General features: G+C 63.6%; 112 protein-coding genes and 3 tRNA genes (1 of these 115 cut by a window edge). 58 read left to right on the forward strand and 57 right to left on the reverse strand.

Going from position 1 to position 111,658, the window contains the following annotated elements:
• Positions 1–210 precede the first annotated feature (210 nt).
• From RFM41_RS17650 to RFM41_RS17660, 3 genes are all read left to right on the forward strand, one after another.
• Positions 211–492 (forward strand): type II toxin-antitoxin system RelE/ParE family toxin, encoded by a 282-nt coding sequence (locus RFM41_RS17650; protein WP_320244717.1) that lies wholly within the window; start codon positions 211–213, stop codon positions 490–492.
• A gap of 37 nt (positions 493–529) precedes the next feature.
• The gene (locus RFM41_RS17655) at positions 530–829 is read left to right on the forward strand and encodes a HigA family addiction module antitoxin (RefSeq protein WP_320244720.1); all 300 of its coding nucleotides are present in this window, start codon (positions 530–532) and stop codon (positions 827–829) included.
• 84 nt (positions 830–913) lie between these two features.
• Entirely contained in the window at positions 914–1,666 is a 753-nt protein-coding gene (locus RFM41_RS17660; RefSeq protein WP_320244721.1) for a DUF502 domain-containing protein, read from the forward strand.
• On the opposite strand, the gene recG is transcribed toward RFM41_RS17660, so the two are convergent.
• Positions 1,618–3,726: an ATP-dependent DNA helicase RecG gene (gene recG, locus RFM41_RS17665; protein WP_320244723.1), complete on the reverse strand. Its 2,109-nt coding sequence runs from the start codon at positions 3,724–3,726 to the stop codon at positions 1,618–1,620. The two genes, RFM41_RS17660 and recG, sit on opposite strands and share 49 nt — an antisense overlap.
• 93 nt (positions 3,727–3,819) lie before the next feature.
• On the opposite strand from recG, the gene RFM41_RS17670 reads away from it, so the two are divergent.
• The 3 genes from RFM41_RS17670 to RFM41_RS17680 all read left to right on the forward strand — a co-directional run bounded on the left by RFM41_RS17670 (position 3,820) and on the right by RFM41_RS17680 (position 9,205).
• Entirely contained in the window at positions 3,820–4,110 is a 291-nt protein-coding gene (locus RFM41_RS17670) for a succinate dehydrogenase assembly factor 2 (protein WP_320244725.1), read from the forward strand.
• Between the two features lie 13 nt (positions 4,111–4,123).
• Positions 4,124–7,621 (forward strand): transcription-repair coupling factor, encoded by a 3,498-nt coding sequence (gene mfd, locus RFM41_RS17675; RefSeq protein ID WP_320244727.1) that lies wholly within the window; start codon positions 4,124–4,126, stop codon positions 7,619–7,621.
• Positions 7,622–7,831: 210 nt separating this feature from the next.
• Entirely contained in the window at positions 7,832–9,205 is a 1,374-nt protein-coding gene (locus RFM41_RS17680) for a class II 3-deoxy-7-phosphoheptulonate synthase (RefSeq protein WP_320244729.1), read from the forward strand.
• Between the two features lie 88 nt (positions 9,206–9,293).
• Here the strand turns inward: RFM41_RS17680 and RFM41_RS17685 are convergent, their stop codons facing one another.
• Positions 9,294–10,874 (reverse strand): glycosyltransferase family 39 protein, encoded by a 1,581-nt coding sequence (locus tag RFM41_RS17685; protein WP_320244730.1) that lies wholly within the window; start codon positions 10,872–10,874, stop codon positions 9,294–9,296.
• A gap of 150 nt (positions 10,875–11,024) precedes the next feature.
• Here RFM41_RS17685 and RFM41_RS17690 point away from each other — a divergent pair, with 150 nt between their 5' ends.
• Together RFM41_RS17690 and RFM41_RS17695 are read left to right on the forward strand one after the other, a co-directional pair.
• Positions 11,025–11,588 (forward strand): DUF4337 domain-containing protein, encoded by a 564-nt coding sequence (locus RFM41_RS17690; RefSeq protein WP_320244732.1) that lies wholly within the window; start codon positions 11,025–11,027, stop codon positions 11,586–11,588.
• A 49-nt stretch (positions 11,589–11,637) separates the two neighbouring features.
• Positions 11,638–12,342, forward strand: coding sequence for a hypothetical protein (locus RFM41_RS17695; RefSeq protein WP_320244734.1), 705 nt, complete (start codon positions 11,638–11,640; stop codon positions 12,340–12,342).
• A gap of 215 nt (positions 12,343–12,557) precedes the next feature.
• Here RFM41_RS17695 and RFM41_RS17700 read toward each other — a convergent pair whose 3' ends face one another.
• From RFM41_RS17700 to RFM41_RS17710, 3 genes are all read right to left on the reverse strand, one after another.
• Positions 12,558–13,325, reverse strand: a complete 768-nt coding sequence (locus RFM41_RS17700) for an RES family NAD+ phosphorylase (protein WP_320244736.1) — start codon at positions 13,323–13,325, stop codon at positions 12,558–12,560.
• Positions 13,285–13,662, reverse strand: a complete 378-nt coding sequence (locus RFM41_RS17705; protein WP_320244738.1) for an antitoxin Xre/MbcA/ParS toxin-binding domain-containing protein — start codon at positions 13,660–13,662, stop codon at positions 13,285–13,287. Before RFM41_RS17705 ends, RFM41_RS17700 begins: the two co-directional genes overlap by 41 nt.
• 65 nt (positions 13,663–13,727) lie before the next feature.
• Positions 13,728–14,798 carry a GGDEF domain-containing protein gene (locus tag RFM41_RS17710; RefSeq protein WP_320244739.1) on the reverse strand — a complete coding sequence of 357 codons (1,071 nt, stop codon included), beginning with the start codon at positions 14,796–14,798 and terminating at the stop codon, positions 13,728–13,730.
• A gap of 319 nt (positions 14,799–15,117) precedes the next feature.
• On the opposite strand from RFM41_RS17710, the gene RFM41_RS17715 reads away from it, so the two are divergent.
• Positions 15,118–15,537 (forward strand): GFA family protein, encoded by a 420-nt coding sequence (locus RFM41_RS17715; RefSeq protein ID WP_320244740.1) that lies wholly within the window; start codon positions 15,118–15,120, stop codon positions 15,535–15,537.
• Between the two features lie 78 nt (positions 15,538–15,615).
• The gene (locus RFM41_RS17720) at positions 15,616–15,975 is read left to right on the forward strand and encodes a diacylglycerol kinase (protein ID WP_320244742.1); all 360 of its coding nucleotides are present in this window, start codon (positions 15,616–15,618) and stop codon (positions 15,973–15,975) included.
• 12 nt (positions 15,976–15,987) lie between these two features.
• Here RFM41_RS17720 and RFM41_RS17725 read toward each other — a convergent pair whose 3' ends face one another.
• Together RFM41_RS17725 and RFM41_RS17730 are read right to left on the reverse strand one after the other, a co-directional pair.
• Positions 15,988–16,587, reverse strand: coding sequence for a DedA family protein (locus tag RFM41_RS17725; RefSeq protein ID WP_320244744.1), 600 nt, complete (start codon positions 16,585–16,587; stop codon positions 15,988–15,990).
• The gene (locus RFM41_RS17730) at positions 16,584–17,147 is read right to left on the reverse strand and encodes a DUF1003 domain-containing protein (protein ID WP_320244745.1); all 564 of its coding nucleotides are present in this window, start codon (positions 17,145–17,147) and stop codon (positions 16,584–16,586) included. The genes RFM41_RS17725 and RFM41_RS17730 overlap by 4 nt, the downstream gene beginning before the upstream one ends.
• A 91-nt stretch (positions 17,148–17,238) precedes the next feature.
• Here RFM41_RS17730 and RFM41_RS17735 point away from each other — a divergent pair, with 91 nt between their 5' ends.
• The 5 genes from RFM41_RS17735 (at position 17,239) to RFM41_RS17755 (ending at position 24,036) form a co-directional block, all read left to right on the forward strand.
• Positions 17,239–17,952, forward strand: a complete 714-nt coding sequence (locus tag RFM41_RS17735) for a DNA-3-methyladenine glycosylase I (protein WP_320244747.1) — start codon at positions 17,239–17,241, stop codon at positions 17,950–17,952.
• Positions 17,953–18,095: 143 nt separating this feature from the next.
• Positions 18,096–19,805: an NAD+ synthase gene (locus RFM41_RS17740; RefSeq protein WP_320244749.1), complete on the forward strand. Its 1,710-nt coding sequence runs from the start codon at positions 18,096–18,098 to the stop codon at positions 19,803–19,805.
• A gap of 7 nt (positions 19,806–19,812) precedes the next feature.
• Entirely contained in the window at positions 19,813–20,220 is a 408-nt protein-coding gene (locus RFM41_RS17745) for a GNAT family N-acetyltransferase (RefSeq protein ID WP_320244751.1), read from the forward strand.
• A 375-nt stretch (positions 20,221–20,595) separates the two neighbouring features.
• The gene (locus tag RFM41_RS17750; protein WP_320244753.1) at positions 20,596–22,401 is read left to right on the forward strand and encodes an ABC transporter ATP-binding protein; all 1,806 of its coding nucleotides are present in this window, start codon (positions 20,596–20,598) and stop codon (positions 22,399–22,401) included.
• 510 nt (positions 22,402–22,911) lie between these two features.
• Positions 22,912–24,036, forward strand: a complete 1,125-nt coding sequence (locus RFM41_RS17755; RefSeq protein WP_320244755.1) for a hypothetical protein — start codon at positions 22,912–22,914, stop codon at positions 24,034–24,036.
• A 156-nt stretch (positions 24,037–24,192) separates the two neighbouring features.
• Here RFM41_RS17755 and RFM41_RS17760 read toward each other — a convergent pair whose 3' ends face one another.
• The 4 genes from RFM41_RS17760 to RFM41_RS17775 form a co-directional block, all read right to left on the reverse strand.
• Positions 24,193–24,681 (reverse strand): NUDIX hydrolase, encoded by a 489-nt coding sequence (locus tag RFM41_RS17760; RefSeq protein ID WP_320245473.1) that lies wholly within the window; start codon positions 24,679–24,681, stop codon positions 24,193–24,195.
• 197 nt (positions 24,682–24,878) lie between these two features.
• A complete protein-coding gene (gene gpt, locus RFM41_RS17765; RefSeq protein ID WP_127860037.1) occupies positions 24,879–25,379 on the reverse strand; it encodes a xanthine phosphoribosyltransferase in 501 nt (166 codons plus the stop codon).
• 209 nt (positions 25,380–25,588) lie between these two features.
• Positions 25,589–26,422, reverse strand: coding sequence for a universal stress protein (locus RFM41_RS17770; RefSeq protein WP_320244757.1), 834 nt, complete (start codon positions 26,420–26,422; stop codon positions 25,589–25,591).
• A 75-nt stretch (positions 26,423–26,497) separates the two neighbouring features.
• Entirely contained in the window at positions 26,498–27,238 is a 741-nt protein-coding gene (locus RFM41_RS17775) for a competence/damage-inducible protein A (RefSeq protein WP_320244759.1), read from the reverse strand.
• Between the two features lie 137 nt (positions 27,239–27,375).
• On the opposite strand from RFM41_RS17775, the gene RFM41_RS17780 reads away from it, so the two are divergent.
• Together RFM41_RS17780 and RFM41_RS17785 are read left to right on the forward strand one after the other, a co-directional pair.
• Positions 27,376–28,350: an alpha/beta fold hydrolase gene (locus RFM41_RS17780; RefSeq protein ID WP_320244761.1), complete on the forward strand. Its 975-nt coding sequence runs from the start codon at positions 27,376–27,378 to the stop codon at positions 28,348–28,350.
• A gap of 181 nt (positions 28,351–28,531) precedes the next feature.
• Positions 28,532–28,801 carry a hypothetical protein gene (locus RFM41_RS17785; protein WP_320244763.1) on the forward strand — a complete coding sequence of 90 codons (270 nt, stop codon included), beginning with the start codon at positions 28,532–28,534 and terminating at the stop codon, positions 28,799–28,801.
• 69 nt (positions 28,802–28,870) lie between these two features.
• Here RFM41_RS17785 and RFM41_RS17790 read toward each other — a convergent pair whose 3' ends face one another.
• The 3 genes from RFM41_RS17790 to RFM41_RS17800 form a co-directional block, all read right to left on the reverse strand.
• Positions 28,871–29,110, reverse strand: coding sequence for a DUF2188 domain-containing protein (locus tag RFM41_RS17790; RefSeq protein WP_320244764.1), 240 nt, complete (start codon positions 29,108–29,110; stop codon positions 28,871–28,873).
• A gap of 25 nt (positions 29,111–29,135) precedes the next feature.
• Complete coding sequence (locus RFM41_RS17795; RefSeq protein WP_320244766.1) at positions 29,136–29,414, reverse strand: DUF982 domain-containing protein; 279 nt, start codon at positions 29,412–29,414, stop codon at positions 29,136–29,138.
• A gap of 83 nt (positions 29,415–29,497) precedes the next feature.
• Positions 29,498–30,601 (reverse strand): NADH:flavin oxidoreductase/NADH oxidase, encoded by a 1,104-nt coding sequence (locus tag RFM41_RS17800; RefSeq protein ID WP_320244767.1) that lies wholly within the window; start codon positions 30,599–30,601, stop codon positions 29,498–29,500.
• 252 nt (positions 30,602–30,853) lie between these two features.
• On the opposite strand from RFM41_RS17800, the gene RFM41_RS17805 reads away from it, so the two are divergent.
• On the forward strand, positions 30,854–31,432 hold the full coding sequence (locus tag RFM41_RS17805; RefSeq protein ID WP_320244768.1) for an NUDIX domain-containing protein: 579 nt from the start codon (positions 30,854–30,856) through the stop codon (positions 31,430–31,432).
• 112 nt (positions 31,433–31,544) lie between these two features.
• Here the strand turns inward: RFM41_RS17805 and RFM41_RS17810 are convergent.
• A tRNA-Leu gene (locus RFM41_RS17810) sits at positions 31,545–31,630 on the reverse strand.
• Positions 31,631–31,809: 179 nt separating this feature from the next.
• Here RFM41_RS17810 and RFM41_RS17815 point away from each other — a divergent pair.
• Entirely contained in the window at positions 31,810–32,037 is a 228-nt protein-coding gene (locus RFM41_RS17815) for a hypothetical protein (protein ID WP_320244769.1), read from the forward strand.
• Between the two features lie 258 nt (positions 32,038–32,295).
• Here RFM41_RS17815 and RFM41_RS17820 read toward each other — a convergent pair whose 3' ends face one another.
• On the reverse strand, positions 32,296–32,955 hold the full coding sequence (locus RFM41_RS17820; RefSeq protein ID WP_320244771.1) for an outer membrane protein: 660 nt from the start codon (positions 32,953–32,955) through the stop codon (positions 32,296–32,298).
• 159 nt (positions 32,956–33,114) lie between these two features.
• On the opposite strand from RFM41_RS17820, the gene ade reads away from it, so the two are divergent.
• A complete protein-coding gene (gene ade, locus RFM41_RS17825; protein WP_320244772.1) occupies positions 33,115–34,932 on the forward strand; it encodes an adenine deaminase in 1,818 nt (605 codons plus the stop codon).
• 6 nt (positions 34,933–34,938) lie between these two features.
• Here ade and RFM41_RS17830 read toward each other — a convergent pair whose 3' ends face one another.
• Positions 34,939–36,102, reverse strand: a complete 1,164-nt coding sequence (locus tag RFM41_RS17830; protein WP_320244774.1) for an alpha/beta hydrolase — start codon at positions 36,100–36,102, stop codon at positions 34,939–34,941.
• 106 nt (positions 36,103–36,208) lie between these two features.
• A complete protein-coding gene (locus tag RFM41_RS17835) occupies positions 36,209–37,285 on the reverse strand; it encodes an alpha/beta hydrolase (RefSeq protein ID WP_320244775.1) in 1,077 nt (358 codons plus the stop codon).
• Between the two features lie 232 nt (positions 37,286–37,517).
• Between RFM41_RS17835 and ilvA the strand changes: the two genes are divergently transcribed.
• Entirely contained in the window at positions 37,518–38,774 is a 1,257-nt protein-coding gene (gene ilvA / locus RFM41_RS17840; RefSeq protein WP_320244777.1) for a threonine ammonia-lyase IlvA, read from the forward strand.
• A complete protein-coding gene (locus RFM41_RS17845; protein ID WP_320244780.1) occupies positions 38,771–39,334 on the forward strand; it encodes a DUF1697 domain-containing protein in 564 nt (187 codons plus the stop codon). Before ilvA ends, RFM41_RS17845 begins: the two co-directional genes overlap by 4 nt.
• A gap of 10 nt (positions 39,335–39,344) precedes the next feature.
• Here RFM41_RS17845 and RFM41_RS17850 read toward each other — a convergent pair whose 3' ends face one another.
• Together RFM41_RS17850 and gloA are read right to left on the reverse strand one after the other, a co-directional pair.
• A complete protein-coding gene (locus tag RFM41_RS17850) occupies positions 39,345–39,632 on the reverse strand; it encodes a DUF2218 domain-containing protein (RefSeq protein ID WP_320244781.1) in 288 nt (95 codons plus the stop codon).
• 208 nt (positions 39,633–39,840) lie between these two features.
• Positions 39,841–40,281, reverse strand: coding sequence for a lactoylglutathione lyase (gene gloA, locus RFM41_RS17855; RefSeq protein WP_320244782.1), 441 nt, complete (start codon positions 40,279–40,281; stop codon positions 39,841–39,843).
• 260 nt (positions 40,282–40,541) lie between these two features.
• Between gloA and RFM41_RS17860 the strand changes: the two genes are divergently transcribed.
• The 4 genes from RFM41_RS17860 to RFM41_RS17875 all read left to right on the forward strand — a co-directional run bounded on the left by RFM41_RS17860 (position 40,542) and on the right by RFM41_RS17875 (position 43,215).
• Entirely contained in the window at positions 40,542–41,135 is a 594-nt protein-coding gene (locus RFM41_RS17860; protein WP_320245474.1) for a cold-shock protein, read from the forward strand.
• Positions 41,136–41,351: 216 nt separating this feature from the next.
• A complete protein-coding gene (locus RFM41_RS17865; protein ID WP_320244784.1) occupies positions 41,352–41,846 on the forward strand; it encodes a DUF192 domain-containing protein in 495 nt (164 codons plus the stop codon).
• A 15-nt stretch (positions 41,847–41,861) separates the two neighbouring features.
• Positions 41,862–42,629, forward strand: a complete 768-nt coding sequence (locus RFM41_RS17870) for an alpha/beta fold hydrolase (protein WP_320244785.1) — start codon at positions 41,862–41,864, stop codon at positions 42,627–42,629.
• A 16-nt stretch (positions 42,630–42,645) separates the two neighbouring features.
• Positions 42,646–43,215 (forward strand): GNAT family N-acetyltransferase, encoded by a 570-nt coding sequence (locus RFM41_RS17875; protein ID WP_320244787.1) that lies wholly within the window; start codon positions 42,646–42,648, stop codon positions 43,213–43,215.
• Here the strand turns inward: RFM41_RS17875 and speB are convergent.
• From speB to RFM41_RS17910, 7 genes are read right to left on the reverse strand one after another with little or no spacing between them, the layout of a single operon-like run.
• Positions 43,175–44,140 carry an agmatinase gene (gene speB, locus RFM41_RS17880; protein ID WP_320245475.1) on the reverse strand — a complete coding sequence of 322 codons (966 nt, stop codon included), beginning with the start codon at positions 44,138–44,140 and terminating at the stop codon, positions 43,175–43,177. The two genes, RFM41_RS17875 and speB, sit on opposite strands and share 41 nt — an antisense overlap.
• Before the next feature lie 13 nt (positions 44,141–44,153).
• Positions 44,154–44,924, reverse strand: a complete 771-nt coding sequence (locus RFM41_RS17885) for a creatininase (protein WP_320244789.1) — start codon at positions 44,922–44,924, stop codon at positions 44,154–44,156.
• Between the two features lie 13 nt (positions 44,925–44,937).
• Positions 44,938–45,645 (reverse strand): SDR family NAD(P)-dependent oxidoreductase, encoded by a 708-nt coding sequence (locus tag RFM41_RS17890; RefSeq protein ID WP_320244791.1) that lies wholly within the window; start codon positions 45,643–45,645, stop codon positions 44,938–44,940.
• Positions 45,639–46,394, reverse strand: coding sequence for an SDR family NAD(P)-dependent oxidoreductase (locus RFM41_RS17895; protein WP_320244792.1), 756 nt, complete (start codon positions 46,392–46,394; stop codon positions 45,639–45,641). The genes RFM41_RS17890 and RFM41_RS17895 overlap by 7 nt, the downstream gene beginning before the upstream one ends.
• Positions 46,391–47,161 carry an ABC transporter ATP-binding protein gene (locus RFM41_RS17900; RefSeq protein ID WP_320244793.1) on the reverse strand — a complete coding sequence of 257 codons (771 nt, stop codon included), beginning with the start codon at positions 47,159–47,161 and terminating at the stop codon, positions 46,391–46,393. The genes RFM41_RS17895 and RFM41_RS17900 overlap by 4 nt, the downstream gene beginning before the upstream one ends.
• A gap of 10 nt (positions 47,162–47,171) precedes the next feature.
• Positions 47,172–47,954, reverse strand: coding sequence for an ABC transporter permease (locus RFM41_RS17905; protein WP_320244794.1), 783 nt, complete (start codon positions 47,952–47,954; stop codon positions 47,172–47,174).
• A 48-nt stretch (positions 47,955–48,002) separates the two neighbouring features.
• Positions 48,003–48,995, reverse strand: coding sequence for an ABC transporter substrate-binding protein (locus tag RFM41_RS17910; RefSeq protein WP_320244796.1), 993 nt, complete (start codon positions 48,993–48,995; stop codon positions 48,003–48,005).
• Positions 48,996–49,107: 112 nt separating this feature from the next.
• Here RFM41_RS17910 and RFM41_RS17915 point away from each other — a divergent pair, with 112 nt between their 5' ends.
• Positions 49,108–50,046: a LysR family transcriptional regulator gene (locus RFM41_RS17915; RefSeq protein ID WP_320244797.1), complete on the forward strand. Its 939-nt coding sequence runs from the start codon at positions 49,108–49,110 to the stop codon at positions 50,044–50,046.
• A gap of 4 nt (positions 50,047–50,050) precedes the next feature.
• On the opposite strand, the gene RFM41_RS17920 is transcribed toward RFM41_RS17915, so the two are convergent.
• On the reverse strand, positions 50,051–50,656 hold the full coding sequence (locus tag RFM41_RS17920) for an HD domain-containing protein (protein ID WP_320244799.1): 606 nt from the start codon (positions 50,654–50,656) through the stop codon (positions 50,051–50,053).
• A gap of 121 nt (positions 50,657–50,777) precedes the next feature.
• On the opposite strand from RFM41_RS17920, the gene cysE reads away from it, so the two are divergent.
• Both cysE and RFM41_RS17930 read left to right on the forward strand, forming a co-directional pair.
• Positions 50,778–51,626 (forward strand): serine O-acetyltransferase, encoded by an 849-nt coding sequence (cysE, locus tag RFM41_RS17925; protein WP_041007130.1) that lies wholly within the window; start codon positions 50,778–50,780, stop codon positions 51,624–51,626.
• Positions 51,627–51,777: 151 nt separating this feature from the next.
• Positions 51,778–51,981: a DUF3126 family protein gene (locus RFM41_RS17930; RefSeq protein ID WP_027166457.1), complete on the forward strand. Its 204-nt coding sequence runs from the start codon at positions 51,778–51,780 to the stop codon at positions 51,979–51,981.
• A gap of 166 nt (positions 51,982–52,147) precedes the next feature.
• On the opposite strand, the gene RFM41_RS17935 is transcribed toward RFM41_RS17930, so the two are convergent.
• Positions 52,148–52,735 carry a hypothetical protein gene (locus tag RFM41_RS17935; RefSeq protein WP_320244801.1) on the reverse strand — a complete coding sequence of 196 codons (588 nt, stop codon included), beginning with the start codon at positions 52,733–52,735 and terminating at the stop codon, positions 52,148–52,150.
• A gap of 347 nt (positions 52,736–53,082) precedes the next feature.
• Between RFM41_RS17935 and RFM41_RS17940 the strand changes: the two genes are divergently transcribed.
• From RFM41_RS17940 to hupB, 4 genes are all read left to right on the forward strand, one after another.
• Positions 53,083–53,718 (forward strand): ATP-dependent Clp protease proteolytic subunit, encoded by a 636-nt coding sequence (locus RFM41_RS17940; RefSeq protein ID WP_320244803.1) that lies wholly within the window; start codon positions 53,083–53,085, stop codon positions 53,716–53,718.
• Positions 53,719–54,008: 290 nt separating this feature from the next.
• Complete coding sequence (clpX, locus tag RFM41_RS17945; RefSeq protein WP_040981372.1) at positions 54,009–55,283, forward strand: ATP-dependent Clp protease ATP-binding subunit ClpX; 1,275 nt, start codon at positions 54,009–54,011, stop codon at positions 55,281–55,283.
• A 274-nt stretch (positions 55,284–55,557) separates the two neighbouring features.
• Positions 55,558–57,969 carry an endopeptidase La gene (lon, locus tag RFM41_RS17950; protein WP_320244809.1) on the forward strand — a complete coding sequence of 804 codons (2,412 nt, stop codon included), beginning with the start codon at positions 55,558–55,560 and terminating at the stop codon, positions 57,967–57,969.
• A gap of 196 nt (positions 57,970–58,165) precedes the next feature.
• On the forward strand, positions 58,166–58,438 hold the full coding sequence (gene hupB / locus RFM41_RS17955; protein WP_027166452.1) for a DNA-binding protein HupB: 273 nt from the start codon (positions 58,166–58,168) through the stop codon (positions 58,436–58,438).
• A gap of 87 nt (positions 58,439–58,525) precedes the next feature.
• On the opposite strand, the gene RFM41_RS17960 is transcribed toward hupB, so the two are convergent.
• The gene (locus RFM41_RS17960) at positions 58,526–59,548 is read right to left on the reverse strand and encodes an aldo/keto reductase (RefSeq protein ID WP_320244811.1); all 1,023 of its coding nucleotides are present in this window, start codon (positions 59,546–59,548) and stop codon (positions 58,526–58,528) included.
• A gap of 184 nt (positions 59,549–59,732) precedes the next feature.
• On the opposite strand from RFM41_RS17960, the gene RFM41_RS17965 reads away from it, so the two are divergent.
• Together RFM41_RS17965 and RFM41_RS17970 are read left to right on the forward strand one after the other, a co-directional pair.
• A complete protein-coding gene (locus RFM41_RS17965; protein ID WP_320244813.1) occupies positions 59,733–60,299 on the forward strand; it encodes an SIS domain-containing protein in 567 nt (188 codons plus the stop codon).
• A 3-nt stretch (positions 60,300–60,302) separates the two neighbouring features.
• Positions 60,303–61,046: a creatininase family protein gene (locus tag RFM41_RS17970; protein WP_320244815.1), complete on the forward strand. Its 744-nt coding sequence runs from the start codon at positions 60,303–60,305 to the stop codon at positions 61,044–61,046.
• A 44-nt stretch (positions 61,047–61,090) separates the two neighbouring features.
• Here the strand turns inward: RFM41_RS17970 and RFM41_RS17975 are convergent, their stop codons facing one another.
• From RFM41_RS17975 to RFM41_RS17985, 3 genes are all read right to left on the reverse strand, one after another.
• The gene (locus tag RFM41_RS17975) at positions 61,091–62,008 is read right to left on the reverse strand and encodes a carbohydrate ABC transporter permease (protein ID WP_320244817.1); all 918 of its coding nucleotides are present in this window, start codon (positions 62,006–62,008) and stop codon (positions 61,091–61,093) included.
• Between the two features lie 8 nt (positions 62,009–62,016).
• Entirely contained in the window at positions 62,017–63,138 is a 1,122-nt protein-coding gene (locus tag RFM41_RS17980) for a carbohydrate ABC transporter permease (protein ID WP_320244819.1), read from the reverse strand.
• An 84-nt stretch (positions 63,139–63,222) separates the two neighbouring features.
• Complete coding sequence (locus tag RFM41_RS17985; RefSeq protein WP_320244821.1) at positions 63,223–64,890, reverse strand: sugar ABC transporter substrate-binding protein; 1,668 nt, start codon at positions 64,888–64,890, stop codon at positions 63,223–63,225.
• A gap of 281 nt (positions 64,891–65,171) precedes the next feature.
• Here RFM41_RS17985 and RFM41_RS17990 point away from each other — a divergent pair, with 281 nt between their 5' ends.
• The 4 genes from RFM41_RS17990 to RFM41_RS34185 all read left to right on the forward strand — a co-directional run bounded on the left by RFM41_RS17990 (position 65,172) and on the right by RFM41_RS34185 (position 67,865).
• Entirely contained in the window at positions 65,172–66,230 is a 1,059-nt protein-coding gene (locus RFM41_RS17990; protein WP_320244823.1) for an ABC transporter ATP-binding protein, read from the forward strand.
• 23 nt (positions 66,231–66,253) lie between these two features.
• Positions 66,254–66,706: an RbsD/FucU family protein gene (locus RFM41_RS17995; RefSeq protein ID WP_320244825.1), complete on the forward strand. Its 453-nt coding sequence runs from the start codon at positions 66,254–66,256 to the stop codon at positions 66,704–66,706.
• 4 nt (positions 66,707–66,710) lie between these two features.
• On the forward strand, positions 66,711–67,655 hold the full coding sequence (gene rbsK, locus RFM41_RS18000; protein WP_320244827.1) for a ribokinase: 945 nt from the start codon (positions 66,711–66,713) through the stop codon (positions 67,653–67,655).
• Between the two features lie 111 nt (positions 67,656–67,766).
• Positions 67,767–67,865: a putative RiPP precursor gene (locus RFM41_RS34185; RefSeq protein WP_430691472.1), complete on the forward strand. Its 99-nt coding sequence runs from the start codon at positions 67,767–67,769 to the stop codon at positions 67,863–67,865.
• A 55-nt stretch (positions 67,866–67,920) separates the two neighbouring features.
• Here RFM41_RS34185 and RFM41_RS18005 read toward each other — a convergent pair whose 3' ends face one another.
• Positions 67,921–68,124: a hypothetical protein gene (locus RFM41_RS18005; protein WP_320244829.1), complete on the reverse strand. Its 204-nt coding sequence runs from the start codon at positions 68,122–68,124 to the stop codon at positions 67,921–67,923.
• A gap of 194 nt (positions 68,125–68,318) precedes the next feature.
• Positions 68,319–69,179: a helix-turn-helix domain-containing protein gene (locus RFM41_RS18010; RefSeq protein WP_320244831.1), complete on the reverse strand. Its 861-nt coding sequence runs from the start codon at positions 69,177–69,179 to the stop codon at positions 68,319–68,321.
• A gap of 114 nt (positions 69,180–69,293) precedes the next feature.
• Here RFM41_RS18010 and RFM41_RS18015 point away from each other — a divergent pair, with 114 nt between their 5' ends.
• On the forward strand, positions 69,294–70,283 hold the full coding sequence (locus RFM41_RS18015; protein WP_430691473.1) for a phytanoyl-CoA dioxygenase family protein: 990 nt from the start codon (positions 69,294–69,296) through the stop codon (positions 70,281–70,283).
• Positions 70,284–70,466: 183 nt separating this feature from the next.
• Positions 70,467–70,997: a DUF1036 domain-containing protein gene (locus RFM41_RS18020; protein ID WP_320244835.1), complete on the forward strand. Its 531-nt coding sequence runs from the start codon at positions 70,467–70,469 to the stop codon at positions 70,995–70,997.
• Positions 70,998–71,078: 81 nt separating this feature from the next.
• On the opposite strand, the gene RFM41_RS18025 is transcribed toward RFM41_RS18020, so the two are convergent.
• A tRNA-Asp gene (locus RFM41_RS18025) sits at positions 71,079–71,155 on the reverse strand.
• 218 nt (positions 71,156–71,373) lie between these two features.
• Between RFM41_RS18025 and RFM41_RS18030 the strand changes: the two genes are divergently transcribed.
• Positions 71,374–71,449, forward strand: a tRNA-Val gene (locus tag RFM41_RS18030).
• 80 nt (positions 71,450–71,529) lie between these two features.
• On the opposite strand, the gene RFM41_RS18035 is transcribed toward RFM41_RS18030, so the two are convergent.
• The 12 genes from RFM41_RS18035 to RFM41_RS18090 all read right to left on the reverse strand — a co-directional run bounded on the left by RFM41_RS18035 (position 71,530) and on the right by RFM41_RS18090 (position 82,705).
• Entirely contained in the window at positions 71,530–71,784 is a 255-nt protein-coding gene (locus RFM41_RS18035; RefSeq protein WP_320244837.1) for a hypothetical protein, read from the reverse strand.
• 433 nt (positions 71,785–72,217) lie between these two features.
• Positions 72,218–72,988: an SDR family NAD(P)-dependent oxidoreductase gene (locus tag RFM41_RS18040; RefSeq protein WP_320244839.1), complete on the reverse strand. Its 771-nt coding sequence runs from the start codon at positions 72,986–72,988 to the stop codon at positions 72,218–72,220.
• A gap of 12 nt (positions 72,989–73,000) precedes the next feature.
• Positions 73,001–73,996: an ABC transporter permease gene (locus RFM41_RS18045; protein ID WP_320244841.1), complete on the reverse strand. Its 996-nt coding sequence runs from the start codon at positions 73,994–73,996 to the stop codon at positions 73,001–73,003.
• A gap of 102 nt (positions 73,997–74,098) precedes the next feature.
• Positions 74,099–75,139 (reverse strand): sugar ABC transporter substrate-binding protein, encoded by a 1,041-nt coding sequence (locus RFM41_RS18050; protein WP_320244843.1) that lies wholly within the window; start codon positions 75,137–75,139, stop codon positions 74,099–74,101.
• 40 nt (positions 75,140–75,179) lie between these two features.
• Positions 75,180–75,944 carry an ATP-binding cassette domain-containing protein gene (locus RFM41_RS18055; protein WP_320244845.1) on the reverse strand — a complete coding sequence of 255 codons (765 nt, stop codon included), beginning with the start codon at positions 75,942–75,944 and terminating at the stop codon, positions 75,180–75,182.
• Entirely contained in the window at positions 75,941–77,107 is a 1,167-nt protein-coding gene (locus tag RFM41_RS18060; protein ID WP_320244847.1) for an ROK family protein, read from the reverse strand. Before RFM41_RS18060 ends, RFM41_RS18055 begins: the two co-directional genes overlap by 4 nt.
• Positions 77,108–77,358: 251 nt before the next feature.
• Positions 77,359–78,114, reverse strand: coding sequence for an ABC transporter permease (locus RFM41_RS18065; protein ID WP_320244849.1), 756 nt, complete (start codon positions 78,112–78,114; stop codon positions 77,359–77,361).
• The gene (locus RFM41_RS18070; RefSeq protein ID WP_320244851.1) at positions 78,111–78,884 is read right to left on the reverse strand and encodes an ABC transporter ATP-binding protein; all 774 of its coding nucleotides are present in this window, start codon (positions 78,882–78,884) and stop codon (positions 78,111–78,113) included. The genes RFM41_RS18065 and RFM41_RS18070 overlap by 4 nt, the downstream gene beginning before the upstream one ends.
• A gap of 100 nt (positions 78,885–78,984) precedes the next feature.
• The gene (locus RFM41_RS18075) at positions 78,985–80,037 is read right to left on the reverse strand and encodes an ABC transporter substrate-binding protein (RefSeq protein WP_320244853.1); all 1,053 of its coding nucleotides are present in this window, start codon (positions 80,035–80,037) and stop codon (positions 78,985–78,987) included.
• A gap of 66 nt (positions 80,038–80,103) precedes the next feature.
• Entirely contained in the window at positions 80,104–80,538 is a 435-nt protein-coding gene (locus RFM41_RS18080) for a VOC family protein (protein ID WP_320244855.1), read from the reverse strand.
• A 2-nt stretch (positions 80,539–80,540) separates the two neighbouring features.
• Complete coding sequence (locus RFM41_RS18085) at positions 80,541–81,275, reverse strand: FadR/GntR family transcriptional regulator (RefSeq protein ID WP_320244857.1); 735 nt, start codon at positions 81,273–81,275, stop codon at positions 80,541–80,543.
• Positions 81,272–82,705 (reverse strand): FAD-binding oxidoreductase, encoded by a 1,434-nt coding sequence (locus RFM41_RS18090; RefSeq protein WP_320244859.1) that lies wholly within the window; start codon positions 82,703–82,705, stop codon positions 81,272–81,274. Before RFM41_RS18090 ends, RFM41_RS18085 begins: the two co-directional genes overlap by 4 nt.
• A 251-nt stretch (positions 82,706–82,956) precedes the next feature.
• Between RFM41_RS18090 and RFM41_RS18095 the strand changes: the two genes are divergently transcribed.
• Both RFM41_RS18095 and RFM41_RS18100 read left to right on the forward strand, forming a co-directional pair.
• Positions 82,957–84,135, forward strand: a complete 1,179-nt coding sequence (locus RFM41_RS18095; protein ID WP_320244861.1) for a M24 family metallopeptidase — start codon at positions 82,957–82,959, stop codon at positions 84,133–84,135.
• Complete coding sequence (locus RFM41_RS18100; RefSeq protein ID WP_320244863.1) at positions 84,122–85,348, forward strand: M20 metallopeptidase family protein; 1,227 nt, start codon at positions 84,122–84,124, stop codon at positions 85,346–85,348. Before RFM41_RS18095 ends, RFM41_RS18100 begins: the two co-directional genes overlap by 14 nt.
• A gap of 17 nt (positions 85,349–85,365) precedes the next feature.
• On the opposite strand, the gene RFM41_RS18105 is transcribed toward RFM41_RS18100, so the two are convergent.
• Positions 85,366–86,646 carry a M23 family metallopeptidase gene (locus RFM41_RS18105; protein WP_320244865.1) on the reverse strand — a complete coding sequence of 427 codons (1,281 nt, stop codon included), beginning with the start codon at positions 86,644–86,646 and terminating at the stop codon, positions 85,366–85,368.
• 178 nt (positions 86,647–86,824) lie between these two features.
• On the reverse strand, positions 86,825–87,292 hold the full coding sequence (locus tag RFM41_RS18110) for a peroxiredoxin (protein ID WP_320244866.1): 468 nt from the start codon (positions 87,290–87,292) through the stop codon (positions 86,825–86,827).
• 95 nt (positions 87,293–87,387) lie between these two features.
• On the opposite strand from RFM41_RS18110, the gene RFM41_RS18115 reads away from it, so the two are divergent.
• Positions 87,388–90,804 (forward strand): YhdP family protein, encoded by a 3,417-nt coding sequence (locus tag RFM41_RS18115; protein WP_320244867.1) that lies wholly within the window; start codon positions 87,388–87,390, stop codon positions 90,802–90,804.
• Between the two features lie 10 nt (positions 90,805–90,814).
• Here RFM41_RS18115 and tyrS read toward each other — a convergent pair whose 3' ends face one another.
• Positions 90,815–92,068, reverse strand: coding sequence for a tyrosine--tRNA ligase (tyrS, locus tag RFM41_RS18120; protein ID WP_320244868.1), 1,254 nt, complete (start codon positions 92,066–92,068; stop codon positions 90,815–90,817).
• Positions 92,069–92,356: 288 nt separating this feature from the next.
• On the opposite strand from tyrS, the gene RFM41_RS18125 reads away from it, so the two are divergent.
• Entirely contained in the window at positions 92,357–94,000 is a 1,644-nt protein-coding gene (locus RFM41_RS18125; RefSeq protein ID WP_320244869.1) for an ArnT family glycosyltransferase, read from the forward strand.
• Between the two features lie 48 nt (positions 94,001–94,048).
• Complete coding sequence (locus RFM41_RS18130) at positions 94,049–94,882, forward strand: phosphatase PAP2 family protein (protein WP_320244870.1); 834 nt, start codon at positions 94,049–94,051, stop codon at positions 94,880–94,882.
• A 45-nt stretch (positions 94,883–94,927) separates the two neighbouring features.
• On the opposite strand, the gene RFM41_RS18135 is transcribed toward RFM41_RS18130, so the two are convergent.
• Complete coding sequence (locus RFM41_RS18135; protein WP_140815574.1) at positions 94,928–95,602, reverse strand: alpha/beta hydrolase; 675 nt, start codon at positions 95,600–95,602, stop codon at positions 94,928–94,930.
• A gap of 258 nt (positions 95,603–95,860) precedes the next feature.
• Here RFM41_RS18135 and RFM41_RS18140 point away from each other — a divergent pair, with 258 nt between their 5' ends.
• The 8 genes from RFM41_RS18140 to sufA all read left to right on the forward strand — a co-directional run bounded on the left by RFM41_RS18140 (position 95,861) and on the right by sufA (position 103,375).
• Complete coding sequence (locus RFM41_RS18140) at positions 95,861–97,021, forward strand: cysteine desulfurase family protein (RefSeq protein ID WP_320244871.1); 1,161 nt, start codon at positions 95,861–95,863, stop codon at positions 97,019–97,021.
• A 238-nt stretch (positions 97,022–97,259) separates the two neighbouring features.
• Positions 97,260–98,777 (forward strand): Fe-S cluster assembly protein SufB, encoded by a 1,518-nt coding sequence (sufB, locus tag RFM41_RS18145; protein WP_320244872.1) that lies wholly within the window; start codon positions 97,260–97,262, stop codon positions 98,775–98,777.
• Positions 98,774–99,013 carry a hypothetical protein gene (locus RFM41_RS18150; RefSeq protein WP_320244873.1) on the forward strand — a complete coding sequence of 80 codons (240 nt, stop codon included), beginning with the start codon at positions 98,774–98,776 and terminating at the stop codon, positions 99,011–99,013. Before sufB ends, RFM41_RS18150 begins: the two co-directional genes overlap by 4 nt.
• A gap of 33 nt (positions 99,014–99,046) precedes the next feature.
• On the forward strand, positions 99,047–99,802 hold the full coding sequence (sufC, locus tag RFM41_RS18155; protein ID WP_320244874.1) for a Fe-S cluster assembly ATPase SufC: 756 nt from the start codon (positions 99,047–99,049) through the stop codon (positions 99,800–99,802).
• Positions 99,803–99,827: 25 nt separating this feature from the next.
• Positions 99,828–101,099 carry a Fe-S cluster assembly protein SufD gene (gene sufD / locus RFM41_RS18160; RefSeq protein WP_320244876.1) on the forward strand — a complete coding sequence of 424 codons (1,272 nt, stop codon included), beginning with the start codon at positions 99,828–99,830 and terminating at the stop codon, positions 101,097–101,099.
• Positions 101,100–101,266: 167 nt separating this feature from the next.
• Entirely contained in the window at positions 101,267–102,508 is a 1,242-nt protein-coding gene (locus tag RFM41_RS18165; protein WP_320244877.1) for a cysteine desulfurase, read from the forward strand.
• 5 nt (positions 102,509–102,513) lie between these two features.
• On the forward strand, positions 102,514–102,906 hold the full coding sequence (locus tag RFM41_RS18170) for an SUF system Fe-S cluster assembly protein (RefSeq protein ID WP_320244878.1): 393 nt from the start codon (positions 102,514–102,516) through the stop codon (positions 102,904–102,906).
• 88 nt (positions 102,907–102,994) lie between these two features.
• Positions 102,995–103,375 carry a Fe-S cluster assembly scaffold SufA gene (gene sufA, locus RFM41_RS18175; protein WP_320244880.1) on the forward strand — a complete coding sequence of 127 codons (381 nt, stop codon included), beginning with the start codon at positions 102,995–102,997 and terminating at the stop codon, positions 103,373–103,375.
• Between the two features lie 22 nt (positions 103,376–103,397).
• Here sufA and RFM41_RS18180 read toward each other — a convergent pair whose 3' ends face one another.
• Both RFM41_RS18180 and RFM41_RS18185 read right to left on the reverse strand, forming a co-directional pair.
• A complete protein-coding gene (locus tag RFM41_RS18180; protein WP_320244881.1) occupies positions 103,398–103,856 on the reverse strand; it encodes a RidA family protein in 459 nt (152 codons plus the stop codon).
• A gap of 15 nt (positions 103,857–103,871) precedes the next feature.
• A complete protein-coding gene (locus tag RFM41_RS18185; protein ID WP_320244882.1) occupies positions 103,872–104,369 on the reverse strand; it encodes a GFA family protein in 498 nt (165 codons plus the stop codon).
• Between the two features lie 89 nt (positions 104,370–104,458).
• On the opposite strand from RFM41_RS18185, the gene RFM41_RS18190 reads away from it, so the two are divergent.
• Positions 104,459–104,782, forward strand: coding sequence for a TfoX/Sxy family protein (locus RFM41_RS18190; protein ID WP_320244883.1), 324 nt, complete (start codon positions 104,459–104,461; stop codon positions 104,780–104,782).
• Positions 104,783–104,988: 206 nt separating this feature from the next.
• Here the strand turns inward: RFM41_RS18190 and RFM41_RS18195 are convergent, their stop codons facing one another.
• Together RFM41_RS18195 and RFM41_RS18200 are read right to left on the reverse strand one after the other, a co-directional pair.
• Positions 104,989–105,906 carry a pseudouridine-5'-phosphate glycosidase gene (locus RFM41_RS18195; protein WP_320244885.1) on the reverse strand — a complete coding sequence of 306 codons (918 nt, stop codon included), beginning with the start codon at positions 105,904–105,906 and terminating at the stop codon, positions 104,989–104,991.
• A gap of 39 nt (positions 105,907–105,945) precedes the next feature.
• A complete protein-coding gene (locus RFM41_RS18200; RefSeq protein ID WP_320244886.1) occupies positions 105,946–106,884 on the reverse strand; it encodes a carbohydrate kinase family protein in 939 nt (312 codons plus the stop codon).
• Between the two features lie 281 nt (positions 106,885–107,165).
• Here RFM41_RS18200 and recA point away from each other — a divergent pair, with 281 nt between their 5' ends.
• Both recA and alaS read left to right on the forward strand, forming a co-directional pair.
• Positions 107,166–108,263, forward strand: coding sequence for a recombinase RecA (gene recA / locus RFM41_RS18205; RefSeq protein ID WP_128257260.1), 1,098 nt, complete (start codon positions 107,166–107,168; stop codon positions 108,261–108,263).
• 389 nt (positions 108,264–108,652) lie between these two features.
• Complete coding sequence (gene alaS / locus RFM41_RS18210) at positions 108,653–111,322, forward strand: alanine--tRNA ligase (RefSeq protein ID WP_320244890.1); 2,670 nt, start codon at positions 108,653–108,655, stop codon at positions 111,320–111,322.
• Positions 111,323–111,541: 219 nt separating this feature from the next.
• Here the strand turns inward: alaS and RFM41_RS18215 are convergent, their stop codons facing one another.
• Positions 111,542–111,658, reverse strand: partial view of a glutathione S-transferase family protein gene (locus tag RFM41_RS18215; protein WP_320244896.1) — the 3' end only. The gene runs 510 nt beyond the window's last position; the window shows 117 of its 627 coding nt (coding positions 511–627); its start codon lies beyond the right edge, outside the window; its stop codon occupies positions 111,542–111,544.

The raw sequence follows: 111,658 nt of genomic DNA on the forward strand, positions 1-111,658 counted from the left end.
CGCGCCGATCATCTACGCCCTGCCGATCCAGATGCTGGCCTATTTCACCGCCGTCTTCATGGGCACCGACGTCGACCAGCCGCGCAATCTGGCGAAGTCGGTGACGGTGGAGTAGCTAACCTCTTGGCTATGCTGGGGTGTATCAAGGAATGATACATTCTGTTGCGTACGGGTTTGTATCAGAGTATGATACAAATGTTGAGGGCGCCGTTGATCGTTTCATTCAAAGGCAAGACGGTGGAAGCGGTCGCTGCGGGAAGGGCACCGAAAGGATTTCCGCCAGATTTGGTCGCCCGTGCCGAGCGCCGACTTCGGGCGATCGACAATGCCGTCCAATTGAACGACCTACGGTCGCCGCCAGGAAACCACCTTGAGGCGTTGAAAGCAGATCGTGCCGGACAGCATTCGATACGCATCAACGATCAGTGGCGCATCTGTTTCAGATGGACCGCTGCCGGTGCAGAAGAGGTGGAGATCGTCGATTACCACTGAGTGGGCACTCGCCCTAACCCTTTGAGGATACTGAGCTATGCTCAAGTTTGCACGCCCCATACACCCTGGAGAATTCCTGCGCGAGGAGTATCTGATCCCGCTCGCCATGAGTGCCGGTGCACTTGCGAAAAAGCTCAACCTTCCGCGGACCCGCATCGAACGAATTGTGAAGGAAGAGGTCGGGCTGACCCCAGATACCGCCCTTCGCCTCGCCAGATTCTTCAACACTACGCCCGAATTCTGGATGAACTTCCAGAAGGCCTACGAGCTTGAGACCGAGGCGAGGAAACTTGCCGCGGAACTTGAAAAAATTGTGCCGCTGGACGCGGCGGCATGACGACCGTTCTTTAAAAACTTCGCAGTTCCAAACCGGCTCGCGGTTCACTAATCTCAGCGCTGCAACCTGCGCCGCGGTGAACCCATGTCCGACGCCCTGAAGACTTCTGGCATGACCCGGCTGAGGAATTATTTCCTGACGGGGTTCATCGTCTGCGCGCCGCTGGCGATCACGGCCTATATCGCCTGGTCGCTCGTCGGCTGGGTCGATTCCTGGGTGAAGCCCTACATCCCGGTCCGCTACAATCCCGACACCTACCTGCCGTTCCCGGTTCCGGGCTTCGGGTTGATCGTGGCGCTGGTGCTGATCACCCTGATCGGCTTCCTGGCGGCGAACATCGTCGGTCGCGCCATCGTCAACTTCGGCGAGCGGCTGCTTGGCCGCATGCCGCTGGTGCGCGGCATCTATGGCTCGCTGAAGCAGATTTTCGAGACGGTGCTGTCGAACAAAGGCGACATGTTCCGCCAGGTCGGGCTGGTCGAATATCCGCGCAAGGGGGTCTGGTCGCTGGTGTTCGTGGCCAGCGAGAAGGAAACCGAGATCAACCAGAAGCTCGACCAGGAAGGCGATCCGCTGATCGCGGTGTTCATGCCTTGCACGCCCAATCCGACCACCGGCTTCCTGATGTATGTGCACAAATCCGAGATCGTGCTGCTCGACATGTCGATCGAGGACGGCGCCAAGCTGATCGTCTCGGCCGGCATGGTCGCGCCCGAGGTCAAGGCCAAGCTGGTGACGCTGAATGGTGAGCCCGTCGAAGGGGCTTTAGCCAATCCGGCGCTTGGCGCTCAGCCGGCGCGCAGCAGCCGCACCGCCTCGTCGCGGCCGAACAGGTAAAGCATCAGCCGCAGCGCCTCGCCACGCTCGGATTGCAGTTCCGGGTCGCGCGACAGGATCAGCCGCGCGTCGTCGCGCGCGGCTTCGAGCAGATCGGCATGAAACTCGAGGCGCGCGACCTGGAAGCCGGGCGTGCCGGACTGGCGGGTGCCCAGCAACTCACCTTCGCCGCGCAGCTTCAGGTCCTCCTCGGCGATGCGGAAGCCGTCCTCGGTCTCGCGCATCACCGAAAGCCGGCGTTTCGCCGTCTCGCCGAGCGGCTCCTTGTAGAGCAACACGCAGGATGACGGCTTGTCGCCGCGCCCGACGCGGCCGCGTAACTGGTGCAACTGGGCAAGGCCGAAGCGTTCGGCATGCTCGATGACCATGATCGTGGCGTCGGGCACGTCGACGCCCACCTCGATGACGGTGGTGGCAATGAGGATGCGTGTCTCGCCCTGCTTGAAGGCGCGCATCGCCTCGTCCTTTTCCGCGCCCTTCATGCGGCCATGCACGAGGCCGATCCGGTCGCCAAAGAGCGGCTTCAGCGAAGCAAAACGATCCTCCGCCGACATCAGCTTGATCTCTTCGGATTCCTCGACCAGCGGGCAGATCCAGTAGATCTTCTGGCCATCGGCGACGGCATCGAGCATGCGACCGACCAATTCGTCCAGTCGTTCCATCGGCAAGGTAACGGTGCGGATCGGCTGCCGGCCGGCCGGCTTCTCGGTGAGCTTCGAGACATCCATGTCGCCGAAGGCGGTCAATACCAACGTGCGCGGGATGGGTGTGGCCGTCATCACCAGCATGTCGGGCGCATCGCCCTTGGCGGTGATGGCAAGGCGCTGGTGGACGCCGAAACGATGCTGCTCGTCAATGACGGCCAGCACCAGGTCGTGGAACGTCACCGTTTCCTGGAACAAGGCATGCGTGCCGACGACGATGTCGATTTCGCCGCTGGCGAGACCTGCAAGCGTCTCTGTGCGTTCGCGACCCTTCTCGCGCCCGGTCAGGATGGCGAGGCGCAGGCCGACCTTCTCCGCGAGCGGCGCGATGGTCGCCAGATGCTGGCGCGCCAGGATTTCGGTCGGCGCCATCAGCGCCGCCTGGCCGCCGGCCTCAACCGCGCGCGCCATGGCGAGCAGCGCCACCACGGTCTTGCCCGAGCCGACATCGCCCTGCAGCAGGCGCAGCATGCGTTCCGGATCGGCGAGATCGGCGTTGACCTCGCCAAGCGCGAATTCCTGGCTGGGGGTGAGCCTGTAGGGCAGTGTGGCGCGCAATTTCTCGACGATGCTGCCGTCGCCGATGAGCGGCCGGCCCGACAGGCGGCGAATTCTGGCCCGCACCAGCGCCAGCGACACCTGGCCGGCCAGCAGTTCGTCATAGGCAAGGCGGCGCCAGGCCGAGCCTTCGACGGCGACGTCGATCGGATCCTTCGGATAATGGATGCGGGCAAGCGCATCGCCGAAGGTCGGAAAGGTATGGCGGCGCATGAAGGCTTCGTCCTGCCACTCGGGCAATTCCGGCAGGCGACCGAGCGCCTGGCCGATGGCGCGGCGCAGCACCTTGGCCGACAGGCCGGCGGTGAGCGGATAGACCGGCTCGACCAGCGGCAGCCCCTCGGCCTCGTCGATCGGCGCGATGTGGTCGGGATGGACCATGGTCGGGCGGCCGTTGAACCACTCCATGCGGCCGGAGATGACCACACGCTCGCCCTCGGGAAGCATTTTCTGCAGATAGGCGGCATGAGCATGGAAGAAGGTCAACGCGACCTCGCCGGTGTCGTCATGGGCGTAGACGCGGTACGGAACCGACCTGTTGCCGCGGGGCGGCGGCTGATGGCGGTCGACCCGCACTTCGAGCGTGACGATCTGGCCCTCGGCCGACAGCGCGATGCCCGGCCGGTTGCGGCGGTCGATCACCGTGTTGGGCAGCAAAAACAGAAGGTCGGCCGCGCGGGCGGCGCGATCGCCGAGATCGGCCGGCACCACGCGCTCGATCAGCAGACCGACTTTCGGGCCGACGCCGGCAAGCGAGGTGATCGGGACGAACAGGGGATCGAGGATGGTGGGACGCATCCTGTCAGCTTATGTCGCGACGACGGCAGCGCAAAGGCTGACACCGCTCTCTATCCACGCTATATGCGCCGCTTTGGACAGGGATGCGGCGCCATGACCGGAACACAGCGATCAGGAAGCGAGGGGCTGGACCCCCGGCGCCGCAAGCTCCTGTTCCGCTCCTGGCATCGCGGCATGCTCGAGATGGACCTGATCCTCGGCTTCTTCGCCGACGCCGAGATCGGCGCCTTGACCGGCGATGAAATCGACCAATATGAGAGACTTCTCGAAATTCCCGACACCGAATTTTTCCCGATGGTCACCGGCGATCGCCCGGTTCCGCCCGATATCGACTGCGCGGTTCTGCGGAAGATCCTGGCGTCGCGCCGGACCATGACATTTTGAAAAACGCCTATCCATGAGCCTCATTCCTTCCATTGGCCTGCCCAAGGGCCGCGCCGGCCAGTTCATCGTCGACGGCGTTGCCGACGGCTACGAAGCTTTCGCCCTGGTGCGAACGGCGCAGGAGATCGCACCCGACAAACCAGTGCTGTTCGTCGCGCGCGACGGCCAGCGCCTGCCGGCGATCATCGAGGCGCTCGCCTTTGCCGCGCCAGGCCTGCCGGTGCTGGAACTGCCGGCATGGGACTGTTTGCCCTACGACCGCGTCTCGCCCGGGGCGGACGCTGCGGCGCGGCGGCTCGACGCGCTTTCCGCCATGATCGCGCTGGCGAAGAAACCGCATCGCGCGGTCATCCTCACCACCGCGAACGCGCTCTTGCAGCGCATCCCGCCGGCCGAGCTGATCGAGGCGCAGACTTTCCACGCCAGGCCCGGCAACCAGATCGACATGAACGCGCTGATCGCGCGGCTCGAGATCTCCGGCTTCGAGCGCGTGCCGACGGTGCGCGGGCTCGGTGAGTTCGCGGTGCGCGGCGGCATTCTCGACCTTTTCGCGCCGGGCTGGAGCGAGGCCCTGCGCCTCGATTTCTTCGGCGACACGCTGGAATCGATCCGCGTCTTCGACGTCGCCACCCAGCGCACCACCGGCCAGCGCAAGTCGATGTCGTTGCAGGCGATGAGCGAGGTAGCGCTGACGCCCGAGACGATCAGCCGTTTCCGCCGCTCCTATATCGAGGCTTTCGGCGCGCCCTCGCGCGACGACGCGCTCTATGCGGCGGTCAGCGAAGGCCGGCGCTTCGCCGGCATGGAGCACTGGTTGCCCTTCTTCTACGAGTGGCTGGAAACCGTGTTCGACTATCTGCCGGATGCGCCCGTCGTCTTCGACCATCTGGCGCATGAGGCGCTGGCCGAGCGTCACACGCTGATCCTCGACCATTATGAGGCGCGGCGGAAGCAGGCCGACAGCGCGCTGAAGGACGCCGTGCCCTACAAACCCGTCGCGCCGGATCTGCTCTATCTCTCGCCGGACAATCTCAAGGCCTCCCTCGGCCCGCGCGAGGACATCGACTTCACCGTCTTCGACGCGCCCGATGTGGGAGCCAAGAAGGTCTTCCATGCGGGATCGCGCCACGGCCGCAGCTTTGCGGAGGAGCGCGCCGACCCCAACATCAACGTCTTCGACGTCGTCGTGAAGCACATCGGCGACGAGCGCGCCGCGCGCCGCCGCGTCATCGTCGCCGGCTGGACGGAAGGCTCGCTCGACCGTCTCGGCCAGATCCTCGCCGAACATCACCTCGGCAATCTGAAGCCCGTCGCTACGCTTGCCGAGGTCGAGAAGCTCGAGCCGGGGCAGGCGGGTCTCGCGGTGCTGCCGCTGGAATCCGGCTTCGAGACCGACGAGATGGTGGTCGTCGCCGAGCAGGACATTCTCGGCGACAGGCTGATCCGGCGCTCCAAGCGCAAGAAGAAGGCTTCCGATTTCATCGCCGAGGCCTCGTCGCTGTCTTCCGGCGATATCGTCGTCCATGCCGACCATGGCATCGGCCGCTTCATCGGCCTGCGCACCATCGAGGCAGTCGGCGCGCCGCATGATTGCCTCGAGATCCACTACGCCGGTGACGACCGGCTGTTCCTGCCGGTGGAAAACATCGAGCTTCTGTCGCGCTACGGTTCGGATTCGGCCGAAGCGTCACTCGACAAGCTGGGCGGCGGCGCCTGGCAGGCGCGCAAGGCGCGGCTGAAGCGGCGCCTGCTTGACATGGCCGGGCAACTGATCCGCATCGCCGCCGAGCGGCAGATGCGCTCGGCACCTGCCATGATCCCGGCCGAGGGGCTCTATGGCGAGTTCGCCGCGCGCTTCCCCTATGAGGAAACCGACGACCAGCAGACGGCGATCGATTCCGTCATGGACGATCTCGGCGCCGGCAAGCCGATGGACCGGCTGGTCTGCGGCGATGTCGGCTTCGGCAAGACGGAAGTGGCGCTGCGCGCCGCTTTCATCGCGGCCATGGAAGGGTTCCAGGTGGCGGTCGTGGTGCCGACGACCCTTTTGTCGCGCCAGCATTTCAAGACTTTCTCGCAGCGCTTCTCGGGCCTGCCGATCCGCATCGCGCAGGCTTCGCGCCTAGTCGGTTCCAAGGAACTGGCCGAGACCAAGAAGGGTGTTGCCGAGGGCACGGTCGACATCGTCGTCGGCACGCATGCGCTGCTCGGCAGCTCGATCTCGTTCAAGAATCTCGGGCTTCTGATCATCGACGAGGAGCAGCATTTCGGCGTCAAGCACAAGGAGCGGCTGAAGGAGCTCAAGAACGACGTGCATGTGCTCACGCTGTCGGCGACGCCGATCCCGCGCACGCTGCAACTGGCGCTGACGGGCGTGCGCGAGCTGTCGCTGATCGCCACGCCGCCGGTCGACCGCATGGCGGTGCGCACCTTCATCTCGCCCTTTGATCCGCTTGTGATCCGCGAGACGCTGCTTCGCGAGCGCTATCGCGGCGGCCATTCCTTTTATGTCGTGCCGCGCATCAGCGACCTGGCCGAAATCCATGATTTCCTGAGGGAATCGGTGCCGGAGCTGAAGGTGGCGGTCGCCCACGGCCAGATGCCGCCGGGCGAGCTCGACGATATCATGAACGCTTTCTACGATGGCCAGTACGATGTGCTCTTGTCGACGACCATCGTCGAATCCGGCCTCGACATCCCGACCGCAAACACGCTGATCATCCATCGCGCCGACATGTTCGGCCTGGCGCAACTTTACCAGCTGCGCGGCCGCGTCGGACGCTCCAAGGTACGCGCCTATGCGCTGTTCACGCTGCCGGCCAACCGCAAGCTGACCGATACGGCCGAGCGGCGGCTGAAGGTGCTGCAGTCACTCGATACGCTCGGCGCCGGCTTCCAGCTCGCCAGCCACGATCTCGACATCCGTGGCGCCGGCAATCTGCTCGGCGAAGAACAGTCCGGCCATATCAAGGAAGTCGGTTTCGAGCTCTATCAGCAGATGCTGGAGGAGGCGGTGGCCGAGGTGAAGGATACGGGCGAGGCGCAGGACGGCGGCTGGTCGCCGCAGATCGCGGTCGGTACCGCGGTGATGATCCCGGAAAGCTATGTGCCGGACCTGCAGCTCCGCATGGCGCTCTACCGACGCCTGGGCGACCTCGAGACCACCGAGGAGATCGACGGTTTCGGCGCCGAGCTGATCGACCGCTTCGGGCCGCTGCCGGAAGAGGTGACGCATCTGTTGAAGATCGTCTTCATCAAGGCGCTCTGCCGCAAGGCCAATGTCGAGAAGCTCGATGCCGGCCCGAAGGGCGTCGTCATCCATTTCCGCAAGCGCGAGTTCCCCGATCCGGTCGGGCTGGTCAAGTTCATCGGCGAGCAGGGCTCGCTGGCCAAGATCAGGGCCGACCACAGCGTGGTCTTCATCCGCGACTGGCCGAACGCCGAAAAACGCTTGGCGGGATCGGCCGTGGTGATGACGCAACTGGCCCGGCTCGTCGACAAGGCCGCGTGAGGGCATCCGCATGACGTTCCAATCGTACAGGACCATTCGCCACTGCTGAAAAACCCGGCTAGAATAGGTAATCGGCTTCGTGTAAGGAGCCGCGACCTCATATCGAGGCTGGAATGGCGGGCAAGCGCGCTCGCCGGTTTGTTTGATGCAATTCCGGAAAGCCGTTTGCACTTTTCCTGGAGTTGCTCTGGAAGGGCGTTGGGTGCAGCGATGACGAAATGGTCGCCGAATTCGTGGAGAGCAAAGCCGATCAAGCAGGTCCCGGCCTACCCAGACCTTGGGGCTTTGCAAGCCACGGAAGCGCGGCTTGCAACCTATCCGCCGCTCGTCTTTGCCGGCGAGGCGCGCAAGCTGAAGAAGCAACTGGCGGCGGTCGCAGCCGGCGAAGCCTTCCTGCTCCAGGGCGGCGACTGCGCCGAGAGCTTTGCCGAGCACGGCGCGGACAACATCCGCGACTTCTTCCGCGTCTTCCTGCAGATGTCGGTGGTGCTCACCTTCGCCGGCGCCCAGCCGGTGGTGAAGGTCGGCCGCGTCGCCGGCCAGTTCGCCAAGCCGCGCTCGTCCGACAGCGAAACCAAGGCTGGCGTGACGCTGCCGAGCTATCGTGGCGACATCATCAACGGCATCGAGTTCGACGCCAAGTCCCGCATCCCGGATCCCGCCCGGCAGGAGATGGCGTACCGCCAGTCGGCCGCGACGCTCAACCTTCTGCGCGCCTTCGCGCAGGGCGGCTATGCCAGCCTCGAGAATGTGCACCGCTGGATGCTGGGCTTCGTCGCCGACAGCCCGCAGGGCGAGAAGTACGAATCGCTCGCCAACCGCATCACCGAGACGATGGAGTTCATGCGCGCGGTGGGCATCACGTCCGAAACCAACTTCGCGCTGCGCGAGACGGACTTCTACACCAGCCACGAGGCGCTGCTGCTTGGCTATGAGGAAGCGCTGACGCGCGTCGATTCGACGTCGGGCGATTGGTACGCGACCTCGGGCCACATGATCTGGATCGGCGACCGCACCCGCCAGCCCGACCACGCGCATATCGAATATTGCCGCGGCATCAAGAATCCGCTCGGCCTGAAATGCGGTCCCTCGCTGACGCCGGATGGCCTGATCGAGTTGATCGACCTGCTCAATCCCGAGAACGAGCCGGGCCGGCTGACGCTGATCGCGCGCTTCGGCTCCGACAAGGTGGCCGAGCACCTGCCGAAGCTGGTGCGCGCGGTGAAGAAGGAGGGCCGCAACGTCGTGTGGTCGTCCGATCCGATGCACGGCAACACGATCGAGGCGGCCGGCTACAAGACGCGGCCGTTCGACCGCATCCTGAAAGAAGTGCAGACCTTCTTCGAGGTGCATCGCGCCGAGGGCACGCATCCGGGCGGCATCCATGTCGAGATGACCGGCAAGAATGTCACCGAATGCACCGGCGGCGCCCGCGCCATCACGGCGGAGGACCTGCAGGACCGCTATCACACCCATTGCGATCCGCGCCTCAACGCCGATCAGGCGATCGAGCTCGCTTTCCTGGTGTCGGACCTGCTCAAGAAGAGCCATCCGGTTCAGCACAAGCAGGCTGCCAACGCCTGAGCGAGGCCCGGACACCCATCATCGGAGGCGCCGGCGGCGACGCCAGCGCCTTTGACGTCTGGTTTATACCTTCAATTCGGATCGCGGATCATTCCGGATCGGGTGGCCCGGGCGGGTCGCCCGGGAAACTGGTTCTGCCGGGCGGAATGACGGCAAAGCTGATCTCCTGGGGCGGTGCTTTGAGCGACCAGTCGAACGACACGGTCTTGACCGGCAGGCCGGCAATCCAGGCCTGCTGTTGCGGGGAGAGCGTCCAGCCGTGCGGCCATACAAGCAGCATGCCCTGGTCCCGCAGGCGCTGGTCCGTGATCCAGGGGGCAAGGCGCCTGTCTAGGGCGGTGAAGATGGAGGGCTGGTCCGCAGCTTCCAGCCCGGCAAGCTGGGCCACGCCGTCCTCGCCGCCGACAATGCCCAATGGTCCTGGCACCGTCTCATGCCAGATCGCCTCGGCCGTCTGCGAGATCGATCGCGCCGGCCAGCACACTGGCTGCGGGCGACCGAGGACGTTGCAACCCGTCCACCGGGTCACCGCATAGGCGCTCGACACGCCGACCACGCAGAGCAGCGCCAGCACCGTCAGCCGGCGCAATTCCGCGGATCCCAGTCGCTGGCCCAGAAGCGCGATCGCCAGGGCCCCGACGAGATTGTACATCGTCGCGCCCCAGGACTCGCCGGTGCCGGTAAAGAGCGAGGCGACCATGATCAGGAGTGCCGGCCCCAGACCCATCCATGCCAGGTAGACAACCGCGCGCCGCTCGGGAGCGGGGTGCGCCGGCAAAGGTTCTTGCACGGCGCCGGCCTGCCGCCGCAACAGGCCGGAAAGAGCGAGCACGATGGGAACAGCGGTAAGCCCGGCAAGCTGAACGCCGATATAGTAAAGCCGGGCGCGGTTGGCGAGCACCCAGGCGTTGCGATGCTCGGCATAGGCCAACGGCATGAAGCCGAGGCGGACAAGCTGAATTGCCAGGGGTGTTACGACGCCAAGAAAAACCGCGAGGCCGACCCATGGCCATGGGGTGGCGAGCCGGCTTCGGGCGCGGGTGTCGTATAAGATCCAGATGCCGCCGAAGGCGAGCAGCAAAGCCGTCGAGAGCTTAGCATAGAGCCCCAGGCCAGAAACGAGGCCGAGGGCGAGCCACCATCCTGGCCGGCCGTCGCGCGCCGCGCGCCACAGCAACCATGAAATGCCGGCCCAGAACGGCATCTGCGCGTAATCATGGTTGAATTGCGGGGTCGGCCAGCCGAAGAAATAGATCGCGGGCATCAAGAGCACGGCGGCGAGCGCGCGGGTCGGGCCCATGATGTCGCGCGCAAGCAGATAGACCAGGACGAAGGTCGTCGAGACCATCAGCTGCGACAGCATGTATTGCGGCCAGCGGAATGAGCCGGTCAGGAGATGGCTGATCTCGAGCAGCCAGCACGGCAGCTGCGGGTGCTTGTAGGTCAACAGCACCCATTCGCGGCCCCACATGAAGCCTTCGACGACGTCGCGGGGCGGCCCGACATTGACGATCGCCGGCATGGCGGTCCAGCAAGCGATCTGGATCAGACACAAAAGCGCCAGCAATTGCCATGGGTGCCGGACCAAGCTGTTCCAGATCGAAGGCAGATTGCCTTCCGCGGCGATTGCCGCCGGCCAAAGAGGAACGGATTCGCTGGTTCTCGACATGCGGGCCTAAAATCACACCGGTGGATTGCTGAACAGTCCGATAGCAAAAGCTTACGAAAATGTATTCCTCCGCAACATTGCAAAACCAAGATTACGTTGGAGGTGTCGCTGCTGAAACCATAAATCCGGCAGGATTCCGGCGGGACGGCAATGGAAGACGAAACACAGGAACATCTGGAACATGCCGAGCATGCCGAACATGCCGCGCATGAGGGCAACCCTTTTCTGATCACGGTTTCGGTGACGATAGCGGTGCTGGCCGTGCTGGCGGCGACGGTGGGCAGCTTCGAGTCGCTCGAGACTGCCGAGGCGATCAACGACAAGAGCGAGGCCGCCTATCTGCAGAACAAAGCGAGCGATCAATGGAGCTTCTTCCAGGCCAAGAGCATCAAGAAGAACAGCTACGAGATCGCCGCCGCCATGGGCGGGCCTGCTGCCGGCCAGTTCCAGGCTGACGCGAAACGCAATGAAGCCGATGGCGAGGAAATACAGGCCAAGGCGACCGAATTCGAAAAGCAGGTCGATGAAAAGCTGCGCGACAGCGAAATTCGAGAGCATCGGCATCACGTGCTGACATTCGGCGTCACGCTGCTGCACATCTCTATCGCCGTCGCGACGCTGTCGATCATCACCCGCGGCAAGCGCTGGCCGTGGGTGGCATCGTTGGCCTTGGGCGCCCTGGGCATGATCGCCGCGGGTTTCGCCTATGTCTGACCGGTCGAGGCTCCACTCGCCGATGCCATCCAGCAATGCGAGGGCCGCCATGCGCCACGAACATGCCATCGTCCACCACCGCGCACTCGACTTCTGGTCGGCCCGTGCCGCGGTACTCGTCATCATTTGCCTTCAGCTTCTGGTCATCAACGACCTGTCGTTCGGTCCGCGCTGGCTGGCGCCCGCGATCGAGGCCGCGCTCCTCGCGCCCCTGTCGATCGCGACGGCATGGACGCAGATGCAGACGCAGAAGGCCGTCGATCACGAGCACTGGTACGCGATCGGCCGGTTTCGCGTCTTCATCCGCCGCACGGCGCTGGTGATGACCGGCGTCATCAGCATCATGAATTGCGGATCGCTGGTCTTCCTGGTTCGGGCGCTGCTCGAAGGGCATGCCGGCGCCGGCACGACGCTGCTTGTCGACGCGCTCAACATCTGGGTCACCAATGTGATCGTCTTTGCGCTGTGGTTCTGGAGCACCGACCGCGGCGGTCCGCCGACCTGCGGCCTGGTCAAGCGCGCGCAGGCCGACTTCCTGTTCCCGCAAATGACGTTGCCCGATCGCGAGACGCAGGGCTGGCTGCCGGGCTTCGTCGACTACGTTTTCCTGGCTTTCACCAACGCCACAGCGTTCTCGCCGACCGACACCTTGCCGCTCACGCAGCGCGCCAAGCTCCTGATGATGGCCGAAGCGATGATCTCGCTGCTGACGATCGCGCTGGTGGCTGCGCGGGCGGTCAACATCCTGGCTTAAAACTGTATCGATATCCAGGTGAAGCCGGCCTGCGAATGGCGGCTTCCTGCGCTTCCGGTGCTTACGCACTTCAAGTACGCTCCGCTCCGGCCTACGCCGGCCGAAGCCCTCACAAGCGTATCCACTCTATGAAGGCTACGGCCGGCGTAGGCCGGTTCTCGGAAGCCACCATTCTCGGCTCGCCCTGACCTGAATCCCGATACAGTTCTCCGAGTTCAGTGGCCGCGCTCCCAACGCATGTTGGCCAGTCGCGGATCGGCAAAAGCGGCGCGTGAGAATTCGAGCCTCTTGTCCGGGAATTCGCTGATCGCCTGCAGGCCGAAGGAGCCGATCCGGATGCGCCAGGTCTGCGGCTCGAGCGGCTTGGCCTTGGCAAAGCCCTTGCACGTCAGAAGCGCTATGTTGGCGCCCTTGTGATCGCGCACCGAGCGATAGCGGATCGCCTGCAGCTCGGCTTCGCGCGCGACATCGGCGATCGCCTGGCAGGCAGTGTAATCAGTGGGCTGCGTCCAGGCCCTCTCGTCGCGATCGAGCGGCGGCCGTGCCAGGTCGATCGCGCGGTCGCATTTTATCGCGGCGGCGAAGGCGGTGTACTCCGCGGCGTCGTTCGGCCATGGCGTCGTCGGCGACTCGGCGAAGAACAACAAGCGGTAGAAGGCCATTTCCGCCACCGCCGTCAGCACCGTCTCGGCGGCATAATAGACGCCTCTGGTCTTGCCGGCGCGGCGGAAGCGCGAGCCGTGCGGATAGACCGAGCCATAGCGAAAAGGCGTCGCCAAAAGGTAGTGGAGGTGGCGGCATTCCAGCGGGATCTGCGGCTTGGTGTCCTCGATGAGGTCTTCCAGAAGCGACTGCTCATCGAGCGTGTCGACGAGCTTGAGGGTCGAGACGCGGTGCTGCGCCTCGACCATGCGCCAGTACTTGCCTTCGAGCCTGACGGCCTCAGACGAGAGCGCGCCGGGAGTCCAGGTAGGCAATGACATCGACAAGTCCGGCAATCGTCAGGATTTTTTCGAGCGGCGTGCCGTCGAGCGTGGTGTTGGGGCTCTTCAGCCAGGCCCGGGCAACGGTTTCGTCGCCGCCGACGATGGCGTCGAGCGAGCGGAACAGGCGAACGAACAGCACTGCCAGCTCGAACGGCTTGGTGCCCCGTTCAAGCAGGAATTCCTGTTTGCGCATGCGCGAGACCGTTGCTTCCGACACACCGATGACCAAGGCGAGCGTCCTGGCGGTGATGTCGAGCAGATCGGCCGCGCGCAGCGTGGCCTTGGTGATAACGGCGTTTTCGGCCGCCGTCGCGGCCGCGACTGGACGTTGCATAAGCGCACCCTTTCATTTCTGTGGAAAATATAGTCCACAAAAATTCATCTGGAAAGGGTGGGGTGTCAATCTTTCTTGTAAAGCAGCCAGCCCTTGCCGGCCCGGCCGGCCGTAGCCGAGTGCTTTGTCACGCGGTTGCGGCCGCCGAGCTTAGAGCGATAAAGCGCCCGGTCCGCCTTGGTGTAGAGATCTTCGGGGTTTTCCGCCTCCGAAGCCATGCAGATGCCCAGCGATATGGTAACGGTGCCGTAGTTCATGCCGGTCTGGCTGCTGGTGAACGGTGTCTGCTCGATCAGCACGCGGATGCGCTCGGCGATCTCGTATGTGGCATCCTCGCTGGCGCCCTCGACGATAAGCGCGAACTCCTCGCCGCCGGTGCGCGCGACGAACATGCCGGAGCGGACGCTGGACTGGAAGATGTCGGCGATGATCTGCAGGATCCTGTCGCCGACCGGATGGCCGTAGCGATCGTTTATGTCCTTGAAATGATCGATATCGGCAAGGATCAAGGCGTTGAACAGGATGCCGCGATTGCTGTTGTAGATCCGGGTGATCTCCTTGTCGAAGGCGCGGCGGTTCCGCAGCTGCGTGAGCGGGTCGGTGTCGGCAAGCCGCTTGTATTCCTCGAGCTTCGACTTGACGCTTTCAAGCTCGGCCGTCTTCTCGCTGAGCGTGCTGGCGATCTGGCGGCCATGGTCGATCGTCGAGCTGGTGGCGGCAGACATCGCGCCGGCGATCTTCTGGAGGATTTCCTGCGAAAGCAGGCTGCGGTTGCTCAGGCCGATCGAGGTCTCATCGAGAATGCGGCCGTACTTTTCGATATGCGAACGTTCGCTGCGCAATAGCGCGGCGATTTCCTCGAGCTCGTTGGCGACCATCTCGCGGGCGTGCTCGACGATGGCCGGACCGTGATGCTGCGGGAAGAAGGTGCGCCCGATGCGGTCGAGGTCCTCCTGGGTCGGTCGGTTGCTCAATGAGACGACGGCAAGGCTGAGCTCGTGGTTGCTGCCGCTGAGCGCCTCGTAGAAAATCTCGTAGTTGCGCGGCAGTCCGAGCACGCCGAGCTGACGCATCGTCGCCACGACGGTGCTGGCAATGTCGGTATTCCTGTCGGTCGGAATGGCTGCCGGCTGCATGTTCTGTTCACTGCCCCTTCCGTGCGACCGGAGACCTGCCACCGCCGGGTGTCGCGCATGCGGGGATTTGAATCGGAACCACAAATGCGACGGCGCGTCCCCGACACGACCTTCGCTTGCAGGAATCATAGATGCAGTTGCGCTAAAGTTTCCTTAATGGCCTGCATTTCCTCGATGTCTCTGCTACCGCAGGATGTAGAGCCGTGCGGCAGCAGCTTTTGAAACGCAGCGCTTCGGTGTCGCATTTGCCTGCGCCAAGCCATTTCAAACCTGAAATCCTGTCCGGCAATGGTCGGGCAGATGGTCGAAGGAGGCTGGAATGAACGATAACCACAACGGATCTTGCCTGTGCGGGGCGGTGCGTTTCAGGACGAACGGGCCGTTGCGCGGCATCGTCTATTGCCACTGCTCGCAGTGCCGTCGGCAAACCGGCCATTTCGTCGCGGCTACCGCCTCCAAGGACGCCGATATCGTCATAGAGGGCGCCGACGCACTCAACTGGTACGGCGCATCCGACGTGGCGAAACGCGGCTTCTGCCGCACCTGCGGCTCGCTGCTGTTCTGGAAGCACAATGAACTGGATACGATCTCGATCATGGCCGGATCCTTCGAGAGGCCGAGCGGTCTCTCCGCGGAAAGCCACATCTTCGTCGGCGACAAGGGCGATTATTATTTGATCGAGGATGGGTTGCCGCAGTTCGAGAAGTCGACACCGTCGATAAAGGTGGCAGACGAATGATTTTTGGTGCGGCTGCCTTATTCCCTTGATCCGGCCGTTGCGATATCCCCCTGACGGTGATTCGAAACGGGGCTCGGCATGCAGCGGCTGATCGACGCTTTCATCAATTCGGTGCGGGCCTTCCGCAAGCTCGCCGCGCACGAGAAGGCATTCCAGCAGGAGCTGCTGCTGCTTGCGCTCGCCCTGCCGGCCGGCTGGTTCATCTCGGTCTCCTGGCGCGGCTACGCCCTGCTGATCGGCGCCGTGCTGCTCCTGATCATGGTCGAAGTGCTCAACACCGGCATCGAGGCGGCCTGCGACGCGATCTCGCGCGAATTCCACATCGACATCCAGCTCGCCAAGGATTGCGGTTCGCTGGCGGTGCTGATCTCGATCGTGATCGCCGGCGGCGTCTGGGGCATCGCCTTCATCGAGCGGCTTACCGGCGCGCCGATCTGATCGGGCGATTGATCACGATCCTGCCCGATCTTCCCTGGCGCGCTCACGCTTTGCGAAGTGATGGCCTACCAACCAGGCGGCCACGGCGATAACGATGCCGACGCCGAGGGCAATGAGCAGGCGCTCATGGCGAGCAAACGCCTGTCCCACCATTTCCTCCGCGCCCAGGCCGAAGACATAGCCGATGCCGCTGAACAGTGCCGCCCAGACCGCTGACGAGATGGCATTCAGGATGACGAAACGCGGCACGGATACGGTCGACAGGCCGGCGGCGACACCGCCGACCAGGCGCATGCCGTAGATATAGCGGTTGGTCAGCACGAAAATGTTGGGATGGGTGTTGAGCAGGCGGTAGGCGCGGCTGAAGCCCGGACGCCTGCGCAACCGTCTCACATAGCGATGCTCGGCGAAGCTGCGCCCCAGGGTGAAGAAGAACGTGTCGCCGGCGAAGGCGCCGAGAAAGGCGGCGAGGAAAGTCTGCCACAGCACGAAAACATGCTGATGGGCGAAGAAGCCACCAAGGATGGCGGCGCTTTCGCCTTCGGCGACGCAACCCAGGAAGACCGCGATCAGCCCGTATTGCTCGATGAGATGATGGATGGTCTCGCTCATTCCGTTGCGGGCCGCGCCGACAGTCTCTCGTCAATACGCCTGATCTGCTCAGCCATGCGCAGGATCTCGTCACGCATGCCGATGAGCTCGCTGTGGCGCAGCTCGTCGAGCTTTTCATGCAGGGCCATGATCTCGATCTCGGCCTTCAGATTGACCTCGTAGTCATGCGCCGCGTCGATGCGGTCGCGCTCGGTCTGGCGGTTCTGCGACATCATGATCACCGGCGCCTGGATCGCCGCGAGCATCGACAGCACCAGGTTGAGGAAGATGAAGGGGTAGGGATCGAAGGCGTCGCGCGTGAGCAGCCAGACGTTGCCTACGGTCCACAGAACGAGAAAGGCCAGGAAGCCGAGGATGAAGGACCAGGAGCCGCCGATCCTGGCGATCGTATCGGCGATGCGGTCGCCATAGGTCGCGTGGAAGGCGACGGCCTTGTTGGTGTCGCGCGTGATGGTGGTGCGCTCGAGCGTCGACTGGAGCACGCGGCTCTCGATCGGGCCAAAACCTCCCGGCTTCCGCTTGAGCAATCGGTTCGCCATGTCCTCGACGATCTTGTTCATCTGTCTTCTCCTTCGGCCGGGCGTCGATAGACGTAGAGGCTGCCGCGCCGGACGTGAAGTGCTAGATTGCGGCGAACAGGCGAAGATAACGATGCTCGATTTCCAGAAAATCCACGCGCGGGCGGCAAAGCGCAAGGGCGGAGAGGCGGTGCTAGCGCCGCTGCTTGGCCCTGCGCCGGACAACAAGGCGGTGGCGAAGGTTCCCGACGATCGCATCCTCTCCACCATGGCCGAGCGCATTTTCGCCGCCGGTTTCGTGTGGCGCGTCATCGAGCAGAAATGGCCGGGTTTCGAGGAAGCGTTCCTCGGCTTCGAGCCAAAGCGGCTCTTGTTCCAGCCCGACGATTTCTGGCACGAGCTGGCGTCCGACAGCCGCATCGTGCGCAACCCGCAGAAGATCAAATCGGTGCGCGACAATGCCGCTTTCGTCGATCGCGTCTCGAAGGAGCATGGCAGCTTCGGCAAATTCATTGCCGGATGGCCGGCGGATGATCAGGTCGGCCTAACCGCCTATCTCGCCAAGCATGGCAGCCGGCTGGGCGGCAACACCGGCCAGTATTTTCTGCGCTGGCTGGAATGGGACACGTTCGTCGTCTCCGCCGACATGGCGGCGGCTTTGCGCGATGCCGGCCTCGACATCACCGAGAATCCGACCTCGAAGCGGGACCTCGACAAGATCCAGGCGCAGATCAACCGCTGGTCGGCCGAGACCGGCCTGCCGCGCCGCCACATCTCGCGCATCCTGGCGATGTCGATCGGCGAGAACCGCTCGGCGGAGGCGCTGCGCGAATATATGGGCGACTAGGTGATCGGGGTCGATCGACACCAGTCGATCGATCGGGATACGACCTGCGGTCGATCAAGGACATAATCGGCTTCGCCGATTAGTCTTATTTGGCACAAGCGATCGCCATTGCGAGGCGGTTTCAGCCACGCTAAATCCGTTCCATGACCAATGCTCCCGACATCCTGCGCATCGCCGTCGCCCAGCTCAACCCGACCGTCGGCGACGTCGCCGGCAATCTGGCGAAAGCGCGCGAGGCGAGGGCGGACGCGGCGCGACAGGGCGCCGATCTGGTGCTCTACACTGAGCTCTTCCTCGCCGGCTATCCACCGGAAGACCTGGTGCTGAAGCCTTCCTTCCTGAAGGCATGCGAGAAGGCGGCGCAGGATTTCGCCAAGGACACGGCCGACGGCGGCCCCGGCGTCATCATCGGCACGCCGCTGAAGCGCAAAAGCGGCACGCATAACTCCATCGTCTTCGCCGATGGCGGCAAGATCATTGCCGAGCGCTACAAGCTCGATCTGCCGAATTACGGCGAGTTCGACGAGAAGCGTGTCTTCCAGGCCGGGCCGGAACTGCAGGGCCCGGTCAATTTCCGCGGCGTGCGCATCGGCATTCCGATCTGCGAGGACATCTGGGGCGACATCGCCGTCTGCGAGACGCTGGCCGAGAGCGGTGCCGAGATCCTGCTGGTGCCGAACGGCTCGCCCTATTACCGCGCCAAGATCGACGTCCGCCACCAGATCGTCATCCGGCAGGTCATCGAAACCGGCTTGCCGATAATCTACGCCAACCAGCTCGGCGGCCAGGACGAGCTGATCTTCGACGGCGCCTCGTTTGCGATAGGGGCCGACAAGACGCTGGCCTTCCAGATGAGCCAGTTCGAGGACGCGGTCGACGTCACCACTTGGAAGCGCAGCCGCGCCGCCGCAGGCGCGCAAAGTGGGAACAATTCCGACCATTGGGTCTGCTCGGAAGGCCCGATGTCGAAGATCCCGGAGCGGGAAGAGGCGGACTACCGGGCCTGCATGCTCGGCCTGCGCGATTACGTCAACAAGAACGGTTTCAAGAACGTCGTGCTCGGCCTTTCCGGCGGCATCGACTCGGCGATCTGCGCGGCTTTGGCCGTCGATGCGCTGGGCGAGGAGCGGTTGCGGACGGTCATGATGCCCTACCGCTATACGTCGAAGGATTCGCTGAAGGACGCCGAGGACTGCGCGCGCGCGCTCGGCTGCCGCTACGACATCGTGCCGATCTCCGAGCCGGTCGAAGGCTTCAAGCACGCGCTGACCCAGCTCTTCGAAGGCACCCAGGAAGGCATCACCGAGGAGAACCTGCAGAGCCGCGCGCGCGGCACGATCCTGATGGCAATCTCCAACAAGTTCGGCTCGATGGTGGTCACCACCGGCAACAAGAGCGAGATGTCGGTCGGCTACGCCACGCTTTACGGCGACATGAATGGCGGCTTCAATCCGATCAAGGATCTCTATAAGATGCAGGTCTACGCGCTGTCGCGCTGGCGCAATTCGCATGTGCCGCCGGGCGCGCTTGGGCCGTCGGGCGAGGTCATCCCCAAGAACATCATCGACAAGGCGCCGTCTGCGGAGCTGCGCGAGAACCAGACCGACCAGGATTCGCTGCCGCCCTATCCGGTGCTGGACGACATCCTGGAATGCCTGGTGGAAAACGAGATGAGCGTCGACGACATCGTCGCGCGCGGCCACGACCGGGCGACGGTGACGCGCGTCGAGCATCTGCTCTACATCGCCGAATACAAGCGCAGGCAGGCGGCGCCCGGCGTGAAGATCACAAGGAAGAATTTCGGCCGCGACCGCCGCTACCCGATCACCAATCGGTTCCGGGACCGCGGTTAGCCTTCGCATGCGAGACGTTGAAACAAGTTTCGATCTGTCGCGGATCGATTTCCGGGCGACCTCCGATCTGCTCATGCAAAGCTATTGGGGAGCGTCCCGCACCGACAAGGCCAACCGCCGCGCCTTCGACAACTCGCTTTGCGTCGGCGCCTATCTCGACGGCAGGCAGGTCGGCTTCGCCCGCGCAATCACCGACTACTCGGTCTTTGCCTATCTCGCCGACGTCATCGTCTGGCCGGAGAGCCGCGGGCGAGGCATCGGCAAACGGCTCGTGCAGGCACTTCTCGACCATCCCGATATGAAGACCGTTTCTCATTGGAGCCTCACGACCAGCGACGCTCACAGCCTCTACCAGAAGTTCGGATTCCGGACGGAGGGCCGCTACATGCGACTGGACCGCTCACCCGCTGCCTGACGGGCCGGCCACAACCCGCCGTTGTTGCAAATTCGTCTCAGTGCTTGGACCAGATGTCGTTTTGGCGATGAGCCGACTTGGCTATCGGCTGATGCATCCCTATAAGGGCCTCTCCGCGATTCCCTTCCGGGAGGACCGTATGGCAGGATTTGACATCGTTATGCGAGGCCGCGAAGCCTAGGTCTGCTCGGGCTTTCCGAAGTTTTTTCGGAGAGCCGGACGCAGGACAGGCATTTGCCGCTGCCGGTCGCCGCCTCGGGGCAGGCGGCCTACCATACTGAACCTCCCGCTCTTTTGGAGCGCCGCAAGGCGCGGAATGCGGGTTTCCCAATTTGATTTTACCGGGACCGGGCTCGTTTGCGCCCGGATGACATCATGGCTCGTTTCAAGATCGATCTGCGCGCGAGCGCCTTTCGCAGCGTGCTCGGCTTCACGTTCAGCCACTGGCGGCGCCAGCCGTGGCGGCTTTCGCTCATCATGGGCGCATTCCTGCTCTCGACGCTGGCCGACGTGCTGACACCCTTCTATTCCGGCCGCCTTGTCGATGCGGTCGCCAGCGGCGCCGGAACCGACGCAGTCGCCTGGAACGCGGCAATGCTGGCGTTCTCGATCCTGATGGCGCTGGCGCTGGCAGGCGTCGTGCTGCGCAATGCCGCCTTCCTGTGGATCGTCGAACTGACGCTGAAGATGATGTCGGACATTGCCGCCGATGCCTTCCACCGGGTGCAGCGCTTCTCGACGGACTGGCACGCCAACAGCTTTGCCGGATCGACGGTGCGCAAGATTACGCGCGGCATGTGGGCGCTGGATCTGCTCAACGACACGATCCTGATCGCGCTTCTGCCGTCGGTCGTCATGCTCGCCGGCTCGACGCTGCTGCTCGGCTGGTTCTGGCCGCTGATGGGGGCCGTGGTGGCGGCCGGCTCGGTGCTGTTCATCGCCGTCACGGCGATGCTGTCGCTCGGCTATGTCGCGCCGGCCGCGCGGCTCGCCAACAGCTGGGACACGCGGCTGGGCGGCGCGCTGGCCGACGCGGTGAGTTGCAACGCCGTCGTCAAGGGTTTTGGCGCGGAGACCCGCGAGGAGACGCGGCTGGCGCGTGTGGTCGCCAAATGGCGCCTGCGCACGGGCCGTACCTGGATGCGCGGCACCGCCAACGGCACCACGCAAGGGGTGCTGCTGCTGGTGATGCGGGCGGCGGTGATCGGTCTTGTCCTCATGCTGTGGGCCTGGGGCCAGGCAAGCGCCGGCGATGTCGCCTTCGTGCTGACCTCGTTCTTCGTGCTGCAGGGCTATCTGCGTGACATCGGCACGCATATCCGCAATTTGCAGCGCTCGATCAACGACATGGAGGAACTGGTCGACTTCCAGTCCGAGCCGCTCGGCATCGAGGACCGGCCCGGCGCTCGGCCGATCCGGATCACCGATGGGCACATCGCCTTCGACAAGGTGACGTTCCACTACGGCAATCACCTTCTGCCGCTCTACCGCGATTTCTCGGTCGATATCGCGGCGGGCGAACGCGTCGGGCTGGTCGGGCATTCGGGTTCGGGCAAGACGACCTTCGTCAAGCTGATCCAGCGGCTCTATGACGTGAATGCCGGGCGGATCCTGATCGACGGGCAGGACATCGCGCAGGTCGAGCAGGCTTCGTTGCGCGGCCAGATCGCCATCGTCCAGCAGGAGCCGATCCTGTTCCACCGGTCGCTTGCCGAGAACATCGCCTATGCCAGGCCCGGCGCCAGCCAGGCCGAGATCGAGCATGCGGCCAAACTCGCCAGCGCGCATGATTTCATCACCAACCTGCCCAAGGGCTATGGAACGCTGGTGGGCGAGCGTGGCGTGAAATTGTCGGGCGGCGAGCGCCAGCGCGTAGCGATCGCCCGCGCCTTCCTGGCCGACGCGCGCATCCTGATCCTGGACGAGGCGACATCGAGCCTCGATTCGGAATCGGAAGTGCTGATCCAGAAGGCGATGGAGCGGCTAATGGTCGGGCGCACGACCCTGGTGATCGCGCACCGACTCTCGACGGTGCGGGCGCTCGACCGGCTGCTGGTCTTCGATCGCGGGCGTATCGCCGAGGAAGGCTCGCATGACGACCTGATCAGGCTGAACGGCGGCATCTACCGGCGGCTGTTCGAGCGCCAGGCGCTCGAATTGACCAAGGGCCTTGTCGCCTGAGGAAAGGACGGCGCCCGGCTTCTGCCGGGCGCCGTCAGCCGCAACGAAGCTCGGGCGCGAACACGATACTGGTGAACCGGACACCAGTGGCAGACAATTACAGGGCAGGGGCTGAGCTAAACCTGTCGCGAGCCCATCAACTGGCGCGTTATGTCCGAAGCGCCTGCTGCTCGACGTATGATCGTCCGACAATCCGTCTTCAAATTCCGCGGTTGCAACCGCTCGCTCGTTATGCGGTTAGAGCGGCTCAATATGTTTTTCAAATTACTTTATATATATTAAAGTTTTAGGTGTTTCTATTTTAGTCCTTATCTATTCATGCGCCCTGAAGCAACTATTTTATTGTATTTACAGAAAAGAAAATCAGATATGGCAGAAGAGGGCCTCTTGGAGATTTTTCGCAGGAAGCCGACCGAATGGAGATTTCCTTTGGGAAGCACGGCCGCCTTTAGCGCTTTCGTATAGGCATTCACGATGGATCTTGTCTCCGCAAAAGCGGATCCGGGAAAGGTGGCTGCGCCGCTGGAATCCCATGGCTCGGTTCGGCCTTTAGCCGCCGAGGATCTCGAGCAAGTCGCCGCGCTCTTCCTGATGAAGTTCCGCCATCGCCGCCGCCAGCGCGATCGCGCGATCACGCGGACAGCGGACTATATGAGGGAGCTTTACCTTGACGGGGATGAGAGCAAGGCTCTTGTCCAGATCAACCCGCAGGGTCGCCTGGGTGGCTTCATGGGTGTTCTGAAAGCCCGCTATGAGCTCAACGGAAGGGCACTGAAGGCGGCCATCATCGGCCCCTTCATGACCGACTCCAGCACCGATCACGGTTGGGCCGGGCCGCAATTGCTGCGTACGCTGCATCAAGGCGAATTCGACCTGTACCTGACCGATTCCGCCAACCGGACGTCCTTGGCCTTCGCGCGTCCGATGAAATATCAGCTCCTGCCGGTGCATTGTCTGGAATGGACCTGCGTTTTCCGACCGGGCGCCATGGCCGTCGCCATGTTGCGCCGCAAATGGTCGGCGATGCCTCGCCTTGCGCTCGATCCCTTCGCGGGGGCATTCGATGCTCTTGCACGAAGAAGGTTCGAGCCGCCGGCTCAGTACTCGTCAAGCCAACGGATCCACCGGGAGCTGATCGATGCGGCCCGGTTCGCCGAGCGGCTGCCTGTCCTGATGACCGATTATTCCCTGCGTCCGAGCTGGAAGGACGGCGAGTTGCCGCGGTTGCTTGCGCTGGCGGCTGAGAAGCAGGCCGACGGGCCACTTCATTTCGGCGGGATTTGCGACGAAACGGGCAAGATGCTGGGATGCTACGCCTTCTATGGCCAGGCCGGCGGCATCGCGAACCTGTTGCAAATCCAGGCGTCCGGGTCCCACTGGGGGGCGACGCTGGATGCCCTCATCGCGGCGGCGCGGGATTTGGGCTGCGTGGGCATTACCGGCCAGACCCAGAGCAGATTCATGCCGCAACTCTTCGGCTACAAGAACGTCTTCTTCCACTATGCCGGCGGCACGATGGTCCGCTCGCGCATCGCCGAGGTCACTGAAGCGGTCCGCTCCGGCGACATCTTCATCGGCGGGTTGATGGGCGATCGCTGGACCCGGCTCAGTTCCGATGATTTCGGCCGCGTCTGACCATCGTGCGATATGACGCAATTCCGGACGGAGCGCTACGGCGAAGCCGCCGAGCCCAGCTACGGCGAAGTCGCCGAGCCTAGCTACGGCGAAGTCGCCGAGCCTAGCTACGGCGACGTCGCCGAGCATGATCGTTTCACTTGGACTTGTTTTGAATCAGGCGAACTTGCGCGGCGCGGCGCAGAAGCCGGCAATGATCTGGCAAAGGTCGGGTTCGTTGACCATACGGACGGCTTCGTTCGGGCCGACCCATTGGCGCGTGCGTGAGCGCTTCTCTTTCCAGCGATCCGCGACGCGCTCGACATGCAGCGGAAAGACCAGCACCTCGCAAGGCACTTCCTCGCCTGAGGCGAGGACCTTGGCATAGAAATACCGGCCGGCTTCCAGATGCGAGACGGTGCCGCGCAGCCCGGCTTCCTCGCCTGCTTCGCGCGCGGCGGCCTTGCAAAGGGGTTCCCTGGCCTCCGGCCAACCCTTGGGCAGCACCCAGCGCCCGGTGTCGCGGCTGGTGATCAGCATGATCTCCACGCCGTTCCCGCCCTCGCGCCAGGGCAAGGCGGCGACCTGCAGGCGACAAGGCGCGACGCCGAAGAGCCGCCGGACTCTTTCGGCCATCTGGTTGTGCGTTGTCGGCCTCGTCAACATGGTGAGAAGCTGCCCCCAGCCTCCAGAATCGTTTGCCACCTTAGGAATCTTACGGCGAATTATGAGCTTTAAAAGTAAAAAACTTCACTCCACCCGCAAATACCACCAGAAAAGGTCATTTGGCCAAGTAGTTGCGCCTATCGACGCGGCTACTGGAGCTGCCTTTGAGGCAGTTCCTGTGGACACATGAAGGCCGTTCAGCCGGCGTGATCATCGGCGATCGGCTTCTGGTAAGTGAAGCCCATATCCCACGGAAAGTAGATCCAGGTGTCCTGGCTGACCTCGGTGACGAATGTGTCGACCAGCGGGCGGCCCTTCGGCTTGGCATAGACGGTCGCGAAATGCGCCTTCGGCATCATGGCGCGCACTATGCCTGCCGTCTTGCCGGTATCGGTCAGGTCGTCGATGATGAGCACGCCGGCCCCCTCATCAGCGAGCAGCGGGGGCGAAATCTCCTTCAGAACCTGCAGCTGACCCTGGCTGGTGTAGTCATGGTAGGAGGCGACGCACACCGTCTCGATGACGCGGATGCCGAGCTCGCGCGCGATGATGGCGGCGGGCACCAGTCCGCCGCGCGTGATGCAGACGATCGCTTTCCATTGTCCCTTGTTGGCGCCGGAAAGCCGCCAGGAAAGCGCACGGGCGTCGCGGTGGAACTGGTCCCACGAGACGGGAAAGGCTTTTTCGGGAAGGGACATGGTTCGCGCACTCCGCAAGGCGCGCCGTCGGCGCGCAGAAAACACTGGAATGCAGGCGGAATTAGCCGGAAAGCGCCGGGCTTGGCAAGGGGAGGGTTAGCGAGGGCTGTGGACTCTAAAGTGCGTAGCACTGAGACGAATTGAAGCGACGCGCTTTAGCTTGACGCAGGTCGCGACCTCGAACAGCCTTGCGACTTCGAGACCTGCGCTCACCGCGACAGGAAGGCCGCCACATTCGTCGTGCGCAGCACCGTGCGGGTGACGCCGCCGAACAGAAGCTGGCGCAGCCAGGAGTGGCTGTAGGCGCCGAGCACCAGAAGATCGGCGCCGGACTCGGTTATCCGCGACTGGATGATATCGTCGACTGAGGAGCCGTTCGATTTCTGCACGCAGACGCTGACATTGGCGCCGTGGCGCGACAGCGCCGCCGCTATCTCGGCACCGGCGGCTTCCGGAGATTCATCCAGCGTCTCCGGCGGGTCGATGACGAGAATGTCCGTCTTGTCGGCCTGGGCGATGAAAGGCAGGGCATCGAAAGCGGCGCGGGCCGCTTCCTTGCTGCCGTTCCAGGCAAGCAGCACACGGCGGAAGGTGGTGACCAGCGGCCCGGCGTGGGGCACGACCAGCACCGGCCGGCCGGCATCGTAAACCAGCGTGTCGACATCGGCGCTCGGATCGCCGCCGGCCTCGCGCTGCGCGGCGATGATCAGATCGGCGGCGCGCACGCTCGAGATGCCGGTCAGCGCGCTGTCGCCAGAGAAGCTTTCCAGGCTTCGCCATTCGAAGGAGAGGCCGGATTCCTCGATCCGCTTCAGGAAATAGGCCTGCAACTTGTCGGCGCGTTCCTTGTTCATCTCGGCCGAGACCTGAAGGAACTCGGTATCCGGGAAGCCGGTGGCCGATGTGTAGGGCACGGGAAGCGCCTCGGCATGGATGCCGACGAGATGGCTCTCGAACCTCTCGGCAAGCGGAAGGGCGCAATCGAGAACGCGCTCGGCGTCCTGTTCGTTCTGCAAAATGGCGACGATTGTCTTGAAGCGCATGACCGGTCCCTCAATTGTTTGCGTGCGCGGCGAAGGAACGCCTCAGCGCGTTGACTGGTTCCAGCCGAACGCCGGTCAGTCTGCCTTGACGAAGCCCGCCACCATCGCCTCGACGTCCTTGCGCGCGGCCTCGAGCGCTTCCTCGCTGCGGGCTCGCACGACGAGCTCGGTCCAGAACTTGCCGTCGCCATATTTGGGGTAGGAGCCGATGATCGTGTCGGGATGCGCCTTCTGGATCTCGGCCAGCGGCCCGCCGATCAAGCCCTCGCCGAAGGGACAATGGACCGTGGCCGACAGCATCTTCGTGCCGGCCTTGAGCGTCGGCACGACATTGTCCAGCATGGCCTGGAAGATCGACGGCACGCCGGCCATGACATGGACATTGCCGAAGCGGAAGCCCGGCGCGACGGAGACGGGATTGTCGATATGGTCGGCGCCGCGCGGCATGCGCGCCATGCGCTTGCGCGCTTCGGTGAATTCGATGCCGCGCCCGGCATAGCTCGCTTCGAGCAGCGCATAGGCCTTGGCGTCGTATTCGCAGGGCACGCCGAAGGCCTTGGCGATCGAGTCGGCGGTGATGTCGTCATGCGTGGGGCCGATGCCGCCGGTGGTGAAGACGTAGGTATAACGGGCGCGCACGGCATTCACTGCCGCAACGATCTCGTCCTCCTCGTCGGGGACGATGCGCACTTCCTTCAGGTCGATGCCGATCGCCGTCATGATGTCGGCGAGGTGGCCGATATTCTTGTCCTTGGTGCGGCCGGAGAGGATCTCGTCGCCGATGACGAGCATGGCGGCGGTGACGATTTCAGGCATGGCGGGCTCCGGCAAAAGATCGCCTGAGATAACGCGGCCGGCGGCCGGCCGCAATGCGAAACCCGGATGGGTCGGATGCGCGCTTGTGGCGGCGCCCGTTGCGGATATGGTGCGGTCGGTCGGGCCGGGGTGAAAACATGCCGATATCGATTGTCTTGTGGCTGCTTGCCGGCTTGCTTGTCGCGGCGACCCTTGCCGTGCTCGCCCTGATGCTTGCGACATGGCGGATCGCGGCAAAGGCCGAAGGACTGGTGCCGCCTTGCGGGAAATTCATCGAGATCGACGGCAACCGCATCCACTATGCGGAAGAGGGCGAGGGCAGGCCGATCGTCTTCCTGCACGGGCTCGGCGCTCAGCTCCACCATTTCCGCCACACGCTGTTCGGGCGCTTCGGTTCCGGTTGCCGGCTGATCGCGCTAGACCGGCCGGGCTCCGGCTATTCGGTTCGGGCAAGCGGCGCGACCGGCCGATTGCCCGAACAGGCCGACATCGTGCGGCGCTTCATCGAGGAATTGCGCCTGGAACGGCCACTCATCGTCGGCCATTCGCTCGGCGGGGCGATCGCGCTTGCCCTGGCAACAGGGCATCCGGAAGCGATTTCCGGCATCGCGCTGCTCTCGCCGCTGACGCATCTCGAAGCGAGGATACGTCAGCGGTTTGACCTGCTCTATGTCCCATCGCCGTTGCTGCGCCGCGTCCTGGCCCACACGGTGGCGATACCGCTCAGTCTTCGTTACGCGCGGCCGACGCTGAGGTTCATCTTCGCGCCGCAAGCGGTTCCCGCGGGCTACATGGTCGCCGGCGGCGGCTGGCTCGGGTTGCGTCCGTCCCACTATTTCGCCACCTCCACCGATGTCGTGGCCGTGGAACGGGACCTTGGCGAAATCGAACGGCGTTACAGTGACATAGCGATGCCGGCAGGCATCCTGTTCGGCACCGGCGACCAGGTGATCGCCGAGGCCGTTCATGGCGAACCGATGCTGGACAAGATCCTAGGCCTCGACTTCGAACGGGTCGAAGATCTCGGCCACATGCCGCAATTTATGGAACCCGAACGGGTCGTGGCCTTTATCCAACGTGTCGCCGCGCGTGCTTTCGCCGACGCGCAATGATTTCGGCTTGCGCCTCCCGCGCGCGCCACGGGCGTTCACGAGGCGTCACATAAAAGTGTCGGACATTCCGTCTCACCTGGGATTTCCGATGGAACTTTAGTCGCCGCCGCAGGGTTTCGTCCGTATCGCTGTGGGGCTTCGGCCCCATGTATTTTGCGATCGAGAGAAATGGAGAAATCCAATGCTTACAAGACTTATCGCAGCTTCGGCGCTGGTGCTGGCCATGGGTGGCGTCGCCATGGCGCAGTCATCGGATGACTGGTGGTGGCACCGCGACCATCGTCCCGCGGCGAGCGAGCAGGTAGACCCCTATGCCACAGGCAGCATCAATGGTGGCTCCGGGCTGACCACCTACGGCAATACCGGTGCCATCGGGCCGTGTGCCGACACATCGCCCGGTCCGGATGCCAACTCGCAGCAGAACGTCAACGACCATTATTGCGGCAAATAGGGTCGCATAGTCGCCAGCGGCCGGTATGAAGCCTTGGGCTTTGCCGGTCGCGGGGGCGACTACACCTTATCAATCAGATACTTCGGTCTGCGGGCGATCCCGGCCATCGGCCAGTTCGTCGTGCCACTTGCCGTCGGAATCCTCATATTGGATGCCGTCGGTGGTGCCGGCGATCTGCTGTTCGGCCGAGGCAATTTCGGCGGCGCGCAACGCTTCCTGGTGCGTGCGGAAAGTTTCAGAGAATGTCGTGCCAACCTTGTAGGCCCAGCCGCCATCATGCTCGACGATCTTGTAAGTCAGCTTCGCCATGGAATCCTCCGGTTAAGAAACCTGCTCAATGCAGCTTTCCGTCGGGCAGCCTGTCTTCAGGAACCAGGACTTCCGATTCCTTGGCCGCCTCGACGAGGGCGCGACGCGCGTCCGCTGTCGAACGATAACCTTCCAGCGCCTTGAGGCAAGTGTCGAGAGCATCACGATGACGATCGCCGCGATTGAGCGGCCAAACAGTCATCAGGCACTCGGCGGCCTCGCGGGTGCTTCGGATCTGGCGATATCTGCCGACATGGCCGAGTTCGACCACCACCGGCTTTTCAAAGGGCTTGTTGTCCATCATGGCCGCAACGTAGAGCGGCCAAATTGGTTGCAGTTGTGGCGAGGATCCTGCGCCCAAACGTCTCAGGACCTGCTCGTTTCCGGTTAGCCGGCGGCCTTCATCCAATGCCGCATCGTCGTCACCGAACGCGCCAGCTGCGGCGCCGGATGGATTTCCTCGCCGAAGGCAGCCGCCGCGCGCCAGCCCCAGCGCGGATCGGCCAGGAATGCGCGCGCCAGCGCCACCATGTCGGCACGGCCGTCGGCGACGATCGCCTCGGCCTGGCTCGGATCGTCGATCAGCCCCACGGCGCGCGTCGGAATGCCGGCGCCCTTGCGCACGGCTTCCGCCAGATGCACCTGGTAGCCGGGGCCGGGCGGCACCTGCTGCAGGGGCGAATTGCCGCCGCTGGAGCAGCACAGATAGGCGACGCCCTCGGCCTTCAGCGCCTTGGCCACCTCGATCGCGTCCTCGACGTCGAAACCGCCGTCGACCCATTCCTTCACCGAAAGGCGCGCGCCCAGCATCATGGACGGAGCGGCCTTCCTCACCGCTCTGGCGATCTCGACCGCGAAGCGCATGCGGTTTTCGAGCGACCCGCCCCAGCGGTCCGTGCGCTGGTTGGAAAGCGGCGAGAGGAACTGGAAGATCAGATAGCCATGCGCGGCATGCAATTCGGCAAAGTCGAAGCCGGCGCGTTCGGCGCGCACGGCCGACTGCGCAAAACGCGCAATGAGTTCCAGGATCTCGTCATCCTCCAACGCATGCGGCACATTCCAGCCCGTGTCATAGGCGATGGCCGAGGCCGAAACCGTCTGCCAGGGATCTTCACCCGGCTGCAGCGGACCGCCGCCTTCCCAGGGTTTGCGGTTGGAGGCCTTGCGTCCGGCATGGGCCAACTGGACGCCGAACTTCGTGCCGGGCGCGGCGACGCGCCTGGCGGCGTCGAGCGTGCGCTTGGCGGCCGCCTCGTTGTCGTCGGAATAGAGGCCAAGGCAGCCATGCGAGATGCGGCCGCGCCGCTCGACATCGGTCATCTCGACCGTCACCATGCCGGCGCCCGACATTGCCAGGTTCATCCAGTGATGGAGATGCCAGTCGCTGGCCGAGCCGTCCTCGGCCGAATACTGGCACATGGGCGCAACCGCGATGCGATTGGGGAAGGTGAGGCCGCCGAGGGTGATCGGCTGGAAAAGCGATGACGTCATGAAACGGGCTCCTGGCGAGATACCGCTATCTAGGCAGTCGCGGCGTGTCGCGCCAGACACGAGCCGGTGAAACTGTCGCTGGACCATTCGGTTTCCGGGATTGCGCAGGTCGTCGTTCGCCAATAGAGCGGCTCCGCGTTTCGAAGGACGCGGAGCCGCTCTTTTTCTCGTTTGATGCAATTTCGGACGGAAAACCGTTTCACACTTTTCCTGAATTTGCTCTATCCCTTTGCGGCCAATACGGAGGTCGTCATGGAAGATCGCGTTCGCATCCGTTCGGAGGAGGTTCTTTCGGACGACTGGGCGGTGCTGAAGAAGACGGTGCTCGATTATCGCCGCCGTGACGGACGATGGGAGACGCAGACCCGCCAGACCTATGATCGCGGCGACGGCGCGGTGATCCTGCCCTTCGATCCGCAGCGCTCGACCGTGCTCCTGGTGCGGCAGTTCCGTTTCCCCGCTTACGCCGTGGGCTATCGCGAGCCGCTGATCGAGGCCTGCGCCGGGTTGCTCGACGAAAACGATCCCGAAACCGCCATCCGCAAGGAAGCGGAGGAGGAACTGGGCTACCACCTGAAGGATATCGAGCGGCTGTTCGCGCCGTTCATGAGTCCGGGCAGCGTGACGGAGCGGCTGTGGTTCTTCACCGCTCGCTATTCGCCGGCCGACCGTATTTCTGACGGCGGCGGCTCACCGGAGGAAGGCGAGGACATCGAGGTTCTGGAAATGCCGTTGGACGAGGCGCTGGCCGGCATCGCCGACGGCCGCATCGTCGACGCCAAGACGATCATCCTGATCCAGCACCTCAAGCTGAGCCCGATCGTCGGCTGAACCGGGGGTGGCCTGCCAGCCGAAGCTCCTCCTTCGCCAAGGCTTCGGAGGACACGCCTTCGTCTAATCAACTTGGGGGTGGCCCGCCACCCGAAGCTCGAAGAGCGAAGGGTGGTGCGGACGACGGGAATCGAACCCGTACGATCAGAGATCGAGGGATTTTAAGTCCCTTGCGTCTACCAATTCCGCCACGTCCGCAGGCGTGCCCTTTTCAGATGCCTGATATGAGCCGTCAAGCGATGTTTCGGACCGTCAGCAGTTTGCGTGGTCGCCCATCGCGTAGATTTAATATTAGCGATGTTTAAAATGCAGAGTTCTCCAAACCGATCTCATTAGCGTTTGTCTGCGAGCATCGGGCCGGTCTTGATGGTGGAACCATGCGTGGGGCAGGCTGGATCAGGGGGCTCAGGGAGGCGGAGGCGCGGCAGCTGCGCAGCGAGATCGATCGGCTCGAGCGGGGTCTGATCGAGGCCGCCAATTCAAAGGCCAAATGGAACCTGCACGAGGTTGCGCACACGCTGCGCTGGCAAAAGGCGCGGCTTCGGCGGCTGGAGGAGTGCCTCGCCGCCATGCCAGAAGGAAAGAGGGCTTCGGACCGATCCTGACCGGCCGGTCGCAAGCGTTCAGCCAAGCATATCCGCCACATCCGCCGTGGCGAGGGCAGGGCGGTTGGAAAGTGGCGCGATCACGGAATTACGGTCTGCTAAAGGAACGCTAAGTTTCGCGACACGGCGGATCGATCCGCCGAGGCCGGCGTCCATCAGGCCCCTACCCATTCCCCCGCCCCCTGCGGGCGTCGGCCACCTGAATTTTCGAGAGACGATGCGGGCGAGGTGTTCCGCATCGTCGCGGCGATGCAAGCCTCAGAATTTATAGCTGAAATTCACGCCTAGCGTCTGCAGTTTCACGTCCTGGTCGCGCTCGGTGAAGGTGTCCGAAGCATCGAAATGCTCCTTGCCGAAATCGTAGTAGCGGTATTGCGCGCCGACGACGACATTGTTGGTCAAGGCATAGTCGACGCCGGCGCCGAGCGTCCAGCCGGTGCTGGTGCGGGTCCGGGCAAAGGCCGTGCCCGCCGTCTGCGACGTCTCGATGCCGGCGAAAGCGATGCCGCCTATGCCATAGATCAGCACGCGATCCATGGCGTAGCCGGCCTTGGCATTGATCGATCCGAACCACTTGACGTCGGTGCCGAACGCGTTTGCCGGGCCGGCGGTGCCGTCGATCGAGGCGTAGTTGAGATCGGCCTCCGCGCCGATCACGGCCTGATCGAACTGCCAGAGCCCCGCGACATGGCCGCCGACGAAACCGCCGTCGATATCTGGCTTCACCGAAAACGGACCGCCATTGTCGCCGGTGATGTCGGACCGGCCCCAGCCATACCCGGCCTGCATGCCGGCATAATAGCCGGTCCAGTCGAACCCGGGAGCGGTCATCGGCAGATTGGTGCCCATGTCCGCCGCCCAGGCAGGGCCGGACAGCAGGGCAAGAAGACCAGCACTGGCGAGCGTCATTCGACGCATCGAGCACTCCGAAATGGCGGTTTCGAAAAACTCCTTCGGAAAGAGTAGCCTCATTCACTGCGAAACGGAATTGCATCTCTGCAACAGTGGTTTACGACCTGACGCTCTGGCTCCGGGCGCCGACATTTGCCAAACTGGCCCAAGCAGAGGACTCAGCCGATGACGAACGCCAAGCCGACAAGCGCCGCAAAGCCAAAGCCGTGGACGGAGGTTGCGACACATCTGGTCGATGTCGCGATGGGCCGAAAGCCCGCGGATCTGGTCATCCGCAACGGCCGTTGGGTGAATGTCCATTCGGGAGAAATCATCCCCGGCACCGATATCGCCGTTGCCGCCGGCCGCTTTGCCTATTGCGGGCCGAATGCCAGCCATGCCATCGGGCAGGGGACGAAGGTCGTCGACGCCGGCGGGCGCTATCTGGTGCCCGGCCTTTGCGACGCGCACATGCATGTCGAGAGCGGCATGGTGACGGTGACGGAGTTCTGCCGCGCGGTCATCCCGCACGGCACCACCTCGATGTTCATCGATCCGCACGAGATCGCCAATGTGCTTGGACTGCCGGGTGTGCGCCTGATGCATGACGAGGCGGTCGCGATGCCGATCAACGTGCATGTCCAGATGCCGTCCTGCGTGCCCTCGGCGCCGGGGCTGGAGCATGCCGGCGCCGAATTGACGGTCGCCGACGTCGCCGAGGCGATGACCTGGGAAAACATCATCGGGCTGGGCGAAGTGATGAATTTCCCCGGTGTCGCCGCCAACGATCCGGTGATGTCGGGCGAGATCGCCGAGACGGTCAGGGCCGGCAAGACGGTCGGCGGGCATTATGCATCGCCCGATCTCGGCCTGCCGTTCCATGGCTATGTAGCCGGCGGGGCGGAGGACGACCATGAAGGCACGCGCGCCGAGGATGCGATCGCCCGCGTGCGCCAGGGCATGAAGGCGATGCTGCGGCTGGGATCGGCCTGGTACGACGTCGCGGCGCAGGTCAAGGCGGTGACCGAAGGCGGCATCGACCCGCGCAATTTCATCCTGTGCACCGATGACAGCCATTCCGGCACGCTTGTGCATGAAGGCCATATGGACCGCGTCGTGCGGCACGCCATCAGCCATGGGCTGAAGCCGGTGACGGCGATCCAGATGGCGACGCTCAACACCGCCCAGCATTTCAGGCTGGAACGCGAGATCGGCTCGATCGCGCCCGGACGTCTGGCCGATCTCCTGATCGTTTCGGACCTTGCCCAGATGACCATAGACGAGGTCTATGGCCGCGGCGTCCGCCTGGCGAAGGCCGGCAAGCTCGAGATCGACATTCCCGCCTATGACTATCCGCCGACGGCCAAGAACACGGTCAAGCTCGGCAAGAAGCTCGCGGCGAAAGACTTCGACATTTCGGCGCCGCAAGGCGCCAACGAGGTGCGGGCGCGGGTGATCGGCGTGATCGAGAACCAGGCGCCGACGCGGGCGCTGGAGGCCGATCTCGCCGTCGAGGACGGGTTGGTCGCCATGGATCGGCGCAACGACATCTGCCAGATCGCCCTGGTCGAGCGCCATCGCGGCACGGGCGGCGTCACCAACGCCTTCGTCTCCGGTTTCGGCTATGTGGAGGACTGCGCGATGGCGTCCAGCGTGGCGCATGACGCGCACCACATCATCGTCGTCGGCACCAACAAGGAAGACATGGCTCTGGCCGTCAACCGGCTGAGCGAGGTGGGCGGCGGCGTGGTGCTTTATTCCAAGGGCAAGGAACTGGCGCTGGTCGAGATGCCGATCGCCGGCCTGATGTCGGACGAGCGCGCCGAGATCGTCGCGGCGAAGGCCGAGCAATTGACCGAGGCGATGCGCAAGGTCGGCTGCTCACTCAACAACGCCTATATGCAGCACTCGCTGCTGGCGCTGGTGGTGATACCGGAGCTGAGGATCTCGGATGTCGGCCTGGTCGACGTGACGACGTTCCAGAAGGTCGACCTGTTCGTCTAGGGCAACTCAGCCGCCGGTCGCAATGGTCAACACCTTGAACGGCGTGGTGATGACGACCTCAGCAACTGAACCGACCGCCTTGCCGAGGCCCTGGCCGATATTGTTGAGCTGCGTCGGGTCGGGCTCGTCCGAGGCAAGCCCGGCCGGCGTGCGCAGCCGGTTGCCAAGCAATTGCACCAGGATCGGGTTGTCCGCGAATTTGGCATGATTCAGGCCGCCGTCGCCGCCCTTGGCCTGGGTCAGGTCGACGACCGTCACGCCGTAATTGGCGAGATCGGCGGCGTTGCCATAGTCGCCGACGCGCGGCTTGTCGCCGGAAATGAAGCTCGACAGCTTCAGCGCCCGGTCGTCGCCCGAAAGCAGGATGGCGAAGGGCTTGTCGGGCTTGCCGTAGCGGATCATCTGCTTCTTGAAGACGTCGACGTCGATGTCGGGCGAGGCGAGGATGACATAGCCGAGCTTACCGCCGAGGTCGCGGTCGCCGGTGATGGCGAGCTGGCGCAGCGCTTCCATCGTCAGCCAGGTGCCCATCGAATGGGCGATGATGTCGATGCTCTTGACGCGTGTCTTGGCAAGCATCCTGAGCGTCGCCTCGAGATCGTCGCGCGCGGCGGTGGAGCTGTCCTTGTCGTAGATGTAGCCGGTCGTCCTGGCGCTCGATGCCCATGAGAACAGCACGGGCGTACCAGAATATTTCGTGTCATGCGCTATCTGCGTGATGCGAAAGATGCCGTCGTCAAAACCGTTGTTGAAGCCGTGCACGAAGACCAAGGCGCGATCGCCGCGCATGGAAATGTCGGCGCCGACCGCCTTGGCGAATTGCTGCGCGTCGCCAAAGTGGACGACATTGGTGGCGGTGAACTGCTTGGCCGGGTTGGAGTCGGCCGAGCCCTTGGCGCGTTCGATAGCGCCGGCCTGGTGGGTCTTCGGCACGGTGACGTCGACGCGAGCGTAGCTAGTGGTCGGCGAACGGTCGCCGTCGAACACCTGGCGCGGATCCTTGGTCGCCTGCTGGCGGGTGGTGGCGACGAAAATCTCATGCTTGGCGGCAATATCGGAGGCGGGCGCCGTGACAGCTTTGCGGTTGAGCAGATCGTGCGTGGGACCGGCGCAGCCGGCGAGGGCGAGCGCGAAGGCAAGGCCGACAACGATCTTCGCATGCACAGTCACCCGGGGTCCCCCAAGGGCGGCAAATCTCTCTATTACTCCGATAAAGCCTGAGGGCTGTCGGGTCCAGTTCAAAGTCCATGCGATGCGGAAACCCGCACCGATAGGGTTACTGCGCGGCCAACTGGCGGATGCGGTCGGTCACGTCGCGATCGCTGGCGAAGCCATCGTCCTCGCGGAGCCGCTGTCCGATCATCTGCACCATCATCGGGTTGTCGGCGAATTTGGTGTGGTTGAAGCTGTCGCTGCCCTTGACCTTGGAAAGATCGACCACCGTGACGCCATAGGAGGCAAGGTCGGCGGCGTCACGGTAGTCGCCGACGCGGGGGCGCGAGCCGGCGATCAGGCCGGAGAGCCTGAGCGCGCGGTCGTCGTCCGACAAGAGCAGGATGAAGGGCTTGTCCGGCTTGCCGTAGCGGCGCATCTGGCTCTTGAAGACGTCGACATCGATGTCGGGCGAGGCAAGCACCACGTCGCCGAGCTTGCCACTGAGATCGCGGTCGCCGGTGATGGCGAGCTGGCGCAGCGTCTCCATCGTCACCCAGGTTCCCATCGAATGGGCGACGATGTCGATGCGCCGGGCGCCGGTCTGCGCCAGCATCCTGAGCGTCACCTCCAACTGGTCGCGGGCGGCGGCAGCACTTTCCTTGTCATAGACATAGTCGGTGGTCTTGGCGCCGGACGCCCAGGAGAACAGCACCGGTGTGCCCGGATAGCCGGAATCGTGGACGATCTGGGTCAGCCGGTAGACGGCATCGTCGAAGCCGGTGTTGTAGCCGTGGACGAAGACCATCACGCGGCCGCCGCGGGCGTCGATGTCGGCATTGAGGGCGCTGACGAATTTCGGCTGCGTGTCGTAGCCGACGACTTCCGAAGCCATGAAATACTTGGCCGGATCGTCCGACTTGCCGCGCGAACGGCGCTCGATCTGGCCGGTCTGGTGAACCGGCGGAACGGTGACGTTGACGCGGGCGTAATTGAGCGTCGCCGAACGTTCGCCGTCGAAGACCTTGTTCGGGTCGTCGGAGCGCTTGCGCGTGGTGGTGATGAAGATCGAGTGGTTGCCGGCGATCTCGGTCGCCGTCGTCGGCACGACGACGCTGCCCAGGATTTCCTGCGTCTGCTGGCCCGCGCAGCCTGCCGTCAGCAGGGCGAGGGCAATGATCAGAATGGTCTTCAACCGCACGTCGACACTTCCACTGCAATTCCACCGCGGCCACGATTGGCCGTCCACCTCCGCGGAAATCTCCCGGACAGGCGAAGTGCGGCTAAAGTAAGTCGTGTCCAGCGGAAACTGGCTCAGCGCCGGGCGAGGACCATCCTAGTGTTGCGCGAAAGCCAAAAGGGCGGCAGGAAGGTCTGCCGGCAAGGACGATGGCTGTCCCTGCATGCGCCAAGATCAGAATGAGGAACTTGTGGTGAACAGCTTTTCCGCCCGCGTTGCCGTGGCTGCCGAAGCGATCCGCGGAATCTTTCCGGAAACGCCGCTGCAGGAGAACGACTACCTGTCGAAGAAGACCGGCGCCCGCGTGCTGTTGAAGCGTGAGGACCTGACGCCGGTGCGCTCCTATAAGATCAGGGGCGCCTTCAACTTCTTCCGCAAGGCGCTCGCCGCAGGCAACAATGCCGAGCTGTTCGTCTGCGCCTCTGCCGGCAATCATGCGCAGGGCTTTGCCTTCGTCTGCCGCCATTTCGGCAAAAAGGGCGTCGTGTTCATGCCGGTGACGACGCCGCAGCAGAAGATCGACAAAACGCGGCTGTTCGGCGGCGATTTCGTCGAGATCAGGCTGGTCGGCGACTTCTTCGACGATTGCTACCGCGCCGCCTTCGAATTCACCGAGAGCGCCGGCGCGCATATGGTGCCGCCTTTCGACCACAAGGACATCATCGAGGGCCAGGCGACGGTCGCCCATGAGATCGCGGCGCAGATGCCGGGCGGGCGGACACCCGATATCGTCATGCTGCCGGTTGGCGGCGGCGGCCTGGCCGCCGGGGTGACGCATTATTTCGCCGACCAGCATCGCGACCCGCGCTTCGTGTTCTGCGAGCCGGCGGGCGCGCCGAGCCTCGCCGAGAGCCTTGCCAGCGGCAAGCGGGTCAAGCTCGCCAAGGTCGACAATTTCGTCGACGGCGCCGCGGTGGCCGAGATCGGCCGCGAGCCGCTGCGCCATCTCAAGGACTTCACCGCCGATGCCGTGCGGCTGGTTCCCGAGAACCGGCTCTGCGCCACCATGATCGAGATGCTCAATGTCGAGGGCGTCGTGCTGGAGCCGGCCGGCGCGCTGGCGATCGACGCGCTCAAGGATTTTTCGCGCAAGGAGATCAGGGGCAAGACGATCGTCGCGGTCGTCTCCGGCGGCAATTTCGACTTCGAGCGGCTGCCGGATGTGAAGGAGCGGGCGCTGCGTTTCGAGGGCCTGAAGAAATACTTCATCATCCGCTTCCCGCAGCGGCCTGGCGCGCTGCGCGATTTCCTCGAAATGCTCGGTCCCGACGACGACATCGCCCGCTTCGAGTACCTGAAGAAGTCGGCGCGCAATTTCGGCTCGGTGCTGATCGGCATCGAGACCAAGGACCGCCGCAATTTCGACCTGCTGAAGGCCAATTTCGACACCGAGGGCGTGCAGTATCAGGACATCACCGACAACGAGACGCTGGCGGGGTTCATCATATGAGCGCAAAACAAAGCACGGCTTTCGTGGCGCTGTTTTCCGGCATCAATGTCGGCGGCAACCGCATCGTCAAAATGGCGGAACTCAAGGCCTTCTTCGAAGGTCTGGGCTTTACCGATGTCGCGACCTATGTGCAAAGCGGCAATGTCGTGTTCCGGGCGAAGAAGGGAGACGCGGCGGCGCTGACCAAGGAACTCGAGACAGCCTTCGAGAAGAAGTGGGGGTTCAATTCGCGCATCCTGGTGCGCGACGCCGGCTGGTTCGCGCGGCTGGTGAAGGACAATCCCTATCCCGAGGTAGTCGGCGAGCCGACCAAGCTGCACGCCTATGCGCTGGAGCGCGAGCCGACCGCCGAGGAGACGCAGCGGCTCGCCGACAAATGCACCGGTCCGGAGCGCTTCGAGATCAAGGGCGACGTGCTTTACCTGCATGCGCCGGACGGGCTCGGCAAATCCGTGTTCGCCAACCTCATCGGGCGAACGCTGAAGGTGCCCGGCACGGCACGCAACTGGCGCAGCGTGCTGGCGTTGCTGGAAATGGCCGGCAAGGCCGGCGGCGCCTGAAGCCGTAGAGCTAAGCGGCCTTTTGCCAGTCGAAGCTCAATTCCTCGCGGAAGGCGAAGCGCTTGATGTGGTCTGCGACCACGCTCTCCAGCCGATCCAGCGAAGCTTCGTCGTCGGCGGCCAAGGCGATGTGCAGCGCATGATCGTCGGCGTCCATCACGGTGCGGCCGATCGAGAGCTGGATGGCGCCGTGCTGCGGGTCGAACTCGACAGGGAACTTGTGCGACCAGTGCTTGCAGAGCTGCTGCAGATAGCGGCTCGCATGCTCGGTGGCGACATCGGCGCGGCTGGTCGGCATGGAATTCTCCTGGCGGATGAACGAACGCCAGCCTGGATGAGGCTGGCGCCCCGTTAGATAGGCACGGCGCCAGAGCGGTTCACCGTTTCGCGGAAACGGCGAACCGCTCTGTCTCCTTATTTTGACGCAATTCCGAACGGAAAACCGCTCACACTTTTCCTGGAATTGCTCCGGCGGCCGCTGCTTAAATCGGCGTGGATCGCCGGCTTTACCAGACGCCGGTGTTCGCCATCGAGGCCCATGGTTCGGCCTTCGCCTTGGCGGGACCCTTCTGCAGCAGCTCGATCGAGATGCCATCCGGCGAGCGGATGAAGGCCATGTTGCCGTCGCGCGGCGGCCGGTTGATGGTCACGCCATTGTCCATCAGCTTCTGACAGGTGGCGTAGATATCATCGACCTCATAGGCGAGATGACCGAAATTGCGGCCGCCCTTATAGTCTTCCGGGTCCCAATTGTAGGTCAGCTCGACCAGCGGCGCCTTCTCATTGATGCCGCTCTGCTCGTCTTCCGGCGCGGCGAGGAAGATCAGCGTGTAGCGACCCTGGTCGTTTTCGTAGCGGCGCACCTCCTTCAGGCCGAGCTTGTTGCAGTAGAAATCGAGCGACTGGTCGATATCGGCGACGCGGACCATTGTGTGCAGATAGCGCATGGCGGCTTCCTCAAAGTGTTGGGGTTGGCAGCCACCTTAGGGGCCACCCGGCGAAAGGGCAATCGTCCGACAATAGCGGCGGCGGGGCCGATTTCGGGCCTCGCCATTTGTCTTCGGGACGCGCCGGCAAACAACATTTCAGCCTTTCCGGTACTGAACGGTGAAAAAAGGCACGTCAGCCCTTGCACACCCCGGAAGCCGCAGTGTTAATCTCTTGGCAAGAATCAGTCGCGGTTCAGTTGGAAGAAGGGGGCATTCTTATGGGGGAAAAGGCCTCTTTTACGAGGCGGGACGGAAGCCTTGACGACGCCTTGCAGCGGGACAGTGGCGGCGACCCCGCCGAGCTTGTCGAAATCGCCGGCGCTATCAAATGGTTCGACGTGGCCAAAGGCTACGGCTTCATTCTTCCGGACGACGGCGTCTCGGGTGATATCCTCCTCCATGTGACTTGTCTTCGAAAGGACGGCTTTCAGACCGCGCTCGAAGGCGCGCGGGTCGTCTGCCTTGTGAAACAGGGCGAGCGCGGCTTGCAGGCGTTCCGCGTCCTGTCCATGGATGCCTCGACGGCGGTGCACCCGGCAGAGCAGGAACAGCGCACCCACGTTACCGTCAACCCGGAGAGCGGCCTCGAGCGGGCCCTGGTCAAGTGGTTCAACCGCACCAAGGGTTTCGGCTTCCTGACGCGGGGCGAGGGGACGGAAGATATCTTCGTCCACATGGAGACGCTGCGGCGCTACGGCATAACCGAGCTCCGGCCCGGGCAGGTCGTGCTTGTCCGCTTCGGACGCGGCGACAAAGGCCTTATGGCCGCCGAAATCCATCCCGATATGGGTACCTTGTCGGTCTCGCACTAAAGCATGTCTCCCGAAAGCGGGAACCGGTTTCGGGATCAAGACATGCGCAAAATCAAAAACCTAAAGCGCGTGGAGCGAATCTGAAAGATCGCGACGCGCTTTAGGGCCTCTCGACGCAGTCGAAAAGCCCTTGGCCGCGGCGCGACCATCTTGTCCGAAAACCGGTTCCACTTCCGCGGATCATGGGTTAGGACGGGCGTCTGGACGAGGTACCCCATGGCTCATCGCAATTGGCTGACTGCGGTCGCGCTCTGCGCCGCGATTGTTTTCGCCGCCTGTTTCATCGCCGCGAAGCCGAGTTCGGCGGATGCGATGCTGCTGCCCATCGACCGGACCCCGCTTGTGGTGTCGACCGGCTCGGGCGAGCGCTCCTTCTCCATCGAGATCGCCGACACCTCCGCCGAACGCGAGGCCGGCCTGATGTTTCGCCAGACGATGGCCGACGATCACGGCATGTTGTTCGTCTTCGAACGGACAGACGAGGTGGATTTCTGGATGAAGAACACGCCGATGGCGCTCGACCTCATCTTCATCGGCCAGGACGGCAGGATCAAAGCCATCAAGCGCGGCGAGCCCGAATCCGAAGCGATCATCTCGCCCGGACAGCCGGTGCGTTTCGTGCTTGAGCTGAAAGCAGGCACCGCAGCCAAGGACGGCATCAAGGAAGGCGATCTCTTGCGCCATCCGGCTATCGGCTCAAGTTCCAACTGAGAAGCAGTTTTGCCGATGGATTTCTTTTCGCATGACGGTTTCGAGCTTGCCTATCTCGATCGCCAGCCGGCATCGGGGCAGGGCGACCCCGTGCTGATGATCCATGGCTTTGCCTCCAGCCATTATGTCAACTGGGTCTCGCCGGGCTGGTTCAAGACGCTGAACGACGCCGGCTACCGGGCGATCGCCTTTGACCATCGCGGCCACGGCTCGTCGTCGAAGAGTTATGACGAGGCCGACTACACGCCGCAAAAGATGGCGGCCGACGCGGCCGCGCTGCTCGATCACCTCGGCATCGAGCGCGCGCATGTCATGGGTTATTCGATGGGCGCGCGCGTCTCGGCTTTCCTGGCGCTCTCCGATCCGGAGAAGGTCGCGACGCTGGTGTTCGGCGGCCTCGGCATCGGCATGGTCGACGGCGTCGGCGACTGGGACCCGATCGCGGCCGCCCTGCTGGCGGAGGATCCCTCACAGACCACGCATCCGCGCGGCCGCTCGTTCCGCGCCTTCGCCGACCAGACGCGCAGCGACCGGCGCGCGCTCGCGGCCTGCATCGCAAAGTCGCGCGAGCTGCTCAGCGAGGACGACATGGCGCGCATCGCCCAGCCGACGCTGATAGCGGTCGGCACCAAGGACGATATCGGCGGCTCGCCGGACGAGCTTGCCGCTTTGATGCCCAACGCAAAGGCGTTTCACATTGAGGGCCGCGACCACATGCTCGCCGTCGGCGACAAGAGCTTCAAGCAGCGCGTGCTCGAGTTCTACGCCGAAAACCCCCTCTGAGCGCGCGGCGCTCCGCGTGGTCGATCTTCTCGTCACCTATATGGAGATGCTGGCGCCGCCGCAGGGCGCGCCGCTTGCGCCGCCTTTGGCCGACGCCATCGTGGCGCGCGAAAGGCTCGATATTTCCAGCTATCTAGATCTCTACCGAACGGTCGGCGGACCGGTGCAATGGGACCAGCGCCTGCGCATGCCCGAGGCGGACCTGGAAACGCTGCTTGCCAGCACCTTGACGCATATCCATGTGCTCAGCGTCGATGGTGAGGCGGCAGGCTTCTGCGAGTTCAACAATGTCTATGAAGCGGCCATCGAACTCGTCCACTTCGGATTGGTTCCGGCCTTTCAAGGCAAGCGGCTGGGGCCGTTCCTGCTCGACCGGGCCTTGCGCGCGGCGTGGTCGCGTCGGCCGCAAAGGCTTTGGCTTCACACCGACACCTATGACCATCCCGCGGCCCAGTCGGTGTACCGGCGTGCGGGGTTCAGAGCCTACGCCGAGGGGATGGAGACATTTTTCCGGACTAGCCGGAAAGGCGCTGCCCGTAATCGTCCTAGCCGCGCGCCCTCCTGTCGGCGAGGGACCTCGCCATGACGCACAGCAGCTCGAACATCATCGTCGCGCCGGCGAGCGCCGTCATGCCGCCAAGGTCGAATGGGGGCGCGACCTCTACCACATCGGCGCCGGCGAAGTTCAATCCGTCCAGCAATCGAACCATCTCCTGCGCCTCGCGGGTCGTGAAGCCGCCGAGCTCGGGCGTGCCGGTGCCGGGCGCCATGGACGGATCGATGCAATCGATGTCGAACGTCACATAGGTCGGGCTGTTACCGACGAGATCGCGCGCTTCCTGCATGACGGAAGCCGCGCCTCGGCGGACGAACTCTTCCATATAGATGATGCGTATCCCTTGAGACGTCGCCCAGTCGTGCTCGCCCGGTTCGTAGATCGAGCCTCTGATGCCGATCTGGACAACCCGCTTGGGGTCGAGCAGCCCTTCCTCGATCGCGCGCCGGAAAGGCGTTCCGTGCGTATAGGGATTGTCGCCGAAGTAGCGATCGTTCGTGTCGGAATGCGCGTCGAAGTGGATCATGCCGACCGGCGCCTTGCGGGCCACGGCGCGCAGCACCGGCAGCGTCGTCAGGTGATCGCCGCCGGCGGCGAGGGGAAGGGCTCCCTCAGCGACGATCGCGGCAATGCCGTCCTCGATGCGCTTCAACCCGTCGAGCAGGTTGATCGGATTGACCGAAACGTCGCCGACATCGGCGATATTGGCGATGCTGAACGGCTCGGTTCCCGAGACGTGATGGACGCGGCGCATCAGGCTCGACTGGTTCCTGATTTCACGCGGACCGTGGCGAGCGCCGGCCCGATTGGTCGTGCCGCCGTCCCATGGAATGCCGACAAGGGCGATGTCGAGCCCCTTCGCGCTCGGCACGGCCGGCAGCCGCATGAAGGTGGAAAGCCCGGCAAATCGTGGCACCTGCGCGGCATCGACGGGCTGGTGGAAGCTGTTCTGCATGGTCTCGGTCACCTCAGGCGAATTCACGTTTGACGATTTCGGCGATGCGCGTTTCGCAGTCGTTCAGTAGCCAGCGGCCCTTCTCGGCAGAGGAGCCTTCGGTGAGCGACAGCACGCCCGATGGTGGCACTTCCTCGGCAGGGCGAGGATAACGGTCATAGGGCTTGAAGCGGGCAGGGCCATCATGCAAGGCCCGGTCGAGATCGACGAGTTCCGGCCGCAATGCCAGCATCATCGAGGTTTCGATCACGCTTGCATGTTCCAATTCGATGCCGGGATAGCCATCGGGAAATACTCTGGCGAGGGTTTCGGGGCGAACCATTTCCCAATGATCGATACGCAGGATAGTCATGTCCGCGGCGCGGTCGCGACCGATCGCATCGAGCGCCAGTTCGATGCCCTCGATCGCCGGGCCGATGTTTTCGTAATGGCCGTTGAGCACCACGATGCGCCGTACCTGCTGGCGGTGCAGGTCGCAGATCACGTCCTTGACCAGAAGCGAAAAGGTGTGCGCGGTGATGTTGATCGTGCCGGGAAAGGCCGGGCCGCCGCCGGTTCTCGGCTGCGAGCGATTGCCGTAAGCGATCGTCGGCGCGACGAGGCCGCCCACTTGCGATGCCACATTGGCGGCAATGGCGGTCGGGATGACGACGTCGACGTTCATCGCCATATGGTGGCCATGCTGCTCGGTCGAGCCAAGCGGCAGGAAAACCGGCGCGCCGGCCGCTATCCTTCTTTGGGCTTCGGGCCAAGGCAACTCGGCCAGGAAAACGCTGTCCATCATGATCTTTCCCATCTCAAAGCATGGCCGCGCCGCCATTGGCGCCGAGGCATTGTCCGGTGAAGAACGTCGCGCCCGGACCGGCGAGGAAGACGACAGCCGCGGCAATTTCCTCGGGCCTGCCGATCCGGCGCAGCGGGTGCATGGTCTCCTGGGCCTGCTGGCTTTCGCTGAGGGCATCGAAGCCCAGCAGCGGGGTGTCGGTCGGTCCCGGCGCCACGGCGTTGACGAGGATACGCGGCGCGAGTTCCCGCGCCCAGGAACGGGTGAGGCCGAGCAAGGCGGCCTTGGTGGCGCAATAGACCGAAGCCTCGGCGCGGCCGAGATAGGCGAGTTCCGAAGCGATGTTGATGATGCGGCCACCCTCGGAGAGATGCGGCAGCGTCTCCCGCGTCATCAGGATGGCGCCGCGGACGTTGACCGCGAACATGCGATCCACGTGGTCAGCCGAAATCCGGTCGAGCGGTGCTTCCTGAAGGATGCCGGCATTGTTGACCAATATATCGCAGCCCCCGAGCCGGCGCGCGCCTTCGGCGGCGGCACCGACGATATCGCCTTCTTTCGCGAGGTCGCAGGCAAGGATGGGCATGTCCCGCTCGGATCCGATCAGATCCAGCCCGATGACCGTGGCGCCGGCTTCCCGCAGCGCCAGCGCCGTCGCCCGTCCGATCCCGCTGGCGGCGCCGGTGACCAGCGAGCGCTTTCCGTGCAGTGCAGCTACCAAGGCACTTCTCCCCTGTCGACGCCGAGCGATTGTCCGGTGATGTTGGCGGCAAGGTCAGAGGCCAGGAAGAGGTAGGTGCCGGCGACGTCATCCGGCGCCATGAGACCGGGCAGCGCCTGGCCATCGACAATCGCGTCGAGCAGCTCGGCCTCGCCGCGGCCGTCGTGCTCGGCCATGCGGCCGAGCGAGCGCATGGAAGCCTCGGTCCGTACCCAGCCAGGGCAAACGGCGTTGACGCGAATGCCTTTCGAGCCGAGCTCCCTGGCCCAGGTTTTCGTCAGGCCGATGATGGCGTGCTTCGAGGCCACATAGGCGCCGAACCTCGCCTCGGCGACGCGCCCCCAGATCGAGGCCGTGTTGAGGATCGAACCGCCAGCCGGCATGCGCGGCAAGGCTCGCGCCGTCACGAGGGCGGTGCCGATCACATTGATCTCGACGATGCGGCGGAACGCAGCCTCATTGTCGTCGCCCGCGTCATCGACCGGCGTCATCAGCTCGAGGCCGGCATTGTTGACGAGCACGTCGATGCGGGCGATCGGGGCGAGCGCCGCCGCAACCGCCTCGCGATCGGCAATGTCGGCCTCGGCGCCGGTGGCATTCAGTTCACGCGCCCGCTCATGGATGGCCGCATCGTTGGCGATCAGGTGCAGCGTGGCGCCAGCCTGCGCGAAGCGGCGCGCTATGCCGAGCCCGATGCCGCGGCTCGCCCCCGTGATCACCACGACCTTGCCGGAGAAGGAGAGGCTCATACCGCTGTCCCGGTCTCATTGCGGATCAGATGCAGCACCTTGTTGCGCAGCTCGAAGAACTTCTGCGTTTCGCGGATTTCGAGCGGCCGCTGCGGGCCTAGCTCGGCCGCCACGTCGATATCGGCGACGACCGAGGCGGGCCGGCGCGAGAACAGGATGATCCGGTCGGCGAGGAACACCGCTTCCTCGACATCGTGCGTGACGAAGATGACGGTCTTTTCCTCGCGGATCTGGATCAGCCGCAACTCGACCTGCAGGCGCTCGCGCGTCAGCGCATCGAGCGCGCCGAAGGGCTCGTCCATAAGGAGCACGTCGGAACCGGCGGCAAGCGTGCGCGCTATGGCGACGCGCTGGCGCATCCCGCCGGAAATCCGGTTCGGATAGGAAGCGGCAAAGTCGGCAAGCCCGAACAGGTCCAGATAGTGGCGCGTGCGCTCCGACTTTTGCGCCGACGTGATGTCGCCGCGGTAGCGCATGCCGAAGGCGATGTTGCGTTCGACCGTCAGCCAAGGGAAGGACGAGTAGGACTGGAACACCATGCCGCGCCGCCGGTCGGGCCGCACGACCTTCTCGCCGCCAAGCAGGATGGAGCCGGAAGTCGGATCGTCGAGCCCGCCGACCATTCTCATCAGCGTGGTCTTGCCGCAGCCCGACGGGCCGAGAAAGACGACCAGCGAGTTGCGTTCCAGGCCGAGATTGGTTTTCCGCACCACTTCGACAGAGCCGAAGGACTTCGCCGTGTCGGCGAACTGGACATAAGCGCTCATCGTCTTGCCCTCACAGATACCGGAACAGCCGGCGGTGAAGCAGGCGAAGCAACTGGTCGGTGACGAGGCCGATCAGCCCGATGACGACGACTCCGGCCATGACCTCGGGCGTCTTGACGAAGCGGCGTGCTGTCCAGATCACATAGCCGATGCCGGAATCGGCGGCGACGATCTCGGCGATGATCAGGTAGGTCCAGCACCAGCCCAGCGTGATGCGCAGGTTGTCGATCAGCGTTGGTCCCATCCAGCGCAGCGCGACGTCCGTCATCACTTGCCGCGAGTTGGCGCCGACAGTGCGAGCGACCTCGACGAATTCCTGCGGCACCCGTCGCATGTCGTCGGCCACCAGCAGCACGAGTTGGAAGAATGTGCCCAGCCACAGCAGGAAAACCTTGGTTTCCTCGCCGACGCCGAACCAGATTATCGACAACGGCACCAGCGCTGGGACCGGAAGGTAGCGGATGAAGTCGATCATCGGCTCCAGCGCGGCGCCGATGATGCGATAGGAGCTCATCATGATGCCGATCGGGATCGCCATTGCCGCTGCCAGCAGGAACGCGATCCAGACGCGAGCGGTCGACACGGCAACGTGCCAGACGAGGTCCTGCTCGGTCAGCATCGTCCACAGGGCGGCGACCACCCGGGTGGGCGAGGGCAGGAATTGCGGCGCGATGACGCCGGACCGCGCGGCCGCCTCCCAGGCCGCCACCACCAGGAACGCCGCGGCGATGCCGACCGAAAGTTCCACCATCGGCGCCACGCGGCCGCGGAACACGAATAGATTGCTGAACAAAATCGCTATTCCTGGGTGACGTGGGAGCTGCGGTGCGTATCCGAAGACCTACTTCGCAGGCACTTTGTTGATCACCGAGTTGTCGATCTGGTCGGCGGCGATCAGCTTGTTGTCAGCGGCGCCGTTTTCCAGGTTGAGCTGCATGACGGTGTCGAAGATGTCGTGCAGGGTGCCTTTCTCGCCCGGCTTGCCCATGTAGGCGAGCGACTCGGAGAGCGTGGTGTAGGAAAGCGAGCCGTTGACGATCCCCTTCACCTCATCCGGCGTCAGCCCGAAATGCTTGGACGCCATCTCGGCGAACTTGTCCGGCTCGGCCTTGATGAAATCGACGGCTTCATAGATGCAGCCAAGGAAACGGGCATATTTGTCCGGATTGGCCTTGAGATCGTCGTTGCGCACGATGATCGCGTCGATGATGATGCCGCGATGATCCTTGGATGAGATCAGCATGCGCGCGCCCGGTCGGGTCGAGGCCTTGAGCGCCTGCGACATGAACGGCTCATAGGTGGCGATCGCGGCGATCGAGGGATCGACGAACACAGCGCCGGTGTCGGCGGAAGCGATATCCTTGATCTGAAGGTCTTTCAGCGACAGACCGGCCTGCTTCAGCTCCATCTGCAGCAGCAGGCGCGCGGGGATATTCGGCTCCGCGGCCACCACCTTGCCCTTAAGGTCGGCCACCGACTTGATGTTGTCGTCGGTGATCACGCCGTCGCCGCCGACGGATTCATCGATCGTGCCGATGATGATGCCGGGGGTCGAGGCGTCGCGGGGACGGCCCTGGTATTCGCCGACCGAACGCATCTGCAGCTCGATGTCGCCGCGCGCCATCGCCGCCATGACATTCGTCAGGTCGTCCTCGAACTTGATGCTGACATCGAGGTCCTTCTTGGCGAAACAGCCAAGATCGGAAGCAATGTGGACAGGTGCAAACCCCAGCCATGTGGGCGCCAGGATGCGGATCTGGTCGGCACTGAAGGCGGATTGCGCGCCGGCGAGCACGAGCGCGACGGACAAGGCGAAAGCCCTGGATGATTTCATGATCGTTCCCCAATGTTTTGTTTTGCGCAGGCTCGCGGCTTTCAACATTGATGTAAATGAGTTTATTTAGAACCATACATCGAATAATATCGATGTATGGTGGGGGAATGGCATGCGCCGGCTGGACAATATCGATATCCGCCTGCTTCGCGTCTTCGTGGCGCTGGCCGATTCCGGCGGTTTCGCGGCCGCCCAGATCACGCTCAATCTGTCGCAGCCGACACTGAGCACGCATCTGGCCGAACTGGAAAAGCGCATCGGCGCACAGCTCTGCCATCGCGGGCGCAAGCAATTCCGGCTGACCGAGGTCGGCCGGGCCACCTACGATGCCGCTCAGAAGCTGTTTCGCGACCTTGACGATTTCGGACATCGCATCAGTGCCGCCAGCGGCAGCCTGTCGGGGCGATTGCGGCTTGGCACCTCGGATGGCGTGTTCACCAGCGCGGAGCTTGGCATCCAACATGCCCTCGGCCGCTTCATGGGGCCGGATTCCGATGTCTTCATCGACCTGACGGTAGGCACGCCATCCGAACTCGAGCAACAGGTCGCGGACGGTGGCCGGGACATCGTCATCGGACCGCTGTCGCAAAAGGCGCCGGGCGTCGTTTATCGCGACTATTGCGGAGAGCCGCATCTCCTCTATTGCGGGCGACGCCACCCGTTATTTGCCGTGCCGGATTCGGCAATCGACAAGGCGGCTATCGATAACGCCCGTTTTTCGGTCCGCAGCTACCGGCATTTCGATGACCTCTATCTTGTCGGCCATCCGCGCGCGAGCGCGTCGGTCGTCCATATGGAGGCACAGCTGATGCTGATCCTTTCGGGCAACTTCATCGGCTTCCTGCCTTGCCATTTCGCGGATCCCTGGGTGGCAGGGGGCGAAATGCGGGCGATCCGGCCGAGAGCCTACGCATTCAGCTCCATCCACCGCGTCGCCTATCGCAAGGCAGATGCCCAGAGTTTGCTGGTCCAAGCCTTTCTCGATGCGCTCTTCGACCCGGCGCAGGCAACGAAATCCGGGACCGGGCGCGATCCGGCAGTTGATGCTTGATCGATCAGGCCGGATTTTGCAGAGCCTGCAACGATCGGCTCAGGTTCTTTCTGGCTTGCGCCTCGTACCGCTGGCGGAATGGCTCAGAGCCGAAAATATGCGGGCGAGCCAGGAAGTTCTTCAAAACGGCCGCGCGGCCGGCGCGCCACATCGGCTCCTCCACCCAGCCATATTCCAGTCGGACCGCCTTCTCGTAAGCATCGAACACCGCGGGTTCGGCGCCGAGGATCGCCAGATCCATGTCGAGCAAAAGGGCCGCATCGTTGAGCGCATTCTCGTCGTGGAATGGCGGCAATTGGTGGGTGGCGGTGGCGTTGATCATCGCCGCGATGCGGGTAAGGCGATGAGGACTGGCGCGCCCGGCGAGCCTTTTCTCGGCCAGTTCGGCGCTCTTTGCCTCATTGTCCTTGGCACGGCTGTCATAGATGGCGTCGTGGAACCAGATCGCCGCCTCGACAGCCTGCGGATCGTCAAGAAGATGCCGGTATTCGGCCGCCAGCGCGAGCATCGCTTGGATATGCGCCAGGCCGTGGTAGTGGCGATCCGCGGCCTGATAGAGCGCGGAAAGCTCGCTTTTCAGCGCTTCGTCGATCAAGGGTTCGTTTTCCATCGTCGCTTGAATTTGCGTGAACCAGGTCCATTTGACAAAGCACTAAGGAAAATTGAGTTCAACCGTGCTATGATCTGGCCTATATGTGCCGCCGGAGAATGAGCAAGGCCGGAGAGCGTCGATGAACAGCGTTACGATTGCCCGCCCCAGCATGGTGCAGCCGGTCGACCCGATCTGGCGGTCGATCCGCGATGAGGCGATGGAGGCGGTCAACCGCGATCCGCTGCTTGCGGCCTTCCTCTATTCGACCATCCTCAACCAGGAGAGCCTGGAAGAGGCGGTGATCCACCGGCTGGCCGAGCGCCTGGCGCATCAGGATATCGGCTCCGATCTCATCCGCCAGACCTTCAAGGCGATGCTGGACGACGATCCGGAGTGGAGCTCGACGGTTCGCGTCGACATCCAGGCCTATTACGATCGCGATCCGGCCTGCGACCGCTTCATCATGCCGGTTCTCTATTTCAAGGGTTTTCACGCCATCCAGACGCACCGGCTGGCGCATTGGCTGTGGAACCAGGGTCGCCGGGACTTCGCGCTCTATTTGCAGAGCCGCTCGTCCTCGGTGTTCCAGACCGACATCAACCCGGCCGCCCGCATCGGCAAGGGCATCTTCCTCGACCACGCCACCGGCCTGGTCGTCGGCCAGACGGCCGTCATCGAGGATGATGTCTCGATCCTGCACGGGGTGACTTTGGGCGGCACCGGCAAGGCCAATGGCGACCGCCATCCGAAGATCCGCCGCGGCGTGCTGATCGGCGCCGGCGCCAAGATCCTCGGCAATATCGAGATCGGTCATTGCTCGAAGATCGCCGCCGGCTCGGTGGTGCTGTCGCCTGTGCCGCACAACAAGACGGTCGCCGGCGTGCCCGCGCGCGTCGTGGGGGAAACCGGCTGCGACCAGCCCTCGCGGCAGATGGATCAGCTCCTGCCGTCGCAGAGCATGGACCACGTGGTCAGCTTCGACATCTGACCTCCGCCATCCTCGGGAACCGCCGAAATCCGGGCCGCCAGGTTCGGCCGCTTTTGTCCTATGCAATTGTCCCGGCTTGCCTTTACATGGCCATCGTTGGCGTGTCAGAAGCGCGTTCCATCGAACGAGACCGACATTTCGGAGAAGACTTTTGAAGCCTGACGAGATCAGAAAGCTCGACGCCTATTTCAAGCGCGTCTTCCAAAACCCCAAGCTGCAGGTGAAGGCGCGTCCGCGCAAGGAAGACTCGGCCGAGGTCTATGTCGGCGACGAATTCCTCGGCATCGTCTTCAAGGACGAAGACGACGGCGACTATAATTTCTCGATGGCGATCCTCGACATCGATCTGGCCTGATCAGGCTCAGTTCCGGGCTGGGCGTGCGCATAGCCGCCGCCCGGCCGTCCAGGCGGATATCGCCTAAAGCGCGTCGCGATCCTTCAGATTCGCTCCATGCGCTTAGGTCTTTGATTTTATGCATGTCTTTGTCCCGAAACCGGTTCCCACGTTCGGGAGACATGCTTTAGTCCTGGCAGTGCCGCGGGATATGCACCCGCCGCCAGCTGGTCGAACCTTCCCGCACCACCACTCTACGCGCCACCGTCCCGTATGAGGGCGGGATTTCCCGGATGCGGACTTGCTGCGGCCGCACCAGCACTTCGTGGGCAACCGCTTCAAACTCCGCCGGCTGAACGACGCGCCGGACGCGCTCCGGCTGGATCACGACCGTTTCCGCGACGCGCGCGTAGCGGGCCTTGCGCCATACCTTGCACAGCACCTTGCGGCCATGGATGGTGCGCCACTCCCAAGCATAGCCGCCATCGTCGACCTTGACCTTGTGATAGACGGTGTGCGTCACCGCCGGCACGGTCTCATAGCTGACGCGCGGCGGCGCGATCTGGTCCACGCTTTGGTAGGTGCCGTAGATCGGCGCGTCATAATCGACCACCTGCCCGCCAGGGTTCAGCATCACGTCCTCGTAGACGGTGTCGTAAAGTGCCGGCCTGTGGATCGGCTCATAGCATTCGAGCGCGCGGCTGCCGGCTGCGGTTTCACAGATGCTGGCAAGCATCGCGACGGCCGCCAGCAATGCGGAGCTTTTGCGGATCATAACATTCCCCCGTTGAAAAAGGACGCCTTCACAACGCAGGATTTTAGCGGAAGGTCCCGGGGGCGACAGCGATTTCGAGGCTTTTCGTTAAGCGGCGCGGTTAAGGAATTGCTACCTTGCCGATGGCTCGGTCCGGTCAGCCGGACCGAGCCCGCGTCGCAGGGCCAATTCGCCCGGGTTTTCCCTGGTGCCGCGACGCTTTACTCGACTTAACCAGATGGCTAGGAGAGGCGGCCTTGCGCTAGGGTGAGCCGGCATCCTATTTAGGGCATAACCGATCCTGCACGATTCCGCGCGATTGCTGATAATACCAAGGTGCCGGAATCCATCTCCAACAAGGGTAGTCCATGAAGAACCCCGTTGAAACCTACATGAACCTCGTTCCGATGGTGGTCGAGCAGACCAACCGCGGCGAGCGTGCCTATGACATTTTCTCGCGCTTGTTGAAGGAACGCATCATCTTCATCACCGGCCCGGTCGAGGACGGGATGGCGACGCTGGTTTGTGCACAGCTTTTGTTCCTCGAGGCGGAGAACCCCAAGAAGGAAATCAACCTCTACATCAATTCGCCGGGCGGCGTCGTCACCTCGGGCATGGCGATCTACGACACCATGCAGTTCATCAAGCCGGCGGTGTCGACGCTCTGCATCGGCCAGGCCGCCTCGATGGGCTCGCTGCTTCTGACCGCCGGCCATAAGGACATGCGTTTCGCCACGCCGAACGCCCGGATCATGGTCCACCAGCCGTCCGGCGGCTTCCAGGGTCAGGCTTCGGACATCGAACGTCATGCGCAGGACATCATCAAGCTGAAGCGCCGCCTGAACGAGGTCTATGTCAAGCACACCGGCAAGAGCTATGACGAGATCGAGAGGACGCTCGACCGCGACCACTTCATGACCGCGGACGAGGCCAGGGACTTCGGTCTGATCGACAAGGTGATATCGAGCCGCGAGGCTACCGAGGCAACCGCAGCTTCGGCCTGACATCGACAGCAAATGACAGCATAACGCGGTTTTGGCGCGTCTTGCGGCATTTCGGCCACAATTGGCTGTTCCCTCAGGCGCTGGGATTGCCTACGTTAAGGCTATGTTGATTTTCGACGGCTTAGCTTTGCGTGGGGTTGCTGCGAATCATTGCCGCGTTTTCTGAATTGTGTTTCGTACGGAATGCGCTGTGTGAGCCGGGACACTGGCGGTGGCGGATTCCCGCGATAGATTGGTGAGACGTCACTCCATGCCAGGCGATCGGCGGGAGTCGGTGAAAGGACAGAAAAATGAGCAAGGTCAGCAACGGCGGCGGTGATTCAAAGAACACGCTTTACTGCTCGTTTTGCGGCAAGAGCCAGCACGAAGTCCGCAAGCTGATCGCCGGGCCGACGGTCTTCATCTGCGACGAGTGCGTCGAGCTGTGCATGGACATCATCCGCGAGGAGAACAAGACCTCGATGGTGAAGTCGCGCGAAGGCGTGCCGACCCCACAGGAGATCCTCAAGGTCCTCGACGACTATGTCATCGGCCAGCCCTATGCCAAGCGCGTGCTGTCGGTGGCGGTCCACAATCACTACAAGCGCCTGGCGCATGCCGGCAAGAACAACGATGTCGAGCTGGCGAAGTCGAACATCCTGCTGATCGGTCCGACCGGCTGCGGCAAGACGCTGCTTGCGCAGACGCTCGCCCGTATCATCGACGTGCCGTTCACCATGGCCGACGCCACGACGCTGACCGAGGCCGGTTACGTCGGCGAGGACGTCGAGAACATCATCCTGAAGCTATTGCAGTCGGCCGACTACAATGTCGAGCGCGCGCAGCGCGGCATCGTCTATATCGACGAAATCGACAAGATCTCGCGCAAGTCTGACAATCCCTCGATCACCCGCGACGTGTCGGGCGAGGGCGTGCAGCAGGCGCTGCTCAAGATCATGGAAGGCACCGTCGCCTCGGTGCCGCCGCAGGGCGGCCGCAAGCACCCGCAGCAGGAATTCCTGCAGGTCGACACCGCCAACATCCTGTTCATCTGCGGCGGCGCCTTCGCGGGGCTGGACAAGATCATCTCGGATCGCGGCCGCAAGACCTCGATCGGCTTCGGCGCGACGGTGGCCTCGCCCGAGGATCGGCGCACCGGCGACCTGTTCCGCCAGGTCGAGCCGGAAGATCTGCTGAAATTCGGCCTGATCCCCGAATTCGTTGGCCGTCTGCCGGTTCTGGCGACGCTGGAAGACCTCGACGAGCCGGCGCTGATCCAGATCCTGACCGAGCCGAAGAACGCGCTGGTCAAGCAGTACCAGCGGCTGTTCGAGATGGAGAATGTCGACCTGACCTTCCACGAGAACGCCCTGTCGGCGATCGCCAAGCGCGCCATCGAGCGCAAGACCGGCGCGCGCGGCCTGCGCTCCATCATGGAAGCGATCCTGCTCGACACCATGTTCGAGCTTCCGGCGCTGGAAGGCGTGCGCGAGGTGGTGATTTCGGAAGAAGTGGTGTCCGGCAACGCCCGGCCGCTCTACATCTATTCCGAGCAGAAGGAAAAGAAGGGCAATGTCAGCGCCTGAAATGGCACTGGACCGTCGATTTTCGTGGAACGGCGCCCGCGTGGCGCCGTTTTGCTGTCAAAGGCGGGGAGGCGGGCAGTGGAACGGCTCGAGCGACCATGCTAACCCTTGATCTTTGCCCCGGCTGCATCCACCTAACAGCAGAAGGCCGAGGCGCCGAATTCTGTGCTGTAAAACTCCCGTCACAAACGGTGGTAGGCGGAACGACACTCGGTCGTTAATATGAGATTCGCGGTTGGCTAAAATTAGCGGCCGCGACATGAAAGGTTGGACAATGGCCAAGATATCCAAGGCTTCCGGCGACGGCGTTTTCGCAGTCCTCCCACTGCGCGATATCGTCGTGTTCCCGCATATGATCGTTCCGCTCTTCGTGGGCCGTGAAAAGTCGATCAAGGCGCTGGAAGAGGTGATGGGTCAGGAAAAGCAGATCCTGCTCGCCACCCAGATGAATGCAGCCGACGACGATCCCGAACCCGATGCGATCTTCGACATCGGCACGCTCGCCAATGTGCTGCAGCTCTTGAAGCTGCCCGACGGCACCGTGAAGGTTCTGGTCGAGGGCGCCTCGCGCGCCAAGATCGTCTCGTTCACCGATCGCCCCGATTTCCATGAAGCCCGCGCCACGGCGTTGGCCGAGCCGGAGGAGGAAGAGGTCGAGATCGAGGCGCTTGCCCGCTCGGTCGTCACCGACTTCGAGAATTACGTCAAGCTGAACAAGAAGATCTCGCCCGAAGTGGTGGGCGCGGCCAGCCAGATCGACGACTATTCCAAGCTCGCCGATACGGTTGCCTCGCATCTCGCCATCAAGATCCCCGAGAAGCAGGAGATGCTCGCTACGCTTTCCGTCAAGGAGCGCCTGGAGAAGGCGATGGGCTTCATGGAGGCCGAAATCTCCGTGCTCCAGGTGGAAAAGCGAATCCGCTCGCGCGTCAAGCGCCAGATGGAGAAGACGCAGCGCGAGTACTACCTCAACGAGCAGATGAAGGCGATCCAGAAGGAGCTCGGCGAGGGCGAGGACGGCCGCGACGAGGCCGCCGAGATCGAGGCGCGCATCAAGAAGACCAAGCTCTCCAAGGAGGCCCGCGAGAAGGCGGAAGCCGAGTTGAAGAAGCTGCGCTCGATGTCGCCGATGTCGGCTGAATCGACGGTGGTGCGCAACTATCTCGACTGGCTGCTGTCGATCCCGTGGGGCAAGAACTCCAAGGTCAAGCAGGACCTGAACTATGCGCAGGACGTGCTCGACGCCGACCATTTCGGCCTCGACAAGGTCAAGGAGCGCATCGTCGAGTATCTCGCCGTGCAGAGCCGCCAGAAGAAGATCAAGGGGCCGATCCTGTGTCTCGTCGGACCGCCCGGCGTCGGCAAGACCTCGCTTGGCAAGTCGATCGCCAAGGCGACCGGCCGCGAGTTCATCCGTATGGCGCTCGGCGGCGTGCGTGACGAGGCCGAGATCCGTGGCCACAGGCGGACCTATATCGGCTCGATGCCCGGCAAGGTCATCCAGTCGATGAAGAAGGCCAAGAAGTCCAACCCGCTCTTCCTGCTCGACGAGATCGACAAGATGGGCCAGGACTTCCGCGGCGATCCGTCATCGGCCCTGCTCGAAGTGCTCGATCCGGAGCAGAACTCGACGTTCATGGATCATTACCTCGAGGTCGAATACGACCTGTCGAGCGTGATGTTCGTGACGACGGCGAACACGCTGAACATCCCTGCGCCCCTGATGGACCGCATGGAGATCATCCGCATCGCCGGTTACACCGAGGACGAGAAGATCGAGATCGCCAAGCGTCACCTGATGCCCAAGGTGATCCGTGATCATGCCCTGCAGCCGAACGAGTTCTCGGTCGGCGAGGACGCGATCCGCGGCATCATCCAGACCTACACCCGGGAAGCCGGCGTGCGCAGCCTGGAGCGCGAGCTGATGAAGCTCGGGCGCAAGGCGGTGACCGAGATCCTGCGGACGAAGAAGAAGACGGTGAAGATCACGGCGGATAACCTCGCCGATTATCTCGGCGTGCCGCGCTTCCGCTTCGGCCAGGTCGAGGCCGACGATCAGGTCGGCGTGGTCACGGGGCTTGCCTGGACGGAGGTCGGCGGCGAGCTGCTGACGATCGAAGGCGTCATGATGCCCGGCAAGGGCCGCATGACGGTGACCGGCAATCTGCGCGACGTGATGAAGGAATCGATCTCGGCGGCGGCTTCCTACGTCCGCTCCCGGGCGCTCGATTTCGGCATCGAGCCGCCGCTGTTCGACAAGCGCGACATCCACGTCCACTTGCCGGAAGGCGCGACCCCGAAGGACGGCCCGTCCGCAGGCGCCGCGATGGCCACGGCCATCGTGTCGGTGCTGACGGGTATCCCGGTCCGGGCCGATGTGGCGATGACGGGCGAGATCACGCTGCGTGGCCGCATCCTGCCGATCGGCGGCCTGAAGGAGAAGCTGCTCGCGGCATTGCGCGGCGGCATCAAGAAGGTCCTGATCCCGGAAGAGAACGTCAAGGATCTGGCGGACATTCCGGACAATGTGAAGAACGGCATGGAGATCGTCCCGGTCTCGCGGGTCGGCGAGGTGCTCGCGCACGCTCTGACCCGGATGCCGGAGCCGATCGAGTGGGTCGAGCCGGTCAATGCGCCGGCTTCGGTCGACACCGGCGACGATGCCGGAAAGTCGCTCGCGCACTAACAAATGTTAACGGTGCACTGCACAAAGAGAGAGCCGGGCCTCAAGCCCGGCTTTTTCATGTGAAAAAGCCATGAAAAAATGCGAGAAAGCCCGGAATTCCGCGGTTTTCGGCTTGGGTTCCTGAACGCTTCTTTCTAAAGTCCGTTTCCTGCCGGATGAGTCGTAAGTTCCGGTTTTCTCATGGAAGGGAATTTTTATGAACAAGAACGAACTGGTGTCCGCTGTCGCCGACTCCGCAAGCATTTCGAAGGCTGATGCGCAGTCCGCCGTCGATGCGGTGTTCTCCGTGATCACTGGCGAACTGAAGAAGGGCGGCGATGTCCGGCTTGTCGGCTTCGGAAATTTCACCGTGTCAAAACGCGCTGCTTCGACCGGCCGCAATCCGCAGACCGGCGCGGAAGTGAAGATTCCGGCCCGCACCGTGCCGAAGTTCTCGGCCGGCAAGGGCCTCAAGGACGCGGTCAACTAAGACCTTTTTCTTTAAGAGCAGAAAAGCCGGGCTTGCCCGGCTTTTCTTTTTTCTGGCGATCGGCCCTGCGCTTTTTCCTGGAATTGCTCAGGCTGTCGGCGCGTCCGCGCGCATCAGGCCTTCCTGTTTCAAATCGGCCCAGAGCGCCGCCGGTATCTTGGTGTCGAGCAGCGCGCGGTTGCTTTCGACCTCGGCCGGCCGCTGGCCGCCGGGGATCACCGACATCACCGAAGGATGCTGCAGCGGGAACTGCAGCGCGGCCTCGATCAGGCGCACATTGTGGCGCTTGCAGACGGCTTCGATACGCGCCACGCGGTCGAGGATCTCCTTCGGCGCCTCGCTGTAATTGTAGAAGGCGCCGGGCTTCGGTCCGGTCGCAAGCACGCCGGAATTGTAGGGACCGCCCAGCACGATGCCGATGCCGCGCTTCTGGCAAAGCGGCAGGAAGGACTGAAGCGCTTCCTGCTCGAGCAGCGTGTAGCGGCCGGCGAGCAGGAACAGGTCGAAGTCGCCGCGCTCGGCGAGCGTCTGGGCGACCGGCCACTCGTTGATGCCGCCGCCGAAGGCCTTGATCACGCCCTGGTCGCGCAGCGAAAGCAGCCCGTAATAACCGGACGACATGAACTCCGCGATGCGGGCGTCCGAGGCTTCTTTGCTGCCATGGGTGAAGATGTCGACGTCGTGGACGAAGAGGATATCGATGCGGTCGACGCCAAGACGCTCCAGCGAGGCCTCGAAGGAGCGCATGACGCCGTCATAGGAGTAGTCGTAGACCTCCCGGCGCGACGGCGTGTCGAAGAACTTGCCGATGCCGGTGCGCTGGTCCGGCGGGGCGACGCGCATGATGCGGCCGACCTTGCTCGACAGCACATAGTCGTCGCGCTTCCTGCCGCGCAGGAAGGGGTTGAGGCGGGTTTCCGACAGGCCGAGGCCGTAGAGTGGCGCCGTATCATAGTAGCGGCAGCCGGTCGCCCATGCCGCTTCCAGGGTGGCGTTGGCGTCCTCGTCGGAGATGGCGCGATAGAGATTGCCGAGCGGCGCCGTGCCGAAGCCGAGCTCGGTGAAGGTGATGCCGCCATTGCCGATGCGGTCGAAGTGCCGTGTCTTCATGTCTGACGATGTCCCGGAGCGATTTGTCTGACATGACACTATCATGCCCGTGGCCCAGCAAAAGTGCCGAGGCTCGTTGGACAGCGATTTTCGCAATGGTAGCATGAACAAAAACAAGTCTTTCGCGGCAGCGCGCCGCAAATCGATCGAGACTCGCGATATCGCGCAGACAAGGTGAGCCGTGATGACCAAAGCCGGATCCGGCATGTTCGCGACCGCGCTGGACGAGCTTGGCGCGGTGCTGGCGCGCACGGATGAAGCCCAGATCGACGCCGCCTGCGCAATGCTGGCCGGCGCCGGCAGGATCGGCGTCTATGGCTGCGGCCGCGAGGCGCTGCAGGTGAAGGGCTTTGCTATGCGGCTCTACCATCTCGGCCTGCCGGTCTCGGTCGTCGGCGACATGACCACGCCGCCGCTGGGGCGAGGGGATGTGTTCCTGGCGAGCTCGGGGCCGGGCGAGACCACCACGGTGCTGACCTTGATGCGGGTTGCCCGCGAGGCCGGCGCGAAGGTGTTGCTGTTGACGGCCGAACCGGCAGGCAGCGCGGCGAAACTCGCCGACTTCACGCTCGTCGTTCCGGCCCAGACCATGGCCAGCGACCAGGGCGCGGCAAGGACCTCGGTGCTGCCGATGGGCTCGCTGTTCGAGGGCGCGTTGTTCCTTTTGTTCGAGATCATGGTGCTGAAGCTCAAGGCGCTGACTGGCGCGACGCCGGAAGCGATGCGCGCCAGGCATACCAACATGGAGTAAGGGATGCGCTACGAGTTGATGCTGCCGCACCAGATCCGCAAGGCGATCGAGGAGAACTGGCCTGCGGTGCTGCCGCTCGGTGTGCTCGAATATCACGGCGAGCACATGGCGGTCGGCATGGACACGCTGGCTGTCATCAAGACGGTGGAGCTGATCGAGAGGGAGAGGGATATCGTCATCCTGCCGCCCTTCTATTACGGCGCGGCAAGCTATGCGGTGGCTCCGCCGGAAGGCAGCGGCTCGGTGCAGGTCGGCGGTCCGGTGCTTTCGCCATTCGCGGAGGAATTGTTCTATGGCCTGCTGCGCATCGGTTTCCGCAACATCCATGCCATCATCCACCACCAGACCGAGAATTTCGTGGCCGGCATGCCGACCGATCTCGCCTTCAAGACCGCCGGCCGGCAGGCGATCTTCCGCTTCCTGGAGAAGGAGCGTGGCGAGGGCTGGTGGGGCTCCAACAGCATGGCCGATTATTATGCCGGCCACGCGCAGGGCGAGAATGTCTTCAACTGGGTGCAGGTGCACCCGCTGATGCCGGCCGCTATGAACGGCAAATATCCGTTCGACCATGCAGGCAAAGGCGAAACCTCGCTGATGCTGGCGCTATGCCCGGAGGCGGTGGACGAGAAGCATTTCGCCGACAACACCGGCTGGTACACGAAAAGCGCGCCGGAGGCCTCGGCGGATCTCGGCAAGATCGGTGTCGCCATGATCCTCGACCATCTCAGGGCGATATTGGTGAAATAGGCCCGGTTTTTCCTTCTCCCACAAGGGGAGAAGGAGAGGTCCAGCTATTTCACTGAGCCGGCCGTCATGCCCATGATCAGGTAGCGCTCCAGCGCGATGCCAATGATGGCCAGCGGGGCGATCGCGGCCGTCGCAAGAGCTGCCATCGCCCACCAGTTGATGCCTTGCGAGCCGGTCTGGCTCGCCACCATGACGGGGATGGTCTTAGCATCGGTCGACGTCAGAAGAGCGGCGAAGAAATACTCGTTCCAGCACAGCACCATCGCCAGGATGAAAGCGGCGACCATGCCGGGCAGCGCGATCGGCATGACGATGCGGAAGAAGGCGCCCCAGATCGACAGCCCGTCGACCAAGGCTGCCTCCTCCAATTCGACGGGAATGGAGTTGAACTGATCGCGCATGATCCAGATGACGATCGGCAGCACCATCAGCGTGTAGAGGAGCACGAGCCCGATGCGGGTGTCGAGGAGGGCCACTTCCCGGTAGAGCACCAGAAAGGGGAGCGCCAGCACGACCGGCGGCAGGATCAGCTGAGAGAGGAAAAAGAAGGAGATGTCCTCGTTCTTGAACCAGGCGAATTTGTAGCGGTAGCGGACAAGGCCATAGGCGGCGAGGCTGCCGATGATGATGGCGAGGCCCGACGCGCCGACCGAGGTGATGACCGAGTTCATGAAGCGCTTGAAGAATTCGTCGCGTACCGTCGAGGTCTCGAAGATTGAATCCGGCGACAGGCCGAGCGAGCGCCAGCCTTTCCAGTCGGGCTGGAAGTCGACGAAGGGAATGAGATGGCCTTGCGTGACGTCGACCGCCGATTTGAACGAGGTGGTGATCGTCCAGTAGATCGGGAAGAGGCAGACGAAGGCCCAGAACACCAGCGCGCCATAGATGAAGACGCGGCTGGCTACGAAGGCCGCCGGTGAGCGGATCTCGGAGACGGTGTAGTTGGTGGTCTGGACGCTCATGATGTCGCTCAGTTGACGTTGCGCACGAAGCGGCTGGCAATCTTCAGCAGCAAGGTGACAAACACAACGATGATGATCAGGTAGACCATGGCGAGCATGGTGCCGTAGCCGACATTCGAGCGGTCGCGGTACTCGCGGTAGATGAAGCTCGAAACCGAGTCCGTGGCGCCGCCCGGACCGCCGGACGTTACCGTGATGATGATGTCGGCAAGCTTGAGCTTGAAGATGATGCGCAGGATCACCGCCGTCACTGACACCGGCAGCATCAGCGGGAAGGTGACCTGCCAGAAGGTTTGCCAAGCGTTCGCGCCGTCGACGCGCGCCGCCTCGATCACCTCGCGCGACATTGCTTGCAGGCCGGCGAGCAGCATAATCATCATGAACGGAATAAAGGTCCAGGCGTCGAGCACCATAATCGAGATGCGCGCGGTGATCGGATCGGAGAAGAAGGCGGGATTATCCCAGCCGAGATGCCGCGCCAGCGTCGATGCCGGTCCGAACCGGTATTCCATCAGCGACTTGCCGACCATCCAGGAAACGGCGACCGGCGATAGCATCAGCGGCAGCAGGAAGACCACCCGGAAGAATTTTCTGGCGCGGATCTGCGCGTTGAGCAGCAGCGCCAGGCCGAAGGCGATGACGTATTCTACCAGCACCGCCAGCACATAGAGCACCATGTTGAACAGCGCGTTGCGGTAATAGGGATCGCCCAGCATCTGCCAGAAATTGTCCAGCCCGTTGAACTTGCGACCAGTAAACGAACTGAGGTTCCAGTCGGTCAGCGCTATGTAGAAACCGAAAAGCGTCGGGAAGATCACCATGGCAATGGTGAAGAGCAGCGCCGGCAGCAGGAACAGCGCGCGCTGGCCGTCCTCGCCACGCGTCAGCACCTGCCAGGCGCCGAGCGCCACACCCCACAGCACATAAGCGTAAACCACGGGACGCCAGGTGTCGAAGCCGACCGTGTCGACTTCGGTCTTGTAGAGAATCTGCGTCGTGATCGCCGCCAGCAGCGCGAGCGTCGCGGCGATCAACAGGGTCCAGCCAAGGCGCTTGCGTCCGGGCGGGATCAAATCGGCCGCTGTGGAATTTGCCGGCCACGCATTTGCGGTCGAAGTCTGGTCAGCCACGCCTCTCGCCTCATATGCAAAATGACCGACCGTGGCCGGTCAAAATGCGGCCCGGCGGAGCAACACCGTCGGGCCGCGATTTCGTTAGGATAGGCCGAGCGCGGACTTATAGAGCTTGATCTGGCTCTCGCGGCCGATCTGGTCGGTCAGCTTCTCCCAGGCGGCGGCGATTGCGTCGGCGCCCTCCTGCGCCTTCATCTTGCCGGCGAAGGTGTTAGCCAGGATGTCCTCGGCTGCGGAATAGTACTGGAAGATGCCGGGGATACGCGGCTCGATCGCCGCGTTCGGATGGTTGTAGGAATCGCCTTCCGACTTGAGATAGGAGGTGATGAAGGCCTCGTCATAGCCTGCCGCCACCCACTCGGGAATGTTGAAATGGGAGTTGCGGTAGGGCTGGAAGCCCGACGGATACATCGCGGTCCAGAGCGACAGGTCCTTGCCGCCGAGATGGGCGGCGGCCGACCATGCCGCCTTTTTCTTTTTCTCGTCGCTATCGACGCGGGCCATGACATAGACGCCCCAGCCGAGGTAGGCGCAATTGGGCGAATAGTTCGGGCCGCTGGCCAGCTTCTCCCACTTGCCGGTCTTGGAGTTGTAGACGTCGTCGGAGCCCGGCAGGATCGAGAAACCGGTGACGTCGCCGATGACCGACGAGTCGTTGGTCTTGACGTTGGAGCCGATGTCGCCCCACCAGGGGATCATCGAGCCGGTGCCGGCGATGAACTGCTGGAAGCCCGTGGTATTCGGGTCGGCGTTGATCTGGTCCGGCGGCTCCGAAGGTAGGGCGTCGATCACGTCCTGGATCGCGCGCACCCAGGCCGGATTGTTGATGCGCGGCTTCATCGTGTCGATATCGAACAGCCAGGCCTTGTCATCGGGGTGCTTGGCATAGGCGGTGGCACGGCTGCCGAGGAAGTAGAAGCCAAAACCGCCCCAGGGCTTGGGCGCATCAAGATAGCCGTAGACATCTTGGCCCTTGAACTTCTTGCCCTTGAGGAATTTGGTGACGGCCTGCACCTCCTGCCACGTCTTCGGAACGCCCCATTCAGTCGTCGCGCCGCTTGCTTTCCATTCCTTGGCGAGGTCCGGATCGGAGAACACGTCGGTCCGGTAGTTGAAGTTGTGCGTGTCGCCGTCGATGGTGCAGCGGTACTGCTTGCCGTCCCAGGTGCCGACCGGCGGCTTCAGGTAGTTGACGAGGTCATCGAAATCGATCTGCTTCTTGACCCAGTCGGGCATTTCCGAAGTGAGGCCCTTGCCGCAGACATCGCCTTCGAAAGGCGCGCCCATCTCGATGATGTCGAAGTCGACGGTCTTGGTTGCGATGGACTGCTGCAGGCGGGCGTTATAATCGGCCTGGGCAAGGTCGATCCAGCTGATCTTGGCGCCCGTATAAGCCTCCCATGGCTTCAGGAAGCCGCGGAACAGCACGTTGTGAAGGTTCTGATTGTTGAGGCCCATGAAGGTGAGCTCTACGCCGGCGAATTCACCTTGCTTGACGCTCGCCTTGGTCGCTTCTAGGCAAAGCTCGCCGACTTTCTGGAAGTCGGCGTCTGTCGGCTGGCCCTTGCCGACGCCCGGTATCTGAACGATTTTCGCGCGCAAGCTGTCGGCGGCAGCGGCCGGCTTCGTCAGCGCGCCGAGCCCGGCGCCAGACGTCGCGGCGAGCGCGGCCATGCTGGCCGCGCCCTTCAACAGATCGCGGCGGCTCGCGCCGGCGCGCATCAGTTTTTCATACAGATCGACTCTCATCTACAGGTTCCTCCCAGAACAACAGCGATTGAATTGAAGTGCCAATCTCTCGGACGTCGAAACGTCTCTCGTTTCTCCTCGATCATACGGGGACGTGGGACCCCACCCTGCGTCGCCGGAGCTCCGATCTCAGGGTAACAGGCCTGCTCTCGGATTGGCACTCGCCACTATTCGCGTAATCGATTACCTTGTCAACAAGATTGGCTTTTTATCTATAAGATACCGACTTGCCGTTGCCGCTGGCAATGGCTAGCTTCACCGCAAAAGATAAAGGGGAGACGATGGCTCAAGTCGCGATCAGCAGTGTGGCTAAGGCGTTCGGAACCGTCAAGGTCCTGCATGAGGTCAGCGTCGATATTGCCGACGGGCAGTTCGTCGTGCTGGTCGGTCCTTCAGGATGCGGCAAGTCCACGCTGTTGAGGATGGTGGCCGGGCTGGAGACGGTTTCCGGCGGCACGATCTCGATCGGCGACCGCGTCGTCAACAACCTGCCGCCGGCCAAGCGCGACATCGCCATGGTGTTCCAGAACTACGCGCTCTACCCGCACAAGACGGTGGAGCAGAACATGGCCTTCGCGCTGAAGCTGCGCGGCACCGATGCGGCCGTCGTCGCCGAGCGGGTCAAGCGCGCCGCCGACATCCTCGACCTGGCGCCCTATCTCAAGCGCTACCCGCGCCAGCTTTCGGGCGGCCAGCGCCAGCGCGTCGCCATGGGCCGCGCCATCGTGCGCAACCCGCAGGTGTTCCTGTTCGACGAGCCGCTTTCCAACCTCGACGCCAAGCTGCGCGTGCAGATGCGCACCGAGATCAAGGAACTGCACCAGCGGCTGAAGACGACCACCATCTACGTCACCCACGACCAGATCGAGGCCATGACCATGGCCGACAAGATCGTGGTGATGCGCGATGGCCGCATCGAGCAGGTCGGCGCGCCGCTGGAATTGTTCGACCGGCCGGCAAACCTTTTCGTCGCCGGCTTCATCGGCTCGCCTTCGATGAACCTGCTTAAGGGCACGGTGAAGAAGGCTGAGAAGCCGGTCGTCGAGATAGCCGGCACGGCGTTTCCGATACCGTCGGGTGCGGTTGTCGAGGATGGCCAGGCCGTCGTCTATGGCGTACGGCCGGAGCATCTGGAGATCCATCCGGACGGCGTCGAGTCCAAGATCTCGGTGGTCGAGCCGACAGGCTCCGAGACGCTGGCCTTCGTGCGCTTCGGCGAGGGCGACATGGTGGCGCTGTTTCGCGAGCGCCACGACTTCAAGCCGGGCGACACGCTCAAGCTCAAGCCGCGTCTCGACCAGGTCCACCTCTTCGACGCCGGGACCGGCAGGCGTCTCTGACATCAACCCTTCAAGAGGAAACCATGCTCAAAGGGATCAATCCGTTGCTCAATGCCGATGTGCTCCAGGCGCTGCGGGCGATGGGCCATGGCGACGACCTGATCATCGCCGACACCAATTTCCCGTCCGATTCGGTGGCTCGGCAAACCGTCCTCGGCAAGCTGTTGCGCATCGATGCGAGCGCGGCCGAAGTGGTGAAGGCGGTGCTGTCGCTCCTTCCGCTGGACACTTTCGTCAATGACGCCGCCGCGCGCATGGAGATCGTCGGCAAGCCGAACGAGATTCCGCCGGTGCAGAAGGAGGTCCAGAAGGAGATCGACGCGGCCGAAGGCAAGCCCTGGCCGATGATCTCGATCGAGCGCTACGCCTTCTACGAGCGCTCCAAGAAAGCCTATTGCGTGATCCAGACCGGCGAGCGCCGCTTCTATGGCTGCTTTGCCTTCCGCAAGGGCGTCGTGCCGCCGGATGCGGAGTAAGGGCATGGCCGCCAGCAAGCCCGTCGTCATGAAGCCTGTTGTGATTTTGGGTGTGTTCGTCGCCGATACCGCCTATCGCGCCGACCGCCAGCCGCGCCTGGGCGAGACGATCCTCGGCAATTCCTTCAAGCTCGGGCCGGGCGGCAAGGGCTCGAACCAGGCGGTGGCGGCAGGCAAACTTGGCGCTGACATCACGTTTCTGACGCGCCTCGGCGTCGATGCCTTCGCCGACATGGCCAAACAGACCTGGAAGGACGCAGGCGTGAAAAGCGCCGTCATCGATACGCCGGACAGCTATACGGGCGCGGCCTATATCTTTGTCGAGGAAGGCACCGGCAACAATGCCATCATCGTCAGTCCGGGCGCGGCAATGCTGATTTCGCCGGTCGACATCGAGGCGCATGCCGAACTTATCCGTTCCGCCGGCGTTTTCGTCACCCAGCTCGAACAGCCGATCGACGCCGCCTTGAGGGCGTTGGAAATCGCGCGCGGGGCAGGGGTGACGACCATCCTCAATCCCGCGCCAGCCGCCAACCTGCCGGATCGCATCTACACGCTTTGCGACTATCTCACGCCCAACGAGAGCGAGGCCGAAGGGTTGACCGGCATCAATGTCTCCTCGGTCGACGACGCCCGCCGCGCCGCCGACGCTCTGTTGGCGAAAGGCGTTGGCGCGGTCATCGTGACGCTCGGCGAGAAGGGCGCGCTGCTGCATACCAAGGACCGATCCGAACATGTCGGCGCGGTCAATGCCGGTCCGGTGGTCGAGACGACGGGCGCGGGCGACGCTTTCAACGGCGGTCTCGCCGCCGCTTTGGCAAAGGGCGTCGAGCCGCTGGAGGCCGTGCGCTTCGCCTGTGCGGTCGCCGGCATTTCGGTGACCCGCCATGGCACCGCGCCGTCCATGCCAACCCTCAAGGAGGTCGAGGCGCTGTTGGCCAAGGCCTGACAGCTCCTGCCTTCCAATCTTTCGCGGCTTTGTTAGCGGTCCCTTGTTGCGGAACGCAAACGGAGGCAAGCGCGTTCACAGTCCTGGCCGGCAACGATTTGGAACGGTTGGATGAAAAAGCCTTACGAAAAGCCCACGCTCGTGAAGCGCCAGAAGCTCACCGAACGGACGGCTCAGATTATCGCTTCCGGCGTCATATTGGGCGAATGATCCCGAAAACCGGTCCCCACTTTAGCTACGCTGACCTTCGGTTCGGGATCATGTTCTAGAGGATCCTGCTGGTCAGCTCCAGCATCGTCGTTGCGTCCTGCTCGCTGCCGGGCATATGCACAACGCGGAGCACGCGAAGATCCCTGTTCGATCCTTCGGCCGGCATCGACACGCTTTCGCCGACCCGCGGCAATTCCTGGAAGGCAAGCTCCTCGACATCCCTCTCATTGTCGACGGAAATCCGACATCTCACAGCCATCTGATCTCTCCCGTTTTTCGCCCGAGGGCTGAACGGGACAAGGTTGGAATGGTTCCGGGATCTGGAGCAATTCCAGGAAAAGTGCAGGCGGTTAAGCTCGGCGACTTCGCCATAGCCTTCCGTCCGGAATTGCGTAAAAACAAAGAGATAGGGTGTTTTGCCGTTTTCGTGAAACGGTGAAACGCACTAGGCCTTCAGTTGGCGAACCTGCCGCGATATTCGCGCGGCGTCAGTCCCTTCAGCGCCTTGAATTGGCGTCCGAAATTAGCGAGCGATCGATAGCCGACCAGCTCTGCGATGTGGGCGATCGGCTTGTCGCCTTCCGTCAGAAGGGCGCAAGCCCTGCCGATGCGCAGCCGCGTCACATACTCGATCAAGGTCAGCCGCGTGTGCCGGGTGAACATGCGGTGGAAGCCTGATGGGCTGAGCGCGGCGAGGCGCGCGAGGTGATCGATCCTGAGATCGTCCGTATAGTGCGCGTGCAGATGGTCGAGCACGCGGTCTATGCGCGCTCCGCTCGAGGCGATGGAGGAGGGCGAGCGGGACGGCGCCGTCAGCGGCTCGGCCGCGTCGTCCTCGGCGAGCGTCAGCAGCACCGAAATCAGGTCGAGCAGCCGGTCCGCGGGCGGCTTGTCGAAGATCGCTTCGATCCGCGCCCTGACGCGCCCGGTCGCGTCTTGCGAGAATTTCAGCCCGCGCGCCGATCGCTCCAACAAGCCGGCAACCGGCCGCAGCTCGGTCAGAAGCCCGGTCAATCCGCGTGCCCATTCAGGCCGGAACCAGATGACCATGACCAGATGCGGTCTGCCGCCATCGAGCTTGCTGGAAGAAGACCATGTGTGCGGCAGGTTGGGGCCGAGCAGCACGAGGTCGCCATCGTCATAGCCGCCGACATGGTCGCCGACGAAGCGACGCCCGTGCGAGTTCAGGGTGAGCGTCAGTTCATATTCCGGATGATGGTGCCATTCGAACGGAATGGTCGGGTCGCGCGGCACCCTTACCATCGACCACGAGGCGTCATCGGCGACGGTGACTTTCTCCAGATATGGCTTCACGGCCGGCCTCTAAGGAATTCGTCTCGAACGGCGTTGAGATGACGATATGCGCCAGAATAGTATCATTCCAAGCCTGTCGGGGACAACACGCATGTCCATCGCTCGGTTAGCCTCATGTTCGGCAAGACAAGGTCGAGGAGGAAATCGGTGGCCCACGCGAAAGACATCACCAAGGACGATCATCCGACATCCAGCCGGGCAACGACCCAACTATCCAGGATCAAGAAAACGCTCCCGCTGCGCGTGCTTTCAGACGCGGATTTCGCACACTGGCAGAAGCGGGGCTTCGTGATCGTGCGCAACGCGGTGCCAAAGGAAAATGTCGAGCGCCTCAAGGCGCTGCTCTGGGAATTCGAGGACAAGGACCCCAACGATCCGGCGACCTGGGACGTCACCCAGCGGCGCGATTACGCGCTGAAGGAAATCAACAATGCCGGCATGGTCGAGATCTACAACCACCAGTTCCTGTGGGACAACCGCATGGCGCGGCGCGTCTATGACGCCTTCGTCGACATCTGGGACATGGAGGATCTGTGGGTCGCCATCGACCGCGCCAATCTTAACACGCCCAACAAGGGCAAGCGCGCATCTCCCGGCTTCATCCACTGGGATGCCGACACCTCGCTCGAGCCCAAGCCGATCTCGGTCCAGGGCGTGCTTTCGCTGGTCCACCAGGACGGCGGCGACATAGGCGGCTTCCAGTGCGTGCCTTATCTGTTCGAGCATTTCGACGAGTGGGTGAAGACGCAACCCGCCGACCGCGATCCGCACCATCCGGATATGAGGGGGATCGAGGACAGGATCGAGAAGCTCGAGCTTTTCCCGGGCGATCTGATGATCTTCAACTCGCTGCTGGCGCATGGCGTGGCGCCGAACACGTCCGACGATAAGGTGCGGATGGCGCAGTACATCTCGATGTTCCCGGCCGATGAGGGCAATCTCGTCGAGCGCGAGGCGCGAATCCGCTCCTGGCGCGAGCGCGAGGCGCCGCAGCGCGCCGGCTTTGCCGGCGATCCGCGCGGCTGGGAGAAGAGAAACGCCGAGATGGCAAAGCTGACGCCGCTCGGCGAAAGGCTGCTGGGGCTGGTCAGCTGGAACGAGTGAGCCTGAGCGATCAACATGGACGAATGCCATGTCGGCTTCAGACCGCCTGAGCGGCCGATCTGGGCGGAGCGTGAGTTCGGGCCGCCTGGTGGAGCAAAGCGGCGAGCGGGTCGCCGATATGGCATCTTGACTTGTAGCTAATATAGCAGGAACTTAAATAGGTCCATCCTATGGGGTGCAGTGATGGCCGCCTTCGTGAGATCGGTTCTGTTGTCCGTCATCCTGGCAATGAGCGCAGAGCGAGCCGAGGCCGCCATCAAAATCTGCAACAACTTCTCCCAGACTGTTTATTTTGCGATGGCGTATGCCCAGCCTGGGTACGACGAGTCATACATTTCCCGAGGTTGGCTGGTTCTGAATCCGAATGGTGGCTGCGATCAGTTCGACAGCGCGCTTCATTTGACTGTATTCTGGTACTACGCAGAAACAAACCAATACAAAGTTAGCAAGAACGTCAAAAACAAGAATATGTGGGGGAGCGTTCGAGCGGACAAACAGTTTTGGATAGCGACGAACTCCTTTAATTTTATCAATAATCTAAATGACAATCAGTCGCGCCCCGGCGATCCTGGCGCAAGACTGGTTGGCTTTACACGTTCCGTTGAATCGAAGGACTCGGAGTTGGACGAGACGCTGACCATCGAGGCTGATGGGATTAACGTCTCGCAGAGTTTCAGCAACAACACCAACGTCAACGATAATACCAGCAAGTAGCGGCCACTAAAATCCAGTGCCTTCTGCCGGTCCGGCGTTCAGACTTTGGCTCGCACCAACACGGCTATGTGACTGAAAAAATGGCGCGAGTGACGGGGCTCGAACCCGCGACCTCCGGCGTGACAGGCCGGCACTCTAACCGACTGAGCTACACCCGCGCACTGACGAGCACGTGTCAGGCGTGTTCGTCGTTGGGGCGCTGGATAAGGGGTTCGCCTGCGGGTGTCAAGCGCGGCATTCAAGCATTATAGCAATCAGGAGAAGGTTTTTTGACAGCGCCATTGAGACCGGGGAAGTCCGCACTGTAGGGCGCACGCCGTCCGTTCATTTGGCCTTGCGAATGCGGCCCTAACTGCTTAAAGGTCCGCGCTCAAGCGGGCGATTAGCTCAGTTGGTAGAGCGCTTCGTTTACACCGAAGATGTCGGCGGTTCGAGCCCGTCATCGCCCACCAGTCCGCCGGACAAGCAGGAAGTAGGTCGCGGCAGCGACCCTCGCAGGGCCGCCACCTTGTCGAAGGCCGGGTTCAGGTCGCTATTGCCTGACATAGCAGCGCTTATGAGCGCCTGGAGCAGGATCATCGCCGAAAGCGTCGTTGCCGCAGCGAACGCCGTTCCTGAAGACATCCTGCGTGTATTGGCCGCGTGCGCCGTATCTGACCACCGCGCGGCCACGGAAATCGCAGAACTCACCTTCCCTGGCGCAGACGGCCCAGCCGCCGCGGTCCGGGCGCGAGCCGTAATCGTCGCCGCCGTAGTTGTCGCCGTCATAGCCGCCGCCACGCATCATGATGTAGCAAGCCTTTCTCCGGCCTGGGGCAGGATCGCCAAAGACGCGATTCGAGCAGGGCACGGCATCACGATCGAAAAACCGTGAGGTCATTTGACCGCGAGCGCCGTAAAGCACTTCCGTGGGGAATGGCAGGCGGCACAGGCCGCCTTCATTCGCACATTGCCGCAGCTGCTGCGCCGAGGCGGTGGTGGGGAATAGGGCGGTGGCGGTCGCGGCCAGGCCGACGAGGCAAATGACTGCCAACGCCATTCGGATCAAGAAAACTGGGGTCTTTGACACGATTATCCTCCATGCGATTCAGGTATCGCGATTCAAGCTCACCATCTTACAGCAGCCCGGTTGAATAGGCGATGAATGAGCCGGTCACTGCGAGGCCGGCCGCCGCCGGCCCATCTTGCCAAGCATGGACGCGTGCCGGAGCCGCGGCGAATCACTGCGGTGCCAGGCGAAAATCCTGGCCTTCCGGCAGGAGCTGGCCGCCATCGACGACAATCGTCGTGCCGGTGATATAGCTGGCATCGTCCGAGGCCAGGAACAGGAAGGCGTTGGCGACGTCGCGGGGTGTGCCGAGGCGTCCGAGCGGCACGGCGTCCTCCATGCTCTTGATGAAGGCGGGGGCACGATGCAGCTTCATGCCTTCGGTCAGAATGTTGCCGGGCTCGACGCCGTTGACGGTGATGCCATAGCCGGAAAACTCCAGCGCCGCTGCGCGGATGAAGCCGTTGATGCCGGCTTTGCTGGCGGAATAGTGACCATGGCCGGGGCTGCTCACCTGAGGCCCGGTGATGGAGGAGGTGAAGATCATGCGGCCGCTCTTCTGCGCCCTCATCGGAGTCAGGGCGGCGCGGGCGGTGTTGAAGGTGCCACGCAAATTGACCGCCATGACACGGTCCCAGTCGTCGGGACTGGTGTTCTCGATGAGCTGCCAGGGATAGATACCGGCGTTCTGGACGATGATGTCGAGGCGGCTATGACGCTCCAGCGCCAGCGCCACGACGGCTTCCGCGTCGGCCATCTTCGAGATGTCGGTGTGGATGAAGGCGGCGCCCAACTCGTCGGCGCTGGCCTGGCCGGCTTCCGCTTCGCTGTCGGCAAGCACCAGCCTTGCGCCTTCCTCGGCGAAGCGCTGGGCTATGCCCTTGCCGATGCCGCGCGCGGCGCCGACGATCGCCGCTACCTTGCCCTCGATACGTCCGGTCATGCGGGCCGCCTTTCATGCCAGTTTTTGACGAATGGTTTGCTTGAAAGCGTCGAGCAGCACGGCGGCCAGCACCAGCAGGCCATGGATGACCTGGGTGAAGTTGGCCGGCAGGCCCATGAGGTTGATCGCGGTGTTGATGGCCGACAGCAATAGCACGCCGGCATAAACCCCGGGCAGTGTTCCGACGCCACCCTTAAGGCTGACGCCACCGATGACGACGGCGGCGAAGGCGTTGAAGAGGAGGCCGACGCCGAGATTGGCGGTGGCGCCGGAGGTGCGGATGGCAAGCAGCCAGCCGGCAAGCCCCGCGATGGCGCCGGCGAGCACGAAGGCAATGATCAGGTTGCGGTTGACGCGGATGCCGGCGCGGAAGGTCGCCGTTTCGTTGCCGCCGATCATCACCAGATGCCGGCCGAAAGGCGTCTTGGCCAGGATCAGCGAAAAGATGACGAAGCAGGCGACCGCGATCCATGCGGTGAGCGGCAGGCCGGCGAGGCGCTGGATGCCGAACCAGCGGATCGCAGGGGCCAGATCCTGTGCCGAGCGGCCGCCGGAGATGACCAGCACGAGGCCGCGTACCCAGATGTAGGAAGCAAGCGTGATGATGAAGGCGCTCATCTTCAATCTGACGATGAGAAAGCCGTTGATGACGCCGATGATCGCTCCGACCGCCAGCGCGATGGCAAGCGATACCGGCACCATCAGCCAATCCGGATGCAGTTGCACGCCGAGGCCGATGCCGGACGAGCAGAACATGATGCCGACCGCCATGGCGCTAAGCGCGGCGACCGATTCGACCGAAAGGTCCATGTGGCCGGCGATGATCACCAGCGCCAGGCCGATCGACATGACGCCCAGCACGCTGGATGCCTCGATGATGTTGGCAAAGATGCCGAGCTGGAAGAAGTTTGGAATGAAGATCGAGAACACCGCCAGCACGAAGACCAGCATGAACCAGACGAGATTGTCGAGCACGAGCTCGAGACTATAGCGGGTGCGCGGACTCATGGGGCGATCCGGTTGGCGTCAAGACGGGAAGCGCGACCGCTTCTGCGCGGACGCGCCACGAGGCCCCGGGCCACGAGCGGCCCGGGACTCTGCTGGGAAAGCTTATTCGACGGACTTGACCGTATCCGTCGGCGGCTTCTGGTTGCCCCAGAAGGCGGGATTGTCGACGTTCGCCTTGGTGATCGCAGCGCCCGGGATCTTGATGTTGGGACCCCAGGTTTCCTTGGTCACCACCGACTTCAGGCCGAGCACGTCATAGTCGCCGGGCTTGATCTCCTGCTTGTTGGCGACCTTATCCATGAACATGGCGACAGCGGCGGCCTGCGCGTAAAGCGGTTGCTCGACCTCGACGTTCAGCCAGCCCTTGCGGATCAGGTCGAGACCGACAGGCGCGCCGTTCGAGCTCATCAGCATGACATCGCCCGGCTTCTTGCCAGCGGCTTCGAGCGAAGCGACTGCGGCGACCGAGAGATGGGCTGCATGGCTGAAGATCAGGTCGATGTCGGGATTGGCCAGCATCTGGTCGGCGACGATCGTGCCGGCATTGCTCGCTTCCCACTGCATGGCCGGCAGCGAGATGATCTTAACGTCCGGGAACGCCTTCATCTTCTCCTCGAAACCCTTCTGGATATCGAGCGTGTAGGGGTCGCCTGGATCGCCGAGCACCTGCAGGACCTTGCCTTTCACCGAGCCGTTCTTGGCCTTCAGCAGGGCCTCGGCCTGGTCCGCCGCGATGTGGCCGATCTCGATCGTGCCGGCGACCGAGGTGAAGTCGGACGGTGTCGCGGTGATCTGGCGGTCGAACTCGACCACTGGGATGCCGGCCGCGCGGGCAGCTTCAACGGATGGCTTCAACGCGTTGAAATCGACCGCGGCGAGGATGATCGCCTTGGGCTTCAGCGCGATAACGTCATTCATCTGCGATTGCTGAGCGTCGGTCTTGTTGTCCGCGTTCAGCGTTTTCATCTCGTAGCCGACTTGCTTCAGGAACAGCTCCAACGCGCTCACCGAGCCGGTCTGGAATTCGTCGAGCAATGTCGGCACCAGGTAATAGACGGTACCCTTGGACTGGGCGAATGCCGGCGTCAGCGTGGCAATGGCCAGTGCCAGGATACCGAAGACAGAAAGTAATAGTCGCTTCATGTCGTTCGCTCCTCTTGCGCCGGACCCCTCATTTTGTGGTTCAGCCCGCCGGTCCGGCACCGGCGAGCGTCTCCCCGGTGATCATGTTGATCACCGCGTCGGGACTTGTCTTGTTGCGGGCAACGTCGCCCGCCACGACGCCCTGGCGGATCACCACGATCCGGTCGGCGACCTGGAAGGCCTGCTGCATGATGTGGGTGATGATGACGACGCCGATGCCCTGGCTTGCCACCTGGCGGATCATGTCGAGGCCGCGGCGGGTCTGTTCGACGCCGAGCGCGGCGAAGGGCTCGTCGAGCAGCACCAGCTTGCCGCCCCAATGCACGAAGCGGTTGAGCTCGATCGCCTGCCGCTGGCCGCCCGAGAGATGCTCGACCTTGGTGCGCAGCGAGGGAATACGCGTGCCGGCATTGGCCAGCGCCTTGCCGACCACCGCTTCCATGGCGCGCTCGTCGAGGACCGGAACGCCCAGCACCTTGCGGGTGATCTCGCGCCCCATGAAGAAATTTGCCACCACGTCGACATTAGTGCAGAGCGAAAGGTCCTGGTAGACGGTCTCGATGCCGGCGGCCTTGGCCTCGGCTGGAGACCTGGCGAGGAATTCCTTGCCTTCGAACAGCATGCGGCCCGAGGTCGGCTCGAGCCCGCCGGCGATGATCTTGACCAGCGTCGACTTGCCAGCGCCGTTGTCGCCGAGCAGCGCCACGACCTCGCCGCGCCCGATCGAAAAGCTGATGCCGCGCAGCGCCTGGATGGCGCCGTAGTTCTTGGTGACATTGTCGAGGACCAGCAGGGGTTCGCTCATGCCGCGACGTCTCCGCCCTTCAGAAGGTCGCCATCGCGCTGCCGCTTGGCCGTGAAGATCTGGCCGAAGCGCGGGGAAAGCACGCCCGATACGGCGAGCGCCGCGGCCCCGCGCAGCACCGTGTGCTGACCACCTTGCGCCACCAGGATGCGCGGTGTGGTGCGATCCTTGCGCGCTGAAACCGAGTTCAGCAGGGGCTGGCCCGATGCCGCCAGCCGTTCGAGCAGGGCAGGCGAGGCCAGTCCGCCAAGAATGATGGTTTCAGGATCGAAGAGGTTCTCGATGATGGCGATCGCGTTGCGGAAGACGGGCGCAACCTCGGCCACCCAGCCGGCATCGTCGCCGCTCCAGCGGTTTCGCGCGTCCAGCGAAATGTAGCGTTCGAGGCAGCCGCGATTGCCGCAAGGGCATGGTTCACCACCTGGAACGACCGGGATATGGCCGATCTCGCCGGCATTGCCCCAGGCGCCGCGCAACGCGCTGCCGTCATGCAGCATCGCGCCGCCGAGCCCGACGCCGAAATAGAGATAGTAATATTCGGAATGTTTTGCGCCGAGGCCGTAAAGGCGTTCGCCCATCGCGGCAGCCGCCATGTCGTTCTCGAAGAAGGCCGGCAGGCCGGTGGCTGCCGTCAGCTGCTCGCGCAGCGGAACGTCCTGCCAGCCGGCCATGGTGGTCGGGCCGACGAAGCTCATGGGCTCGACGCCGAACGGGCCAGGAAGCGCCATGCCGATGCCGATGACGCGGCCGCCCACGCGGCGCCCAGTCATCTCGGCGACCATGGCGCCGATCGCTTCGAACGCGTCGTCGGGAGCGGCATTGGGCGCCTCTCGGTGCGCGCTCTCGACCACGTCGCCGCTGAGGTTGATCAGCGCCGCGTCGATGCCGAGCGGGGTGAGGTGGATGCCGACGGCATAACCGCCTTCCGGATTGATGCGCAGCGTCGTCGGCGGCAGGCCACGACCCTTCGGCTCCTCGCGAACCGACAGGATGTAATCTTGCTCCTCCAGCTCGCGAACGATGGTCGAAACGGTCTGGACGGTCAGCCCGACATGCCGGGCAATATCGCCGCGCGCGATGGGACCGAAGCGGCGGATGGATTCGAGCACGATGCGTCGGTTGTACGGCCGCCCGAACTCCTGATTGGTCCCCCGCAACGCCATGCCTTGCGCCCCTATCCTGAGGCAAAGATTTGCAGAGAAGATTTATTCAGTCAAATGGAATTCAAGAATACTTCTGGATGCAGCTCGACTGGAAACCCGCCGCGAGCGTCATTTCGCAGCGGGAAGCCTGAAGCCCAAAGTCATTTGGCGCAGTTAGAGCGGTTTGTTGTTTCACAAGATCGAGCAGCTGCTCCAAGCCTTTGTTTTTGTACGGTCCCGGAAGACTGCTACGCAATTTCCCTGGTGTAGCTCTAATAGCGGATCACTCGCCGCTCGATCAGCACGACAATGCAGAACAGCGCGATCGACAGCGAAGACGACAGCACGATCGCCGCATAAAGCCGGTCGGACTGATAGTTGAAGGTCGCCTGGATGATGAGCGCGCCGAGACCTTTGTCCGAGCCGATCCACTCGCCGACGATGGCGCCGATCACCGCCGTGGCCGACGCGATCCTGAGCGAGGAGAACAGCATCGGCAGGGCCCGCGGCAGGCGCAGGCTCCAGAAAACCTCCCAGCGCGTCGCCGACAGCACCCGGAACAATTCGTGCTCGTTGTTGCCGGCTGAATCGAGCCCGCGGATCATATTCACCAGCGTCGGGAAGAAGCAGATCACCGCGGCGATGACGATCTTCGGCGTCATGCCGAGGCCAAAGATCAGGATGATGATCGGCGACAGCGCCAGGATCGGGATGGTGTTGAAGAAGAGCACGATCGGGAAATAGGCAGCCTGCAGCACACGGCTGTGGACGAAGAGGACGGCAAGCAGGACGGCGGCCAGATTGCCGATGACGAAGCCGGCCAGCGCCTCGATCAGCGTCGGCCGCAGATTGTCGATGAGGAGCGGAAAGTTCTTCTGGAAGACACCGAAGATGGCTGTCGGCGTCGGCACGATATAGGCCGGCACGCCAAGCAGGGGCAGCAGATATTGCCAGGCAAGCAGGATCGAGGCCGCGCCCAGGACGGGGAGCGCGATTGTCATTTGCGGGGAGAGCGGTGCCTGTCTCACGATGCGCGCTCCAGCGCCGTGCGCAGATCGGCCATGGCGCCGACGATCGCCGGATCCTCGCGCTTGCAGCGATTGCCTTCCTGCTTGAAGGGCCGCATGTCGAGGTCCTTGACGACGCGCCCTGGATTGGCGGCCAGCACGATGACGCGCTCGCCGAGATAGGCGGCTTCCGCGATCGAATGCGTGACAAACAGGATGGTCGTGCCGCTGCGTCGCCACAGCGCCAATAGCTCGTCGTTCAACCGGTCGCGGGTGATCTCGTCCAGCGCGCCGAAAGGTTCGTCCATCAGAAGCAGTTTCGGCTCGCCGAGCAGGGCGCGCGCGATCGCAACGCGCTGGCGCTGGCCGCCGGAGAGTTGATGCGGCAGGCGCTCGCCAAAGCTGCCGAGGCCCATGAGCTCCAACAGTTCCGCGCTGCGGTCCTCGATCTTGCGGGTCAGGCTGCCCTGGCCGACACCGAGCGGCAGGCGCACATTGTCGCGCACCGTGCGCCAGGGGAGCAGGGTGGCATCCTGGAAGACGAAGCCGACATCGCGGCGCGAGCGCACCGCATGCGGCGTTTCGCCGAGCACGCTGATCGTGCCGCCGAGCGGGTCGAGCAGGTCGGCCACTACCCGAAGCAAGGTCGACTTGCCGCAGCCGGACGGCCCCAGGATCGACAGGAAGGAGCCGGCCGCGACGGTCAAGTCGAGGCCGGCGAGCACTTTGACGGCTGTCTGCCGGCCACCATAACCGACATCCAGCTGTCGCGCTTCGATCGCGTCCGGCATTAGATCAGCACAACGTTTGATTGAATGGTCATGCTGATCTAACTCTTTGTTGGAGCATGATCTTCTCCAAGAACCGGTTCCCACTTCTTGGGATCATGCTTTACGCGGCTGGCGCGTCGAGCTTGGGCCGATCGGCGGCCGAGAGCTCCAGGATCTTGGTGCTGTAGACATCCTTGGCGGCCGGGCGTCCATTCGGATACTGGCCGACCTTGTCGAGCAGCACCAACTGGTCTTCGATCGAGGCGGGATCGAACGTGCCCCAGCCGTCCTTGGCGGTCGCGCCGTCGAAGGAAAGCTTCAGCACCAGGTTGACGGTCTTTTCCTCCCAGCCGAGATCCATTTCCGGATAGGCGGCGACCATCTTCTTGACTGCTTCCTGCGGGTTGGCGTGCACCCAGCCCCAGCCCTTGCCGACGGCGCCGATGAACTTCGCCAGCACGTCGGCATTTTCCTCTATCGCCTTGTCGGTGGCGAAATAAACGTCCGCATAGGAGCTCAGCCCGAGATCGCGCACCAGGAGATCGATGCGATCGTCGCCGACGACGCTCAGCGCCTGGGTGTTGGTGATCCAGCCGCCGATCGCGTCGACCTCGCCGCGCACCAGCGGCCCCTTGTCGAAGCCGACATTGACGATGGTGACCTCGGATGGATCGATGCCGTTCTTGGCCAGGATCTCGTCGATCTCGAAACGCGCCGTCGGCTGGATGCCGATCTTCTTGCCCTTGAGGTCGGCGACGCTGCGGATCGGCTTGCTTGGCTTGGACGTCAGCGCATAGGGACCGGTGCGGAAGCCGCAGGCGATCATCTTGACCGGCACGCCGCTGGCGCGCGCCGAGTAGAGCTGCGGCGTTTCCGAAAACTGGCCGAGCTGCGCGGCACCGGAGATCACCGGCGGCACGGTCGACGCATTCGGGCCGCCGGGGCTGAACTCGACCTCCAGACCGGCATCCTTGAAGTAGCCGTTGGCGACGGCCGCGATATCGCCGATCTGGCCGTTGGACATCAGCCAGTCATACTGGATGACGACCTTGCCCGCGGCCTTCGCGCCGGGGGTCAACACCAGCTGCATGCCGGCAGACGCAACCGCCACGGCTGCCACGCCGCCTTTCACGAAAGCACGACGATTCAATTCGAAGTCCCTGTTCCCACTCATTTTTCGCTCCTGTTGCAGACTTTCTCGTCTCTTCTTCAGGCGCCGCTCCCTTCAGCGCGGCGTCGTCTACGGCTGTTCGTCGTGGTAGTCGCCAGGGCCGCCGTCAAGCCACGCGTAAAGCTCCCAAAGCGTGTCGTCCGGGTCGGTGAAATAGGCGCAGCGCGCATTCCAGACGTAATCTTCGGGCGGGCCGTAGAAGGGCACGCCCTTGGCGCTGAGTTCGGCATGCATGCGGTCGATGTCGGCTGGCCTGTCGAGCTGCACGGCGACGCAGACCTTGTGCGCGTGGCGTGGCGATCTCAGCTTCGACACGCCGATATGGCGGTTGATGTGGTCGAGCTCCCAGGCGGCGAGCGTGACGCCCTGGCCATGGAAGTCGGCAAAACCTTCGGCGCGGCGGCGCAGGCGGAAGCCGAGCTTCTCGACGTAGAAGTCGACCGTCCTTTCGATGTTTTCCACCAGCAGGCAGACATCGGAGATGCGCGTGATGCTTGCCGGCATGGCTATTTCGCTCCGTCGGTTTTCGAGAGCGGCAGCTTGACACCGACGCGGTTGGCGGCGCCGACAATGTGCGCCCGCATTGCCGCTTCCGCCGCTGCCGGATCGCCCGCGACCAGCGCGTCATAGATGCGCACATGCTCACCAACATTGATCTCGACCAGGTCGTGCAGCGGGTTCGTCATGCGGGCGTAGTGGATCGAGTGGCGGATCTGCTCGCAGACGAAGGAAATGAAGGTGTGGATGTAGCTGTTGCCGGTGGCGCGCGCGATCTCGCGGTGGAAGAGCAGGTCGGCATCGATGCTGCCTTCTTCCCAACGCTCCTCGCCGCCCATGCGGTCGAGCGCGGCTTTGATCGAATCGAGATGCTCCTGATGGCGCCGCGCCGCGGCGAGCGCCGCCGATTCCGCCTCGAGGATGCAGCGCAGCTCGAACAGCCGCTCCATATTGTGCGTGTCCTTGAGCGCCTCGCGGTCGATGCGGATCGCTGCTCGCTGCTCGGGCGCCAACACGAAGGCGCCGATGCCTTGCCGCGCCTCGATCATGCCGTCGGCCCTGAGCTGGGCGATCGCCTCGCGCACGACATTGCGGCTGACGCCGAATTTTTCCGACAGTTCCTGCTCGGTCGGCAGGCGCGCTCCGGGATTGAGCTCGCCGGATTCGATCTCGCGGCTCAGGAACGCAGCGACCCGGTGCGGCAATGTCTCGACGGTGCCGATGGCGGCCAGTCTCTGCTTCATCGAAAAGTCTCCGTCTCGGGCAACAGACAGCCGGGATTCATCAGGCCCTTGGGGTCAAGGGCGCTTTTCAGTGCCGCGACCATGCGGCGATGCGTCGGCGAAAGTCTGGCCCAGAATTCCTGGCGCCGACTGCGGCCGATACCGTGCTCAGCGCTGATCGAGCCGCCGAGGCCGACGGCGATTTCATAAAGTCCAGCGATGACCTCAGCGCCACGCGCACGAGCCTCGTGCTCGGCAAGTTCGGCCGGCGGCAGCACGTTGAAATGGATGTTGCCGTCGCCGGCATGGCCATAGGCGAGGGGAATCCAGCCCGGATGGTCGTATGCGACGAAGCGGCGGGCTTGCTCGATCAGGGCTGGGATGTCGGAAATCTTCACTGACAGGTCGGTGCGCACATGATAGCCGCGTTTGGCCTGGCCTTCGACCAGGCCCTCGCGGATCGCCCAAAAGCTCCTTGCCTGTGCGGTGCTCGCGGCGAGAACCGCGTCGGTAACGAGGCCGCTCTCCAGCGCGTCGCCGAGGAAACCGGCGAGCAAGGCGTTGAGGTCGATAGCGGCGCTGGACGACAATTCGACCAGCACCTGGACGGGCGCCGAGACAGGTGCTCGCGTTCCAGGGTCGATCAGCCGGGCAAGCTCAATGCATTCCGAACCGATGATCTCGAAAGCGGAGATCAGGTCCGAACATTCGCGGCGCGCCCGGTTGAAGAGCGTGACGGCCGCCTCGAACGAGGCTAGGCCGAGATAGGCCGTCTCTGTCTTGGCTGGCTTCGGAAACAGCTTGACCTCGACGCCGGTGATGATGCCGAGCGTGCCTTCGGAGCCGATGAAAAGCTGCTTCAGGTCATAGCCGCTGTTGTTCTTGCGCAGGCCGCAGATGCCGTTCCAGAGCTCGCCATCCGCCAGCACCACTTCGAGCCCAAGGATCAGGTCGCGCGCCATGCCGTAGCGCAGCACGTTGACCCCACCGGCGTTGGTGGCTGCATTGCCGCCGATCTGGCAGCTGCCTTGCGCGCCGAGCGCCAGCGGGAAGAGGCAGTCTCGCGCCTCGCACGCGTCCTTGATCGTCTGCAGCACGCAGCCGGCATCGGCCTGCAGCGTGAAATTCTCTGTGTCGATCTGCCGGATGGCGTTCATCCGCTCCAGGCTGACGACAACCAGGCCGCCTTTGCTGTCGATCGCGCCCGATACCAGCCCGGTGTTGCCGCCCTGCGGAACGACACCCAGCCCGAGCTCATTGCACAGACGCATCAGCGCCTGGACCTCGGCCACCGAGGCGGGCCGCAGCACGGCAAGCGCGTTGCCGCGATAATCGCCTGCCCAGTCGCCCAGATATTTCGCCATGCCGGCCGGATCGGCGGCGACGCCGTTTTGACCGACCGCGCCTTCGATAGCGCTGAGGATTTCCGGTGAGAGGCGATGAACGGTCATGAAAGTTCATGTCTGGATATCGGGTGATACATATCATCCTACAACTAAGCTCGAGTCAACGGCTCAGACAGCCAGTGGATAACTACCGGCTGGAGGGTAGGAGCTGCCCAAGCCGCCGACCGAGGAGGTCCGGATAGGCCCTGCCTATGCGTTGTTCTGGCCGATTGCCGGTCGGTCAAAACCACCGCAAAGGTGGATGACAGGGCGAGCTGCTGTTCGTCCCCGACCAGATGATCCGGTGAGGAGAAAAGATGATTGAACTGCCATTTGCCCGCGAAGAGTATCAGCAGCGGCTCGGAAAAATCCGCGCCGAAATGGCCAAGCGCGGCATCGAACTCCTGATCGTCAACGACGTTGCCAACCAGCATTACATCACCGGCTACGACGGCTGGTCGTTCTACACGCCGCAGGTGGTGCTTGTTCCGATCGAGGACGCCGAGCCTGTCTGGATCGGCCGTGCCATGGATGCGGCAGGCGGTTTGCTGACCGCCTGGATGAAGCCGGAAAACGTTGTCGGTTTCCCGGAGGACCATGTTCAGCGCGGCGATCGGCATCCAATGGACTGGATCGCGGCCTGGATCGTCGCCAAGGGCTGGGGCAGCCGCCATATCGGCATCGAGCTCGAAGCCTATTACTTTTCGCCGAAGGCGCATGCGCGGCTCGTCGCCGGGCTGCCCAATGCGAAATGGCACGACGCCGATCTTCTCGTGAACTGGATCCGAGCGGTGAAATCGGCGCCGGAAATCGTCTATCTGCGCAAGGCATCGAGGCTGGCCGAGGCGGCGGTCGCGCGGGCCTACGACGTCATTGCGCCGGGTGTGCGCGAATGCGACGCGATCGCCGCCATCCAGGCGGCGCAGATCGCCGGCAGCCCGGATTTCGCAGGCGACATCACGGCGCTGCCGCCGACAATCCTCGGCGGCGAAAATGCTTCCGCGCCGCACATCATGTGGAGCGACCGGCGGTTCGGAAAGGACGAGACGATCGCCTTGGAGCTTGCCGGCGTCTGCCGCCGCTATGCCGCCGGGCTCGCCAGGACGATGCAGCTCGGCAAGACGCCGACCCGCGTCGCGGACACGGCGAAGGCCGTGATCGAAGGCATGGACGCGGTGCTCGGCACGGTGCGGCCTGGCACGACCGCCGAAGCGGTCGAAGCCGCCTGGCGCAAGGTCATAGAGCGTCACGGGCTGAAGAAGGAATCGCGCATCGGCTATTCCATCGGCGTTGCCTATCCGCCGGATTGGGGCGAGCACACGATCAGCCTGAGACCCGGCGACAAGACGGTGCTGCAACCCGGCAATGTCGTTCATTCCATCCTGGGCATGTGGATGGACGGCTGGGGTATCGAGGTCAGCGAGACCATTCTGGTGACCGAAACCGGCAACGAGACGCTGACGAAGTTCCCGCGGGATATTCATGTCAAAGCCTGACAGGCCGTCTTCGGCAAGCGATACCGCGCTCGACATCGAAGCCGGAATTCTCGACCGGATGATCGAGATCAGGCGCCATCTGCACCGCCACCCGGAGCTTTCGAACCGGGAAGCGGGCACGCAGCGCTATTTGCGCCAGATGCTGGCCGGGCAGGGGATTGCGGACATTCGCGACATCGCCGGCTACGGGCTCGTGGTCGATATTGTCGGCGCCGGCCGGCCTTCGAACCGTAAGGTGGCCATCCGGGCCGATATCGACGCCTTGCCGATCGAAGAGGAATCCGGCGTCGACTTTGCGTCGGAAAATCCGGGCGTGATGCATGCTTGCGGCCACGATGCCCATGCCGCGATGGGCTTCGCGGTGGCCGCGCATCTGCACCGCTCGCGCGACAGTTTCGGCGGAACTGTCCGCCTGATCTTCCAGCCGGCCGAGGAAGATGAGCCGTCAGGCGGCAAACGCGTGGTGCAGGAGGGGCTTCTCGACGACGTCGATGCCGCGATCTGCGTCCATGTCGATCCCTATACGCCGTCCGGTAAGGTCGCCGTCGGCTCCGGCCCTTACACCTTGGCCTGCGACACGTTCGATGTGCTGGTCACCGGCTCGGCGGCGCATGCGGCCAAACCCTATGAAGGTATCGACGCACTGACTGTCGCCTGCTCCATGGTGAGCGAGCTGCAGAAGATCGTTTCGCGCGAGACCGATCCTTACGATCCGCTGGTCATTTCGGTGACCGCCATCAATGGCGGCAATGCCTACAACGTGACCGCCGGCAAGATCGCGTTCAAAGGCACCATCCGCAGCGGCAGCGATGCCACCCGTGAGCGTGCCTGGCGCCGGCTTCGCGAGGTGCTTGAAGGAATAGCTGCGAGCCACGGCGCGGGCGTGGAGGTCAATCTCCACCGGGGCGAACCCGGCGTCGTCAACGATGCCGAGATGGCGGCCCTGATCATGGCCGGCGCCAAGGCCAGCATCGGCGCGGAGAATGCCTTGAACATGCCTGGATGGAGCATTGCCGACGACTTCGGCTATTACAGCGAGAAACGTCCCTCGGTGTATTTCCGGCTCGGTATCCGCAATGAGGAGATCGGGTCGGTCTATCCGCTTCACCACGCCAGGTTCCGCGTCGACGAGGCCGCGCTGAAGAACGGCGTCCTTACGCTGGTTTCGGCTGCGACGATGTATCTGGCCGGGCAGGAGGATCCTGGCGTCTAGCGAGAATCGCCAGCGGGTTAGAGGAACTGCGCGACCTTCTTGCCGACGGTCAGGAAGCGCAGCGGGTCGACCGCCTCGCCATCGTGGCGCACTTCGTAATGAAGATGCGGGCCTGTCGAGCGGCCGCTGCTGCCGGTCTTGCCGATGACGTCGCCCACGGCGAGCTTCTGGCCCACGGCAACATCGATCTCGCTCAGATGTCCGTAGCGTGTGGCAAAGCCGTTGCCATGGTCGACCTCGACCATGCGGCCGTAGCCGCCGGCCCAGCCGGCCCTGGTGACCGTACCGGCGGCCGTGACCTTGGCCGGCATGCCGATCGGCGCCCTGAAATCCATGCCCGTGTGCAAGGCGGCGCTGCCCAGGATCGGGTCGGTGCGAACCCCGAACGGGCTGGTCACCGTATGGCCTGGAGCGGGGTTGGCGAGCGGCAACTTGCGCGCCTCCTTCTTGACCTGGTCGAGCGCGTCGAGCGCCTCGTCCAGCTCCTTGACCTTGCCGTCGAACGCCATCGAGGGATCAAGCGGAACCAGGGGGCCGCCGACATCGCTCTTGTCGAGCTCGCTGTCGACCGGCAGGCCCGCCGCTTCCAGCGCCTGGGCGATTGCGTCGGCATTCTTGTAGGCGTTGTCGGCAAGTGTGGTGATGCGCGAAAGCTGCTGGTTCTCGATGGCCTTCAGCGACGCATTGATCGAGACGAACAGCTTGTCCGCACGATCGGCGGCCGTTTCGCCGTCCAGCGGATCGGACCTTGTCGACCAGAGTGAGAAGGGCCTGGTGTCGCTGGCGCCCAAGGATGCGACGGAATAATTCGGCGACTGCGAGAGGCTTCCGGTCACTTCGGCGCGCCCGTCGGGCTTGGGCGCCGCAGCACCTGCCGCGGGCGCGTCGCCGACCTCGTTCTCGGCGCGCTCGAGGATCGGGCCGAGCCGTCCGTGGCGCTCGCTGAGCTGGGTTTGCCTGGCCAGCAGCTCGCTGACCTTGGTTTCCATCAGCTGCTGGTCGAGAAGCTGGCGGCTGGTGATGCGATCGACCTGGGCGCGCAGCGCCGAGATGCGATCCTCATAGGCCTGCTGCATACGCGCCTGCCTGGCCGTGGTGGCGCCGATCAGGTCGTCGCGCAGCACCAGATAGGACGTCGCAAGCAGATAGCCGATGGCGATCGCCGCCAGGGCCGAGCCGATGAACGCGGCGAGCCAGGGGCGGATGGTGAAATGCCTTATCTCGTTGCCCCGGGCGATGATGACCGTATGCGGTTCCTTGCGCCTGCCGAAGACCGCTGACTGACCGGTTTGTTTCACGGGACCGAGCTTTCGTTACGGGGACCAACGACAAGCTCGATTACACATTATTAGGGTTAACAAAGTTTTGCCGGCCGGCAAAACCGGCGCAACCAGTTCGCGCATCGCGGGTGACGGGTTGCAATGGGAAGGGCGGGTAGACAGCCTGCGATACCGCGAGATCCACGCGCTCCCGTTTTCAGAGCGCGCGCACGGCTTCGAGCACCGCTTCGGCGTGGCCCTTGACGCGAACCTGGCGCCAGATGCGGGCAATGCGGCCATCTTTGCCGATCAGGAAGGTGGCGCGTTCGACACCCATATATTTACGCCCGTACATCGTCTTCTCGACCCATAGATGATAGGCCTCGATCACCTTGCGCTCCTCGTCGGCGACCAGATCGACGGTGAGATCGTGCTTCGCCTTGAATTTGTCGTGTTTTTTCACGCTATCGGGCGAGAGCCCGATCACCACGGCGCCCGCCCTCTCGAATTCCGGCTTCAACTGCGAGAAGCCGATCGCCTCGTTGGTGCAACCTGTGGTGTCGTCCTGCGGATAGAAGTAGAGTACGACGGGTTTGCCCCGGAGCGCGGCGAGGCTGAGGGAGCCGCCGCCGTCACGTGGAAGATCGAATTGGGGTGCTGCGTCGCCCACCTGGAGATCAGCCATGTCGATGCCCTTGTTTGCGGTTACGCGCGGGAAGGCATCGATATAACGTGAAGCGGGGATTCGTCCACGACGAGTTCGTCACAACGGAATATTGCTTGGATCAGGAAGAACCGCAGCACGAGAAGATCAGGTTCAGGCGTGACGAGATCACCGACCTGGCGACGCTTCCATCGGCGTGCACCGTGCCGCCGCTTGGCCGCGCGGCGGTGCGTCGGCGCTTTCGCATTCTCGGTCGCGTGTTTGCCGGGCTTTGCGCGCTCTTGCTCCTGGCGGCGGCAGGCGTCTATGTCCTCGGGGCCTCGGGCATAGGCACGGAGCGCCTCCGGACCGAGGCGGAGACCGCCATCGAGAAGCTGGCGGGCGTCGACGTCCACGTCGCCGTCGGCGCGGCGCGGCTGACGCTGGACGGGTCGAGCTTCATCGCCCTGCAGGTGAACGATGTCAGCCTGAAGACGGCCGACGGCAAGCCGATGGCCGATATCGGGCGCGTGCGTTTCGGCATGCGCCTCCTGCCGCTGCTTTCCGGCGATGTCCGCCTGACCAGCGCCAGATTTTCCGACGCCCATATCATGGTGGCCGCGATGCCCTCAGGCGGCGGCGACTGGACGGCGGCGCTGCGCAACGAGAACGGCCTTGTCGATCCGGAGAAAGTGTCGGCGGCGGTGTTTTCAGGCGTCAACGACGCGCTGGATGCCGTGCGCGAGGACTCCATGCGCCAGATCGATCTGCGCAATGTCGAGTTCGAACTGTCGGACACCGGACTGGTCAAGCGCGTGACCGTTGCCTCGGCGACCGTCGCGCAAACCGGCATGGGGAGCATGCAGGCTTCCTACGATGCCGAGGTCGATGGCCGGCACGCGACTTTGACCGCCTCGGCGACGCGCGATGCGACGGCAAGGCGCATTTCGTCGCTGGACGCCAACCTCGAGATAGCCGGCCCTCCCGGTGAGGACAGCTCGACAGGGGCGGCCGATGGCGCCAAGCTGGGTTCGATCGCGTTGAAGCTCTCGGGCTCGGAAGCGTCGGGCGACAGCCCGTCGCGCCTGGCGGCGTCGCTCTCGCTTAACGGTTCGGTGCTCGACCTGGACGAACGCGGGCTGCTGCCGGTCGATGTCGACGCCGATGCCACGCTGGTGGCCGGTTCGAACAAGATTTCGGTCGATCGGCTGCTGATCAAGAACGGTCGCTCCAGCTTCGACTTTGGCGGATCCATCGGACCGAAGCCGGCAGTCGCCGGGGAGGAGCCCGCCTACCGCTACGACCTCACCAGCGACGGCTCGACGCTGGCGCCTTCGGAATCGCCGGAACCGGCACTTAAGTTCCTGGCCCGCATCGCAGGCGTCTACCAGCCAAAGAGCCGCAAGCTTGTCGCCGAGCAGATCGGCGTTCGGTCCGGCGGACCCGGCGAGGTGCTGGGCGCTGCCACGGTCGCCTTCATCGACAACGGCACGCCAGGGGTGTCGCTGTCGCTCAACGTCCACGACATGCCGGTCTCGCATGTCAAGCAATTGTGGCCGTGGTTCTCGGCCCACAACGCGCGGCTTTGGGTGCTGGGGAATCTGTTCGGCGGCACGGTGACCGACGCCAATCTGCAGTTCCAGATCGCCCCGGGGCGTCTGGGCAACGGCGTGCCGCTTACCGGCGACGAAGTGTTCGGCCGTTTCCGGATCGAAGGATCGCGCTTCGATACCGCCGGGCGCATCCCGCCCGTGCGTGACGCCGTCGGCGTCGTTGCGTTCCACGGCAACGATGTCGACATCGCGCTCTCCTCCGGCAGCGTCTATATGCCGAGCGGCCGCACGGTGGCGGCAAGCGGCGGCACGTTGACGATCAAGAACGCGAACCTGCCGATTGTGGTCGGCAAGCTCGACATCGACGTCGCGGGTGAGGCCCCGGCGATCGCCGAGCTTGCCTCCTATGAGCCGATCAATGCCATGCGCCATGTCGGATTGGCACCCGAGGACCTGTCCGGCACCGTCACCGGCCATGTCAGGGCGGACATTCCGCTGACCAAAGGCATGGACACCTCGACGCTCGATTGGCTGGTTTCGCTCGACTATCAGGGCCTGTCGTTGGCCAAGCCTTTCGAAGACCAGACGGTCACCGAGGCCAATGGCTCGATCACCGTCGGGCCGAAGCAGGCGGTGATTTCCGCAGAGGCCAAGCTCAACGGCATTCCTGCCGAGCTCGATCTCGTCGAGCCGCTTGAAGATGATGGGCCGGCGCGCAGCCGCAAGGTTGCGCTGGTCCTCGACGACAAGACGCGCAATGCCAGCATGCCAGGCCTGTCGGACCTGCTTTCGGGAACCATCAAGGTGGCGATCGACAAGAGCGGCCAGGGCGCCCAGCAGGTCTCGGCGGACCTGACCAATGCCAGGCTCGACATTCCGTGGGCCGGCTGGAGCAAGGGCGCCGGCATTCCCGCCAAGGTCGCTTTCAACATGGCGAAGTCCGGCAGCACCACCACGCTGTCGGATTTCGATCTCGACGGCAAAAGCTTTTCGATCGACGGCAGTGTGACACTGGTCAACGGCGCGTTGTCCGCGGCCCGCTTCAGCAAGGTTTCGTTGAACCGGGGCGACGACGTCGCCGTTTCGGTGAAGCGTTCCGGCAAGAGTTATGCCGTCGACATCAGCGGCGCGTCGCTCGACGCACGCTCGCTGATCAAGCAGTTCACCTCGGATGTCGACACCGCGACGAAGGGCGCGGGCAGCGACGCCGTCTCGGTGAGCGCCGACGTGGCATCGCTGACCGGCTTCCATGACGAGGCGCTCTCCAATCTCAAGCTCGAATACAGCGCCGCCGGATCGCGCGTTAACGGGCTCAATGTCACCGCCGCGGCGAGTTCTGGCGCCGCGATCACGATCGACAACACCGCCAGCGAAGGCGGTCGCGTGCTCAGGGTGAAGTCCGCCGATGCCGGCGCGATCCTGCGGTTTCTCAACGTCTACGAGCATATGGAAGGCGGCGCGATCGCGCTGTCGCTCTCGGGTTCCGCCGACGGGCCGATGAAGGGACAGGTGGATGCCCGCAATTTCTATATCGTCAACGAGCCAAAGCTCGCCTCGATCGTGTCGACCACGCCGGCCGGCGATACGCGCAGCCTGAACGAGGCCGTCAAAGGCAATATCGATACGTCCAGGGTGCAGTTCGAGCGCGGCTTCGCCGAGATCGACAAGGGGTCCGGCTATCTGAAACTAGCCAACGGCCTGCTGCGCGGCCCGCGCATCGGCACGACCTTCCAGGGCACGCTCTACGATCCGAACAACAACATGGACATGACCGGGACCTTCATGCCGGTCTACGGGCTGAACCGCATCTTCGGTGAACTGCCGCTGTTCGGGCCGCTGCTCGGCAACGGGCGCGACCGCGGCCTGATCGGCGTCACCTACCGGCTGCGCGGCAACGCCAACAAGCCGACGCTCAACATCAACCCGCTATCGGTGGTGGCGCCAGGCATATTCCGCTCGATCTTCGAGTACAGGCAACAGCCGTCCCAACCTGCGCAGTAGGTGCGGCCGATCAATTCGGCCGCACCAGCACGTGTTTCTTCTTGCCAAGCGAAAGCTTCACGACGCCTTCGGGGCCGAGGTCCTGAAGCGTGACGATGCGCCGGTCGTCGGTCAGCGGCTGGTCGTTGACGCGCACGGCGCCGCCCTGGATATGCCGGCGTGCTTCGCCGTTCGAGCCGGCCAGCCCGGCGCTCACGAACAGCGCGAGAATGCCGATCCCGGCTTCGAGATCCGATTTGGCTACCTCGACGCTGGGCAGCGTGTCGGCGAGCGCGCCTTCCTCGAAGGTCTTGCGCGCTGTCTCGCTTGCCGTCTCGGCCGCCTCGCGGCCATGCAGCATGGCGGTGATCTCGGTAGCGAGAATCTTCTTCGCCTCATTGATCTCGGAGCCGCCGAGCTTTTCAAGGCGCGCCACCTCGTCGAGCGGCAGCGTCGTGTAGAGTTTCAGGAAGCGGCCGACATCGGCGTCCTCGGTGTTGCGCCAGTACTGCCAGAACTCGTAAGGGCTGAGCATGTCGCCATCGAGCCAGACCGCGCCCGAGGCCGACTTGCCCATCTTGGCGCCGGACGAGGTGGTGAGCAGCGGCGTGGTCATGGCGAAGAGCTGCACGCCCTCCATGCGGTGGCCGAGATCGATGCCGTTGACGATGTTGCCCCACTGGTCCGAGCCGCCCATCTGCAGCCGGCAGCCGACGCGCTTGTAGAGCTCGACGAAGTCGTAGGCCTGCAGGATCATGTAGTTGAATTCGAGGAAGGACAGCGACTGCTCGCGGTCGAGCCTGAGCTTGACGCTATCGAAGGCCAGCATGCGATTGACGGAGAAATGCCGGCCGACATCGCGCAGGAAGGTGACGTAGTTGATCTGCATCAGCCAGTCGGCGTTGTTGACCATGACCGCGTCGCCGGGGCCGCTGCCGAACTTCAGGTAAGGCGCGAAATTGCGGCGGATGCCGACGAGATTGTCGTCGATGTCTTGCGGGGTCAAAAGCCTGCGCGCCTCATCCTTGAAGGACGGGTCGCCGATCATCGAGGTGCCGCCGCCCATCAGCGCGATCGGCCGGTGGCCGGTCTGCTGCAGCCAGTGCAGCATCATGATCTGGATCAGCGATCCGGCATGCAGGCTCTTGGCGGTGGCGTCGAAGCCGATATAGGCGCTTACCGTTTCCTTGGCGAAAAGCTGGTCGAGCGCCGATTCATCCGAAATCTGGTGGATGAAGCCGCGCTCGCTCATGATGCGCAGGAAATCGGATTTGAAGGCGGACATTTGTTCTTCCTGGAGATCGCCGGGCACTTGGCCATGCTGGATATGAAGGCGCGCGTTTAGCATCCAAGCGCGATCAGCAAAAGTGGTTTCCGGTTTTGCGTTCGATCGCGCTTCAGCCAACAAACATGCATCTAGCAAAAGTGGTTTCGGGTTTTGCAGCCGATCGGGAGACGTCCACGCGTCCTTGCTTCGCCCTTTTTGCTGGCGTAATGAGGCGCCGCGCAAAAGAAACCACCCATGCGCCGCGACGGGGCCATCCCGCAGTTTCAGATCGGACGAGCTCCCGCGATGAACAGGAACTACCTCTTCCTCTTTCTGTTCAGCATCGTCATGACCGTCAGCGGCCTGGCCAGCCTGCCGCCGGTGGATCGCGATGAATCCCGCTTCGTCCAGGCGACCAAGCAGATGGTCGAGACGGGCGACTATGTCGATATCCGCCTGCAGGACGTTTCGCGCTACAAGAAGCCGATCGGCATCTACTGGCTGCAATCGGCGGCCGTGGCGCTGAGCGGCGAGGGGGCCGCGGCGCCGATCTGGGTCTATCGCCTGGTCTCGATGCTGGGCATCGCGCTGGCCGTCGTCGGCATCGGCTGGACGGGCACGAAACTCTTCGGCGCCAATGCGGGGCTGGCCGCCGGCCTGATGATGGCGGCGATCTTCGCCACCGCCTTCGAGGGCCGCGACGCCAAGACCGACGCGATGCTGCTTGCCTGCTGCGTGATAGCGCAGGGCGCGCTGGCGCAGGTCTATTGGGCCTCGAAGCGCAACGAACCTGTCCCCGGGCACCTGCCGTGGATCTTCTGGATCGCGCAAGGGTTGGGCATCCTCATCAAGGGGCCAGTCGCACCGCTCTTGTCGCTGCTGACGGCCGCGGCGCTCTTTGCCTTCGACCGCGACTGGCGCTGGCTCCTCAAGATGAAGCTGGTGCGCGGCGTCCTGATCGTGCTCGTGATCGTGCTGCCGTGGCTTATCCTCATCACCTGGAAGAGCGGTGGCGCCTTTTTCCAGGAAGCGGTCGGCAAGGACATGCTGAACAAGGTGGCGCAGGGCGAGGAATCGCACGGCCTGCCGCCCGGCTTCTACATGCTGACCTATTCGCTGTTCATGTGGCCCTTCGGGCTGATCGCGGTCGGCGCCGGGCTGCAGGCGATCAACCGTTTTTGGGACGATCCGCGGCTGCGCTTCTGCCTGGCCTGGTACATCCCGTTCTGGCTGGTGTTCGAGGCGATCCCGACCAAGCTGCCGCATTATGTGATGCCGGCCTATCCAGGCATGGCGCTTTTGGTCGGCTGGCTGCTCACCTTGCCGGCGGACAAGGCCAACGCGCCGCTGAAGCGCTGGCAGACATGGCTGTGGTGGGCGACGGCTTTCGGTGTCGTCGTCGTGTCGATCGGATTGGCCGTGGTCAGCGTCGGCGCACCGCTTTATCTCACCAAGACCTTTTCCTTGTGGAGCATACCGGCGGCGATCGCCGCTCTGGTCACCGGCTATCTTGCCTTCCCGCGGCAATTGCAGGTGCCGCTTCCGCGCATCGGCGCAATCGCCGCCGGCGCGGGCATCACTTTCAGCCTGCTCTTCGGCGTGATCGCGCCGTCGCTGAAGCCGATCTGGCTCAGCCCCGCTATCAAGGCCGCGGTCGATGCCAACCGCCCCTGCGACACCACCGTGCTTGCCTCGGCGCGGTTCCAGGAGCCGAGCCTGGTCTTCCTGGTCGGCACCAAGACCGTGCTGACCGACGTCGAGGGGGTGGCGCAGCATCTGCTCAACGATCCGTCCTGCGCGCTTGGGCTGGCGCCGATCAAGGACGAGCAGAAGCTTGCCGACGTGCTGACCGCGCAAGGCAAGTCGGCGAAGCGCCTGACCGAGATCGACGGCATCAACTATTCGTCAGGAGACAAGCTGTCGCTCGGCCTTTACCGGGTGGCGCCGTGATGAATAGCGTCGGGCGTCGAATGCCCCTATAAGCACGCGCTAAAAGCCATGTCCGCCCTCGCCCTTTACCGCCGCTCGCTCGGCAATTTCCGCGACACGATGACGATCGTGAGACGGCGCTTTGCCGTGCGCCCGGCGCGTTATCCGAGAATTCCGTGGGGTGTCTGGCTGCTGGCTTGGGCGCTGCTCACGGTCGCGATCTTCCTGCGCCTCGACGCTGGCGCCGGCGAGATGCGCGGCGAATGGTCGCCGGGCTTCGTGCGCTTCACCGATTTCTTCACGCAGTTTGGTCTCGGGGGCTGGTACCTCATTCCGGCGGCGCTCTGCCTGGTCGTTGCCAACCTGACGGACTGGCGCGGCCTGTCCCGGCAAGGCCGGATGCTGGTTTACAACTGGACGTGTTTCGCCTTCCTGGTGCTCTGCACCGTCGGCTTGTCCGGCCTTGCCGTCAATGTGCTGAAATATGGCATCGGCCGGGCCCGGCCGCTTTATTTCGACAGCTTCGGCGTCCTGTCGCTACATCCTTTCGCCATGGACGCGCGCTTCGCCGGCTTTCCGTCCGGTCATGCCACGACGATGGGCGCGGTGTTCGGTATCCTGCTGCTGCTGCTCCCGCGGCGCTGGTATATCGCGCTCGCGATTACCGCCTGCATCGCCTCGACACGCGTCTTCGTCGGCGCGCATTATCCCAGTGACACAGTCGCGGGCTTCGGCCTCGGGCTGGCGTTTGCGGTGATCTCGGGGCTGGTGTTCGCCCGGCTCGGCTTCATCTTCGGCCAGACAGGCTCGAAGCTGCCGGTGCGCAAACGGACATTCCGCCTAGGACCGTCCCGCGCGCCGCGAGGCAGGGCTTCGACGGCAGGTCCGGTCAGAGCCAACTGACCGAACCCAGACTTATTGAAGCCTTCCTGCTTAAAGCCTTCCTGCTCAGCGCAGCCGCTTCGGCCGCGGATCGGCCAACTCACCGGCGAGACGCCGGTCGAGATAGTCGGCGCACTCCTGGATCAGCAGCTCGGAATCGTTGGCGAAGAAATGGTTGGCGCCTGGGATCGTCTTCTGCGTGATGGTGATGCCCTTTTGCGTGTGCAGCTTGTCGACCAGCCCCTGCACGTCCTTGGGCGGCGCCACCTTGTCGGCATCGCCATGGATGATCAGGCCGGACGACGGGCAGGGCGCCAGGAAGGAGAAATCATAGGTGTTGGGCTGCGGCGCGACCGAAATAAAACCCTCGATCTCGGGCCGGCGCATCAAAAGCTGCATGCCGATCCATGAGCCGAAGGAATAGCCGGCGACCCAGCAGCTCTTCGAATCCGGATGCAGCGACTGCACCCAGTCGAGCGCGGCGGCCGCGTCCGACAATTCGCCGGTGCCGTGGTCGAACTCGCCCTGGCTGCGGCCGATGCCGCGGAAATTGAAACGCAGCGTGGTGAAATCGCGCTTCTGGAACATGTAGAAGAGGTCGTAGACGATCTTGTTGTTCATCGTGCCGCCGAATTGCGGGTGCGGATGCAGCACGATGGCGATCGGGGCGCTCTTTTCCTTCGAGGGCTGATAACGTCCCTCCAGGCGACCAGCCGGACCGGCGAAAATGACCTCAGGCATAAAATACTCCACGTGGCACATGAATGCGCTAGCCCGGAACTCTTCGGCCCATGCGGCCCCATATCCTATGTGGCCTTGACGCCGGGCGAACGTCTTCCTAGAAGCTAGTTTAGAATTGTTCAAAACTGGGAGGCCGAAACCCGATGGTTCGGCCGCCCGCGCCGCAAGCCGGGTAAATAGGACGGCTTGCCTTGCAATTTCAAGGAAATAACGCGCTATCCTCGCGGGATAGTTGGCGAAAGGACGAACTAAGCGAAAATGGCCGCAACCCGCGCCTATCTCGACTACAACGCCAGCGCGCCGCTCATTGCGGAAGCGCGCGCGGCGGTGGTCGCCGCGCTCTATGCCGCCAACCCGTCATCGGTCCACACGGAAGGGCGGGCCTCGCGCCGGCTGGTCGAGGACGCGCGACGCGACGTGGCGCGGCTGGTCAACGCCAGGCCCGAACACGTCGTCTTCACCTCCGGCGCCACCGAGGCCGCCTCGACGCTGCTTGGCCCCGACTGGCAGATGGGGCGCGGCTCGATCCGCATGAGCCACCTCTATGTCTCGGCGGCCGACCATCCCTGCATCCTCAATGGCGGGCGGTTTGCGCCGGCGCAGGTGACGAGGATCGGCGTCGACCGGACCGGCATTGCCGATCTTGAGGCGCTGTCTGCCGCGCTCGCCCCGCATGACAAGGCCGCCGGCCTGCCGCTGGTGGCTATCCACGCCGCCAACAACGAAACCGGCGTCGTCCAGCCGATCGAGCGCATCGGCGAGATCGTCAAGGCCGCCGGCGGGGTGCTGGTTGTCGACGCCGTGCAGGCTGTCGGGCGGATTCCGATCGATATGTCAGCGCTTTATGCCGATTACCTGATCCTGTCCTCGCACAAGATCGGCGGCCCGAAGGGCGTCGGCGCGATCGTCGCCGCGTCCGACCTGATGATGCCGAGGCCGCTGATAAACGGCGGCGGCCAGGAGAAGGGCCATCGTGCCGGCACGGAAAACGTTGCCGGGATCGCCGGTTTCGGCGCCGCCGCGCGGGTAGCGTTGACGGGTCTTGCCGAGATGGAGGCCATCGCGGGCCGACGTGATGAGATCGAGGCCATCGTGACGGAATTGGCGCCGGACGCGGAAATCTTCGGAAATGACGCTCCCAGGCTTGCCAACACGACATTCTTCGCTATTCCCGGCATCAAGGCCGAGACGGCGCAGATCGCTTTCGATCTTGCCGGCGTCGCGCTATCGGCGGGCTCGGCCTGCTCGTCGGGAAAGGTCGGGCCAAGCCATGTGCTCAAGGCGATGGGCCATGGCGAGAGCCTGGGCGCGTTGCGCGTCTCGATCGGTCGCGCGACCGGCGCCGAGGATATCGAGGTCTTCCGAGCCGCGCTGGCCGGCATCGTCGCGCGCCGCGCGGGCAAGGAAGAAGCCGCCTGACGGCGGCAAAGCATCGGAGCGAGAATGCCTTTGCGGTTCTCGGATCTCCGCTGCTCGAAGACGAATTCAGGCCTTATGGCCTGGTAGAGCCGTGCGTTTTGTCCTGGCCGGGTGAATTTCCGGCGGACACGCACTATATGGAGCTTACTCCGCTGCGCGTTCCCCCGGAACGCGACCGCAGCGGTGCCATAGTTTGAAAACTGCCGGGCCTTGACCCCGGCGAGGATGGAGAACGCTTATGCCTGCTGTGCAGGAGACGATCGATCGAGTCCGAAAGATCGACGTCGACCAGTATAAATATGGATTCCAGACAGAGATCGAGATGGACAAGGCCCCCAAGGGCCTGAGCGAGGACATCATCCGTCTGATCTCCGAGAAGAAGGGCGAGCCGGACTGGATGCTGGAATGGCGTCTGGGGGCCTATCGCCGCTGGCTGACGCTGGAAGAGCCGACCTGGGCGCGTGTCCACTATCCGAAGATCGACTTCCAGGACATCCACTACTACGCCGCGCCGAAGAGCACGCCGGGGCCGAAGTCGCTGAGCGAGGTCGATCCTGAATTGCTCAAGGTCTACGAAAAGCTCGGCATTCCGCTCAAGGAGCAGGAGATCCTGGCCGGCGTGCAGAAGCCCGCGGTGGCGGACGAGGACGAGGTCGGCGACAACGTCTACAAGTCCGGCCGCGTCGCGGTCGACGCTGTGTTCGATTCCGTCTCGGTGGTCACCACCTTCAAGGAAGAGCTCGCCAAGGCGGGCGTCATCTTCTGCTCGATCTCGGAAGCCATCCGCGAGCATCCGGAGCTGGTGAAGAAATATCTGGGCTCGGTCGTGCCGACCTCGGACAATTTCTACGCGACGCTGAACTCGGCCGTGTTCACCGACGGTTCCTTCGTCTTCGTGCCGAAGGGCGTTCGCTGCCCGATGGAGCTGTCGACCTATTTCCGCATCAACGAGAAGAACACCGGCCAGTTCGAGCGCACGCTGATCATCGCCGAGGAGGGGGCTTACGTCTCCTATCTCGAAGGTTGCACGGCGCCGCAGCGCGACGAGAACCAGCTGCATGCCGCGGTGGTCGAGCTGATCGCGCTCGACGATGCCGAAATCAAATATTCGACGGTGCAGAACTGGTATCCCGGCGACGCCGAAGGCAAGGGCGGCATCTACAATTTCGTCACCAAGCGCGGCGACTGCCGCGGCGATCGCTCGAAGATCTCGTGGACGCAGGTCGAGACCGGCTCGGCCATCACCTGGAAATATCCGAGCTGCATCCTGCGCGGCGACGATTCCAGCGGCGAATTCTATTCGATCGCGGTGTCGAACGGCTATCAGCAGGTCGACTCTGGCACCAAGATGATCCATCTCGGCAAGAACACGTCGAGCCGCATCATCTCCAAGGGCATCGCCGCCGGCTTCTCGCAGAACACCTATCGCGGCCAGGTCTCGGCGCATCGCAAGGCGAGCAACGCGCGCAACTTCACCAATTGCGACTCGCTCTTGATCGGCGACCAGTGCGGCGCGCACACCGTGCCCTACATGGAAGCCAAGAATGCGACGGCGAAGTTCGAGCACGAAGCGACGACGTCGAAGATCTCCGAGGACCAGAAATTCTACGTCATGCAGCGCGGCATTCCCGAGGAAGAGGCGATCGCGCTGATCGTCAACGGCTTCGTCAAGGACGTCATCCAGCAGCTGCCGATGGAGTTCGCCGTCGAAGCGCAGAAGCTGATCGGCATCAGCCTCGAGGGGAGCGTGGGGTGACCGGAGATAAATGGTTCAGGCCGAAGCGCTTCGGCTATGGCGCGACACCGGACAACTGGAAGGGCTGGGCCTTCATGGTGGTCTGGATCGCGATCGTCGTCGCGCTTTCGGTAGCCCTTCTTCACGCGGGCGCCGCGGCCTGGCTGGTGGTGCTCGCTGTCATTGCCCTGACGGGCGCAATAATCCCGCTCATCAAGGCCAAGACGGACGGCGACTGGCGCTGGCGTTGGCATTGAATTTGAACGGACGGATTTTGGAACGGAACGAAAATGCTTGAGATCAAGAACCTTCACGCCCGCATCGTCGATGACGGCACCGAGATCATCCGCGGCCTGAACCTCACGGTGAAAGCCGGCGAGGTCGCGGCGATCATGGGCCCGAACGGTTCGGGCAAGTCGACGCTGTCCTACATCCTCGCCGGCCGCGAGGACTATGAAGTGACGGAAGGCGACATCCTCTATAACGGCCAGTCGATCCTGGAAATGGATCCGGCCGAGCGCGCCACGGCGGGCATCTTCCTCGCCTTCCAGTATCCGATGGAGATACCGGGCGTGGCGACCATGGAATTCCTGAAGGTGGCCATGAACGAGCAGCGCAAGGCGCGGGGCGAGGAGCCGCTCAAGGTTCCGGAATTCCTGAAGCGCGTGAAGGAAGCCGCCGCTTCGCTCAGCATGGACATGAACATGCTGAAGCGGCCGCTCAATGTCGGGTTTTCCGGCGGCGAGAAGAAGCGCGCCGAGATCCTGCAGATGAAGCTCTTGGAGCCAAAGCTCTGCGTGCTCGACGAGACCGATTCCGGCCTCGACATCGATGCGCTGAAGATCGTCTCGGACGGCGTCAACGCGCTGCGTTCGCCGGACCGCGCCATCGTCGTCATCACCCACTACCAGCGCCTGCTCGAGCACATCGTGCCTGATACGGTGCACGTGCTCTACAAGGGCCAGGTCATCAAGTCGGGCGACAAATCGCTGGCGCTCGACCTCGAGGCCAACGGCTATGCCGGCGTTATCGGCGAAGCCGCGTGAGATGGGAGCGGTCGAGGCAAAAGCGATGAACATGCATGCACAGCCCCAGCGGACCTTGGCCGAGACGGCGCTGATCGATGCCTTCGGCGAGCGGCTGTCGCTGCTGCCCGGCGACGGCGCGGTGATGGTCAAGCGCGACGACGCGATCGAGGCGATCAAGCACGGCCTGCCGACGCGCCGCGTCGAATCCTGGCACTATACGGATCTGCGCCGGCTGCTGACAAAGGTGCCGGATTTCGAAGCCGGCGCCGTCGTCAAGGCGCTTGCGCCGGTTCTTGAAGGATCGGCCGTGCTGCCGGTGCTGAACGGCGTCTCCAACACCAAGCTGCCGGAGATCGAAGGCGTCACGGTGCAGCGCCTGTCGGAGAAGCTGATCGACGGCAGCGTCGCGCCCGGGCTCGATTCCTACGGCAGCGACGACGCGATCGGCGCTTTGAACACCGCCTTCGTCGCCGACGGCTATTTCGTCGACATCGCCGACGGTGCCGTGCTGGAAAAGCCGGTCGAATTGCAGAACCTGCAGGCCGGCGGCCAGTCGCATGTGCGGCTCCTGGCGCGTGTCGGTGCCGGCGCAAAGGCGGTGATCGTCGAGCGCCAGTCGGGCGAGGGCGACGATGCGCTCGTCTCTTCGGTCAGCCAGCTCGTGGTCGGCGACGGCGCGGAAGTGACCTGGCTGATCGTGCAGGAGCAGCCGGACACGGCTACGCATCTCGCCCAGTTCAAGGCGCATATCGGCAAGGACGCCAAGCTGACGCTGTTCGTGATGAACGCCGGCGGCAAGCTGGTTCGCCAGGAGGTCGTCGTCAGGACGACGGGCGAGGGCGCCGATTTCAAATTGCGCGGCATCAACCTTCTGGCCGGCGACACGCATACCGACACCACCATGGTGCTCGACCACGCCGTGCCGCACACGACCTCGACCGAAGTGATGCGCAATGTCGTGACCGGCAAGGCGCGCGGCGTCTTCCAGGGCCGCATCAACGTGCATCAATATGCGCAGAAGACCAACGCCAAGATGGCCTGCAACACGCTGCTCCTGTCGGATGACGGCGAGTTCTCGACCAAGCCGGAGCTGGAGATCTTCGCCGACGACGTCGTCTGCGGCCATGGCGCGACCGTCACCGAGATCGACCACAACCATCTGTTCTACCTGATGGCGCGCGGCATCGACGAGAAGTCGGCGCGTGGCCTGCTGGTGAAGGCGTTCGTGGCCGAAGTGATTGAGGAACTGGACGACGAGGCGCTGGTCGAAGCGCTCGAAGAGCGGCTCGACGGCTGGTTTTCGACGCACGGGTAGCGGCGTAGGGCGCAGGCCCCCTCATCCGGCCGCTTCGCGGCCACCTTCTCCCCGAGGGGAGAAGAGGCAGGCGCGACGTTGGTGGCCTCCTCTCCCCACCGGGGAGAGGGTGGCCGGAGCGAAGCGGAGGTCGGGTGAGGGGGAGCCACATTGGAAGGTTGATTGCTGTGGACCAGAAGATCGAAACCACCCCCTACGACGTCGAAGCGATCCGCCGCGACTTCCCGATCCTGTCGCGCCAGGTCTATGGCAAGCCGCTGGTCTATCTCGACAACGGCGCCTCGGCGCAGAAGCCGCAGGTGGTGCTCGACACGATCCAGCACGCCTATTCCCAGGAATACGCCAACGTCCATCGCGGCCTGCATTTCCTGTCGAACGCCGCGACCGACGCCTATGAGAACGCGCGCAAGTCGGTGCAGCGGTTTCTCAACGCGCCGAGCACGGACAATATCGTCTTCACCTCGAACACGACCTCGGCGATCAACACGGTCGCCTATGGCTGGGGCATGCCGCGGATCGGCGAGGGCGACGAGATCGTGCTGTCGATCATGGAACACCATTCCAACATCGTGCCGTGGCATTTCATCCGCGAGCGGCAGGGCGCCAAGCTCGTCTGGGTGCCGGTCGACGATCTCGGCGCTTTCCACATCGAGGAATTCGAAAAGCGGCTGACCTCGCGGACGAAACTCGTCGCGATTACGCAGATGTCCAATGCGCTGGGTACGGTGACGCCGATCAAGGAGATCGTGCGCATCGCGCATTCGCGTGGAATTCCGGTCCTCGTGGACGGCAGCCAGAGCGCAGTCCACATGCCGATCGACGTGCGGGACCTCGACTGCGATTTCTTCGTCTTCACCGGCCACAAGGTCTACGGCCCGTCGGGCATCGGCGTGCTCTACGGCAAGAAGGACAGGCTGGAAGAGATGCGCCCCTTCATGGGCGGCGGCGAGATGATCGAGGAGGTGACGGAGGATATCGTCACCTATAACGAGCCGCCGCACCGCTTTGAGGCCGGCACGCCGCCGATCGTGCAGGCGATCGGCCTGGGCGCCGCGCTCGATTACATGGAAAAGATCGGCCGCGAACGCATCGCGGCGCACGAGGCGGACCTCAAGGCCTATGCGCATGAGCGGCTGCGCGCGATCAACTCGCTACGTATCTTCGGTGATGCGCCGGGCAAGGGCGCCATCATCTCGTTCGAATTGCAGGGTATCCATGCGCATGACGTGTCGATGGTGATCGACAGGCAGGGTGTCGCGGTGCGAGCCGGCACCCATTGCGCCCAGCCGTTGTTGAAACGCTTCGGCGTAACCTCCACATGCAGGGCATCGTTCGGCATGTATAATACCAGGGCCGAAGTGGACGCTTTGGCCGAGGCGCTGGAAAAGGCGCGAAAGTTCTTCGGGTGACGATGATGGACGATGTGAGCACCGCTGCAGAGACTGTCCCGGAAGCTGCCGGCAACGGCGTCGTTTCGGCGACAGCCATCCCCGCCGATGAGCTGGCGCGGCTGACCGACGACATCGTCTCGGCGCTGAAGACCGTCTACGACCCGGAAATCCCGGCCGACATCTACGAGCTTGGCCTCGTCTATAAGATCGACATCGAGGATGACCGGTCGGTCAAGATCGACATGACGCTGACGGCGCCGGGCTGTCCGGTGGCCGGCGAGATGCCGGGCTGGGTCGAGAACGCCGTCGGCGCCGTCGAGGGCGTTTCCGGCGTCGAGGTCGCAATGGTGTTCGACCCGCCGTGGACGCCCGACCGCATGTCGGAAGAGGCGCAGGTTGCGGTCGGGTGGTATTGAGCTTGACTTGCACGCTAGGTGAAACTTCACCATCTTAAGGGCAGACTCATTCCGTGGGCCTTGAACCCGCGCGAACGTGGAGAATGACATGGGACGCTTCGCCGTCATCACGATGACCGACAAAGCCGCCGATCGGGTGCGCGAGATCGTGGCCACGCGCGACAACGCGCATGGCATCCGCCTTGGCATCAAGAAGGGCGGCTGCGCCGGCATGGAATATACGGTCGACCTAGTGACCGAGCCGAACCCCAAGGACGACCATATCGAGCGCGACGGCGCGCATGTCTATGTCGCGCCCGAAGCCGCGCTCTTCCTGTTCGGCACCGAGATGGATTTCGAGCAGACGACGTTGCGCACCGGCTTCACCTTCAAGAATCCGAACCAGAGCTCGGCCTGTGGCTGCGGCGAATCCGTCGAATTGAAGCCGGCCGACCTCAAGGCGCTTGCAGAGGCGCGCGCCTCGACCTGACCAAGCTCCCAGGCGCTTCTGCTCAGTCCGGCAGCGCGGCGATGACGACAAGCTCGACGACAAGATCGGGCTGCGCCAGGGCGGCCACGCCGATCACCTCCGATGGCGGCGGATTGTTGTAACTGCAGTGCTTCGGGCAGTGCTCGGCGAAGAATTCGTCCAACACGTCCAGACGGAAGTTGGGTGAGCTGAGAACGCCGCCGGACGGAAAAGGTCCTTTGACGTAGAACGTCACCTTGACCAGGTGGTCAAGCGAGCTGCCAAGTTCCTCCAGATCCGATTTGATGGTTGCGAGGATTTCGCGCCACTGCGTTGCCGCGTCGCCGACAGCGCCGTCCTGGTGTTTCGACGGATCGTAGTTGTCGACGGTGGCGGTGTTGCCGGACAGAAAAACATATCCCTTGGCGCCCGAGACGACCGTGCCCTTGCCCCAGGGCATCAAACGATCGCCTTTGAATTTCTTGTGCGTCGTGAGGTTCATTTCAGCCTCCTGTCCCTAATCCACCCACATCCCAGTTCGCTTGTGCCAGTCGGCGATCGATTCCTCGGGGTAGACGTCGAACACTTTGTCTTGTCTGCCGACGACCGGCTCGACCCAGTTCGCCTTGTATTTCAGCATCAGATGCACCTTTTCCGGCGGTTTCGGCAGGTCGGTGTCGATCGCCGAGGCGAAGGGATGGACGAGATCCGGCCAGGTCGGGTCGTAGAGCCAGAGAGCCGCGCCGCATTTTTTGCAGAAATTGCGCTCGCCGGTCGAGACCTCGCAATGCGGATGCTCATCGTCCTCGATCTCGGCTCGGTAGACGCCGAGGCTGCGCTTGCCCCTGATGTTCATCGTCTCGTAATCGGCGCCGAGATTGATGGCAAAACCGCCGCCGCCCTGCTGCTTGCGGCAGATCGAGCAGTAGCAGAGCATGAAAGGCACGGGCGTGTGGCTTTCCACCTCGAAGCGGACGGCGCCGCAGCGGCAGGAGCCTTTGAGCAGGACGGGCATGGCGGGAACTCCGTTTTCCGATCTCAACCTGTCAGCATGCTTTTGGTTGCGGCGATGACAAGGCCGGCGACCGATGAGATGATCGCGGCATGGACAATACGCGCCTTGAAGAACTGTTCGAAAGTGTTGGGCCGATCGGCATCCGAAAACTCTTTGGCGGCAAGGGCATCTATTGCGACGGCGTCATCGTCGCGGTGGTCGTGCGCGGCGAGCTGATGCTGAAGGCGGACGAGGAGAGCATTCCCGATTTCGAGGCCGCTGGGTGCCGCCAGTGGACTTATACCGGCTCGCGCCACGGCAAGGACGTGGCGATGCCCTATTGGAGCGTGCCCGACAACGCGTTTGACGATCCGGACGAGATGGCGGTGTGGGCGCGGCGGGCCTATGAGGCGGGACGAAGGGCTGGGAAGTGATTGGTCCGCTGTTGAAACACTGTGAAGGTCACGTCGAGGCTGCCCCCTCATCCGGCCGCTTCGCGGCCACCTTCTCCCCGTTGGGGAGAAGAGCTTGGCGCAGGCGCCGGCAAGCTCCTCTCCCCTAGGGGAGAGGTCGGGTTGCCCCGAATTGCTCTTCGCAATTCGGCCTTGGCAATCCGGGTGAGGGGGCTGCGCGGCGTTCCCTACAACGCCTTGGCGATCTCCGCCGCCAGCCGCGCATTGTTCTCGACCAGCGCGATGTTGGTCTTCAAGCTACGGCCGCCGGTCAGCTCAAGGATCTTCGACAAGAGGAACGGCGTGACCGCCTTGCCGGTGACCTTCTGTGCCTCGGCGGCCTTTTGTGCCGCCTGGATGTAGCCGTCCATCTCGTCGGCTGGAATCTCGTCATTCCGCGGCACCGGATTGGCGATGAGGATGCCGCCGCCCAGGCCCAGCGCCTGGCGCGTGCGGTAGAAATGCGCGATGTCTTCAGGCGCGTGCAGCGTCAGCGGCGCGCGGAAAGGCGACTGCCTCGACCAGAATGCCGGCATGGTCTCGCAGCCATGGCCGATGACCGGCACGCCGCGCGTTTCCAGCACCTCCAGTGTCTTTTCGATGTCGAGGATCGCCTTGGCGCCGGCCGAGACGACGATGACCGGCGTGCGCGCCAGCTCGTCGAGGTCGGCCGAGATGTCGAAGCTCTTCTCCGCGCCCTTGTGGACGCCGCCGATGCCGCCGGTGGCGAAGACTTTTATGCCGGCCATATGCGCGGCGATCATGCTGGCCGCAACCGTGGTGCCGCCTGTGCGCTTTTGAGCGACCGCGAAGCCGATATCGGCGCGCGACAGCTTCATGGCGTCGCCCGTCATGGCGAGCGATTCGCGTTCGCCGTCGGACAGGCCGATCTTGATGCGGCCGTTGACCACGGCGATCGTCGCCGGCACCACGCCGACGTCGATAATGATCCGCTCGACCTTGGCCGCCATCGCGCCATTGTCGGGGTAGGGCATGCCGTGGGTGATGATGGTGCTTTCCAGCGCCACCACGGGCCGACCCGCGGCGAGCGCCTCCGCCACGGGCGGATGGATATCGATGAAGGGGCGGGCGGTCTCGGGCGTCATGGCTGTCTCCGATCAGGAGGAAGTAGAGGGTTGGTAGCCCTATGCCACCTCCCGTGCCTCCGGCACAAGCGCAAGCGCTTGGCCGAAGTTGGCGCTCGTGAAGGACGGCACGGCTTCAGGGCTCTCGATGGCGAGCATCGCCGCCGCAAGGCCTTCGCGCAGCGCTGCGCGCAGCGGCAGGCCGCGCAGCAACGCGGCGACCGTCGCGCCGGTCAGGGCGTCGCCGGCGCCGGTTACGTCGGCGACTCGGCGCGGCGCGGGCGGGTCGATCTCGAAGATGCCGGTGCCGTCGAAGCCCAGCACAGGAGCGCTGCCGGCCGTGACCACGCCGGCATTCAGGCCAACCCGCCTGAGCGCGTCGACAAGAGCTTTGCCGGACAGTTCGGCGCCGACCAGCGCGGCGGCTTCGCGGCGGTTCATGAAAAGCAGCGACAAATTCCCGAGCAATGGGGCCAGCCGAACGACCTTGGCCGGCGAGACGGCGATGGCGAAGACCGGCCGGCCGCCGGCCTGCGCCACCAGGCGCTCGAGCGCGGCCGTTGGCAGGTTGGCGTCGCACAGGATGGCGTCGGCCGCGGCGATCGCCTCGCGCACCTTGGAACGCCTTATCTGCTTGGGAAAGGCGAGATCGTAGAGCGCCATGTCGGCCAGCCCGACGATCAACTCGCCCTCGGCGTCGATCAGCGCCGTGTAGCTCGGCGTCGTGCGGTCAAGAAACACCACCGAGAGATCCGTTATCCCGGCGCCGTCGATCGCCGAGGCGACCGTGTCCGCCGCCGCGTCGCCGCCGCGCACCGAGATCAGCGAGGCCGATACGCCGCGCTTCACCACGCTGCGCAGCGCGTTGAAAACGACGCCGCCGACATCCTCGCGCATCATGCCGGGGTTGGAGGCTGCCGGAACATAAATGCCGGAGACCTGGCCGCGCCGGTCGATATGGGCGCCGCCCAGCGCCAGGATAGTTGGGGATGTCGGCATATTGGTCTGTGACTTCCGTTGATCGTGCGGCTGCGCACACTAGGTTTCCTCAGGTCACCCTGCAATCGGAGTCGCGATTCGGGATGGCCGGATATCGAAATCTTTTCCGGACCAGTGGTTGTGCCCCGCACCAGTCCTGGTGAGACAAAAATAGAACAAATCCAGATATTGATTGTTTTTCAGATATTTGTTGCCTCTTGCCAAATGAGAACAAAAAAGGTACAAAATGGCAGGGATCACGGATTGTCCGGCCTTCATTGACGACCAAGGGGTGATGTATCATGGCTCAGAATACTTTGCGGCTTGTAGAGGATAAGGCAGTGGACAAATCAAAGGCTCTGGATGCGGCGCTGTCGCAAATCGAGCGCGCTTTCGGCAAGGGCTCGATCATGCGGCTCGGCGCCAACGAGCAGGCGGTCGAGATCGAAACTGTGCCGACCGGCTCGCTCGGCCTCGATATCGCGCTCGGCGTCGGCGGCCTGCCGCGTGGCCGCATCGTCGAGATCTACGGGCCGGAAAGCTCGGGCAAGACGACGCTGGCGCTGCACACGGTTGCGGAAGCCCAGAAGAAGGGCGGCATCTGCGCCTTCGTCGATGCCGAGCACGCGCTCGATCCGGTCTATGCCCGCAAGCTCGGCGTCGACCTGGAAAACCTGCTGATCTCGCAGCCCGACACCGGCGAGCAAGCGCTGGAGATCTGCGACACGCTGGTGCGTTCGGGCGCCATCGACGTGCTGGTCGTCGACTCGGTCGCGGCGCTGACGCCGCGCGCCGAAATCGAAGGCGAGATGGGCGACGCGCTGCCCGGTCTCCAGGCCCGCCTGATGAGCCAGGCGCTGCGCAAGCTGACCGCTTCGATCTCGCGTTCCAACACCATGGTCATCTTCATCAACCAGATCCGTATGAAGATCGGCGTCATGTTCGGCTCGCCCGAGACGACCACGGGCGGCAATGCGTTGAAATTCTACGCCTCGGTGCGCCTTGACATCCGCCGCATCGGCTCGGTCAAGGATCGCGACGAAGTCGTCGGCAACCAGACCCGCGTCAAGGTGGTCAAGAACAAGCTGGCCCCGCCCTTCAAGGTGGTGGAGTTCGACATCATGTATGGCGAGGGCGTGTCCAAGACCGGCGAGCTCGTCGACCTCGGCGTCAAGGCCGGCGTGGTCGAGAAGTCGGGCGCCTGGTTCTCCTATAATTCGCAGCGTCTCGGCCAGGGCCGCGAGAACGCCAAATTGTTCCTGCGCGACAATCCCGACACGGCGCGCGAGATCGAGATGGCGCTCAGGCAGAATGCCGGGCTGATCGCCGAGAAATTCCTCGAGAATGGCGGCTCCGAAGGCGGCGACGACGGTTTCGGGGACGAAGCCGGCGCCATGTGAGGTTGGACAAGGCGATTAGCCGGCTTGGCCGGAGTTCGGCCACAATCCCGGTTTATTGCCTCATGCTTATGTAATCGAGTTCTTGAGTATTGCGTCCCGAACCGCCGGCCTCTGCGCTGGCGGTTTGCGTTTTGCGGGCGATGCTGAGCCGCGGTTCGCCGGCCGGTTGACCCGAAGCGCGTCGCGCTGCGATGAATTCCGCCTGCGCTTGGTCTGTTTGTGCGTGTCGTTTTCCCAAAGCCGCTTGCGCACTTTTGGGCGACATGCCTGTTTCCGTGTTTCTGGACAGGCTCAAGAGCTATCGCTAAAAGGCCCATCTATCTTCTGAAACATGAAAGCCCATCAGCCGCCGGCAGCGCCGGCGGTTCTTGCGAAAGAGGCAGTATGCAATGAGTGGCGTGAACGACATCCGGTCGACATTCCTCGACTACTTCCGCAAGGAGGGCCACGAGATCGTCGCCTCCAGCCCGCTGGTGCCGCGCAACGATCCGACGCTGATGTTCACCAACGCCGGCATGGTGCAGTTCAAGAACGTCTTCACCGGCCTGGAGAAGCGCTCCTATTCGCGCGCCGCGACCGCGCAGAAGAGCGTGCGCGCCGGCGGCAAGCACAACGACCTCGACAATGTCGGCTACACCGCGCGCCATCTCACCTTCTTCGAGATGCTCGGCAATTTCTCGTTCGGCGACTATTTCAAGGAGCGTGCGATCGAGCTTGCCTGGAACCTGATCACCAAGGGCTTCGGCCTCAAGAAGGACAAGCTGCTCGTCACCGTCTACCACACCGACGACGAGGCGGCGACTTACTGGAAGAAGATCGCCGGCTTCTCGGACGCCCGCATCATCCGCATCCCGACCTCGGACAATTTCTGGGCGATGGGCGACACCGGCCCTTGTGGTCCGTGCTCGGAGATCTTCATCGACCGCGGCGAGCATATCTGGGGCGGCCCGCCCGGCAGCCCGGAGGAAGACGGCGACCGGTTCCTGGAATTCTGGAACCTGGTGTTCATGCAGTATGAGCAGGTGACGAAGGAAGAGCGCATCGATCTGCCGCGCCCCTCGATCGACACCGGCATGGGCCTGGAGCGCATGGCCTCCATCCTGCAGGGCGTCGAGAGCGTCTTCGAGACCGACCTGTTCAAGCATCTGATCGACGCGGCGTCCTCCGCGCTCGGCCAGGGTCCGAACCGGGAGAACGTAGCGTCGTATCGCGTCATCGCGGACCACCTGCGCTCGTCCTCCTTCCTGGTGGCCGATGGCGTGCTGCCGTCCAATGAGGGGCGCGGCTACGTGCTGCGCCGCATCATGCGCCGCGCCATGCGCCATGCGCAGCTGCTTGGCGCGAAGGAGCCGCTGATGTGGCAGCTGGTGCCGGCGCTGGTGCGCGAGATGGGCCAGGCCTATCCGGAGTTGGTGCGCGGCGAGGCGCTGATCACCGAGACGCTGAAGCTCGAGGAAACACGCTTCCGCAAGACGCTGGTGCGTGGCCTCGGCCTGCTTTCGGACGCCACGGAGACGCTCAAAGCCGGCGACATGCTGGACGGCGAGACGGCCTTCAAGCTTTACGACACCTATGGCTTCCCGCTCGATCTGACGCAGGATGCGCTGCGCCAGCGCAGCATCTCGGTCGATATCGCCGGCTTCACCGACGCGATGGAGCGGCAGAAGGCCGAGGCGCGCGCGCATTGGGCGGGCTCGGGTGAAGCCGCGACCGAGACCGTCTGGTTCTCCGTGCGTGAAAAGACCGGCGCGACCGAATTCCTCGGCTACGAGACCGAACAGGCGGAAGGCATCGTCCAGGCGCTGGTCAAGGACGGCAAGACCATCGACAGCGCAAACCAGGGCGATGCGGTCGCCGTGGTCGTCAACCAGACGCCTTTCTATGGCGAATCCGGCGGCCAGATGGGCGATACCGGCGTGATCTCCGGCGAAGGCTTCTCGATCGAGGTCTCCGACACGCAAAAAAAGGCCGATGGCCTGTTCGTGCATCTCGGCAAGGTGGCTAAAGGCACGGTCGCGACAGGTGCGGCCGTCGAGCTCAAGGTCGATCATGCCCGCCGCTCGAAGCTGCGCGCCAACCATTCCGCGACGCATCTCATCCACGAGGCGCTGCGCGAGGTGCTGGGCACCCATGTCGCGCAGAAGGGCTCGCTGGTCGCGCCCGAGCGCCTGCGTTTCGACATCTCGCACAACAAGCCGATCTCGTCGGACGAGCTCGAGGAGGTCGAGCGCATGGCCAACGAGATCGTCGTGCAGAACAGCCCGGTGACGACGCGCCTGATGTCGGTCGACGATGCGATCGCCGAGGGCGCGATGGCGCTGTTCGGCGAAAAATACGGCGATGAGGTGCGTGTCGTGTCGATGGGCACCGGCCTGCATGGCGCCAAGGCCAATCGGCCCTATTCCGTCGAGCTTTGCGGCGGCACGCATGTAAGGTCGACAGGCGATATCGGCCTGGTGCGCATCCTTTCGGACAGCGCGGTGGCCGCAGGCGTGCGCCGCATCGAGGCACTGACCGGCGAGGCGGCGCGCAAGCATCTTGACGAGCAGGACAGGCGGCTGAAGGCTGCGGCGGCGACCCTCAAGATCTCGCCGGCCGACGTGCCGGCTCGCGTCGAAACATTGCTTGAGGAACGCAAGAAGCTTGAGAAAGAATTGAGCGAAGCGCGCAAGAAACTGGCGCTTGGCGCCGGCCCGGCGGTATCCGATGCTCCGCCCACCAACGAGACCGTCGCAGGTGTCGGCTTCCTCGGCAAGGCGGTCAGCGGCGTAGCGCCGAAGGACCTGAAGCCGCTGGCGGATGCCGGCAAGAAGACGCTCGGCTCCGGCGTGGTCGTCTTTGTCGGCGCCGGCGAGGACAACAAGGCGAGCGTGGTCGTCGGCGTCACCGACGATCTGACCGGTCGCTTCAGCGCCGTCGATCTCGTGCGCGTCGCGTCCGCCGTGCTTGGCGGCCAGGGCGGCGGCGGCCGGCCAGACATGGCGCAGGCGGGCGGCCCCGATGCTTCCAAGGCCAATGATGCGATCGCGGCGGTGAAGGCGGCGCTGGAGGCGGCTTAGTCCAGGGGCTGACTATCGAAACGTCGGCGGGACAGCGCCCCCCTCTGTCCTGCCGGACATCTCCCCCACGAGGGGGGAGATTAGCAGCTCCAGCGCAGGCGCGCTTTTCTGCGACGCTGAAAATTAGCGAAAGCCGATGCGACGTCTGATCTCCCCCCAAGTGGGGGAGATGTCCGGCAGGACAGAGGGGGGCGCTGTCCCGTGGTCTTTTCAATACTGTCAGCTTACCTTCTCGGTTCGCGCAAAGCTCGGACGACCAACAACGCGCTGATACCATTCCTGGATATCGACAAACCGCGCAAGCAGATCGCGCCCCTCCGCGACCTTGAGGAAATA

Source organism: Mesorhizobium vachelliae (assembly GCF_033977325.1).
Taxonomy (GTDB): Bacteria; Pseudomonadota; Alphaproteobacteria; order Rhizobiales; family Rhizobiaceae; genus Mesorhizobium; species Mesorhizobium vachelliae.

Excerpts from the sequence above, each read along its gene's own strand:
- RFM41_RS17655 (WP_320244720.1), top strand. The coding sequence starts at position 530 with ATGCTCAAGTTTGCACGCCCCATACACCCTGGAGAATTCCTGCGCGAG.
- RFM41_RS17660 (WP_320244721.1), top strand. The coding sequence starts at position 914 with ATGTCCGACGCCCTGAAGACTTCTGGCATGACCCGGCTGAGGAATTAT.
- recG (WP_320244723.1), bottom strand. The coding sequence starts at position 3,726 with ATGCGTCCCACCATCCTCGATCCCCTGTTCGTCCCGATCACCTCGCTT.
- RFM41_RS17670 (WP_320244725.1), top strand. The coding sequence starts at position 3,820 with ATGACCGGAACACAGCGATCAGGAAGCGAGGGGCTGGACCCCCGGCGC.
- mfd (WP_320244727.1), top strand. The coding sequence starts at position 4,124 with ATGAGCCTCATTCCTTCCATTGGCCTGCCCAAGGGCCGCGCCGGCCAG.
- RFM41_RS17680 (WP_320244729.1), top strand. The coding sequence starts at position 7,832 with ATGACGAAATGGTCGCCGAATTCGTGGAGAGCAAAGCCGATCAAGCAG.
- RFM41_RS17685 (WP_320244730.1), bottom strand. The coding sequence starts at position 10,874 with ATGTCGAGAACCAGCGAATCCGTTCCTCTTTGGCCGGCGGCAATCGCC.
- RFM41_RS17690 (WP_320244732.1), top strand. The coding sequence starts at position 11,025 with ATGGAAGACGAAACACAGGAACATCTGGAACATGCCGAGCATGCCGAA.
- RFM41_RS17695 (WP_320244734.1), top strand. The coding sequence starts at position 11,638 with ATGCGCCACGAACATGCCATCGTCCACCACCGCGCACTCGACTTCTGG.
- RFM41_RS17700 (WP_320244736.1), bottom strand. The coding sequence starts at position 13,325 with ATGTCATTGCCTACCTGGACTCCCGGCGCGCTCTCGTCTGAGGCCGTC.
- RFM41_RS17705 (WP_320244738.1), bottom strand. The coding sequence starts at position 13,662 with ATGCAACGTCCAGTCGCGGCCGCGACGGCGGCCGAAAACGCCGTTATC.
- RFM41_RS17710 (WP_320244739.1), bottom strand. The coding sequence starts at position 14,798 with ATGCAGCCGGCAGCCATTCCGACCGACAGGAATACCGACATTGCCAGC.
- RFM41_RS17715 (WP_320244740.1), top strand. The coding sequence starts at position 15,118 with ATGAACGATAACCACAACGGATCTTGCCTGTGCGGGGCGGTGCGTTTC.
- RFM41_RS17720 (WP_320244742.1), top strand. The coding sequence starts at position 15,616 with ATGCAGCGGCTGATCGACGCTTTCATCAATTCGGTGCGGGCCTTCCGC.
- RFM41_RS17725 (WP_320244744.1), bottom strand. The coding sequence starts at position 16,587 with ATGAGCGAGACCATCCATCATCTCATCGAGCAATACGGGCTGATCGCG.
- RFM41_RS17730 (WP_320244745.1), bottom strand. The coding sequence starts at position 17,147 with ATGAACAAGATCGTCGAGGACATGGCGAACCGATTGCTCAAGCGGAAG.
- RFM41_RS17735 (WP_320244747.1), top strand. The coding sequence starts at position 17,239 with ATGCTCGATTTCCAGAAAATCCACGCGCGGGCGGCAAAGCGCAAGGGC.
- RFM41_RS17740 (WP_320244749.1), top strand. The coding sequence starts at position 18,096 with ATGACCAATGCTCCCGACATCCTGCGCATCGCCGTCGCCCAGCTCAAC.
- RFM41_RS17745 (WP_320244751.1), top strand. The coding sequence starts at position 19,813 with ATGCGAGACGTTGAAACAAGTTTCGATCTGTCGCGGATCGATTTCCGG.
- RFM41_RS17750 (WP_320244753.1), top strand. The coding sequence starts at position 20,596 with ATGGCTCGTTTCAAGATCGATCTGCGCGCGAGCGCCTTTCGCAGCGTG.
- RFM41_RS17760 (WP_320245473.1), bottom strand. The coding sequence starts at position 24,681 with ATGTTGACGAGGCCGACAACGCACAACCAGATGGCCGAAAGAGTCCGG.
- gpt (WP_127860037.1), bottom strand. The coding sequence starts at position 25,379 with ATGTCCCTTCCCGAAAAAGCCTTTCCCGTCTCGTGGGACCAGTTCCAC.
- RFM41_RS17770 (WP_320244757.1), bottom strand. The coding sequence starts at position 26,422 with ATGCGCTTCAAGACAATCGTCGCCATTTTGCAGAACGAACAGGACGCC.
- RFM41_RS17775 (WP_320244759.1), bottom strand. The coding sequence starts at position 27,238 with ATGCCTGAAATCGTCACCGCCGCCATGCTCGTCATCGGCGACGAGATC.
- RFM41_RS17780 (WP_320244761.1), top strand. The coding sequence starts at position 27,376 with ATGCCGATATCGATTGTCTTGTGGCTGCTTGCCGGCTTGCTTGTCGCG.
- RFM41_RS17785 (WP_320244763.1), top strand. The coding sequence starts at position 28,532 with ATGCTTACAAGACTTATCGCAGCTTCGGCGCTGGTGCTGGCCATGGGT.
- RFM41_RS17790 (WP_320244764.1), bottom strand. The coding sequence starts at position 29,110 with ATGGCGAAGCTGACTTACAAGATCGTCGAGCATGATGGCGGCTGGGCC.
- RFM41_RS17795 (WP_320244766.1), bottom strand. The coding sequence starts at position 29,414 with ATGATGGACAACAAGCCCTTTGAAAAGCCGGTGGTGGTCGAACTCGGC.
- RFM41_RS17800 (WP_320244767.1), bottom strand. The coding sequence starts at position 30,601 with ATGACGTCATCGCTTTTCCAGCCGATCACCCTCGGCGGCCTCACCTTC.
- RFM41_RS17805 (WP_320244768.1), top strand. The coding sequence starts at position 30,854 with ATGGAAGATCGCGTTCGCATCCGTTCGGAGGAGGTTCTTTCGGACGAC.
- RFM41_RS17815 (WP_320244769.1), top strand. The coding sequence starts at position 31,810 with ATGCGTGGGGCAGGCTGGATCAGGGGGCTCAGGGAGGCGGAGGCGCGG.
- RFM41_RS17820 (WP_320244771.1), bottom strand. The coding sequence starts at position 32,955 with ATGCGTCGAATGACGCTCGCCAGTGCTGGTCTTCTTGCCCTGCTGTCC.
- ade (WP_320244772.1), top strand. The coding sequence starts at position 33,115 with ATGACGAACGCCAAGCCGACAAGCGCCGCAAAGCCAAAGCCGTGGACG.
- RFM41_RS17845 (WP_320244780.1), top strand. The coding sequence starts at position 38,771 with ATGAGCGCAAAACAAAGCACGGCTTTCGTGGCGCTGTTTTCCGGCATC.
- RFM41_RS17850 (WP_320244781.1), bottom strand. The coding sequence starts at position 39,632 with ATGCCGACCAGCCGCGCCGATGTCGCCACCGAGCATGCGAGCCGCTAT.
- gloA (WP_320244782.1), bottom strand. The coding sequence starts at position 40,281 with ATGCGCTATCTGCACACAATGGTCCGCGTCGCCGATATCGACCAGTCG.
- RFM41_RS17860 (WP_320245474.1), top strand. The coding sequence starts at position 40,542 with ATGGGGGAAAAGGCCTCTTTTACGAGGCGGGACGGAAGCCTTGACGAC.
- RFM41_RS17865 (WP_320244784.1), top strand. The coding sequence starts at position 41,352 with ATGGCTCATCGCAATTGGCTGACTGCGGTCGCGCTCTGCGCCGCGATT.
- RFM41_RS17870 (WP_320244785.1), top strand. The coding sequence starts at position 41,862 with ATGGATTTCTTTTCGCATGACGGTTTCGAGCTTGCCTATCTCGATCGC.
- speB (WP_320245475.1), bottom strand. The coding sequence starts at position 44,140 with ATGCAGAACAGCTTCCACCAGCCCGTCGATGCCGCGCAGGTGCCACGA.
- RFM41_RS17885 (WP_320244789.1), bottom strand. The coding sequence starts at position 44,924 with ATGATGGACAGCGTTTTCCTGGCCGAGTTGCCTTGGCCCGAAGCCCAA.
- RFM41_RS17895 (WP_320244792.1), bottom strand. The coding sequence starts at position 46,394 with ATGAGCCTCTCCTTCTCCGGCAAGGTCGTGGTGATCACGGGGGCGAGC.
- RFM41_RS17900 (WP_320244793.1), bottom strand. The coding sequence starts at position 47,161 with ATGAGCGCTTATGTCCAGTTCGCCGACACGGCGAAGTCCTTCGGCTCT.
- RFM41_RS17910 (WP_320244796.1), bottom strand. The coding sequence starts at position 48,995 with ATGAAATCATCCAGGGCTTTCGCCTTGTCCGTCGCGCTCGTGCTCGCC.
- RFM41_RS17915 (WP_320244797.1), top strand. The coding sequence starts at position 49,108 with ATGCGCCGGCTGGACAATATCGATATCCGCCTGCTTCGCGTCTTCGTG.
- RFM41_RS17920 (WP_320244799.1), bottom strand. The coding sequence starts at position 50,656 with ATGGAAAACGAACCCTTGATCGACGAAGCGCTGAAAAGCGAGCTTTCC.
- cysE (WP_041007130.1), top strand. The coding sequence starts at position 50,778 with ATGAACAGCGTTACGATTGCCCGCCCCAGCATGGTGCAGCCGGTCGAC.
- RFM41_RS17935 (WP_320244801.1), bottom strand. The coding sequence starts at position 52,735 with ATGATCCGCAAAAGCTCCGCATTGCTGGCGGCCGTCGCGATGCTTGCC.
- RFM41_RS17940 (WP_320244803.1), top strand. The coding sequence starts at position 53,083 with ATGAAGAACCCCGTTGAAACCTACATGAACCTCGTTCCGATGGTGGTC.
- clpX (WP_040981372.1), top strand. The coding sequence starts at position 54,009 with ATGAGCAAGGTCAGCAACGGCGGCGGTGATTCAAAGAACACGCTTTAC.
- lon (WP_320244809.1), top strand. The coding sequence starts at position 55,558 with ATGGCCAAGATATCCAAGGCTTCCGGCGACGGCGTTTTCGCAGTCCTC.
- hupB (WP_027166452.1), top strand. The coding sequence starts at position 58,166 with ATGAACAAGAACGAACTGGTGTCCGCTGTCGCCGACTCCGCAAGCATT.
- RFM41_RS17960 (WP_320244811.1), bottom strand. The coding sequence starts at position 59,548 with ATGAAGACACGGCACTTCGACCGCATCGGCAATGGCGGCATCACCTTC.
- RFM41_RS17965 (WP_320244813.1), top strand. The coding sequence starts at position 59,733 with ATGACCAAAGCCGGATCCGGCATGTTCGCGACCGCGCTGGACGAGCTT.
- RFM41_RS17970 (WP_320244815.1), top strand. The coding sequence starts at position 60,303 with ATGCGCTACGAGTTGATGCTGCCGCACCAGATCCGCAAGGCGATCGAG.
- RFM41_RS17975 (WP_320244817.1), bottom strand. The coding sequence starts at position 62,008 with ATGAGCGTCCAGACCACCAACTACACCGTCTCCGAGATCCGCTCACCG.
- RFM41_RS17985 (WP_320244821.1), bottom strand. The coding sequence starts at position 64,890 with ATGAGAGTCGATCTGTATGAAAAACTGATGCGCGCCGGCGCGAGCCGC.
- RFM41_RS17990 (WP_320244823.1), top strand. The coding sequence starts at position 65,172 with ATGGCTCAAGTCGCGATCAGCAGTGTGGCTAAGGCGTTCGGAACCGTC.
- RFM41_RS17995 (WP_320244825.1), top strand. The coding sequence starts at position 66,254 with ATGCTCAAAGGGATCAATCCGTTGCTCAATGCCGATGTGCTCCAGGCG.
- rbsK (WP_320244827.1), top strand. The coding sequence starts at position 66,711 with ATGGCCGCCAGCAAGCCCGTCGTCATGAAGCCTGTTGTGATTTTGGGT.
- RFM41_RS34185 (WP_430691472.1), top strand. The coding sequence starts at position 67,767 with ATGAAAAAGCCTTACGAAAAGCCCACGCTCGTGAAGCGCCAGAAGCTC.
- RFM41_RS18005 (WP_320244829.1), bottom strand. The coding sequence starts at position 68,124 with ATGGCTGTGAGATGTCGGATTTCCGTCGACAATGAGAGGGATGTCGAG.
- RFM41_RS18015 (WP_430691473.1), top strand. The coding sequence starts at position 69,294 with ATGTTCGGCAAGACAAGGTCGAGGAGGAAATCGGTGGCCCACGCGAAA.
- RFM41_RS18020 (WP_320244835.1), top strand. The coding sequence starts at position 70,467 with ATGGCCGCCTTCGTGAGATCGGTTCTGTTGTCCGTCATCCTGGCAATG.
- RFM41_RS18035 (WP_320244837.1), bottom strand. The coding sequence starts at position 71,784 with ATGATGCGTGGCGGCGGCTATGACGGCGACAACTACGGCGGCGACGAT.
- RFM41_RS18040 (WP_320244839.1), bottom strand. The coding sequence starts at position 72,988 with ATGACCGGACGTATCGAGGGCAAGGTAGCGGCGATCGTCGGCGCCGCG.
- RFM41_RS18045 (WP_320244841.1), bottom strand. The coding sequence starts at position 73,996 with ATGAGTCCGCGCACCCGCTATAGTCTCGAGCTCGTGCTCGACAATCTC.
- RFM41_RS18050 (WP_320244843.1), bottom strand. The coding sequence starts at position 75,139 with ATGAAGCGACTATTACTTTCTGTCTTCGGTATCCTGGCACTGGCCATT.
- RFM41_RS18055 (WP_320244845.1), bottom strand. The coding sequence starts at position 75,944 with ATGAGCGAACCCCTGCTGGTCCTCGACAATGTCACCAAGAACTACGGC.
- RFM41_RS18060 (WP_320244847.1), bottom strand. The coding sequence starts at position 77,107 with ATGGCGTTGCGGGGGACCAATCAGGAGTTCGGGCGGCCGTACAACCGA.
- RFM41_RS18070 (WP_320244851.1), bottom strand. The coding sequence starts at position 78,884 with ATGCCGGACGCGATCGAAGCGCGACAGCTGGATGTCGGTTATGGTGGC.
- RFM41_RS18075 (WP_320244853.1), bottom strand. The coding sequence starts at position 80,037 with ATGAGTGGGAACAGGGACTTCGAATTGAATCGTCGTGCTTTCGTGAAA.
- RFM41_RS18080 (WP_320244855.1), bottom strand. The coding sequence starts at position 80,538 with ATGCCGGCAAGCATCACGCGCATCTCCGATGTCTGCCTGCTGGTGGAA.
- RFM41_RS18085 (WP_320244857.1), bottom strand. The coding sequence starts at position 81,275 with ATGAAGCAGAGACTGGCCGCCATCGGCACCGTCGAGACATTGCCGCAC.
- RFM41_RS18090 (WP_320244859.1), bottom strand. The coding sequence starts at position 82,705 with ATGACCGTTCATCGCCTCTCACCGGAAATCCTCAGCGCTATCGAAGGC.
- RFM41_RS18095 (WP_320244861.1), top strand. The coding sequence starts at position 82,957 with ATGATTGAACTGCCATTTGCCCGCGAAGAGTATCAGCAGCGGCTCGGA.
- RFM41_RS18100 (WP_320244863.1), top strand. The coding sequence starts at position 84,122 with ATGTCAAAGCCTGACAGGCCGTCTTCGGCAAGCGATACCGCGCTCGAC.
- RFM41_RS18110 (WP_320244866.1), bottom strand. The coding sequence starts at position 87,292 with ATGGCTGATCTCCAGGTGGGCGACGCAGCACCCCAATTCGATCTTCCA.
- tyrS (WP_320244868.1), bottom strand. The coding sequence starts at position 92,068 with ATGTCCGCCTTCAAATCCGATTTCCTGCGCATCATGAGCGAGCGCGGC.
- RFM41_RS18125 (WP_320244869.1), top strand. The coding sequence starts at position 92,357 with ATGAACAGGAACTACCTCTTCCTCTTTCTGTTCAGCATCGTCATGACC.
- RFM41_RS18130 (WP_320244870.1), top strand. The coding sequence starts at position 94,049 with ATGTCCGCCCTCGCCCTTTACCGCCGCTCGCTCGGCAATTTCCGCGAC.
- RFM41_RS18135 (WP_140815574.1), bottom strand. The coding sequence starts at position 95,602 with ATGCCTGAGGTCATTTTCGCCGGTCCGGCTGGTCGCCTGGAGGGACGT.
- RFM41_RS18140 (WP_320244871.1), top strand. The coding sequence starts at position 95,861 with ATGGCCGCAACCCGCGCCTATCTCGACTACAACGCCAGCGCGCCGCTC.
- sufB (WP_320244872.1), top strand. The coding sequence starts at position 97,260 with ATGCCTGCTGTGCAGGAGACGATCGATCGAGTCCGAAAGATCGACGTC.
- sufC (WP_320244874.1), top strand. The coding sequence starts at position 99,047 with ATGCTTGAGATCAAGAACCTTCACGCCCGCATCGTCGATGACGGCACC.
- sufD (WP_320244876.1), top strand. The coding sequence starts at position 99,828 with ATGAACATGCATGCACAGCCCCAGCGGACCTTGGCCGAGACGGCGCTG.
- RFM41_RS18170 (WP_320244878.1), top strand. The coding sequence starts at position 102,514 with ATGGACGATGTGAGCACCGCTGCAGAGACTGTCCCGGAAGCTGCCGGC.
- sufA (WP_320244880.1), top strand. The coding sequence starts at position 102,995 with ATGGGACGCTTCGCCGTCATCACGATGACCGACAAAGCCGCCGATCGG.
- RFM41_RS18180 (WP_320244881.1), bottom strand. The coding sequence starts at position 103,856 with ATGAACCTCACGACGCACAAGAAATTCAAAGGCGATCGTTTGATGCCC.
- RFM41_RS18185 (WP_320244882.1), bottom strand. The coding sequence starts at position 104,369 with ATGCCCGTCCTGCTCAAAGGCTCCTGCCGCTGCGGCGCCGTCCGCTTC.
- RFM41_RS18190 (WP_320244883.1), top strand. The coding sequence starts at position 104,459 with ATGGACAATACGCGCCTTGAAGAACTGTTCGAAAGTGTTGGGCCGATC.
- RFM41_RS18195 (WP_320244885.1), bottom strand. The coding sequence starts at position 105,906 with ATGACGCCCGAGACCGCCCGCCCCTTCATCGATATCCATCCGCCCGTG.
- RFM41_RS18200 (WP_320244886.1), bottom strand. The coding sequence starts at position 106,884 with ATGCCGACATCCCCAACTATCCTGGCGCTGGGCGGCGCCCATATCGAC.
- recA (WP_128257260.1), top strand. The coding sequence starts at position 107,166 with ATGGCTCAGAATACTTTGCGGCTTGTAGAGGATAAGGCAGTGGACAAA.
- alaS (WP_320244890.1), top strand. The coding sequence starts at position 108,653 with ATGAGTGGCGTGAACGACATCCGGTCGACATTCCTCGACTACTTCCGC.